The sequence below is a fragment of the Roseofilum sp. Guam genome, from assembly GCF_017746735.1.
Lineage (GTDB): Bacteria > Cyanobacteriota > Cyanobacteriia > Cyanobacteriales > Desertifilaceae > Roseofilum > Roseofilum reptotaenium.
This window is the reverse complement of the sequence record NZ_JAGHZN010000017.1, coordinates 57,672-146,759: the sequence shown is the minus strand read 5'-3', so window position 1 is coordinate 146,759 and position 89,088 is coordinate 57,672. Positions and strand designations below refer to the sequence as shown.

86 protein-coding genes, 1 tRNA gene and 1 other RNA gene (1 of these 88 cut by a window edge) are annotated in these 89,088 nt (G+C 45.1%); 34 read left to right on the top strand and 54 right to left on the bottom strand.

The window, feature by feature from the left end:
- On the top strand, positions 1-292 hold a 292-nt coding region (locus J7529_RS08605; RefSeq protein WP_318728644.1), incomplete at its 5' end, for a hypothetical protein.
- Positions 293-302: 10 nt separating this feature from the next.
- Here the strand turns inward: J7529_RS08605 and psbA are convergent.
- On the bottom strand, positions 303-1,367 hold the full coding sequence (gene psbA, locus J7529_RS08600) for a photosystem II q(b) protein (RefSeq protein ID WP_318728643.1): 1,065 nt from the start codon (positions 1,365-1,367) through the stop codon (positions 303-305).
- A 204-nt stretch (positions 1,368-1,571) separates the two neighbouring features.
- On the opposite strand from psbA, the gene cofG reads away from it, so the two are divergent.
- Entirely contained in the window at positions 1,572-2,534 is a 963-nt protein-coding gene (gene cofG, locus J7529_RS08595; RefSeq protein ID WP_318728642.1) for a 7,8-didemethyl-8-hydroxy-5-deazariboflavin synthase subunit CofG, read from the top strand.
- Between the two features lie 46 nt (positions 2,535-2,580).
- Positions 2,581-2,652, top strand: a tRNA-Cys gene (locus J7529_RS08590).
- A 61-nt stretch (positions 2,653-2,713) separates the two neighbouring features.
- Here the strand turns inward: J7529_RS08590 and J7529_RS08585 are convergent.
- A complete protein-coding gene (locus tag J7529_RS08585; protein WP_318728641.1) occupies positions 2,714-5,482 on the bottom strand; it encodes an AAA-like domain-containing protein in 2,769 nt (922 codons plus the stop codon).
- A gap of 24 nt (positions 5,483-5,506) precedes the next feature.
- On the bottom strand, positions 5,507-6,280 hold the full coding sequence (locus J7529_RS08580) for an ATP-binding protein (protein ID WP_318728640.1): 774 nt from the start codon (positions 6,278-6,280) through the stop codon (positions 5,507-5,509).
- A gap of 286 nt (positions 6,281-6,566) precedes the next feature.
- Here J7529_RS08580 and J7529_RS08575 point away from each other — a divergent pair, with 286 nt between their 5' ends.
- Complete coding sequence (locus tag J7529_RS08575) at positions 6,567-6,761, top strand: hypothetical protein (RefSeq protein ID WP_318728639.1); 195 nt, start codon at positions 6,567-6,569, stop codon at positions 6,759-6,761.
- A 263-nt stretch (positions 6,762-7,024) separates the two neighbouring features.
- Here the strand turns inward: J7529_RS08575 and J7529_RS08570 are convergent, their stop codons facing one another.
- The 3 genes from J7529_RS08570 to J7529_RS08560 are packed head-to-tail and all read right to left on the bottom strand — an operon-like array spanning position 7,025 to position 10,228.
- Positions 7,025-7,225 carry a DUF2283 domain-containing protein gene (locus J7529_RS08570; RefSeq protein ID WP_318728638.1) on the bottom strand — a complete coding sequence of 67 codons (201 nt, stop codon included), beginning with the start codon at positions 7,223-7,225 and terminating at the stop codon, positions 7,025-7,027.
- A complete protein-coding gene (locus J7529_RS08565; RefSeq protein ID WP_271942382.1) occupies positions 7,215-7,481 on the bottom strand; it encodes a DUF4258 domain-containing protein in 267 nt (88 codons plus the stop codon). Before J7529_RS08565 ends, J7529_RS08570 begins: the two co-directional genes overlap by 11 nt.
- Before the next feature lie 56 nt (positions 7,482-7,537).
- The gene (locus J7529_RS08560) at positions 7,538-10,228 is read right to left on the bottom strand and encodes a DEAD/DEAH box helicase (protein WP_318728637.1); all 2,691 of its coding nucleotides are present in this window, start codon (positions 10,226-10,228) and stop codon (positions 7,538-7,540) included.
- 880 nt (positions 10,229-11,108) lie between these two features.
- Here J7529_RS08560 and J7529_RS08555 point away from each other — a divergent pair.
- Both J7529_RS08555 and trpB read left to right on the top strand, forming a co-directional pair.
- Complete coding sequence (locus J7529_RS08555; protein ID WP_271942376.1) at positions 11,109-11,273, top strand: DUF4926 domain-containing protein; 165 nt, start codon at positions 11,109-11,111, stop codon at positions 11,271-11,273.
- Between the two features lie 268 nt (positions 11,274-11,541).
- Positions 11,542-12,774, top strand: coding sequence for a tryptophan synthase subunit beta (gene trpB, locus J7529_RS08550; RefSeq protein ID WP_318728636.1), 1,233 nt, complete (start codon positions 11,542-11,544; stop codon positions 12,772-12,774).
- Between the two features lie 327 nt (positions 12,775-13,101).
- Here the strand turns inward: trpB and J7529_RS08545 are convergent, their stop codons facing one another.
- The 3 genes from J7529_RS08545 to J7529_RS08535 form a co-directional block, all read right to left on the bottom strand.
- Positions 13,102-14,187 carry an ATP-binding protein gene (locus J7529_RS08545; RefSeq protein ID WP_318728635.1) on the bottom strand — a complete coding sequence of 362 codons (1,086 nt, stop codon included), beginning with the start codon at positions 14,185-14,187 and terminating at the stop codon, positions 13,102-13,104.
- 205 nt (positions 14,188-14,392) lie between these two features.
- Positions 14,393-15,610 (bottom strand): alginate O-acetyltransferase AlgX-related protein, encoded by a 1,218-nt coding sequence (locus J7529_RS08540; RefSeq protein WP_318728634.1) that lies wholly within the window; start codon positions 15,608-15,610, stop codon positions 14,393-14,395.
- Positions 15,591-16,733: an alginate O-acetyltransferase AlgX-related protein gene (locus J7529_RS08535; RefSeq protein ID WP_318728633.1), complete on the bottom strand. Its 1,143-nt coding sequence runs from the start codon at positions 16,731-16,733 to the stop codon at positions 15,591-15,593. The genes J7529_RS08540 and J7529_RS08535 overlap by 20 nt, the downstream gene beginning before the upstream one ends.
- A 210-nt stretch (positions 16,734-16,943) precedes the next feature.
- Here J7529_RS08535 and J7529_RS08530 point away from each other — a divergent pair, with 210 nt between their 5' ends.
- The 3 genes from J7529_RS08530 (at position 16,944) to J7529_RS08520 (ending at position 19,631) form a co-directional block, all read left to right on the top strand.
- Entirely contained in the window at positions 16,944-18,872 is a 1,929-nt protein-coding gene (locus tag J7529_RS08530; protein ID WP_318728632.1) for a carbamoyltransferase, read from the top strand.
- A gap of 169 nt (positions 18,873-19,041) precedes the next feature.
- Positions 19,042-19,446 (top strand): SxtJ family membrane protein, encoded by a 405-nt coding sequence (locus J7529_RS08525; protein ID WP_318728631.1) that lies wholly within the window; start codon positions 19,042-19,044, stop codon positions 19,444-19,446.
- Positions 19,447-19,481: 35 nt separating this feature from the next.
- Positions 19,482-19,631, top strand: a complete 150-nt coding sequence (locus J7529_RS08520; RefSeq protein ID WP_271942356.1) for a DUF5989 family protein — start codon at positions 19,482-19,484, stop codon at positions 19,629-19,631.
- Between the two features lie 130 nt (positions 19,632-19,761).
- Here J7529_RS08520 and J7529_RS08515 read toward each other — a convergent pair whose 3' ends face one another.
- The 6 genes from J7529_RS08515 to hemL form a co-directional block, all read right to left on the bottom strand.
- Positions 19,762-19,992 (bottom strand): hypothetical protein, encoded by a 231-nt coding sequence (locus J7529_RS08515; RefSeq protein WP_318728630.1) that lies wholly within the window; start codon positions 19,990-19,992, stop codon positions 19,762-19,764.
- An 84-nt stretch (positions 19,993-20,076) separates the two neighbouring features.
- On the bottom strand, positions 20,077-21,147 hold the full coding sequence (locus J7529_RS08510) for an acyl-CoA dehydrogenase family protein (RefSeq protein ID WP_318728629.1): 1,071 nt from the start codon (positions 21,145-21,147) through the stop codon (positions 20,077-20,079).
- Between the two features lie 177 nt (positions 21,148-21,324).
- On the bottom strand, positions 21,325-23,082 hold the full coding sequence (pyk, locus tag J7529_RS08505; RefSeq protein ID WP_413038849.1) for a pyruvate kinase: 1,758 nt from the start codon (positions 23,080-23,082) through the stop codon (positions 21,325-21,327).
- Between the two features lie 162 nt (positions 23,083-23,244).
- Positions 23,245-23,973 carry a hypothetical protein gene (locus J7529_RS08500; protein ID WP_318728627.1) on the bottom strand — a complete coding sequence of 243 codons (729 nt, stop codon included), beginning with the start codon at positions 23,971-23,973 and terminating at the stop codon, positions 23,245-23,247.
- A 144-nt stretch (positions 23,974-24,117) separates the two neighbouring features.
- Positions 24,118-25,917: an ABC transporter ATP-binding protein gene (locus J7529_RS08495; RefSeq protein ID WP_318728626.1), complete on the bottom strand. Its 1,800-nt coding sequence runs from the start codon at positions 25,915-25,917 to the stop codon at positions 24,118-24,120.
- A 145-nt stretch (positions 25,918-26,062) separates the two neighbouring features.
- Positions 26,063-27,361 (bottom strand): glutamate-1-semialdehyde 2,1-aminomutase, encoded by a 1,299-nt coding sequence (gene hemL / locus J7529_RS08490; RefSeq protein WP_318728625.1) that lies wholly within the window; start codon positions 27,359-27,361, stop codon positions 26,063-26,065.
- A gap of 204 nt (positions 27,362-27,565) precedes the next feature.
- Here hemL and hisIE point away from each other — a divergent pair, with 204 nt between their 5' ends.
- Positions 27,566-28,210, top strand: coding sequence for a bifunctional phosphoribosyl-AMP cyclohydrolase/phosphoribosyl-ATP diphosphatase HisIE (hisIE, locus tag J7529_RS08485; RefSeq protein WP_271942321.1), 645 nt, complete (start codon positions 27,566-27,568; stop codon positions 28,208-28,210).
- A gap of 73 nt (positions 28,211-28,283) precedes the next feature.
- Entirely contained in the window at positions 28,284-28,781 is a 498-nt protein-coding gene (tsaE, locus tag J7529_RS08480) for a tRNA (adenosine(37)-N6)-threonylcarbamoyltransferase complex ATPase subunit type 1 TsaE (protein ID WP_318728624.1), read from the top strand.
- A gap of 47 nt (positions 28,782-28,828) precedes the next feature.
- Here the strand turns inward: tsaE and J7529_RS08475 are convergent, their stop codons facing one another.
- Positions 28,829-30,052: a M20 family metallopeptidase gene (locus J7529_RS08475; RefSeq protein ID WP_318728623.1), complete on the bottom strand. Its 1,224-nt coding sequence runs from the start codon at positions 30,050-30,052 to the stop codon at positions 28,829-28,831.
- A gap of 488 nt (positions 30,053-30,540) precedes the next feature.
- Between J7529_RS08475 and J7529_RS08470 the strand changes: the two genes are divergently transcribed.
- On the top strand, positions 30,541-30,990 hold the full coding sequence (locus J7529_RS08470) for an ATP-binding protein (RefSeq protein WP_271942306.1): 450 nt from the start codon (positions 30,541-30,543) through the stop codon (positions 30,988-30,990).
- An 8-nt stretch (positions 30,991-30,998) separates the two neighbouring features.
- On the opposite strand, the gene J7529_RS08465 is transcribed toward J7529_RS08470, so the two are convergent.
- Positions 30,999-31,277, bottom strand: coding sequence for a DUF6439 family protein (locus J7529_RS08465; RefSeq protein WP_271942304.1), 279 nt, complete (start codon positions 31,275-31,277; stop codon positions 30,999-31,001).
- Positions 31,278-31,393: 116 nt separating this feature from the next.
- Here J7529_RS08465 and J7529_RS08460 point away from each other — a divergent pair, with 116 nt between their 5' ends.
- From J7529_RS08460 to J7529_RS08445, 4 genes are all read left to right on the top strand, one after another.
- Positions 31,394-31,726 (top strand): hypothetical protein, encoded by a 333-nt coding sequence (locus J7529_RS08460; protein WP_318728622.1) that lies wholly within the window; start codon positions 31,394-31,396, stop codon positions 31,724-31,726.
- Positions 31,727-31,740: 14 nt separating this feature from the next.
- On the top strand, positions 31,741-32,103 hold the full coding sequence (locus tag J7529_RS08455) for a hypothetical protein (protein WP_318728621.1): 363 nt from the start codon (positions 31,741-31,743) through the stop codon (positions 32,101-32,103).
- Positions 32,104-32,125: 22 nt separating this feature from the next.
- Positions 32,126-32,596, top strand: a complete 471-nt coding sequence (locus J7529_RS08450) for an adenylyltransferase/cytidyltransferase family protein (protein ID WP_413038848.1) — start codon at positions 32,126-32,128, stop codon at positions 32,594-32,596.
- A 190-nt stretch (positions 32,597-32,786) separates the two neighbouring features.
- Positions 32,787-34,043 carry a serpin family protein gene (locus tag J7529_RS08445; RefSeq protein WP_318728619.1) on the top strand — a complete coding sequence of 419 codons (1,257 nt, stop codon included), beginning with the start codon at positions 32,787-32,789 and terminating at the stop codon, positions 34,041-34,043.
- Positions 34,044-34,284: 241 nt separating this feature from the next.
- Here J7529_RS08445 and J7529_RS08440 read toward each other — a convergent pair whose 3' ends face one another.
- From J7529_RS08440 to J7529_RS08415, 6 genes are all read right to left on the bottom strand, one after another.
- Positions 34,285-34,701 (bottom strand): hypothetical protein, encoded by a 417-nt coding sequence (locus tag J7529_RS08440; RefSeq protein WP_271942294.1) that lies wholly within the window; start codon positions 34,699-34,701, stop codon positions 34,285-34,287.
- 8 nt (positions 34,702-34,709) lie between these two features.
- Entirely contained in the window at positions 34,710-35,090 is a 381-nt protein-coding gene (locus J7529_RS08435) for a phasin family protein (RefSeq protein WP_271942291.1), read from the bottom strand.
- A 24-nt stretch (positions 35,091-35,114) separates the two neighbouring features.
- Positions 35,115-35,211: signal recognition particle sRNA small type (gene ffs / locus J7529_RS08430), an RNA gene on the bottom strand.
- Between the two features lie 111 nt (positions 35,212-35,322).
- Positions 35,323-35,988, bottom strand: a complete 666-nt coding sequence (locus tag J7529_RS08425; protein WP_413038847.1) for a Fe2+-dependent dioxygenase — start codon at positions 35,986-35,988, stop codon at positions 35,323-35,325.
- A 123-nt stretch (positions 35,989-36,111) separates the two neighbouring features.
- Positions 36,112-36,945: a hypothetical protein gene (locus J7529_RS08420; protein WP_318728617.1), complete on the bottom strand. Its 834-nt coding sequence runs from the start codon at positions 36,943-36,945 to the stop codon at positions 36,112-36,114.
- Between the two features lie 110 nt (positions 36,946-37,055).
- On the bottom strand, positions 37,056-38,060 hold the full coding sequence (locus J7529_RS08415) for a multicopper oxidase domain-containing protein (RefSeq protein WP_271942282.1): 1,005 nt from the start codon (positions 38,058-38,060) through the stop codon (positions 37,056-37,058).
- A 336-nt stretch (positions 38,061-38,396) separates the two neighbouring features.
- On the opposite strand from J7529_RS08415, the gene J7529_RS08410 reads away from it, so the two are divergent.
- Positions 38,397-39,095: a class I SAM-dependent methyltransferase gene (locus J7529_RS08410; protein ID WP_271942279.1), complete on the top strand. Its 699-nt coding sequence runs from the start codon at positions 38,397-38,399 to the stop codon at positions 39,093-39,095.
- A gap of 96 nt (positions 39,096-39,191) precedes the next feature.
- Here J7529_RS08410 and J7529_RS08405 read toward each other — a convergent pair whose 3' ends face one another.
- The 7 genes from J7529_RS08405 to J7529_RS08375 all read right to left on the bottom strand — a co-directional run bounded on the left by J7529_RS08405 (position 39,192) and on the right by J7529_RS08375 (position 47,349).
- On the bottom strand, positions 39,192-40,394 hold the full coding sequence (locus J7529_RS08405; RefSeq protein ID WP_318728616.1) for a ribulose bisphosphate carboxylase small subunit: 1,203 nt from the start codon (positions 40,392-40,394) through the stop codon (positions 39,192-39,194).
- A 190-nt stretch (positions 40,395-40,584) separates the two neighbouring features.
- On the bottom strand, positions 40,585-41,421 hold the full coding sequence (locus J7529_RS08400) for a hypothetical protein (protein ID WP_318728615.1): 837 nt from the start codon (positions 41,419-41,421) through the stop codon (positions 40,585-40,587).
- 73 nt (positions 41,422-41,494) lie between these two features.
- Entirely contained in the window at positions 41,495-43,537 is a 2,043-nt protein-coding gene (locus tag J7529_RS08395) for a tetratricopeptide repeat protein (protein WP_318728614.1), read from the bottom strand.
- Positions 43,527-44,882 carry a P-loop NTPase fold protein gene (locus J7529_RS08390; protein WP_318728613.1) on the bottom strand — a complete coding sequence of 452 codons (1,356 nt, stop codon included), beginning with the start codon at positions 44,880-44,882 and terminating at the stop codon, positions 43,527-43,529. Before J7529_RS08390 ends, J7529_RS08395 begins: the two co-directional genes overlap by 11 nt.
- A gap of 130 nt (positions 44,883-45,012) precedes the next feature.
- On the bottom strand, positions 45,013-45,354 hold the full coding sequence (locus J7529_RS08385) for a ribulose bisphosphate carboxylase small subunit (protein ID WP_271942267.1): 342 nt from the start codon (positions 45,352-45,354) through the stop codon (positions 45,013-45,015).
- A 52-nt stretch (positions 45,355-45,406) separates the two neighbouring features.
- A complete protein-coding gene (gene rcbX, locus J7529_RS08380; RefSeq protein ID WP_318728612.1) occupies positions 45,407-45,793 on the bottom strand; it encodes a RuBisCO chaperone RbcX in 387 nt (128 codons plus the stop codon).
- A gap of 125 nt (positions 45,794-45,918) precedes the next feature.
- Entirely contained in the window at positions 45,919-47,349 is a 1,431-nt protein-coding gene (locus tag J7529_RS08375; RefSeq protein ID WP_318728611.1) for a form I ribulose bisphosphate carboxylase large subunit, read from the bottom strand.
- Between the two features lie 505 nt (positions 47,350-47,854).
- On the opposite strand from J7529_RS08375, the gene gcvT reads away from it, so the two are divergent.
- Positions 47,855-48,952 (top strand): glycine cleavage system aminomethyltransferase GcvT, encoded by a 1,098-nt coding sequence (gcvT, locus tag J7529_RS08370; RefSeq protein WP_318728610.1) that lies wholly within the window; start codon positions 47,855-47,857, stop codon positions 48,950-48,952.
- Between the two features lie 44 nt (positions 48,953-48,996).
- Here the strand turns inward: gcvT and J7529_RS08365 are convergent, their stop codons facing one another.
- Complete coding sequence (locus tag J7529_RS08365) at positions 48,997-50,115, bottom strand: aldo/keto reductase (RefSeq protein ID WP_413038846.1); 1,119 nt, start codon at positions 50,113-50,115, stop codon at positions 48,997-48,999.
- A 116-nt stretch (positions 50,116-50,231) separates the two neighbouring features.
- The gene (locus tag J7529_RS08360) at positions 50,232-50,738 is read right to left on the bottom strand and encodes a bifunctional nuclease family protein (RefSeq protein ID WP_271942256.1); all 507 of its coding nucleotides are present in this window, start codon (positions 50,736-50,738) and stop codon (positions 50,232-50,234) included.
- 230 nt (positions 50,739-50,968) lie between these two features.
- On the opposite strand from J7529_RS08360, the gene J7529_RS08355 reads away from it, so the two are divergent.
- Positions 50,969-51,643 (top strand): riboflavin synthase, encoded by a 675-nt coding sequence (locus J7529_RS08355; RefSeq protein WP_318728608.1) that lies wholly within the window; start codon positions 50,969-50,971, stop codon positions 51,641-51,643.
- 145 nt (positions 51,644-51,788) lie between these two features.
- Here the strand turns inward: J7529_RS08355 and J7529_RS08350 are convergent, their stop codons facing one another.
- Genes J7529_RS08350 through J7529_RS08340 form a run of 3 tightly spaced genes read right to left on the bottom strand, consistent with a single transcriptional unit; the run spans position 51,789 to position 54,533 of the window.
- The gene (locus J7529_RS08350; protein WP_318728607.1) at positions 51,789-53,249 is read right to left on the bottom strand and encodes a peptidoglycan DD-metalloendopeptidase family protein; all 1,461 of its coding nucleotides are present in this window, start codon (positions 53,247-53,249) and stop codon (positions 51,789-51,791) included.
- 60 nt (positions 53,250-53,309) lie between these two features.
- Positions 53,310-54,140, bottom strand: a complete 831-nt coding sequence (locus J7529_RS08345) for a biotin--[acetyl-CoA-carboxylase] ligase (RefSeq protein WP_318728606.1) — start codon at positions 54,138-54,140, stop codon at positions 53,310-53,312.
- Between the two features lie 39 nt (positions 54,141-54,179).
- Complete coding sequence (locus J7529_RS08340; RefSeq protein ID WP_318728605.1) at positions 54,180-54,533, bottom strand: DUF705 domain-containing protein; 354 nt, start codon at positions 54,531-54,533, stop codon at positions 54,180-54,182.
- A 207-nt stretch (positions 54,534-54,740) separates the two neighbouring features.
- Between J7529_RS08340 and J7529_RS08335 the strand changes: the two genes are divergently transcribed.
- Both J7529_RS08335 and pgeF read left to right on the top strand, forming a co-directional pair.
- On the top strand, positions 54,741-55,091 hold the full coding sequence (locus J7529_RS08335; protein WP_318728604.1) for a XisI protein: 351 nt from the start codon (positions 54,741-54,743) through the stop codon (positions 55,089-55,091).
- Between the two features lie 314 nt (positions 55,092-55,405).
- Positions 55,406-56,179: a peptidoglycan editing factor PgeF gene (pgeF, locus tag J7529_RS08330; protein WP_318728603.1), complete on the top strand. Its 774-nt coding sequence runs from the start codon at positions 55,406-55,408 to the stop codon at positions 56,177-56,179.
- 55 nt (positions 56,180-56,234) lie between these two features.
- On the opposite strand, the gene J7529_RS08325 is transcribed toward pgeF, so the two are convergent.
- From J7529_RS08325 to pgl, 4 genes are all read right to left on the bottom strand, one after another.
- Positions 56,235-56,663: an FHA domain-containing protein gene (locus J7529_RS08325; RefSeq protein WP_271942239.1), complete on the bottom strand. Its 429-nt coding sequence runs from the start codon at positions 56,661-56,663 to the stop codon at positions 56,235-56,237.
- Positions 56,664-57,311: 648 nt separating this feature from the next.
- On the bottom strand, positions 57,312-57,719 hold the full coding sequence (locus tag J7529_RS08320) for an FHA domain-containing protein (protein WP_318728602.1): 408 nt from the start codon (positions 57,717-57,719) through the stop codon (positions 57,312-57,314).
- A 76-nt stretch (positions 57,720-57,795) separates the two neighbouring features.
- Positions 57,796-58,470, bottom strand: coding sequence for an FHA domain-containing protein (locus J7529_RS08315; RefSeq protein WP_318728601.1), 675 nt, complete (start codon positions 58,468-58,470; stop codon positions 57,796-57,798).
- 63 nt (positions 58,471-58,533) lie between these two features.
- Complete coding sequence (gene pgl / locus J7529_RS08310; RefSeq protein WP_271942233.1) at positions 58,534-59,256, bottom strand: 6-phosphogluconolactonase; 723 nt, start codon at positions 59,254-59,256, stop codon at positions 58,534-58,536.
- Here pgl and J7529_RS08305 point away from each other — a divergent pair.
- Positions 59,243-59,935, top strand: coding sequence for a TIGR04282 family arsenosugar biosynthesis glycosyltransferase (locus tag J7529_RS08305; RefSeq protein ID WP_318728600.1), 693 nt, complete (start codon positions 59,243-59,245; stop codon positions 59,933-59,935). The two genes, pgl and J7529_RS08305, sit on opposite strands and share 14 nt — an antisense overlap.
- 29 nt (positions 59,936-59,964) lie before the next feature.
- Here J7529_RS08305 and J7529_RS08300 read toward each other — a convergent pair whose 3' ends face one another.
- The 4 genes from J7529_RS08300 to J7529_RS08285 all read right to left on the bottom strand — a co-directional run bounded on the left by J7529_RS08300 (position 59,965) and on the right by J7529_RS08285 (position 67,559).
- Positions 59,965-60,198 (bottom strand): TIGR02450 family Trp-rich protein, encoded by a 234-nt coding sequence (locus tag J7529_RS08300; RefSeq protein ID WP_271942228.1) that lies wholly within the window; start codon positions 60,196-60,198, stop codon positions 59,965-59,967.
- 10 nt (positions 60,199-60,208) lie between these two features.
- The gene (locus J7529_RS08295; RefSeq protein WP_318728599.1) at positions 60,209-63,436 is read right to left on the bottom strand and encodes an ATP-binding protein; all 3,228 of its coding nucleotides are present in this window, start codon (positions 63,434-63,436) and stop codon (positions 60,209-60,211) included.
- Between the two features lie 172 nt (positions 63,437-63,608).
- Entirely contained in the window at positions 63,609-64,403 is a 795-nt protein-coding gene (locus J7529_RS08290; RefSeq protein WP_318728598.1) for an SWIM zinc finger family protein, read from the bottom strand.
- 9 nt (positions 64,404-64,412) lie between these two features.
- Positions 64,413-67,559: a DEAD/DEAH box helicase gene (locus J7529_RS08285; protein ID WP_318728597.1), complete on the bottom strand. Its 3,147-nt coding sequence runs from the start codon at positions 67,557-67,559 to the stop codon at positions 64,413-64,415.
- Positions 67,560-67,727: 168 nt separating this feature from the next.
- Here J7529_RS08285 and J7529_RS08280 point away from each other — a divergent pair, with 168 nt between their 5' ends.
- From J7529_RS08280 to J7529_RS08270, 3 genes are all read left to right on the top strand, one after another.
- Positions 67,728-68,045 (top strand): nucleotidyltransferase domain-containing protein, encoded by a 318-nt coding sequence (locus tag J7529_RS08280; protein WP_271942217.1) that lies wholly within the window; start codon positions 67,728-67,730, stop codon positions 68,043-68,045.
- Positions 68,042-68,449, top strand: a complete 408-nt coding sequence (locus tag J7529_RS08275; protein ID WP_318728596.1) for a HEPN domain-containing protein — start codon at positions 68,042-68,044, stop codon at positions 68,447-68,449. The genes J7529_RS08280 and J7529_RS08275 overlap by 4 nt, the downstream gene beginning before the upstream one ends.
- A 123-nt stretch (positions 68,450-68,572) precedes the next feature.
- A complete protein-coding gene (locus J7529_RS08270) occupies positions 68,573-69,844 on the top strand; it encodes an EAL domain-containing protein (protein ID WP_318728595.1) in 1,272 nt (423 codons plus the stop codon).
- 65 nt (positions 69,845-69,909) lie between these two features.
- Here the strand turns inward: J7529_RS08270 and J7529_RS08265 are convergent, their stop codons facing one another.
- Both J7529_RS08265 and sufR read right to left on the bottom strand, forming a co-directional pair.
- Positions 69,910-70,290 (bottom strand): hypothetical protein, encoded by a 381-nt coding sequence (locus J7529_RS08265; RefSeq protein ID WP_271942208.1) that lies wholly within the window; start codon positions 70,288-70,290, stop codon positions 69,910-69,912.
- A gap of 114 nt (positions 70,291-70,404) precedes the next feature.
- The gene (gene sufR / locus J7529_RS08260; RefSeq protein ID WP_413038845.1) at positions 70,405-71,100 is read right to left on the bottom strand and encodes an iron-sulfur cluster biosynthesis transcriptional regulator SufR; all 696 of its coding nucleotides are present in this window, start codon (positions 71,098-71,100) and stop codon (positions 70,405-70,407) included.
- A 168-nt stretch (positions 71,101-71,268) separates the two neighbouring features.
- Here sufR and J7529_RS08255 point away from each other — a divergent pair, with 168 nt between their 5' ends.
- The 5 genes from J7529_RS08255 (at position 71,269) to J7529_RS08235 (ending at position 76,744) form a co-directional block, all read left to right on the top strand.
- A complete protein-coding gene (locus J7529_RS08255; RefSeq protein ID WP_271942203.1) occupies positions 71,269-71,640 on the top strand; it encodes a ferredoxin-thioredoxin reductase catalytic domain-containing protein in 372 nt (123 codons plus the stop codon).
- A gap of 147 nt (positions 71,641-71,787) precedes the next feature.
- Positions 71,788-73,224: a Fe-S cluster assembly protein SufB gene (sufB, locus tag J7529_RS08250; protein ID WP_318701508.1), complete on the top strand. Its 1,437-nt coding sequence runs from the start codon at positions 71,788-71,790 to the stop codon at positions 73,222-73,224.
- Between the two features lie 2 nt (positions 73,225-73,226).
- Positions 73,227-73,994, top strand: coding sequence for a Fe-S cluster assembly ATPase SufC (gene sufC, locus J7529_RS08245; protein ID WP_318728594.1), 768 nt, complete (start codon positions 73,227-73,229; stop codon positions 73,992-73,994).
- 1 nt (position 73,995) lies between these two features.
- Positions 73,996-75,375 (top strand): Fe-S cluster assembly protein SufD, encoded by a 1,380-nt coding sequence (gene sufD, locus J7529_RS08240; protein ID WP_318728593.1) that lies wholly within the window; start codon positions 73,996-73,998, stop codon positions 75,373-75,375.
- A gap of 112 nt (positions 75,376-75,487) precedes the next feature.
- A complete protein-coding gene (locus J7529_RS08235; protein ID WP_413038844.1) occupies positions 75,488-76,744 on the top strand; it encodes a SufS family cysteine desulfurase in 1,257 nt (418 codons plus the stop codon).
- 233 nt (positions 76,745-76,977) lie between these two features.
- On the opposite strand, the gene J7529_RS08230 is transcribed toward J7529_RS08235, so the two are convergent.
- Positions 76,978-77,439 carry a DUF2127 domain-containing protein gene (locus J7529_RS08230; protein ID WP_318728591.1) on the bottom strand — a complete coding sequence of 154 codons (462 nt, stop codon included), beginning with the start codon at positions 77,437-77,439 and terminating at the stop codon, positions 76,978-76,980.
- A gap of 173 nt (positions 77,440-77,612) precedes the next feature.
- Entirely contained in the window at positions 77,613-78,083 is a 471-nt protein-coding gene (locus tag J7529_RS08225) for an SMI1/KNR4 family protein (protein WP_318728590.1), read from the bottom strand.
- A gap of 457 nt (positions 78,084-78,540) precedes the next feature.
- Between J7529_RS08225 and J7529_RS08220 the strand changes: the two genes are divergently transcribed.
- Entirely contained in the window at positions 78,541-78,801 is a 261-nt protein-coding gene (locus J7529_RS08220; protein ID WP_318728589.1) for a hypothetical protein, read from the top strand.
- 163 nt (positions 78,802-78,964) lie between these two features.
- Here the strand turns inward: J7529_RS08220 and J7529_RS08215 are convergent, their stop codons facing one another.
- Both J7529_RS08215 and J7529_RS08210 read right to left on the bottom strand, forming a co-directional pair.
- A complete protein-coding gene (locus J7529_RS08215) occupies positions 78,965-79,240 on the bottom strand; it encodes a hypothetical protein (protein WP_318728588.1) in 276 nt (91 codons plus the stop codon).
- The gene (locus J7529_RS08210) at positions 79,237-79,806 is read right to left on the bottom strand and encodes a hypothetical protein (protein ID WP_271942183.1); all 570 of its coding nucleotides are present in this window, start codon (positions 79,804-79,806) and stop codon (positions 79,237-79,239) included. The genes J7529_RS08215 and J7529_RS08210 overlap by 4 nt, the downstream gene beginning before the upstream one ends.
- A 283-nt stretch (positions 79,807-80,089) precedes the next feature.
- Here J7529_RS08210 and J7529_RS08205 point away from each other — a divergent pair, with 283 nt between their 5' ends.
- A complete protein-coding gene (locus tag J7529_RS08205; RefSeq protein WP_318728587.1) occupies positions 80,090-81,127 on the top strand; it encodes an N-acetylmuramoyl-L-alanine amidase in 1,038 nt (345 codons plus the stop codon).
- A gap of 142 nt (positions 81,128-81,269) precedes the next feature.
- Here J7529_RS08205 and J7529_RS08200 read toward each other — a convergent pair whose 3' ends face one another.
- The gene (locus J7529_RS08200) at positions 81,270-81,599 is read right to left on the bottom strand and encodes a hypothetical protein (RefSeq protein WP_318728586.1); all 330 of its coding nucleotides are present in this window, start codon (positions 81,597-81,599) and stop codon (positions 81,270-81,272) included.
- A gap of 293 nt (positions 81,600-81,892) precedes the next feature.
- Here J7529_RS08200 and J7529_RS08195 point away from each other — a divergent pair, with 293 nt between their 5' ends.
- Positions 81,893-82,963: a CHAD domain-containing protein gene (locus tag J7529_RS08195; protein WP_318728585.1), complete on the top strand. Its 1,071-nt coding sequence runs from the start codon at positions 81,893-81,895 to the stop codon at positions 82,961-82,963.
- A gap of 99 nt (positions 82,964-83,062) precedes the next feature.
- Here J7529_RS08195 and proX (J7529_RS08190) read toward each other — a convergent pair whose 3' ends face one another.
- The 4 genes from proX (J7529_RS08190) to J7529_RS08175 form a co-directional block, all read right to left on the bottom strand.
- A complete protein-coding gene (gene proX / locus J7529_RS08190) occupies positions 83,063-84,115 on the bottom strand; it encodes a glycine betaine/L-proline ABC transporter substrate-binding protein ProX (protein ID WP_318728584.1) in 1,053 nt (350 codons plus the stop codon).
- Between the two features lie 199 nt (positions 84,116-84,314).
- Positions 84,315-85,367 (bottom strand): glycine betaine/L-proline ABC transporter substrate-binding protein ProX, encoded by a 1,053-nt coding sequence (proX, locus tag J7529_RS08185; protein ID WP_318728583.1) that lies wholly within the window; start codon positions 85,365-85,367, stop codon positions 84,315-84,317.
- Positions 85,368-85,449: 82 nt separating this feature from the next.
- Positions 85,450-86,145 carry a GUN4 N-terminal ARM-like repeat domain-containing protein gene (locus J7529_RS08180; protein WP_318728582.1) on the bottom strand — a complete coding sequence of 232 codons (696 nt, stop codon included), beginning with the start codon at positions 86,143-86,145 and terminating at the stop codon, positions 85,450-85,452.
- A gap of 233 nt (positions 86,146-86,378) precedes the next feature.
- Positions 86,379-88,415, bottom strand: coding sequence for an ATP-binding protein (locus J7529_RS08175; protein WP_318728581.1), 2,037 nt, complete (start codon positions 88,413-88,415; stop codon positions 86,379-86,381).
- Positions 88,416-88,907: 492 nt separating this feature from the next.
- Here J7529_RS08175 and J7529_RS08170 point away from each other — a divergent pair, with 492 nt between their 5' ends.
- A protein-coding gene (locus tag J7529_RS08170; RefSeq protein ID WP_271942162.1) for a hypothetical protein crosses the window boundary here: on the top strand, positions 88,908-89,088 show its 5' portion. 113 nt of this gene lie beyond the right edge of the window; 181 of the gene's 294 nt are visible here — the first part of the coding sequence; it begins with the start codon at positions 88,908-88,910; its stop codon lies beyond the right edge, outside the window.

The following is an 89,088-nucleotide window of genomic DNA, read 5'->3' as shown; positions in this document are numbered from 1 at the left end:
AAGCGCTCGCGTTGGAGCTTTGTTGGAGAGTTGTGGTCATGCTTTTATGATGGCTATTTATTTTTCTAGGTTCTGTGGCACTTTTTTGCCACTCACACCTCACATATTAATTTATTTATTTAGTTTTGTAAAGGGGGTTTCACAAAAAATTTTAGGGATTTTTTTAATAAGTATTTCTTATGATCAACTTTGTCAGGGTCACAATATCGAGCCAGATGAAGTCTACAAGAACTCAAGAACAACAACAAGCACCCCTGTAATGGGGTGCTGGGTACTTTTGATTGAAGCGTAAGGCTTAAGAATTAGCCTTGGATAGTAGGAATGGCTTCAATACTGGCTAAATCTAAGGGGAAATTGTGGACGTTGCGTTCGTGCATGGCTTCAATGCCTAAGTTAGCCCGGTTGATGACATCAGCCCAACTATTGATAACATGGCCGTCAGAATCCAATAAGGACTGGTTAAAGTTAAAACCATTCAAATTGAACGCAAAACAGGCAACTCCCAGAGAAGCAAACCAGATGCCCACTACAGGCCAAGCTCCCAAGAAGAAGTGCAAAGCACGACTGTTATTGAAGGAAGCGTATTGGAAGATCAGACGACCAAAGTAGCCGTGAGCAGCGATGATGTTATAGGTCTCCTGTTCTTGACCAAAAAGATAGCCTCGGTTTTGGCTTTCGGATTCAGTCGTTCCACGCACTAAAGAAGAGGTAACTAAGCTACCGTGCATAGCGGAAAACAATGCGCCACCAAAGATACCGATTACACCCATCATGTGCATCGGATGCATCAAGACATTATGTTCGGCTTGCAGAACGATCATAAAGTTGAAGGTGCCGGAGATTCCTAGAGGCAAACCGTCAGAGTAAGATCCTTGACCGATGGAATAGATCAACAGCACCGCAGTCGCAGCAGCTACAGGGGCGCTATAGGCAACTGCAATCCAAGGTCTCATACCAAGACGGTAAGAGAGTTCCCACTCCCGACCCATATAGCAAAAGATGCCGATGAGGAAGTGGAAGACAATTAACTGATAGGGACCGCCGTTATAGAGCCATTCGTCCATATTGGCTGCTTCCCAGATGGGATAGAAGTGCAAACCAATTGCATTGGAAGTAGGAACGACTGCTGCAGTAATGATATTGTTACCGTAGAGCAATGAACCGGAGACCGGTTCGCGGATTCCGTCTATATCGACAGGAGGTGCTGCGATAAAAGCGATGATAAAGCAGAGGGTTGCAGTTAAGAGAGTGGGAATCATTAGAACACCGAACCAGCCCAGGTAGAGGCGGTTTTCGGTAGAAGTTACCCACTGACAAAATTGTTCCCAAGCACTCGCATTGGATCTGGGTTGTAGGGTGGTCGTCATGATTTTATAATAGCTTATAGCTATCTAGATGTTCAAGCTATACAGCGATTTAATTTTTGCTTACTACTTTATCTTAATATATCTATTTAGCCATGTAAAGGTGTCTTAAGGTTTTTTTTATGAGATATCTGGAATCCTTAGATAGATTAAACTTCGAGGTGGTCTATCTAGCTTGCCATATCGTCAATCCATCATCTTATAGCTATGTATCGAGAAGTAACGTATAGTCCAGCTTATACCCTCGTACCAACTTATGAATGTTTCAATCAATGCAGCTACTGCAACTTTCGAGTTAGTCCTGGTGATGATGCTTGGTTGAGCAGTATTCAGGCTCACGAGCGGTTGCAAGCGTTACAGGGTAAGGGAATTTGCGAGATCTTAATTCTCAGTGGCGAAGTCCATCCAGCTAGTTCTCGTCGGGGAGCTTGGTTAGAGCGAATTTATGCTTTGGCTGAGTTGGCGCTCTCCTATGGTTTTTTGCCCCATACTAATGTAGGGCCCTTGAGCTTTGAGGAGATGGCTTGCTTAAAAGAAGTTAATGTTTCCATGGGGTTGATGGTGGAGCAGGTGTCTGGAGGGTTATTGGAAACGGTTCATGCTCACGCACCCAGTAAGGAACCAGGATTAAGATTAGAACAGTTAAGATGGGCTGGAGAGCTTAGAATTCCGTTTACGACGGGGATTTTGGTGGGCATTGGGGAAACGGAAGCAGACAGAGTTCGGAGTTTAGAGGCGATCGCCGAAATTCATCAGACCTACTATCATATACAAGAGGCGATTCTACAACCCTACAGTCCTGGACACCAACAAACCAGCACCTTACCGGGATTTGACTTAACCGAATTGCCCCCCCTCGTTGCCCTTGCGCGTCGCCTTCTGCCTTCAGAGATTACCCTGCAAATTCCGCCCAATCTCGTCTATTACCCAAACCTATTATTATCTTGTTTAGAAGCAGGAGCAACGGATCTCGGTGGACTTGGCCCCAAAGATGAAGTGAATCCAGATTATCCCCATCCCTCTGCTGAACACCTGCAACAATTCCTTGAGCCTTACGGATGGCATCTGCAAGCGCGCTTACCGGTATATTCCCAATTTGATTCCTGGTTATCCCCAAGATTGAATAGCGCAGTTGGGCAGTGGCGAGAAAAAATTTCTGTTAGGGTCTAGTCAAAGTCTAATTGATTCTGTTATTCTAGAAAGAGTGGTCAAACACGGCGACATAGCCAAGCGGTAAGGCCGAGGTCTGCAAAACCTCTATCCCCCGGTTCGAATCCGGGTGTCGCCTTTGTAATTAATAATTAACAACTAACAATGAATTTTTCGCCTCTACGGATGTCAAGACACATCTAGGCGCGGGCGGCTATCCAGCGACGGCAAAGTTCGACCTGAATGCGCCAGCGCTCCTCGGTTTGGTGAACCACGTCATGGCGTTGCAGAGTGTCCAAGGCGGCGGTAAGGTCGGGCACATCGGGACACTGGGACTGGAGTTCCTCGCTGGTGAGGCCGGTGGGGTGGGGGGCGAGCGCTTGTAAGATATCCGTTTGACCCGGTGGGTCTTGGCTGGCTTGGTTCCAGATGCCGTCGAAGTAGTAGCGACCATTGCGGAAGAGGTCACCTTGGGAAATATCGGTGACAGCAGCCACATCCTCTAGGGTGAGTCTGGCATTGCGCTCATTTCGACTCCGCTCATTGAGCGGAGTTGGAATACGTTCATTGAGCGAAGTCGAAATGAATGTAGGCGTTTCAAAGACCAGTTCATTAAACCGGCGCACCAGTTGAAAGCCTATCAGTTGCACCAGGTAGGGTTGACCGTGGGTGAGGCGATAGATTTCATCCACCGCATCCGGGTCATATTCCAGGGGGAAGTCGTCGCTGGGGTTTTCCAGAATTTGACGGGTAGCAGCGCGGCTGAGGAAACCGACGCGCAAGGGGTACGTGCTGCCAAAGAAGGGTTGGAAATAGTCGCGGGTCATTTCTTCCAGGGTGTGCAGTCCAGCCAGGGCAAAGGCCAGACGCTTGTCCATTTGGATTAAACCGCGCAGGTAACCCATAAAGTCGGGGGTGAGTTGTCCCGCTTCGATGAGGTCTTCAATCAGTTCAAATTCATCGAGGGCAATAATCAGGGCCCGGCAGTCCAGTTGCTTGAGGACATCCCGCAGGTAGCGCTCAAACGTGCGTTGGGGGAACGTGAGAAAGGCATCATCGGGGGGCGCGGTAATGTCCAGATGTTGGGCAATGTCGTCAGCGATGGTCAGCAGGACTTCACTAAGACCCTGGGTAACGGAGCCGAGCAGTTGCAGGTTGACGTAAATCAGCTTCAGGTCAGAACTACCCGTGAGGTTGCGGAGAATCGAAGTTTTCCCCATGCGACGATGACCGTAGATGAGAACAGAGGGGGGGTTAGCTGCACCGAGCCAGAGGCTTTCCAGTTCCCGGAGGATGTCCTCACGACCCACAAACCGGTCACCTTCTACGGGGTCGCCGATGGTATAGGGGTTTTGGACGGGTTCAAGAATTTCCACATTGCCGATGTCGCTGGCAATATTCAGGAGCGCATCGCGCCAGGTGGTGGCAATATCGAGAATGAGGCCGCCTTCCGCTTGGGGGAGTTGGTCGGCATTATCGAGGATATGTTTCAGTTCCCCTTGGGCGCGGGCTAGAGCTTGGGCACGGGTAGCTTTACCGGTGCTGCGGTCGATGAGTTGGGTTTCTTGGGTGACGCGGTGGAAGGCTTCTAGGGCTGGCCAACTGGTTTGGCGGAGGCGTTGTTTGGGGTTGCGTTCAGGACAAAGAGGAAGAGTGAGATTATGAATTTGGTTAAATATTTTGGCTTGGGTGCAGAGGTCGAGGCTTAAGGCGAGGATGTACATTTCTTCGCCGTAGAGGATGTGGCGGACTACATTGAAGGCTTCGGTAGCATGGGTGGTTTTTTTTTCATGGAGATACCAGAAACCGGCAGCCGTGGCATGAGGGAGGGTATCGAGGCGAGGAGATTCGGTGATACCAGAGTAGGAACCTCGCCAACTCTGTAGATTACGCTTGAAGGTAGCTTTCAATTGCTGTTGCAGGGAAATTGAGGCAAAGCCTACCAGTTTCCAGTCATAGGGTTGGTCAGCTAGATGAGCTGTTTTCCAGATGAGTTGTTCGCTAGGGGTTTGTTGAAGCACTGCATTAATAGCATCAACAACAGGAACAAACTGATAGCTGTATCGCAATAACTCATTGCTATTGTGTAGACCTTCTAGCCAATCAGAAGATAAGTTTTTTTTTAGCCTGAGCTGCAAGCGAGGTAAGGGAAGGACAGTAACTCGTGGAAAGAGGCAACTTCCATTCTGGACATTGAGCCAATTAGCGGGTGTACTCACGAACCAGTTATCCGGCCTTAATATCGCCACACCAAACGCCACACCCATTGCCACACCAAACGCCACACCCATTGCCACACCCATTCCCACACCCATTGCCACACCATTTGCCACACCACTGTCCACACCACTGTCCACACCAGTCACCACACCACTCGTCACAGTCAGCACCACACCCATTCCCACACCCATTCCCACACCATTTGCCACACCACTGTCCACACCAGTCACCAAACCACTCACCATACCCATCACCACACCCATTCCCACACCATTTGCCACACTATTTGCCACACGACTGTCCACACCAGTCATCAAACTAAACGCCACACCCATCACCACACCCATTCCCACACCACTCACCACACCCATTGCCACACCAAACGCCACACCTAACACCACACCCATTGCCACACCAAACGCCACACTATCCCATATGATGACAAAGCCGAACTGTTCTAAAAACCAACAGAATGAGGTAGGGATGGTAAGAATGAGGAGAATTCCCTGGATGAGTAACTGTCTTTGAATCGGATTTTCACGCAAGATTTGCCAACCCTTGCGAAGATTCATTTCTTCTCGAGGAATATACCCACCACCAAAGGTATTGACATACCACCGCAAGGCTTGAGGAAAATAAAATACCCAATACAACAGGCGCAAATAATCCAAGGGATTCCACAAAGATAAGGGGCGATTTAATTTAGGTGCTAGGTCTAAACGGGGTAGAGGTTCGACTGATTTTTTCATAGTCAAAATATATGGATCTCGGAATTAGTTTCGGTAGGTTTCGTAGCAGTGATAGCACTGTTTCACCACTTCGCTAGGAATGCCCTGACTCTGGGTAACAATTTCTGCAATTTCCTCTGCTGTAAATTGTACTTCTGTCCCCGCTAATCGATGAGTGATAAATCCCTCGATTGTCTCTTTATCCCAGGGTTGTAACTCTAACTCGTGGCAAATATTTGCAAAGGGTGAATCGAACCCACTATCTTCAAACAACTCGGTTAAGGGACGATGAGCAGCCACCACCAGACGAATGGGCGAATTCTGTCCCTGATTTGCCCAAGCTCGCAACTGTCTCCGCACGCCATCATTAAACCAATTTTCCTGTAACTGTTCTATATTATCGAGCAATAATAAAAGTCTGTTTTGTTTGATTTCGCGCTGAATCTGAAATGGCTTTATAGCGTTACTCTCCACAGCATCTGCAAAGGCTAAATAATACTCTTCCAGATTAAGAATTTCACACATATTAAAGTACACAGGTTTGCGCTCTGGCAACAATTCAGTCGCTTTCTGCTTCACTGCACACAGTAGGGATGATGTCCCCATTCCCGCACCCCCAATTAAGGCGACACTCGCGCCACTGTTGAGAAACTCGAATACCTGCTGAAGTTCACGCTCCCTTCCATAAATCTCATCAAGTTCCGTTAACATCCCTCGCTGCATAAAGGGATTTGGGCAGTTTGTTGTTAAGACTGTTTGGGTTTTCCCTGTTCCTGATGCAATTCGCCAATCAATCTCTAAGACTTCACATAATTTCACAAACGATATTCTGCTAACGGGCTTTCCAGCGCTGAATCTCTTAATCGTATCAATGCTAAGTTCACTAGGCTCAACTAAATCTTTTAACGTCCACGCTCTGTCAGTTAGCGCGTCTTCAACAAGTTGCTTTCCTTCAGGCGTGAGTTGCATATACCTAAAAAAATTGCCTTAAACCTTGTTCTAGATTAACCCATACCGAAGTCATACCCAACTGCATTTCAGTAGCCACTGACTTGCTTGGACACATCTTAGACCATGAGAGTATCGAATTCAGAGAGATAACTTCATGGATACCCACTTTCGTCAAATCATCCTTTCCATCATCGCAATTTCTGCTAGTGTAAGCCTTGGCATCTCATTCTATCCCGAACCCACGGAAACGCAGCAAAACCTAGCAAACACCTCTAACGCGGTTGTCATTGCTGGAGTCACTGCCTTGTGTAGTGATGGCGATGACGACGAAGATGAGAAAGAAGAGTAATGCTCTGCCTTCATCTGGGGGCGCTAGAAACCGGGTTTCTTGCTTATCTTCTCGCTCGTTGACTCAACTTAGGAGAAACCCGGTTTCTTCCTTCGCGTTCCTTCGCGAAGGGTTGGGGGCAGGTTTACAAGAGTTATGGATGGGCATTCAAGATCTCAGTGAACCTGCCCCTACAGTTGTTAATTTAATGGATCTTGTAGGGTAGGTCACCCAATATTAGAAACATGGATCTGATGCAGTTAAATTAGCCTCCATACAGTATATCAAGTGGCGATCGTTAGCATAAGGTCTTGAGGATTAAACATTTTGCGTTTAGATGCATTGAGAACTTCAATGCTAAGGGGTTCATCATTTTCGTCATAACTAACAATAACGCCTCCAGGTTCGGAGATAGCATTAAAGGGAAACCCATCGCGTAAGATAAACATTAAAATGTCTGCTTCCGCATTGTATTTAACTTTCATGGGAATTCTCCTGCCAATATCGCTTGATTTGATTAGTCCAGTACAGGGTTAAGATTCGCTTGGTTTTGCCAATTTCAACAAATGGCACTCTCAGAAGACCATTGCCTCGTTTAACTTGAGCCACCAAAACATCGTCTTCCAAAATAATCTGTTGAGGATTAGTGACAACCGCTTCAACTTCTTCTCTGGTAATTCCGAAACGCTCGCTCCATTGTTGCTGCCTTTCCTCAGCGTGTTTTGTCCAAACAATCTGCATCTTTCCTCATACTCCGATTCCTTAGTCCTGTTATGGTGAACCTGCCCCTAGAATTGTTAATTGTTAACTGTTTCATTGACGGGGAAACGGTTGAGCAATTTCATCGCCCAAATCGCATTATCTTTCAATGTACCGGAAACATGGGGAATATGGGGAATTTGGGATAATAAATCTAAGGTTCGTCGGAGCAAGCGCACAATATCTCCTTCATCCAAACTCGTCTGTTCACAGAGTTCTGCCCAATCCTGTTCTTGGGCCCATTGTTCGACTAAAGCGATTAATTCGTACTCTAACCAAATGGGCAGGGCTACATCATAACGCCGTTGTTGCTGGAAGAGTTGGCGACGCATTCCTTGGAGTTCTAACAGGCTTTCAATCACGGGTTGAGAGGTATTATAGTTCACCCAACTATCTGGACGGGGTGTTTCGGTTACGAGGGCAGCGCAGGCGGCAGCTAAATGATGGGGTTCTAGGTGGGCAAAGGCTTCAGAGGTTAAGGCGATACCGAGCCATAACTCATTTTCGCCCCGCAGGGTAGCCGCAGATTCACCGAGAGGTGTGGGAACCAGGTTAGGATTGAGAGCGTTAAACGCTTGCAGAATGGCAATTAAATTGAGAAACTCTTCCCAATATCGAGATTTAAGACGCTGAAATTTGCTGAGGCGATCGCCAATTTCTGTCTCTAGTCTAGCAGCACGAGAAATCTGCTTGAGAATCCGCCCCCGTTCCGGCCACTGATGTACCGGATGCTCCATTAAGTTATTCGTGATTTCCTCAACTTGCAAGAGTTGATCGTCCACCTCTGGAGCAGCTAATGTGGGTTCTAACTGGGGAATTTGGTTCGCTGTGGCGGTCGTTTCTGGGCCACTACTGCGACATTCTCCTGGTTTTAATCCTAACTCTGGGGGCAGTTCCCAACCATCCACGACCTTAAACCGGGGAATATCCCCATATAACCCCACCACATCCCCATAGGTCGCTACCATCCAGCGATTATCCGCCCCCAAACAGACTAAATAGGGGGCTTGGCCGCTGCCGGGGACTTTTCTGACCAAAATGGCGGAAATGGCTTGAGGAACGGTAATATACTTGCCTTTGAGACTGAGCAGTGTTCCCTGGACGGCAAAATCGATCGCGGCCGCTAAATCCTTGGTTCGCGCCCGTTCTGCTTGGTTTTGCAAGGTTTTCAACAGTCGTTTGGCTTCCCGCATTCGCTCTTGCAGCTTCTTATAACTGGCGGCCAACTCCTGGAGGGTTGCGAGGTTGCCATAGGAAGCCAGTTGGGAGTGAATTTGCTTTTCTTCGGCTTGCAATGCGGCGATCGCCTGCTGTTGGGGAATTAAGGTTAAATTGGCCATATACTGACCAAAACTGCGTTCAATCAGTTGTTTGGCTTCCTCCAAACTATGGGTTTGGAGCAGATTCAACACCATGCCATAACTGGGAGTAAACTGACTCACTAAGGGATCGGCTCCTGCTGTCGCTAAATACCCCGCTTCTTTTGCCCCCTCAAACCGGGTTTCCACCACCACTAAATGACCAATTTCATCCATTCCCCTACGTCCTGCGCGTCCAGCCATTTGCAGAAATTCACTGGGGTTGAGCAGACGATGGCCCTGATCCGTGCGTTTGGATAAGCTGGAAATGATGGTGGTTCGGGCAGGCATATTAATCCCGGCTGCCAGGGTTTCCGTAGCAAACACAACCTTAATTAATCCCTGTTGAAACAGTTCTTCGACTAGGGATTTCCAAGCCGGTAATAAGCCTGCATGGTGAGAGGCAACCCCCCGATAGAGGCATTCCACTTGGGAGCGGCGAATGGCTTCAGGATTCTCGTGCAGCACCAGTTCTAGATGGGCGGCGACTTGCCGTTTTTCTTCCGAGGAGAGCAGAGAGAGTCCCACAGTTTCAGCCACAGCGCGATCGCATCCTTTACGGGAAAAAATAAAGTAAATCGCTGGTAGCATATCCCGCTCATTCAGTTGGGAAACCACGGATAACAAATGGGGAACTTGATCCTTGGGTTTCACCTTGGGAGGTTTTTTGCCCCTAGCTTTGGTATTAAGCAATAACCGGTTAATGCCATTCCCTTTCTTATTCAGTAGAGGAAAGATGCCTTTCAGGTTGCAAAAGTTATATTGCAGGGGAACCGGACGGAAGTCCGAGTAAATCAGTTCTGTGGGGCCATGAACTTCTGAAAGCCAGGCTGTGAGCTGGTTGCTGTTAGCTACTGTTGCCGAGAGTGCCACCAGTTGAATATGGGGAGGACAGTAAATAATCGACTCTTCCCAAACCGTTCCCCGTTGGCGATCGTTCATATAGTGGCATTCATCCAAAACCACCGCCTCTACCCCTTGGATCGATGTACCAATTTGACCGATAGGCGTTCCGTAGAGCATATTGCGAAATACTTCCGTCGTCATAATTACCACTGGCGCTTCCCGATTAAGGGACAAATCACCCGTAACTAATCCAACATTTTTCGCGCCAAACACTTGACTGAAATCACGCAATTTCTGATTCGAGAGCGCTTTCAGGGGAGTGGTATAGAAGACTCTTCTCCCCCGTGACAAGGCGCGATAAATGGCGTATTCTCCGATTAAGGTTTTACCCGATCCCGTGGGAGCGCATACCACGACGGACTTATCAGCGTTCAATGCAGCGATCGCCTGATGTTGGAAGTCATCAAGTTCAAATGAAAACAAGCGTTTCGGGTCAAGGTCAGTAGAGGAAGGAGAACTATTCACCGTTCTAAATTCTGAGCATAAGCTAATTTGCTCTATTCTAGTGTATTCTGGCTAACGGCGTAGAGAAAGTCGGCGATCACATCACGGAGAGACACGAGAACAGGGTGATACGGAGGTACGGATACATGCAAACGCAGAGAGTAAAAAAAGTTATAGGATGCGTTGATAACGCACCCTATTAGGTCTAGTCAGATCGATTGACTTTATTTACCCATAAAGTAGGCTTTGCTTCCAATGATAGAAGCAGCTAACCAACCGGCAACAACGACAAGTGCAAGAATAACTAGGTCAACCATGATGTTCTCCTTATGTGATTGATTACTTTCCAGTGACAGATTGAGGTAAACGCTAAAGCGTTTCAGTGGGATTATGGGAAGTGGTGATTAGTTTTGTTCACCTTGGAAATAAGCTGTGCTTCCGATTACAGAAGCAGCTAACCAACCCGCAACAATAACGAGGCTAAGAAAAACGAAGTAAATCATGACTGTCTCCTAGTTTGTGAAGTTTTGTGTCCTGACTTATTAAGTAATGCAACAAGATGTTGCGATAGGTGTCAACATGATCTAGATCGCATTCGGGAGAATAGGGGTGAGCATAGAAGAGGAATTGATGTCCTAGGGCAATCGCCAACTCCAAAGGAACCGGGTTGCTCCCTACCTTGAGAGAATGAGCCAAGATACTGATAGAAAACTAGTTTCTAAATCTCCACGCGATCGCAATGGAATCCGACAAGTGGTGTAGGACGGTACATATTATCAAGTTATCGGTGAACTAGAAGGAGTAAATGATTGTCTATTACTTGTAGTCACGATTGGGTTACAGCGATTGATTGACGATCAATTTTATTTTGTCACTCTAAAACCTTATCGAGAATAAAGCCATGAATTTAGAACATTATCAAGAAATTTTCTTACTCCAAGATGTTCCAGAATATGGAATTTATCAAGGAGATATCACCACCCTGATCGATTTTATTCCCCACTCCGGCAGTGGTGAAACCGGTTGCATCCTAGACACGTTCAATGCAGTTGGTGAATCGATCTAAGTGATTACAGTTCCACTCTCTGTAGTAAAACCCTTAACCAGGAACGATATTGTAACCACTCGTTCACTACAGAGAGCATAATGATTGGACTAGCAAGGTAAAAATCAATTGAGAAAACGAGCCAATATATTCAGAGAAACCCTGCTTCTAAATTCTTTGCTTTTCTTTTTCAGGATCAAGAAGAGGCGATCGCCTCTTCCCCATATTGATGTGATGCTCACAGGTGCTTAGAATACGATCGTGTCCTATTCGTATCATAAGAATCCCTGTGACTACAACTCCAACCCATCCAGCTCAAACGATTGCCTCCGTCCCCGATCTCCTCGGCCGTTTTGGTCAGTTTGGCGGCAAATACGTCCCAGAAACCCTCATGCCTGCCCTAGCCGAACTAGAGCAAGCCTACGCTCATTATCGCCACAACCCTGAATTTCAAGCCGAACTCCAAGGCCTACTCCGTGATTATGTCGGTCGTCCCAGTCCCCTCTACTTCGCCGAACGACTCACCGCACACTACCGTAAATCCGATGGCACTGGGCCCCAAATCTATCTCAAACGAGAAGACCTCAACCATACCGGCGCTCATAAAATCAATAATGCCCTAGCTCAAGTTCTCCTGGCCAAGCGTATGGGTAAACAGCGTATTATTGCTGAAACCGGAGCCGGACAACATGGAGTTGCCACTGCCACGGTTTGCGCCCGCTTTGGTCTAAACTGCGTGATTTATATGGGCGTTCACGATATGGAGCGCCAAAAACTCAATGTCTTTCGGATGCGACTACTGGGAGCTGAAGTTTGCCCCGTAGAAGCGGGAACCGGAACCCTCAAAGATGCTACCTCAGAAGCCATTCGCGACTGGGTAACGAATGTGGAAACAACTCACTACATCTTAGGTTCAGTTGCCGGGCCCCATCCTTACCCTATGATGGTGAGAGACTTTCATACCATTATTGGTGAAGAAACCCGCGCCCAAGCTTGGGAAAAATGGGGCGGACTACCCGATATTCTTTTAGCTTGTGTTGGTGGTGGATCGAATGCCATGGGACTCTTTTATGAGTTTGTTAAGGAAAGTTCTGTGCGCCTCATTGGTGTGGAAGCAGCCGGAGAAGGGGTGAATACGGATAAGCACGCGGCAACCCTCACCCAAGGCCAAGTAGGCGTATTACACGGAGCGATGAGCTATCTGCTCCAAGATGAAGATGGTCAGGTGATTGAAGCCCATTCGATTAGTGCTGGCTTAGATTATCCCGGAGTTGGCCCAGAGCATAGCTATTTGAAGCAAACGGAACGGGCTGAGTACTATAGCGTGACAGATCGCGAGGCGGTGGCTGCCTTTGAGCGCTTATCGAAATTAGAAGGTATTATTCCCGCTCTAGAAACCTCTCATGCGATCGCCTATTTAGAAACCCTCTGTCCCCAACTCGAAGGCAATCCTCGCATGGTTATCAACTGTTCCGGGCGGGGTGACAAAGACGTGCAAACCGTGGCTAAATATTTGGGTTAAGTCCGGGAATAGGGGAATGGGGAGATTACCTATTCCCTATTGCCTGTTCCCTAATTACCCATTACCAACACAAAGCGCTTTTAAAATAAAAAAACGCCCCACAAGTGGGCGTCCATCAGGGTGCATCAAATTCAATATAACATACAAATGAGGGGTGAGACCCCTCACCCCAATATTCTTTCATCAGAATTTTTTATGGAAACGACCAGAACCATTGTTATAGCGCTTTTCACTGCCTGTGAAATACAGTGTTGAGTTTTGTCTTGCCATATACCCCAACCCTATTCTCTATTCCCTAGCGCAAAGCGCTATATACGCTGAATTCGGTTAACGAGGGAGACGGATGGTAAAGATTGTCCCTTGTTGCTCTTCAGATTCAAAGCTAATTTGGCCCTGGTGAGCATCAATAATGGATTTGGCGATCGCCGTTCCCAGTCCCGTTCCCCCCCGCTTGCCATGGGTGACAAAGGCCTCAAAGAAGTCTTCTTGAATCGCTTTCGGAATGCCTGGACCATTATCCCGAATCTGGATCACCACCCATTCAGCCTGGCTTTTAGCCGTTACTTCGATGCGGCCACCTTTTCCTTCAAACGCTTCTACTGCATTAGTAATGATGTTTTGCAGAACTCGCAACAGCTTATTAAAATCAGCATAAATTTCCACCGGTTCAATCTGCACGACCCACTCCACTTGAGCAGAGTGCAAGTAAATTCGATTGAGCTTTTCAAACTGTTTCAATAAGTCCGACAGTTGTATCGGTTGCCGATAGAGGGTAGCATGGCCTTTAGAAAATTCTAAAACTTCTTCCGCCATTCCCAACATGCGGGTAATTTGCGCTTGAATCAGATCGCACCATTCTTGAGTTTCTTCATCAGAGTGCATCTCTTGGAGCATAGAACTTGAGAGCTGAATGCCATTAAAGGGACTTTTGAAGTCATGGATAATGGTATTCACCATTTCGCCCACCAACACCATTTTTTGTTTATGGACAATTTGATTCACATATTGGGTGGTCGTAATGCGAATATGATGGATAATATGCCGGAAGAGGGCTAAAATCACTTCCCCTTTGCTATTTTGTAAAATATCCATCAGTTTATCTTGGGGAATTTTCGCTAAAATACTTCCTTCAGCGGCTGTTGCTCTGGCACTTCTCGGTTTCCCATCTAAGACACCAAATTCTCCAAAAAAATCATTTTCCTTAGCTAAGGCGATCGTTTGATATTTCTCGGTATCGATCATCTTGCTAAATTCAACTTGACCGGCTAACACCAGATAGAGTCCATCCGGAACTTCACCTTCTTCAAAAATCACAGTTGGTTGGTCAAACTCGATCATATCCGCCAGATCGCACAATTGAGCGACTTGATCGGGTTCAAAATAACTAATAAATGGATGGGATTCCAAGTTCATGGGCCATACTCACCTTGAATCTTAGATGGCAATGATTTTTGATGCAATCCTAATGGACTGGTCTTATTTTACCGGACTCTAGAGCTGACCAAAATGAATAATTGTTACTGAAATATAGGAATGGTAATAGGTAATGGGTAATTACTAATGGGTTAAGAAGGGTAGATATACGCAGGATTATTACCTAAAAGTAGAAACTTTTGTATTACCGAAGTTGGGCATCGACTTGAGGTTTTAAGGTGTTAAATAATAGATTAGCGGCTAATTGATTACCGGTTAAATTCCAGTGGGTATCGCGTAAAATATAGAGGACTTGTTCTTTGCCTGCTTCTTGAAAAGGCTCTAACATATCCAAATAGTCAATACCATGAGCCTCTAGCGTTTCAATAACAACTTTTTGAGGCAGTTCTAAATCATAATCTTCAGGATTAAGTTCATACTCAGTAAAAATTTTACTCGCCAGAGTTTGATCGATTTGGTATTCTGAAGGGTAAAGTGCCACCACAAAGGGAATATTTTTTTCTTTCAGCAGCTCTGCCATTTTCACAACTGCTTGCAGAGAATATTCAAACTGAGGGGTAAATTTTCCTGCTTGATAGGCGGGTAAGTTATTAATTTCTAGCTTCCAGCGTTCAATGTCTAAAAAAGTTTCTTCTGAATAAATGGGTGGCGGTTCAGGGCTGGGATTCGGAGCGGGAGTATCTTGGGCGATCGCTCCCTCAATCAGTTCAAATTTTCCTTGATTTTCCCGTTGAGCTTGTTGTAGTTTCAGTTGCTCCTGAAAAATTCGATAGCGCTGCTGTAAAAACATCTTAACTCTAGATTTTCCGATGATAGGATATCCCAAGAACTTCACTTCTTTCCTGCGATCGATATCGATAAACGTATCGTTAAGAACAATCCGTTTTTGATTGACTGGCGTATGCAAATCATTGCCCACAAAAAAGCCCAAAACTACAAGATCGGGATTAAATTTTAAACCATATTTTTGCAGCATTCCCAAATACATGGGCGGATCGGCCATGGGAAACCCCACATTAATCACCTCAACTTTGGGCGCTCCATAATAGTCTTGAAACTGTTGTTCTAAGAGTGCCGTATAGTTGCCATCTAAGTTGCCTGCCCAGCTATAGGAATCCCCAACGACTACAATGCGGTAGGTTCCCGGTGCTTTCTCTAGGGGATAATCGCGATCGTTAAATCCAAATTCATTCGTGCCAGGAGTCTCAGGATTGACTCGAAATCCCAGATCCGCATCATACTGGAAAAACCCTTTAAATAGATAAGGTTCCATCACGATCATAAACAGTTCTGCGGCTAACCAGGGAACCCCTATCCACAGAAATCCTAAAAATGCCCAATTAACCACTCTACGAAAATTGAGTTTCTGCCACCCTTTCATATTATTTGGTTTTAACATCATCTAATAAATTTTGATATAAAATATCTGATGCTAATTGATTTCCTGCCAGATTCCAATGGGTATCTCTGAGTAAATATAAGGTTTGGGTTTGACCCACTTGACGGAATTGATCGAGCATATCAATATAAGGAATCCCCTCTTGATCCAGAAACTCAATGAGCAACTTTTGCATCAGATTTAGATCGTAGTCCTCCCGATTGAGTTGATAGGTTTCAAAAAGTTGATCCGCTAAGGCTTGACTAACTTGAAACTCATCGGGATAAATCGCTACTTTAAATTCAATTTGGCGCTCCGCCAAAAGTTTCTTCATTTGGGTAATACTGTCAAACAAGTATTTAATTCTATCATCATATTTACCTTCTGCGTGCGCTCTAAGATTACAAAACTCTAATCTGGATCGCTGAATTTTTAAGAAAGTTTCCTCGGTAAACGTACCCTGTTCCTCTTGTGGAGTCGGGTTGGCCCATGCCGGTTGTTCAATTTGAGCAGTTTCTTGAAAAACCTTATATTTTTGCTCGATAAACATCCATAGGCGAGACTTAAAAATAATTGGATATCCTAATATCTGAATTTCGTTGCGTTTATCAATATCAATTTGAGTATCATTGACCACAATACGCTTGCGGTAGGGGTCGGCATCAATAAAATCATTACCCACAAAAACCCCCAAGATAACTAAATCTGGCTGATATTGCAAACCGAATTTCTGCAACATAATTAACTGCTCCCCAGCATGGGTCATGGGATAGCCTGCATTAATAACTTCCACAGGAGGTAAATCTGGGGTTTGAGCGAACTGATTTTCGAGTAGGGTCGTATAGTTACCTTCTAACCCCCCCGCCCAGTTGAACGAATCACCAACAATCATCATTCTCACCGTTCCGGGAACTCGCTCAAGGGGATAGTCTTGGTCGTTAAATCCAAAACGGTTTGAGCCTAATGTATCGGGTCTGACTCGAAAGCCCATGTCGGGATCATACTGGTAGAAACCCTTGAAGAGAAAGGGATCGAGCAGGATCATGGCTATCTCAACGATAATCCAAGGGATGCCAATCCAGCAGATCAATAGAAGGGCAACTTGAGAGACTTTATTGACTTTGAGGGATTTTGTCGGTTTAATCATTAAGAAAGTTTACAATATGAACGCACCTGAAGATTATGCCAAGCGATCGTAATCATTAAGGTAGTCCAAGATGAGAGCGAACCGATGTTCGTCTTTCCTGAAAATAGTGAACACAGTGCTTATAGGGTAAACCCTAAGTTACAATCTCTATTCATGATCCCAAAAAAATCCCAAAATTGGCTTAAATTAACTGGCGTAGGGGTGAACTAAATGAAGATCCTAGGAATTTCAGCGTTTTATCATGATAGCGCGGCGGCAATCGTCTGTGATGGCGAAATCGTTGCGGCAGCGCAGGAAGAGCGATTTTCGCGCAAGAAGCACGATCCACGGTTTCCAAAACATGCGATCGCCTATTGCCTGGAAATGGCCCAAACCACGATCTCTGATCTAGATCATATCGTCTTCTACGACAAACCCCTACTCAAATTTGAGCGTCTCCTAGAAACTTACCTGGCCTATGCCCCCAAAGGCTTTCGGTCATTCTTGGCAGCCATGCCCATCTGGTTAAAAGAAAAGCTCTATCTGAAAACGGTATTAAGAACAGAACTCTCAGAAATCGGACAGTGCAAGAAAACTGAGCTTCCCCAACTGATGTTCACTGAACATCACCAGTCCCATGCCGCCTCCGCCTTCTTCCCCAGTCCGTTTGAGAGAGCTGCCGTTCTCTGTCTCGATGGAGTAGGTGAATGGGCAACAACTACCGCTTGGCTCGGAGAAGGCAACCAACTGATTCCCCAATGGCAAATAGACTTCCCCCACTCCTTGGGCTTGCTCTATTCTGCCTTTACCTACTACACCGGCTTCAAAGTCAACTCTGGGGAATATAAGCTCATGGGACTCGCTCCCTATGGCGAACCCAAATATATTGACACCATCCTCAGCAACCTGATTGATGTCAAAGAAGATGGCACATTCCGGTTAAACATGGACTACTTCAACTATGCCACCGGTCTAACCATGACCAACAGCAAGTTTGATGACCTCTTTGGTGGCCCTCCCCGGAAACCCGAAACCCCCATCAGTCAGCGAGAAATGGACATCGCCAGCTCCATCCAGTGGGTGACTGAAGATGTGGTTATCCGTCTGGCGAATACGGTGAAAAACGAACTTAAGGTTGAAAACCTCTGTTTAGCCGGTGGAGTTGCCCTCAACTGTGTCGCCAATGGTCGAATTTTGCGCGAATGTGGCTTTAAAGAAGTCTGGGTACAACCGGCTGCTGGCGATGCCGGTGGAGCGTTAGGGGCTGCCCTCTCTGCTTGGTATGAATACCACAGTATGCCGCGTACCGTGACGGCTGAGAAAACCCCCGTGCTGTTCAGTAATGCCAAAGAAACTGCCACAGCAACCGTGGGAACCTTAACACCAGAAAAAATAGCTGCTCCTGTACAAGACCAAATGCGCGGGTCTTATTTGGGGCCAAAATTCTCTGATACGGAAATTCTAGACTATTTGGACTTGGTGAAAGCCTCCTATGTTCGCCTTGATGATGCCGAACTCATGCCCCAGTTAGCTGAAATTTTGGCTACTGACAATGTGGTGGGATGGTTCCAAGGTCGGATGGAGTTTGGCCCCCGTGCATTGGGCGGACGCTCCATTATTGGCGACCCCAGGTCACCGAAAATGCAGTCGGTGATGAACCTGAAAATTAAGTATCGGGAGTCTTTCCGTCCCTTTGCCCCTTCAGTTTTAGCCGAGCGCGTGTCTGATTTCTTCGAGCAATATAGTCCCAGTCCCTATATGCTGATGGTAGCTCCAGTTAAGGAATCTTTGCGTATTCCGATGACAGAGGAGCAAAAACAACTATTTGGGATTGAAAAACTCAATATTCCCCGCTCAGAAATTCCTGCCATTACCCACGTGGACTATTCGGCGCGTATCCAAACCGTTCACCGGGAAACCAATCCCCGCTATCACAGCTTAATCAGTCATTTTGATAAACTGACGGGTTGCGGTCTGATTGTGAATACGTCCTTTAATGTGCGCGGAGAACCGATTGTTTGTACTCCAGAAGATGCGTATCGCTGCTTCATGCGTACTGAAATGGATTATCTGGTTCTGGAAAACTTCTTGCTGGCTAAGACAGACCAACCGGCTTGGGAAAAAGATGAGTCTTGGAAGACGGAGTTTGAATTAGATTAGGTTTTTGATCCCCCCAACCTCCCCTTTCACGTCCGCTTGCGGAAACGCTGTTTCATTCTCCCTTGAAAAATGGGATGGGGGAATGGGGAGATAGGGGGTAGGGGGGTTTAATCCTAGGATTAGAAGTTCACTACCGAAGAAAAGAAACTACAAATCACGATTAATCATTATGCACCCAATCAAAAAACTCAATACAAAAGAACTCCGCCAATTTGGTCTCCTGTTTGGGGTAATGGTGGGTTTAGTTTTTGGGATTATCTGGCCATTGATCCTCGGTCATAGTAGTGGAACTTGGCCCTGGATTGTGCTAGGAATCTTCTGGGCTTGGGCGTTAGTTGCGCCGAAAACTCTCGACCCGTTTTATCAAGGTTTTGCCCGCTTTGGTTTGGTGATGGGTTGGATTAATACTCGCTTGATTTTAGGGATCATTTTTTATGGGATGATCATGCCGATGGGATTTCTGAGAAAACGGTTTGGAGGCGACCCCATGCGTCGAGAATGGCGTAAACCGGTGGAGACGTATCGAATTCCTTCCCATCCCAGAACAGCGAAGAGTTTAGAATATCCATTTTAGTCAATTGTTAATTTAAAGGCATTGGAGTGTCATATATGGAATTTTTTGAAGATCTTTGGGCTTTTTTAGGAGAGCGTAAAAAGTATTGGCTGTTACCGTTAATTATTAGTTTGGTAATGGTGGGTGCTTTAATTATCCTCAGTCAAGCATCTGTGATTGCACCATTTATTTATACGTTGTTCTAGGGAAACAGAGTAGTGTGAGGAGCTTGTTCGCTTTTGATCTCTGGTGAGCAAGATCCTCTCACTCCGCAAAATCTAAACCACTCAATTAGCAGAGAGAGTCTACCACGGTGTGATTAGATTGGAGAGACTATTAATGGTTATGATGGTGGTTTTCGTGGCTGTGCTTGTGATGGTTGTCATTATTATCTCTCCTATGCTCTTTAGCTTGATAGGATGGATCGGTCATAGAAGTTTCTAACTCTTGAAGAGGCTCTTCCTGAGCAGAGGAAAGTCCTGATAATGCGATACCGTCAAGACTCAGTAGAAGAGAAATCATAACGGCGATCGCCAAAATCGATTGATTGATCATCAGATTCACCATTTTGCTTCATAGATAGTTTGGATTCTAGTATATAAATTTTTGTCTTAGTCTTGTCAATTCCGTAACAATCTATTAACAATCTATTTAAATATTGCCTTGATTAACAACTTGCTCTAAAGTAGCTTCCATTACCTTATTCGTGTGTCCCATAACCGATAAAACTAAGGCTTCTCGATAAATACGTTGTGCAGGGTGATGGTTTTGGTTGGCGCTGCCTCTGGAGACCATGATCATAGCTAAACTACACTGATGAGTCAAGGCGATCGCCTGAGCGCGTAGTTGCAACTGTTGCTCTAGGGACAACCGCTGTTCCTCTTTTTCTGTGTAAATCTTGGCACGCAAATACTCCAGTTGCTCGGATAATACTAAAAATTGAGGGGAGATCGAGGCTTGAGCTTTGCTGGCATTTTCGACAATATCTAAACCCGATCGCGCCAATCCCAGCAAAGAGAACGTCGGATTTAAAACATTCTGTCGGGTTTTTTCCTCGACCCAGTCTTTGGATTGAAGGCTAATTACCATTTCGTCAGGAACAAAATAGCGATCGCATTCGGCACTCACCGTATTGGTGGATGACATGGCCGCTAAAGACATGGGAGCTGAAAATCGCAACTCTCCTTTGGCAGAGGTGACAAACGGAATCAGGGCAAAAATAATCCTCTCATCTTCCAATGTCGCAGCAACAACCGCTTCTTGAAACAAATTCCAACCGGTTATCCAGGGCAGATATCCAGATAATAGATAACCGCCTTGAACTTTCGTTGCTTTTAAGGTCGGTTTTTCACGACGCAAATGGGCATAGGATACACCGACTAAAATCTTACCCGATCTCATTTTTGGGAGATAATGACTTTTCAGCTCTTCATTATCTCCGTTGGCAATAAACGATCCTGCACTTTGATGTTGAGTTTGGGTAAAATTGAGCGTACCGGAATATCGAGCTAGTCTTTCCAACACTCTAAAATAATCTAATGGACTCACTGGTGTTTCACTCCAGGGTGGAGGAACATTAAGAGCAAGTAGCGATCGCGCCCCTAAACCCGCTAATCCTTCTCGCAAGATTTCTGTTTTTTCTTCCATAGCTTCCGGATTAGGGGCTATTTGGAGATAATCTTCTGTTTGTTGAGATAAATCTGAACCGGTGGGTGCTAGCATTGTTTCTAAAGTACGGTGAAACCCTTATTCCTTCGTTTATACTTCGCGGATATCCAAGCGATCGCAAACATAAAACGTCAGAATTTCCAAGAATGACAGAAGAGGGAGACAATCTCTCCTAGATAGACAAGGGGCTACAAGCCCCTTATGAGTCTGCATATTCATAGGGAAATGATATTACATTCTCGATGACCCAGAATAGACCAAACCCCGTGCCATATCCAAGGTTACAAATTCTCCATCTCGGATGACCTGTGTGGCTCGCTCAACACCCACAATAACCGGAATGCCTAAGCGCAAACCAATAATCGCAGCATGGCAAGTGGTACTATCCATTTCCACAATAATTCCCCCAGCTTTACGAATCGCTTCAATAAAATCGGCTCCGGTTTCTGGGGCAACTAAGATATCACCGGGATGAAAATGGGTAGCCTCTAACCCATTTTGGGCAATTCTAGCTCGACCGCTGACTAATCCTTGACCAATACCCGTTCCTTTACCTAGGACAGCCGTAACGATTTGGACTTTAATCAAATCCGTTGAACCCGAAACGCCAGTTAACGTTCCCGCCGTCATCACAACTAAATCCCCTTCCTGGAGTAAATGTTGCTCTTGGGCTGCATTAATGGCGGCTTGAAAGGTCTGATTCATCGACGGTAAATCTAGCACCAAGAGGGTGTCCACGCCCCAAACCAACTGCAATCGCCGCGCCACAGAAACTTGCGGAGTAATCGCTAAAATGGGAGGTCCAGGACGGAATTTAGATACATTACGGGCTGTTGCTCCAGTTTTAGTCAAAGTCATAATGGCGGCTGCATTAAGCTGTTCCGCAATCCGACTCACCCCTTTGGAAATGGCACTGGGAATGGACTGACGACCTTGGGTCTCTGCGTTGCGGGTATGGGGTTCTTTTTCGATCCGTTGGGCAATGCGCGCCATCGTAGCCACAGCTTCCACCGGAAATTTACCCACCGCAGTTTCATTCGAGAGCATCACCGCATCAGTTCCATCTAAGATGGCGTTGGCAACATCGGAAATTTCTGCACGGGTGGCGCGGGGAGAGTTAACCATGCTATCGAGCATTTGGGTGGCGGTAATGACGGGAATACCAAGACGGTTCGCCGTAGCGATCAGGCGTTTTTGTAACATGGGCACATCTTCGGCAGGCACTTCTACTCCCAGATCCCCACGAGCGACCATCACACCATCGGATAGGCTCAGAATTGCGTCCATTTGCTCGATCGCCTCATGCTTTTCGATTTTGACGATCACGGGGACCTGTTTACCCGCATTGGAGATAATTTCTTTAATTTCTAGAACATCTTGGGGGTTACGGACAAAGGAGAGAGCCACCCAGTCTACCCCTTGATCTAAGCCAAAGGCTAAATCAACCCGATCTTTGTCAGTTAAGGCTTTTACGGAGAGATAAACGCCTGGAAAGTTTACCCCTTTGTTATTAGAGAGAATTCCGGGAACTGTGACGCGACAGTGGAGTTGTTCAGTTTTTTGATCGATCTCTTCCACTTTCATTTCTACTCGACCATCGTCGAGGAGAATGGTTGAGCCAACAGGTACTTCTTCAGCAAGGCGATCATAGCTGACAAAACTAATATCTTGCTTGCCCAGGATGCGATCGCTCGTTAAGGTAAAGCGATCGCCTTTTTTCAGCACCACCGATCCTTGCTCGAATTTACCCAAGCGGATTTTGGGGCCCTGTAAATCTTGTAAAATGCCCACTGGTCGATTCAGCTCAAACGAGACTTGGCGGATCAGACGGATATTGCGCTGATGATCCTCGTGGGTTCCGTGGGAAAAGTTCAGTCTGAGGGTCGTTGCTCCCGCTAAAATCAACTGGCGAAGCACGTCTGCACTGCTGGTAGCTGGGCCAATGGTAGCAACAATCTTGGTTCGACGGGGAGAATACTGCGATCGCATGGAGTGTTTATCAACGATGAAGTCGTTGTTCATTGTACCGAGCAACCTAGGCCAATGGATCATTTCAGTCTAGCCATTCTGTGTCCGATTCGGCTACCATTCGCATTTGTTTTCTATCCCTAGAATAGGTTTTTGATTCGACCACAACAGTTGAAGCGTCTGTCAAAAAGACTGGCGACGACGGATTTCAGGAGACTGGGGATATTTTAACGGGGGTGTGGTCGGTGAAGATTTAGACTCTAGATTTAAGGGAATAGACAGGGGGCGACGAGCAGACGGATCCATAGATAAAGGCGATTGCATTCCCTTCAGACTCTGCAAAAGGGACTCGCGCACCACCGGTTCTTGTTCGCGACTGAGCATCAATCGCAGAGCATTAAAAATCATCTCCGACTCTTTTTGTCCAGAGCGGGTATAGAGCAACCGATTCACCCGACGCACTGCTAACAACCGTAGTAGAGGTTCGGGGTGAGTCAAATCCATCAAGACCCGATCCAGCTCCAGTTCTTGCTGCTTATACTGGGAAAGTAGAGATCGCCCCACCAGCAGTCCTAAAATGGCTAAGATGCCCAATCCTTCCAGAATTTGGCTGGCTGCTATCCAACCATTTTCCGCCTCTATCCAGACCGCGATCGCCATATAAGTGACTAAAGTGACCCCACCACCACCCGTAACCGCGAATGCCAACTGACGATTCGGCCCAGTTACCCAGCGTCGCATTTGGGTCCATCGCCATTCCCAGTTCCAGGATTGCATCCGATAGAGAACCACCATCATCGTCATCCCTAAACCGGTTGCCAATACCAGTCGCCAGTTCCAGGCCATTAATACAGCAATCAGGGTGAGGAAAAACAACCAACTTCCTGACCCCTGAAATAGGGATTTCCTCATCAGGTTAACCTTTACCTTTCATAGTTGCCTTCAATTTGCTCTGTCTATCTTAACCTGAGTTCGCAGAACATTCAGAGAGAACGCGGCTCAAAATTGTTAGACCTGATTGACCCTCCAAGGCTAAAAATTTGATTGCACTCACGTCTAAATTTCATAGGTAGACGATTGTAGTCGAAACATCTGGGCATACATGCCATTCAAATCCATCAGTTCCTCATGGCTACCCATTTCTCGAATTGACCCCTGCTCAAGGACAATGATGCGATCGGCCATGCGTACAGTAGAAAATCGATGACTAACCAAGAATGTCATTTTACCCGATGCCAATTTTCGGAAACGCTGAAAGAGGTCATATTCAGATATTGCATCTAAAGCAGCCGTCGGTTCATCTAAAATCAGGATTTGTGCGGGAGTCATAAACGCCCGTGCCAACCCCACTTTTTGCCATTGTCCCCCCGATAATTCACTTCCTCCTGGAAAGATTTTTCCTAACAAAGTGTCATACCCATGGTCTAATCCTTGAATCACGTTATCCGCCCCAGAATCAATCCCGGCTTTGCGAATGCGATCGCGATTATCATATTCGTCAATATTACCAAACCCAATGTTATCACTGACACTCAAATGATAACGAGCGAAGTCTTGGAAAATCACTCCAATATTCTGCCGTAATTCCTTCAAATTTAATTGAGTGATGGGAATATTATCAATCGTAATCTCTCCAGACGTGACATCATAAAACCGGGTCAACAGCTTGAGTAAAGTCGTTTTCCCTGCTCCATTCATACCGACTAAAGCAATACTTTCCTGTGGTGCAATGGATAAATTAATATTTTTTAAGGTGGGCTTGCTCGCTCCTGAGTAGGTGAAGCTGACATTTTTGAACGTTAATCCTTGGTGCAAAGGAGAAGGAAAAGATTGGGCATTTGGGGGATTAATTACATAAGGTTGAAGAGCTAAAAAATCAAAAAACTGACTGACATGCAGATTCACTTCATATAATTTCGCAATTTCTTCAAGCAGTCCTTGGATCGCCGTTTGAGATTGACGAAATGCCCCCGAATACATCGTCAAAGAACCAATCGTAATTTCACCACTCAGGGTTGCCGCAACAATCCAAAAATAGGTCAAATAAAATCCCAGTTTAGAGATCAGAGTTGAACTGAGCAAGGCAACAACTTGCTGGCGAGACATTTCTTCTATTTCTGCATTGAATTTCCAGCGAATTTCTCGCCATTTCTTTAATAGGTGATCGCTCAAATTAAACAGACGAATTTCTTTGACAAAATCTTGATGGGTTAAAACTTGCTGTAAATAATCGGCAAATCGACCACTCTGAGTTTGTTTGCGGAGGACTCTAAAGCGCCGACCTGAAAATTGGACACTAATCATAAATGCAGGTAGGGCACTGAGTAGCAATATAACCGTTGCCAGGGGACTAAAGCTAATAATCAGGCCCAATAGGGCAAATAATTTCAGGCCTTGGCCGACAAAGGTGGTGAAGTAGGTTAGGGCACGAACGGGATAAGTGCTACCGCTTTGTTGGGCACGGCTTAACAAATCGTAAAATTCGGGCAGTTCGTAATGGGCTAAATCCAAGTAAACTGCTTGTTTAAGCAGCAGTTGACTGGCGTAGAGATTAAAACGATCGCCTAAAATTTGAGCGGTATAAGTCGATAATGACTTGAGGCTATCACTCAACAGATGAAGCAAAAAGACCGTAAACACCAAGATAAAGATGGGAGACCACTCAGAACTCGGTAGTCCAATGGTATTGAGGATGCGATCGATAATCAGCTTACCAATATAAAGCTGGATCGCAGGTAATACTGAAGCGCTCAGGGTGGTCAGCAAAGACAAGAGTAGCCACCGGGGACTCGCAGACCACACTAAGCGCAACAGTCGAGGCGTATTGCTGAGGACAGAAAAAAAGCGTAAGGACACTGGCTAAAGGAGGGATGTTGTTGCGCTTTAGCGCTTTGAACATTCTAGCGTTAAAACGCAACAGCGAACCAAGTTTTCTAATGCACTATTTTAGCTGATACAGTCCATGGGTAGTGGACTGACAAAAGAGGATCAATGGCAAAACCTAAAGAGAAACCATTACTTCTCGAGCTGCTTCTAGAGTCCGATCAATATCTTCCTCGGTATGAGCCAAAGACGTAAACCCAGCCTCAAACTGAGAAGGCGCTAAATAAATTCCCCTTTCTAACATTCCCCGATGGAAGCGGCCAAACTTAGCAGTATCCGACTGTTTCGCATCACTAAAATTGTGGACAGGGCCGGCTGTAAAGAAGAAGCCAAACATGGCACTAATAGAACCACCGCAAGCCTCATGGCCAGTTTCTTTGGCAATAGCGAGCAAGCCATCAATCAGTTTTTTAGTAATCTTCTCCAAAACATCATACTGGCCCTCCTTATTCAAGATGTCTAAGGTTTTAATCCCAGCCGTCATTGCCAGAGGATTACCCGATAGAGTTCCCGCTTGATACATGGGGCCAGCCGGAGCGACCAAGGACATAATCTCCTTACGACCGCCATAGGCTCCAACCGGTAATCCGCCACCAATGACCTTACCCAAGGTTGTTAAATCAGGCGTTACGCCAAATTTGGCTTGCGCTCCACCATAGGAAATCCGAAATCCGGTCATCACTTCATCAAAAACCAATAAAGCACCATGGTCTTGAGTGAGCAGGCGCAATCCTTCTAAAAATCCGGCATCTGGGGGAATAAAGCCAGAGTTGCCTACGACGGGTTCTAGGATGACTCCAGCAATTTCATCAGGATTGTCATTAAACAGTTTTTTCACTGCTTCTAGGTCATTGTAGGGGGCGGTGAGGGTATTGGTGGTGGTGGATTTAGGAACTCCTGGAGAGTCCGGTAAGCCTAGGGTTGCTACCCCAGAACCGGCTTTAACCAGGAACATATCGGCGTGGCCATGGTAGCAGCCTTCAAATTTGATAATTTTTTCCCGTCCGGTGAAGGCTCGCATCAGTCGCAGGACAGACATACAGGCTTCGGTTCCAGAGTTGACAAACCTGACCATTTCAATGCTGGGAACGGCGTTAATCACCATGTCCGCGAGGATATTTTCTTGGGCACAGGGAGCGCCAAAGCTGGTTCCTTTGTCTAGGGATTCATGGAGTGCTTTAATCACATCTGGATGGGCATGACCGCAAATGGCTGGGCCCCAAGTGCCGACATAATCAGTGTATTGGTTACCATCGACATCCCAGATATAGGCTCCTTTTACACGGTCAAAAACAATAGGTTGGCCGCCCACAGATTTGAACGCCCGCACGGGAGAGCTAACCCCCCCAGGCATCAGGCTTTGGGCAGCGGTAAAGATTTCTTTGGATTTGGTAGTGTTTAGTGTGGTTGCAGTCAAGGTAATCTCCAGGCGCAAAAATACAGATAATTTTGGGCTAAATGCTCAAGTGTTTTTTAGCAATAAGGGCTAGATTACACTAAAACTTAGCACCTTCATCACTTCCTCCATTAGAGAAGGGGTAAGATTGGGTAAGGCTGCTTACAAGGGTTTTAGAGCTACTGCAAGCGATCTGTTGTTTGTTGGGGTAATTGATTAAGTTTTATGTCTGTTGAGTCTTTTCCTTCCCAGGCGATCCCGATTGATCGCATTAAATATAATGATCAAGGTTTGGTTCCTGCCATTGTTCAAGACGATCTTGATGGTACGGTGCTGATGATGGCTTGGATGAATCAGGAATCGCTACACAAAACCTTGGAGACTGGAGAAACTTGGTTTTGGAGTCGTTCCCGTTCCCAGTTGTGGCATAAGGGGGAAACATCGGGTCATCTCCAGAAGGTGCGATCGCTTCGTTATGATTGTGATAGCGATGCTTTGTTAATTGGAGTTGAGCAAATTGGTGATATTGCTTGCCATACTGGAGAGCGCAGTTGTTTTCATCAGGTGGAAGGAACTATTACTGCTCCCCCTGCGGATATGCTCTCTCAAGTGTATGAGGTCATTTGCGATCGCCGCGATCGTCCTACCCCAGAATCCTATACTTGTAAATTATTGGCCGATGGAGACAATAAAATCCTCAAGAAAGTGGGTGAGGAAACAGCAGAAGTGGTGATGGCCTGTAAGGATGATAATCCAGAGTCCATTGCCTCAGAAGTAGCCGATTTGTTTTATCACACCTTGGTCGCCCTTGCCTATCATGGTGTCCCTTTGAAGGAAGTTTATCGACAACTGCAACAGCGTCGTCGTTAAATATAGCAACTGGGTTTCCCCTATTGCCATTCGTGCCTATTACCTATTGCCTAGCGGAGATTAACGTTCAACTATGCATCTTTCTCTTGACCTGCCTGATGCTCAAGCCACCGAAGAATTGGGGATCAAACTCGGTCAAATTTTAGCCCCCGGAAGTGTCGTCCTTCTCAATGGGGATTTGGGTACGGGGAAAACTACGTTAATTCAGGGACTCGGTAAGGGACTGGGTATTGAGGATCTCATTGACAGTCCCACGTTTACCTTAATTAATGAATATCTTGATGGCAGAGTACCCCTCTACCATTTCGATCTCTATCGCCTCAGTCCCGCCCAAGTGCCTAGCCTGAATCCAGAGTTATATTGGGAAGGTGTAGAAGTCCCTCTGGGTATTGTCGCCATTGAGTGGGCGGAGAAGTTGCCCTATTCTCCGCCAGAGGTGTTGATTTTGGATCTGAGCTATCAGGGTAACCAAAGACAAGTCGAGTTTTGGGTGAAAGGTCCCTTAGCTATTGCTGCTCTACAGGGGATTTCCGAAGCCTATCAGTGTTCTTCTGCGGGTCTATCTTGTTGATCGGGGAACAGGGAATTAGGAGGTTGTCTCTATCTCCCTATCTTCTCCTAGAGCGGAAAACACTTACCAAACTCTTCGGCACAGCGTACAAAGAGTTCTACGCCCATCTGTAATACAATCTCGTCAAAGTCAAACCGAGGATGGTGATGGGGATAGGCAAGATCTCGCTCTGGGTTGGCCGATCCCAGGAAGAAGTAGCATCCAGGAACTTGTTGCAGGAAGAAAGAGACATCTTCAGCCGCTAAGGTTTGATAGTCGGGCAGGAGTTCATTGGAGGTTTCTACGACTTCTTGGGCCACAGAATAGACAAAATCGGACATGCGGCGATCATTAATGACGGCTGGATATTGCTGCCAGTAGTTGAGATCGTAGGTTGCACCATGGATCTGGCAGATTCCAGCTATTGTTTGTTCAATCCGCTCTTGTAGATAACCTTGGAATTGGGGATCAAAATAGCGAACCGTTCCGCTCAGTTTAGCCGTATCTGCAATGACGTTATGGCGAGTTCCTGCATGGAGTTCTCCAATAGTAACGACAGCCGATTGCAAGGGGTTGACGTTGCGGGAGACAATCGTCTGGAGCGTATTGACAATTTGAGCACTGACCATGACTGAATCTATGGTTTGATGGGGCATGGCTCCATGGCCGCCTTTGCCCATAATCAAGAGTTTAAACGATTCTACGGCTGCCATAAATGGGCCGCTGCGAAAGGCAACTTTACCCATGGGTAGGACATTCCACAGGTGCAGACCGATGAGGGCATCGACATCAGGTTTTTTTAGCACCCCGGCTTCAATCATCGGTTTAGCACCCCCTGGTCCTTCCTCTGCGGGCTGGAAAATGATTTTTATGGTTCCGGAAAAGTTTTGCCGGTGTTTGGCTAAATAGTGGGCAGTTCCCAGGGCGATCGCCGTATGACCGTCATGGCCGCAGGCGTGCATTTTACCCTCATGCTGCGATCGATACGGGACTCGATTGAGTTCGTTAATCGGTAAAGCATCCATATCAGCACGAATCGCTAAAACAGGGCCAGGGGTTTGGCCGGTAAGGGTGGCGACAATACCAGTTCCGGCAATCCCAGTTTGATGCTCAATCCCCCATCGGGTCAGCAGTTTGGACACAAAAGCTGAGGTCAAATATTCCTCAAAACCCAGCTCAGGACATTGATGAATTTGCCTTCGCCATTGGACCAGTTCAGGCTGTAAGGCTCGAATTTCTAATCTAACTGACTCAAGATTGACGGAAGGAGGAAGAAGGGTGGATGAAATCATGAGGTTTGCTGGCCCGATAAAATGTAGGATTCAAAGTAATATTGAGAACTTTCTTGTCCTGAATAACCACTTGTGTTGCCAAAATGAAGCAAGGAAAAGATCTTTAATTATAGTATAACGGGTCATGAAATTCGGTTATAGATTCTTTGATCGCATTGGATATATCTGCTACACGGATGTCTTTTTGAAGCGGTTTTGATATAATTAAACAATAGAAGAGCTTTAATTTATCCTTTCTGGAGCAATTGCTAACCCCCAATCCCTCCCAATCTAGGTGATGCGAATGGAGAACTAAAATATGAATCAAAGCCTCACCAATTGAACCGTCAACCCATTATTTTCATCGAGGAAAAGCTTTTAATTTCTTATGAATCATCAAAATTAGGTTAACGCGATCGCCATTTACACTCAGGTCATCTGACTTTCAAAACCATGCTATTTGCTCCGCTCAGATACTGTCCCTTTGTAATGATTAAGGATTTGAAGTTGTGATTGCTATTTCACCTCGTCCCGTGCGCCGGCAATGGAATACCATTAGTTTCGCGTCTACGTTGTACCTGTGTCCTGTACTCGATCTACTCCTCACTCACATCCCTTCCCATGTGCCTCTCGACTGGCAAGAACAGGTTAGACTCGGACTACAAGAAGCCCTGGTAAATGCGGCTAAACATGGTAATAATCTCGATCCGGGTAAGCAAGTTTCTGTGAGGTTTTCGGTATCCGAAGGCCATCACTGGTGGGTGATTTCAGATCAAGGATGCCAAAGCACGGATAGCCAAAGCAGGGAGAACTGTTCCTGTATTCCCATTGACTCGGCTGGGCTTCCTGAGCATGAGTCCGAATGTGGGCGCGGTTTGTTTATTCTGCACCAAATTTTCGATCAAGTCCATTGGTCTCCGGAAGATCGAGAACTGCGACTGTGCAAAAGTTGGAGATAGTCCAAGCTTTAGCGATGATCGGGACAAGGAGGAGCGCTAATCGAGCGATCGAGCCAACCGGTAGCTTGTTGTAGTCGGGGCAGTGCTTCTTCTTTTTGGTTTTTTAACAGGAAAATTAGAGCAGCGATCGCCTGTTCCTGGGCCCTCGCGGTACGATTAGATTTGAGCTTATGCCAATCTGCCGAGGAAATGGCCAACCGTTGAGCTAATACTTGTGCAATCTCTAGAGTCGTCAGATCTGAGAGGCGATCGGCGATCGGGGTCTGTGTACTGGAAAAATTAGACATTGGAGCAGATAACCTTGATAGAATACCGTTGTTCTTGATTGTAACGGAATAGTCCTAAATTCCAAAAATCATCCCATTCTCCGTGTCCCCCTGTCTTCCTCTGAAAGTATTCTCCCATGTCCGACGATCGCTCCCCTCCCTCTGAAACCGATCCCCAACCTGACTGGGAACAGAGCTTGATGGACTTAGAAGAGAGCCTATCAAGTCTCAAACAACGGTATACCCAAGTTAAAGAAGGACAGCAGCAAAAACAGGATCTTCAGCACCGGTTAGGCCAACTGCAAACGGAACTTAAACACATTAAAGAACAACTGGCAACCTTAGAAGTAGAGCTAGAAAGTCGCCTCCTGTCCTGGTTAACAGTCAAAGAACCCTTTTGGCAAGCGGTGCGGTTTGGGGGATTAGGCTTTGCGATCGGCTGGGGTTTACACTGGTGGTTGAGACGATAAATTGAGAGGGACGTATGGCAACTCAAGACACATGCTGCACACTTGTGCCCTATTTCAAAGTTCATAGTGGGAAACTCGATCAGTTTAAGGAACTCTGTGAACGATTTGTAGAAAAAACGGCCCAGGAATCTAAGTGCCTCTACTATGGATTTACCTTTGACGGAGATCAAAGCCATTGTCGTGAAGGATATGTGGATGCAGAAGGAGTAATTGCCCATTTAGGTAATGTAGATGCGTTACTTAAAGAAGCCTTAACACTCGCCGATCTGACTCGTTTAGAAGTTCATGCTCCAGAAGAAGAATTGGCAAAACTTAGACCTGCTTTAGCTGATTTAAATCCTCAGTTTTTTACCCTTGAGTACGGTTTTCGGCGATAAAGCTCAGTGTTAATCTTTGATGATGGGTCTTATGATATTTACCCTTGAGCAATTAGAAACCCAAATTACAGCCTCTCCACAAAATTGGCGGCCCTTGGTTCTAACCAATGGCTGCTTTGACTTGCTTCATATTGGTCATTTACGGTATTTACAACAGGCAAAGTCGTTTGGGCGATCGCTCATCGTCGGCATTAATAGCGATCGCTCTGTGGGCAACCTCAAGCCTAATCGCCCCATTGTACCTGAATCTCAACGAGCAGAACTGGTGATGGGCTTCAAACCGGTTGATGGGGTGGTCATTTTTGACTCTTTAACGGCTATTCCCTTAATTGAAACACTAAAACCTGATATTTATGCTAAAGGAGGAGACTATACACCAGACACTTTACCGGAAATGCCAACCGTTAGAGCTTGTGGTTGTCGTCTAGAACTGATTCAGATTGAAGTGGCTACTTCTACGAGTGGTATCATTAACAAGATTTTGTTGAATTGAGTGAGAACAGTTTCTACTTTTATTAGGCCATAGGCAAGTCTGTTGTTTGCATCCCCTATCCTCCGATCGCCGCCAAGCACTGTATGATAGCTTCAACCTCCATTGGTTACAGAAAGGGTAACACTTCAGGAATCAGAAACCCCTTGTGACATGCTGAGAAGTATAGACCCCTTATGCTGGAGCGCTAATCATGACTGTACTCACTCTGAAAAAGCTCGGTATGCTGATGACAACGGGTTTAGTCCTCTTGGGGTTATGGGGATGTTTTCGCCCTACTACTCCAGGAGCGATCGCCTCATCTCCCATTATCTCTGAAACCAATGCTGGTGTGAATCCCCAATTGACTGATGCTCATACCCGCTTTAGCTTTAAGCTATGGCAGCAATTATTAGCACAAGAAGAAACTCAAAATCTCTTTATTTCGCCTTCGAGTGTGGCGATCGCCCTTACCATGACGTACAATGGGGCATCCGGAGACACTCAAACGGCTATGGCGAATGCCTTAGAGCTACAAGGAATGAGTTTAAGTGACATTAATCAAGCCTATGCAACGCTCAAGCAGCGTCTAGAAAATACGGATAAGTCTATTGAACTGAGCATAGCTAATTCTCTATGGGGTAGAAATGATGTGAACTTTAAGTCGGATTTTCTACAACAAACGACAACCTATTATGATGCAAAGGTGCGATCGCTAGATTTTACCGATCCTGCTACTCCTAAGCACATCAATAATTGGGTGAAACGGCAAACTAAAGGTAAAATCCCCCAAATTGTCGATCAGATTAATCCTGACGATCTCCTATTCCTCATCAATGCCACCTATTTTAAGGGACAATGGCAAAATGAATTTAACCCAACTCTCACCCAAGAGCGTCCTTTTTATCTCCTCAACGGACAAGAAAAACAACATCCTATGATGTTCCAAACGGGGAGTTATGATTATCTAGAAAATGAGCAATTTCAAGCCATTCGCTTACCTTATGGTGACGGGCGATTTAGCCTCTATGTATTCTTGCCTCAACCTGAGCAAAACTTATCCCAATTTTATGCCCAACTCAACGGTAGCACCTGGCAAACTTGGCTCGGTCAATTTCAAGATCATGAAGGTTCGATTACCCTACCTAAATTTCAACTGGAATATGGTGTAGAACTCAAACCTGTGTTATCTGCATTAGGCATGGATCTGGCGTTCAGTCAACAGGCTAATTTTTCCAAAATCAGTGATATTTCTGCCAAAATCGATCAAGTCAAACATAAAACCTTTGTCGAAGTGAACGAAAAGGGAACAGAAGCGGCTGCGGTTACCTCCGTCGGTATTGTTGCTACTTCTATTCGTCCACCATCTAATCCATTTGAAATGGTTGTTGATCGCCCGTTTTTCTGCGCTATTTACGACCACGAAACCCAAACGCCTTTATTCTTTGGATCAATTGTTAACCCTGAATAATATAGCAGAGAAAGGGAGAGTTAGGACATTTTCTATTGCTATTCGTGCCTATTGCCTCAAACCATAACCTCACTGTCCTAATCAACTCTTTCACTGCTATAGCTTGAAGCCTTAGCCCCTAAGCAATACAAGCTATTCCCTAGCACGAAGCGCTATATCATGAGGTGACAAGGAAGCTTGATAGTAGAGAGTATGGGAGGAATAGGGAGAGGAAACTTGGTATCCCATTCAAGTAACTCCTTCAGCTTCCGTCCATTCCTTCCCAGTCTCGACAAGAAGTATCTTCTGGTCCGTAAGGATGCATCCCACAAACCAACAGATTACCCCCATAAACTTGTCCGTGGTAATGACGACATCCCACGCAAGCTTGATGTTCGGGGTTTATAGGAAATTGCTCTAGATCCCCAAAAGGATTGTAATATGGCTCCTCTTCCCTAGACTCTAATGGGGAGTCCTCACTGGGTTCTAACCATTCATTGAAATAAGCTTCTAGATCTCGAAAGAGCAGCTCATCGAGAGTTTCAGCAATCTCGACGGTGATTTCCGCCATCTCGCCAACCCACTCTCCTAACTCTTCCTCAACTTCCCGAAAAAACTCTTCAACTCCAGTCGTAAAGCTCTCACAGAGGTTCTGCCACTCTTTTTCCCAATCTTCCATAACTTCACTTAATCTTTTTGAAGGCGCTTCAGTTCTTCTTTGAGTTGATTGACTTGATCGCGCAATTCGTTAACTTGCTCGTCATCTGTGGAAGGTTCCGGCTCCTCATCATCTACAATTTCGATCCGACGAGGTTCTTTGAGCGTTTCTACTGAATGGGTTTCGGTTGCCTGCTGATTGACTTGTTGTTGAGCGCGATTGACAATTTCTTCGACCATGCGCTTGGCTTCTTCAGCCGTAATTTCTCCGCGCTCTACCATTTCATTGGCTAACTTTTGGGCTTGAGGGCGCAGATCGGCGATCGCACTTCCAGCCTTTTCCCCTGCATAGGATGCCACCCCAACTCCCATATAGAATGCTTTCTTGACGAAATCTCCTAAACCTGGCATCTCTGAATCCTCGTTCTGACACAGGGCGACCCGGAGTTTACGCCTATTACAAGCATCTCGTATTGCTGCTACCTTCCGGTCCTGACAAGGTTTGAGCGTTGTAATCGCATAAGTCCGGGTCTAAATTCAGCATAACACTTTAATGGACAGTTGAGGAGACTTCTTTTAGAAAAAAGGGGATGTTTAAGGGAAAAGGGTTGACCTATTACCCAGTCTGTAGCGTCATACTGACTCACTCTGCCCATTTTCTGAGCAAATTAGCGACACTTTTGGTAATCAGATCGAATTCGCTCGTTTTACCCTCCCGAGCATATAACGAGCGTTTTACTGTTTCTAAGTCAAACAAAATTTCCCGCTGATCGCGATCGCGAATCAGGCTTTGAACCCACCCAACCGCAACGAGACGCTCGCCCGTGAGAACTGACTCGACTCGATGCAGCGTGGTGGACGGATAGACAATAGCACTACCCGCCTCTAACTTGTAGCCTTTCTCATCATCTGCTTGCTCAATCACCAATTCACCCCCAGTATAACTATTGGGATCGCTCAGGAAAACAGTAAACGAGAGATCCGAACGCAGAAAGTTTGAGCCACCCATCAAGGCATTATCAACATGTCGTCCATAAGACATTCCTTCCCTATAGCGACTCAATAAGATGGAATGAACTACTTTAGGGCGAGCGAGAACTTGAAAGAGTTGATTTCTTTCTAGTGCTTTAGAGATCAGAGAAGATAAATTTTTAGTCTTTCGATGATGCGGTAATTGTTGATTGTGCTTGACTTGCTGAGTATGCCATCCAGCAGTGAGTTTTCCCTCTACAAATTCGGCTTCAGCGAAGTACGTTGTCAGATGTTGAAGTTCTTCCTCTGTCAATACATTAGGAATACGAACAATCATAGATGGCCAAGTATAGTCATTCAAATAACAACAAGACATAATTGTAAGGCCGTTTCAGGTCAGCGACAGCCGAAAACGGCCGGAAAGCCAGATACAGTCGTTAGTCGAACCAAGAATTAAGTATTAACTATGATCTCCAATGAGAAAAACTAAGCTGAATACTTTACTCGGTTCTGCTAAAGGAGTATTGGGAGGATTAACGGAAGGCCAAATGGTCTGAAGTTCTTGTAAGCTCTCTAGAATAACTTGGTGGTCATCAGGACGAGATCGCTTCATCGTATCAGCAATGGTTGCATAAAGCTCATTGGCATAAATAACAAACCCTCTAGAATCTTGATATTCTATAATTTCTACAAATCGGTTATTGGCGATCGCCGCTTCATATTCGGCTGCTGCTGTTTCCAGCACTCTACCAATGACTTCCAATACAAACTCTGGAGACTCTCTTAAATCTTTAGGGACTGCCATCATTGCTCCATCAATGGCCCTTACAGAGGTTTGGAACCGAGTTCTGAGTCGGGCACTCTGAGGATCGAATTTAACTAAATCATGAAGTTCATTTAGGGTCGTATCAAATTGGGGTACATTGCGATCGGCCAATTGTTCCTCTACATCACCATAGAGTTCTTCTACTGGATGTCCGATATGTGGCTCCGCCTGATCGTATTCCCCTGCTTCGATCAATTCTTCCGCTACGATCAGATGGCCTTGCATCAGAGCTAGAGCAGTCATATAATCCACATCTGGATCACCTGAACTCCCCCCTCCTTCACCCGCTTCACCCCCCTGCTTACTATGTCCATGGCCATGTTCGCTTGCCATCTTAATCGTTTCCAGGGTTGAAACAGATTCTTGGTCTTGACTTTGGTGATACACAGTTGCCCCACTGCTTGCACCCATAGTTGTCACTAAACCGATCGCTAAGAACAGTTCTACAGATTTTAGTTGCTTTGTCATTATAATTAAGAATTAATTTCAAGAAAAGCTCATCTGGAGAGGATAGATCTATTTGATGATTAATGTCAATAGCTAGCCTATCTCCTCCATCGAGTTTGACAACCCACCCCCTAAACAGGCAAAACATCAAAAAAACCCATACAGCCACGCTCTGCAATATCATCTTGATGGGGATGAAACATATACTGACCGGGGTACTTATACGAAAACTCTAAGATATGTCGTTCTGCGGTTCCCATCGTAATCACATCTGATTCTGCTGAGGATTTTAAGGTGCGTCCGGTGGGAAAAATTTGAAACATATTGGCATGAATATGGAAGGTGACGGCCGGATCGAACTCAATCATATTCAGCAAGTACAAACGGATTAACTGATTTTGGTAAACGGGAATCGGATGGTCTCGATAGTAATTAGGGATACCATTAAAGGCATAGAGTTCATTTTGATGATCGTTATTGATATCAAAGCCTCCCATCACCATCACCATTTCATCGGCTGGAACTCGTCCCTCTGGGGGGTCAACAATTAATAAACCATAGAGTCCTTTACTAATATGGCGGGTTACGGGGGCAATATGGCAATGATAAGGATGAACTCCAAACGGCTCGGCATCAAATTCGTATACCATGGTTTTTCCGTGGCGGATGGGTTCAATCCCATCCATGTCTACAGGGTGTGTACCGTGAAAATGCATACTGTGGGAATGCCCGCCTTCATTATGGAAAACGATCCGAATCCGTTCGCCTTCTTTTGCTCGGAAGGTCGGCCCAGGAACTCTATCGTTTAAGTTCCAACTGATAAAAGTAATTACACTGTTGAGCTGTAATGGAGAGCTTTTCGCGGTGACTTCAAACTCCCGCACCTTTTTACCTTGTTCATATTTGACGGTACCATAGTCAAATTCCCGTAATAAGACCATGGGATCGAAGGGATGTTCTGATGGTGGAGTATAGCCTGCTGGTAGAGAAGGAATACGGATAGCTTGAAATGCTTTGGAAATCCTGGGTTTGAGCAGGGCTGAAGCGATCAGTAAACTACCACTGGCAGCTCCAAAACCTAATAGTTTTCGTCTAGAGACTTGTTGATAAATATTTTTAGAATATTGAGGATTCATGGGAGAACTAAGCGAAACACTCTATTAAGAATAATTTCTAAAACCAAAAATGGAAAGTCGGATAAAGGGTAGGGGCAAGAGCGATCGCCAACCGAGCAATAGGGTTCAAGGTTTATTGCTATGAGGGTGGTTCTATACCCCTTGAATGAAGAGCGTGAAGATTGTTACTAAAATCACCTCTTTTAATGAACAAGCGTCATCATCTAGCTGTAGAATATTAGGAAATAGGGTTTAATTCTCTCTCACGATGTACTACGAGGCTATTCCCTAGAACTTTCCCTATCCACAATAGCCCAAGTCAGTATATTTAATGACTAATAGCCAGGAGTAAATACGATGACATCTCTTAAAGACTGGATCTGGAACGAGCGCCAACAAATTGGCAAAGATTACGAATCTATTGAAGAAGTGGCTTTATATGATGAAAGCCACTCAAAGTTTCGTGACCTCAAGCTAGAAAGCCATGAAATACTCAAGCTAATTGGGGCAAAGCCAGGAATGAAACTTCTTGATATTGGCTGTGGCACTGGTATCTTTTCCATAGAAGCCTCCAAGAAAGGATTGGACGTAACTGCTATTGATGTTTCTAAGACCATGCTTGAGTACGCTAAGACAAAGGCTAATGAAGCAGAAGTCTCAATCAACTTTGAAGAAGGTGGATTTCTGACTCATACCAGTCCCCCAAGTCATTACGATCTAATCACATCTTCTTTTTCCTTTCACCATCTCCCAGACTTCTTCAAATTCATTGCTCTGGATAGGCTGCGAGGATTGATCAAAAGTGATGGTAAATTATTCATTCAGGACGTGATCGTTGAACAGAATAACTATGAACCTAATGTGAACCAGTTTATAGATCGCCAGGAGTCAGTTGGTGGCGACTTTTTAAGAGAGGATGCAATTGTTCATTTCCAGGAAGAATATTCTACATTTGACTGGATTCTTGAGGAACTCTTTAGGAAAGCTGGCTTTCAGATTGTAGACAGCTCCATTCAAGGTGGATTGCTGGGTCGATATTTATGTAGCCTTGCCTAGCTCTCTATAAGTGCTACCCACTAGGGAATAGGGAATAGCTTATATTGCTTAGAGCTTAAAGATTTAAGCTGTATTCCTCCTGAAGAGAGAATCGCTCTACGGTTTTTGAATCAAGGTCTCCAGAATGCGCTGTTTGCGCGGGCGATCGATCGCAATTAACCGGATATATTCATGGGGATGCTCTTCTAAAATACCGCTCAATTGGAAGAGTGCCTCTTGCAGACTTTGAGCCGATATAGGGCCAGCATTTTGCCACGATCCTGTCCGAAATCTGCGAGAATCAGCGATTTCTACGCCTAAACTGTAGCCTCCCTCTAGAATTTGTTGTACTTGTTGGGTAATCTCTGAGGGGAGATTAACGGGGGGAGAATTTGGGGGGAATTCCTCTGTCACTCTGGGAGAGGGTGCTGTTGTAGATTCGGGTTTGGGTTGATAAGTTTGGGATAACTTCAGCCGGTTAATATGGTGCTGCTGTTCTTGCAATTGTTCTGCCATGTGCAGCAGTTGCTCTAAGCTCCAGGCTTGGCTGGGAAATTCGGGCGGTTTTTCTTTACTATTCACTAATCGTTTGCCAATTTGGTCATAGCCGACGGTTTCGAGCAGGTGTAAAATTTGGTCATCATATAGGCGCGATCGCAGTACGGCAAAGAAATCAATCGGCTGTTCGGGAAAGCGATCAATCAACTGTTCAATGGTTGCACTGGGAAGATTATCCGGAGCAAAGATACCTTTAACAATGCCACCTTTATCTTGGCGATCGGGTTCCCAATAGAATTTTTCCATCCGTCCATCCCGAATGAGGGGAGCGTAGAGCGTGGAAAAGTCATTTCCCGTGACAATAATGGGGACGCGATGTAGGGGGGTGGGATCGTAGCTTCCGGGAAGTTGCACATCCGTGGGGCGATCGGCAATATTCATTAATGTCCCATGTACCAATTGCGTATTCACCGTATATTGGGTACGCTCATCTAAACGACCTGCTCCCGCATCCAAATCGTTAATCATTAATACCGTCATTTTCCCCCGCACCTTAATTAATTCAGCCGCTTCCCGATAGCGCAACCGAATTAACCGAGACGGATCTCCCGCATCCGGACTTTCCAATTCTCCCGCAGACATATGGATAACTTCCACGCCCATCTTCTCAAAAATTAATTCACATTGAAACGTTTTCCCTTCTCCCTTGCGTCCATGAATCCCTAAAATCAGAGGAACCGGCACTTGGGGTAAATCTAAGAAATTCTTGGTGATATGGATGGCAACTTTATTGAGAAATCGAGGCGCAATATAATAAGTCATACAGATTCTGATGCCATCTATCCGATAAGGCGACTGAACTTCAGTATTGTATCAGGAAACATGCCTGCTGCATTACTGATATCAAATCCGAATAATCAGTGATATCAAATCCTTAAATGTTTGCATTAATTGATTCTTGAGGGGCAAGTTGCTCTCAGCCCCTTGTTTAGTGCGTGTATAATTGTTGATTTCAGTTAGCAGAAACCTGTGAGATCTTCGCCCAAACAGTCTCATGATTTTCATCCATCGTTATGGTTGTTACCTCTTCAACCTTCAGCCTAGAATTAGGAGGAATAATACCCTTAATATTTGCCAACCTCGTACCTCGCTCCCTTAAATTAATCGAAGTTATCGTTTCAATGTTGGTCTGCGCTTGAGGAATCGTATCTTGCTTAATCGTTTTAGTATTATCATCCTCCAACGTTTGACTACCAGACCGGATTTTACCCAAATAGATCCATCCCTCTATATTCAGTTGCTCTTCCGTAAGCTTTTGCAAAAGTTCTTTATCCGGACGATTGGCTATTTCTGCGGTACTATAGAATTCCATCTCAGGATTTTGGGCGGTTTGCACGCTACTCAATTTATCGCGAATATAACCCTTAAATTCGTCGGTCACAGAATCATCATCAAGGATTAATCCCGATATGGTTTGAGTCAATGCCTGATTCTGACTCGATATGGGAATCGTGAACAAAATTCGTTTTTCATCATCATCTTCAGCTAAATTATAAAGACTAATGAGGGCTATTTTAGCTTTGGTATTGTCTGCCCCAGCTAAATTTTCCAACTGTGCCTGAATTAGCTCAACAAACTTTTGAACCCTTTGATTTTCTTGTGCCTGTTCTTTAAGTTTTGTCTGTATTTCTTCGGAGGTTCTTGCTGCTATAGTCGCTTGCCACGATGTGTACACACCAAAAATGGCCACGATGACACTCACCCCAATCTGTAATTGTTCTAACAATACTTTACGGTTTCCAGACGGAGAGCTGCGATCTTTATTTATATTTTGCTGTGGCTCACTCATAAAACACATGCCTGTGAGTTAAGTTAGATCGACTAAATATTGCGCTTTTATAGAGACATCCTAAGCTATTCTATCAGGAGTTAGGTTGAGGAGCGTCTGATGAATCTTGCTCTAATATCCACAGTAATATCTTGTTGTTTGTTGCTTTAGCATAGTTGTAAACCTCTTGCCATTCAGGGGTAGTGCGATCCAGCTTAGATAAGGTTTGTGAATACTTAATATTACTTAACCATTGTTTAAAGGCTTTCACCCATTGTCCTGTTATCAACAGTTGTCCCAATAGTAAACTTCGGATGCCTATATTGTACGGTTGGAGTTGTAAAATTGTTTCGTAACAGGCGATCGCCTCTTTACAACGTTTAAGTTGGTTTAAACTTAATGCCAAATTGTTGTAAGCTGAAACATGATCGGGTTGCAGCTCTATAGTTTTTTCATAACTAGATATCGCCTCTTCATGTTGCCCTAATTTACCCAAAGCAACACCACGACTGTACCAAGCATCTGAGTTTTTTTTATCAATCTGTATGGCTCGATCAGAGCAGTGAATTGCTTCTTCATATCTTCCTAAGTTATCGCAAAGTATTGCGCCAATTGTATTCCAAACATAAAGGTAGTCTGGGTTCAATTTTATTGATTTTTTATAACTAAATATAGCCTCCTCATATCTTCCTAGTTTACCCAGTGCAACCCCACGGTCGTGCCACGCATTTGAGTGATTTTCGTCAATTTTTATAATCTTATCAAAGCATTTAATTGCTTCTTCATATCTCCCTAAATTATCGCAAAGTATTGCGCCAATTATATTCCAAACATCCAGGGAGTCTGGTTTCATTTCTATTGTTTTTTTGTAACTAGATATAGCCTCTTCATATCGTCCCAATTTACGCAAAGCGACACCACGGTTGTACCACGCAGTAGAATTTTTTTCATCAATTTTTATAAGCTCATCAAAGCAGTGAATTGCTTCTTCATACCTCTCTAAATTATCACAAAGTATTGTGCCAATATTATTTAATGTGGAAAGCTTTCCTGGTTTCAATTCTATCGCTTTTTGATAACTAGATACAGCTTCTTTATACCGTTCTAATTTATCTAAATTAGAACCTCGATTATGCCAGGCATAATAATGATTGGGTTCCAGTTCTATTGATTTGTCATAACTCAATAGAGACTCTTTATACTGTTTTAATTTACCCAAAGCAACACCACGATTGTACCAAGCAGATGGGAAATCCGGATCTTTTTCTATTGCTATATCAAATTTAGAGATAGCCTCTTCTAGTCGTCCTAAATCATCACATAAAGTCGCGCCCCAAGTATTCCACGCTCTCACATAGCTCGGATCGACTTCAGTAGCTTTCCTATAACAAGAAATAGCATTTTCATAACCTTCCTCACTTTCAAATAGTAATCCTTGCGTCACCAATAAATGAGCTTTTTGTTCGGCTTCCAACTCAGAATCTGTGATGGTATTCCTTAGCTCTGCAATTCGCTTTAGCCGTTCTGTACTAGAGAGTTGACAATACTCTTTATATTCAGACTCCAGCACCCAGTCAATCATTGCATTATCGCTCTTGTCTTTAGGTAAAACAAACAAGCCTACTCGCCAATCATAAAAATCGGGTGCGCGAAACCTAAAATATTGCACTGCAAAGTAAGGCAAGAGAAAGACAATAGCACAAGGAACATTGTTCCATAGATTTTCTCGGACTTGATTTAAATGATTTAATAAGGGGGGGACATCCTGGAGACTATAATTAGAAATTTTGTCATCATCCCAACCTAACGAGCGTTTAGCATCCTCATACGTGAATAAAGCTTCCTCAATTCTCCGCACAACCAAGACTGTAAATTTTTCTTGGTCATATTTAGCTTTTGCTTCGGCGTAAAATGTTCGGGTTTGGGAATCCAAATCCATCATCGTAACCCGATTCACTCCAAAACTATTTTGCAATCGCTCAATTACTTCTCTTTCTTTATCTTGTCCGCATTGGACAAAAAACCAACCTGCACCCTCATTATTACGAACGGCACGGATTAACTCGGCAAAAATATCTTCTTCCGTTTCGGGTTCTAATTCATCTTCATCCCAATCGAGAATATCTTCAACTTTCATTTGTTTCCTCCTGATACTTTTGCCAGCGCTCTTTGAATAGTTTAGATCCACGAATTAAAGGATGTACGGTATGCCAAGGATTGGGCGCTTCATACTCATCAACAAAACAATATTCTAAAATGCAACGCCTATAGAGTAAGTCGCGATACTCTGGCTCGTGGTATTTGCGTTTAGCGTGATAAACATTAAAAAGCAACGGCCAATCTGACTCTTGTAAGGTCTCCATATATCCCCGTCGATATCGACCAATGGCTCGTTTGACTGCTTTTTCCTTAATGGGTAATTCGGTACTTTGATTGATAGCATCCCGCACCATATGCATTAAATCCCGCAAATGTCCGCCACAACTAACACACAACAATTGTACAGTTTCTTCAGAATCAAAAATATGGGGAACTAATTCTAAATCGCTGGCGCAGGCTGCTCGTTTCTCTAGAGCTGTTCGTAACTTGTTCATTCCAGCTTCTAAAACTTGACCATCCTGAGATTCCACCATAATCATGGGGAGAACTTGAGGGGTTCCGTAGATATCTTGTAGTTCACTAGCTGCCCTAGAATAGAGTAAAGCAATGGGAGCAGTGTAGATGATATCGCATTTTAAACCTCGCATTAATTCCGAGCGGTTAACATAAATGTCTTCTAGATTGGTTTGTCCGTTGTCATCATTTTGAATAGGAACAATCCGGTCGAGGTTATCGGCAATAATCACCACCTTCTTTTCTGTATTCTGACTAGACGCTTTAGCACTGTCAATAAATTCATTGAGCGCCTTGACTAAGGACTCGGTATTGGGTTCGACTAGCTCTCGAATTTTTCTGCGTTTACTGGGTTCTGTTCGCATTACTGCTGTAATGCGAGTAAATTGAGAGAGCGCAATGCTGACATTGAAATTATCAAATGAAACTTCAGTTAAAGCGAGATCCGTGAGTTCTTTCCAGCGAGACTTTAACCAATTTGCGATTGGTGATGGATCTGCTTTACCTTCTAACTCTTTCAGTAGTTGCCGCGTACAAGAGAGGAGGATATCTTGATATTGGGTATCTTGAAAGCTTAAATCTCCTTCATCCTCAGTTGCAGCAGCAAAATAGACCACTACAAATCCATAGTCTTCTAAATCTTTTTTTAACCGTTTTAACTCTGTGGATTTGCCACCCCCTCGATGTCCGGAGTAAAGTAAGCAAGCATTATTCTCAGCCATTTTGATCGGGCCGCCCAACTGCACTAAAATATCTTCATCACCACGCACTGAGTTACAATCGACATAGCGAGGATCGTCGTGTTCCAAGGGGACATCGGGCCGGAATGAATTAAATAAGGCTTTGAGGAGACGTGCGGTTTCATTCATGAGACATATTCTGAGGTGGCTATGTTAATGGTTTAGTCGATGTGCTGATTATAGCGCAAGATAAGGAGGGGCAAGTGACTTACCCCTCCTCAAATCCGACTAATTTACTAATTTATCGCTTCTTTATAACTTAGTAACGACGGAGATTAGCATTAGGTTTGTGAACAATGAAGCTCAGAACTTGACATTGTTTGATGTTGTCAAATCCCATAACGCGAACGTAGCTTTCGCGATATTCTGCACGACAAGCATCAATTTCAGCCATTACTTCGTTAACGGTTTTAGCGTGGAAGAGAGGAAGTTTCCACAACGTCCAGTAGCGCATTTCGGGGCTGGAATCTTCACTAAATTCCACACCAGCAATATAGCCTTGATCCAAAATGTACTGAATTTGCATTTTGATTTGGGCATCAGTCAGGGGAGGCAGGTAAGAAAGCGTTTCGTAACGGCGCTCTTTGGGTAAAGTTTGCATGGTTTTTAAGCAGTTGTGTCTAGAATTTGGACTCGAAGTGATCTAGCAATCATCAATCTGAATCGGTTGGTGATTGGGTATCAGAAGAAGAATCAGGGATATTAAGTTGCGTTACTCGTTCGAGATATTGACGGCGATGTTCCATATTGCCTTGTTGAATATTACTGCGAACCATTTCGGGTAAGAAATCAGTAACTTCTTCAGCGAGATGTTCTCGTACCGTCATCACCCGGAAAGCCATCTCTGGTCTGACTTGGAAAAGCTCATCAAGATAAGCTTCTCCATCCTGAATTTTTCCGGTTGAGGAAAATCCACTGAGCCAAATCGCTTCACCGGGATTGGTTTCTCTTAACTGATTCATCACTACTTTGACCGCTTGATAGGTGAGATAACTCGCCATTACACGGCTAGTAGCTTTGGCAACGTTTTTAATATCCATGTCCTGATCTCGGCCGCTAAGATGAAAGAATCCCCGATTTTAGAGGGAGATTTGGGGCAAGATTGTGATCGACAACACTCTTGCCTCTTCTTCCTCTTAACGGATGCTCTAACTCTGGGCAGAGATTAGAGGGTATCCATGGCCTCGAACTCGAACTTGATTTCTTTCCACAGTTCGCAAGCAACGGCCAATTCAGGAGACCATTTACAAGCTTCGCGGATTACGTCGCCACCTTCACGGAAGAGGTTGCGACCTTCGTTACGAGCTTGGATACAAGCTTCGAGAGCAACGCGGTTAGCGGTTGCACCAGGAGCATTACCCCAGGGGTGACCCAAGGTTCCACCACCGAACTGTAAGCAGGAGTCGTCACCGAAGATTTCTACGAGAGCTGGCATGTGCCATACGTGAATACCTCCGGAAGCAACGGGCATTACACCAGGCATGGAAGCCCAATCTTGGGTGAAGTAGATTCCGCGTTGACGGTCTTGTTCGATGTGGTCTTCGCGCATGAGGTCAACGAAGCCCATGGTGATGCCTTTTTCACCTTCGAGTTTACCCACAACGGTTCCAGAGTGGAGGTGGTCACCACCCGACATGCGTAAGCATTTGGCGAGAACGCGGAAGTGAATTCCGTGGGCTTTCTGACGGTCGATAACGGCGTGCATGGCGCGGTGGATGTGCAGCAGTACGCCGTTGTCGCGACACCATCTAGCCAGGGTTGTGTTGGCGGTGAATCCTCCAGTGAGGTAGTCATGCATGATGATGGGGGTACCGATTTCTTTGGCGAATTCGGCCCGTTGCATCATTTGTTCAACGGTAGGAGCGGTTACGTTAAGGTAGTGACCTTTGATTTCACCGGTTTCTACTTGAGCTTTTTCGATCGCTTCTTGAACGAATAGGAAGCGGTCTCTCCAGCGCATAAAGGGCTGAGAGTTGATGTTTTCGTCGTCTTTGGTGAAGTCTAGACCACCCCGCAGACACTCGTATACTGCACGACCGTAGTTTTTAGCCGACAAACCGAGTTTGGGTTTGATGGTACAGCCGAGTAGGGGACGACCGTATTTGTTGAGTTTGTCCCGTTCTACGGTGATACCGTGGGGAGGCCCTTGGAAGGTTTTCAGATAAGCGATGGGAATCCGCATATCTTCTAAACGTAGGGCGCGTAGGGCTTTGAAACCGAATACGTTACCTACGATGGAGGTTAACATATTGGTTACAGAACCTTCTTCAAACAGATCCAGAGGATAAGCTACATAACAAATGTATTGGTTATCTTCTCCAGGAACTGATTCAATATCGTAGCAACGACCTTTGTAGCGATCGAGATCGGTTAATAGGTCAGTCCATACAGTCGTCCAGGTTCCAGTAGATGATTCCGCAGCTACCGCAGCGCCTGCTTCTTCGGGAGGAACGCCCGGTTGGGGGGTCATCCGGAATGCGGCCAGAACGTCGGTATCTTTCGGTGTGTAATCTGGTGTGTAGTAGGTTAATTTGTAATCCTTTACACCAGCTTGATACCCAGCTTTAGACTGAGTTTGAGTTTGAGCGTAAGACATGAAATCCCTTCCTAAAAACTAGCACTTAATACGTTTTGTGCCGATTGGCTAGATGTTTAAGAATATATCAAGATTTGGGCCACTTTACGTTCACTTCTACTTGTTTTGCAAATAATCCTTACTTATATTTACAGCTACCATTAAGCTTTATGACGAAAATCTTGACAAAAGTCTACAATTATTAAGAAAATGTTAAACCTATTTTTTTGATCTGGGTTGGCGATCGCCAGTAAACAGAACTCCTCTGGGGATCGGTGAGTAAAAAGCCCTATACTTGCGCCACACCTAACGCAACATAACTTTATCTAGCTGAAGAGGAACACTAGGGTCGATTGTTACGATATGGACATTATTTGTGACAAAAGGATATAGCGATTTCCCCTTTAAGAACAGGAAAGGTGCTAGTCCCTCATCAAGTAGGGGCGAAAGTTTTTTCGCCCTCATGCTTTTCTAGGAGGGGGGCATCTTTTGGTATAGTGCCTGTAGGATCATTGAGACGTTAATCATGGCTTTACTTCATACTCCACTGTTTGACTCGTGCGTAAAACTCAAGGCAAAGATGACTGAATTTTCCGGTTGGGAAATGCCAGTACAATTTTCAGGAATCAAACAAGAACATGAAGCGGTCAGAACCCATGTCGGAATGTTTGACATCTCCCATATGGGCAAATTCTTCCTCAGTGGCCCTTCAGTGATCGCCAGTCTACAAACTCTTGTTCCCTCAGATCTTGCTCGTCTCAAACCGGGTCAAGCGCAATATACAGTACTGCTGAATCCAGAAGGAGGCATTATTGACGATATTATTGTCTATCTGCAAAGCCAAGAAGACAACGGAGAGGAAAAAGTCGCTATTATCGTTAATGCTGCCACTTGTGAGGGCGATCGCCAATGGATACAGCAGCATCTCGATCCAGATAAAATCCAATTCGACGACCAAACCCTCAACCAAGCCCTCATTGCTCTGCAAGGCCCCAAAGCCATTGAAACCCTACAAGCGCTCACCACAACCGATCTATCATCCATTCCTCGCTTCGGTCACACGACCCTTTCCCTGCTCGGGAGTTCTGCTTTTCTCGCTCACACCGGCTACACAGGTGAAGACGGAGCAGAAATCATGCTCGATCCAGACGCGGCTCTTCAACTCTGGGATACCCTACTGCAAACCGGTGTTATCCCCTGTGGTTTAGGAGCTAGGGATACCCTACGCTTAGAAGCTGCTTTAGCGCTCTACGGTCAAGATATCGATCTCACCACCACTCCCCTAGAAGCAGGTTTGAAATGGTTAGTCCATTTAAAAACGAAAGGGGATTTTATCGGTCGATCGGTATTAGAAGAGCAGCAAGCCAACGGAGTTTCTAAGCGGTTAGTGGGACTAAAAGGAGAAGGTCGCCATATTGCTCGTCATGGCTATCCCCTTTTAGCTGGCGGGGAAGTCGTCTCTGAAGTCGCCAGTGGAACCCTTTCTCCGACCCTCGGTTATCCCATTGCCATGGCATACCTACCGAAACAATGGGCAAAAATTGGGCAAGAAATTGAAGTGGAAATTCGTGGAAAACGGTATCCGATGAAAGTGGTTAAAAAACCGTTTTATCGTGCTGGGTAATGGGTAATAGGTTAACTCAGGAGTTGTTATACAGTATATAGCGCTTAATCTTCCCAAAGTCTGCGGCTTTGTTTTCCTTTGAGTAACTCATGGGTTTCATTCAAGAGTTGGGGAATGTTGAGTTGGGTGGGGCATCGGGGTAAGCATTCTCCACATTCGGTACATCGGGAGGCTTTGTTTCCGGGAAACCAATGACCGGCATTTTCAAACATGCCATAGCGATATTTTCCATACTCCACCAAGTCATAGGCAAGAGCTAAATTTCGTAGGCGTAAGACTTCCGGGATATTAATTTCTTCGGGACAGGGTAAGCATTGATAGCATTGATGACATTGGGTTTTCCCCAAGGTGTCGCTCATGTGGTGTTCTAGATGGGATAAAATCTGCTGTTCTGTTTCTGTAAGGGGACGATCGCCCATTTCTAGGAATGAGCCTAACTCTTGTACTGTAGCGGGCCCTATACTTAAGGTTGTAATCCGAGGATCGCCCAATAAAAACCGATAACTCAATTCTAGGGGTGAAAACGGTTCGCACAAGGCTTGCAGTTGAGCTGGTGGAGAATACAAGCGCCCCCCCTTATCGGCTGGAGAGATAATAAAAACCCCCATATCTAATTCATTGGCGATCGCCAACAGGGGAGCATGGCGTTGAAACGACCAATAATAATGTAAATTTACAAACTCAAATAAACCCGTTTCTAAGGTAGATTGGATTAACTCTCGGGAACCATGGGTGGAAAATCCCACATGATTTACCTTATCGTTGGCGATCGCCTCCTGCACCGCCTGCATACACCCGCGATCTCCCTGTATCCATTCCAGATGCTCCCCAGTATTAATCCCATGGATCGCCAAACAATCGATTCGTTTGACCCCCAAACGGGACAAAGACTCATCGATCCACCCTGCCATTATTTTTGGATCGGGAGTCGGTGGCACTTTAGTGGTTAAATAAACAGACTCGCGGTCTAACTGACGCAATATCGTGCCCAAATAGACTTCACTTGCACCATATCCCCTAGCCGTTTCAATATGATTGATCCCTCTTGAGAGGGCCTGTAAAACAATCTGGCCAAACCCTTCCTCCGACCCCAACGGTCGCATTGTCCCTAGGGAAAACACTGATAAATCCAGATTTGTTTTACCAAAGCGCCGATATTTCACGCTACTCACTGTTTGAACTCAACTTAGTGGACGATGATGGGAATCGAATTTTGATCATCCTCCCCATCTCCACCTCTCCGCGTCTCTGCGTTCTGGCGCCTCCGTGTCTCCGCCAGCTACTCTCCATTCACCGATCGCCCTTTACCCCGTTGGGCAAAATCTTCCGGTCGCAAACCCGATAGAAAATTGCGGAATTCTTCCCGCTCGGCATCATCCGCTTCTTGATCGACTGGAATTGAGGCATCCGCGATCACCTCTTCCATCACCCAAATGGAAGTCCCCGTTCGTAGAGCTAAGGCAATAGCATCAGAGGGCCGAGCATCAATTTCATGGACAACATCTCCTTGACGCATCGTCAGCAGGGCATAAAACGTATTATCATGGAGCGCGTGAACCACTACTCTCTCTAGGGACATCTCCCAAACTTCTAAGACATTCACCATCAAATCGTGGGTCAGGGGTCGAGGAGGTTTTTGCCTCTCCAAAGCATTAATGATTGCCCTGGCTTGGTCTTGACCAATATAAATGGGCAAGGCACGGCGCTCCGTCGTATCCTTTAATAGAACAATGGGGCTGCGCGTGCCCGCATCTAATGCAATTCCAGCAACTCTCATTTCAATCATCGGGTAAAGCCTCTAGATCACTCTCTGGCAAGGGATGCTTATCCTTGGGCTGCGTGGCTCGTAGATAAGATCGGGTGTTGTCTGGGGTTTCCTAAAGGATAAACTGATTTAGGAAACCCATATAGTATTCTCTACCTTAAAATCGATTATCCTAATTAGACCATAAGTTTATATAAAATCTGTAATCTGTCTCCTTCTCATCTTAAGCTCACTTTTCTAGAACGTTACCCGTGTTTACCGGATTAATTCAAACCTTAGGGACACTCACTCCTCTGAATGATTACCAAGTCCAAATTATCTGTTCTCCTCAAGGGAGAGGGCTAATTTTGGCGGATTTAGCCATAGGTGATAGTGTCGCAGTTGATGGCGTATGCCTGACAGTAGAAACCCTGCTTTCCCAGGGGTTTATTGCTGCTGTCTCACCAGAAACTCTTAATCGCACTACCTTGAACCATCGAGCCATGAGCCAAGTCCCTGTCAATCTCGAAACCTCTTTGAAGGTGGGGAGTAAATTAGGGGGTCACTTTGTGACAGGTCATGTGGATGGTACGGGGGAAGTTCTGTCGATTATACAGACGGCGATCGCCTGGGAAATGGTTTTTCACCTCAACACCCCCAGTCTAGCCCGCTATATTGTCCCCAAAGGCAGTATTGCCGTGAATGGGATTAGCTTAACTCTCGCTCAAGACCAGGGTGCAACCCATACGTTTAAGGTCGCGGTGATTCCCCATACTTTCGACCATACTAATTTACAGTATCTACATCCCGGAGATGTAGTCAATTTGGAGGGAGACATTTTAGGTAAATATGTGGAAGGATTATTGCGAACGCCACATGATAAACCCGAAAACCCTATTACTGCGGATTTCTTAAGCGAACATGGGTACGGGGAGATGGGGGGATAGGGAGATAGGGGGCGCTTACAAGGGAATAATTTTCATCATTAGACCTCTTGCATAAGTGGGCAGAAAACAAATGGCAATAGAGTCATCCTATTCCCTATTCCCTATTCCCTATTCCCTGACTTCTGAAAGAAGTTTGTGTCTTCTCCTACATCGGGCGAATGTTCACATAGGGCAGCTCTTCAACCGCCAGTTCCGGAGCCGGTAATTGTTGCAGTTCCTTGGCATTGCCACCAGTATAAGGAGTTGCTGAGGCCGTTTCCCAGGATTGGATAAACCGAGCTAAGGCATATTCCAACTGGGCACCAGCGTCCACGGCTACCCAACCCTCTTCTGTTTGTTCTCGCAATTCAAAATGCAGGTGGGGTCCTGTAGAATTTCCTGTGCTACCCACACTTCCAATGACCGTACCTTGTTCTACTTCTTCGCCTGGTTCAACAAATACTTCAGACAAGTGAGCGTAGAGGGTTTCTTGGGTTCCATTACTATGTTCGAGAACCACAGTTAAGCCATATCCGCCTAAGAAATTAGCGATCGCCACCCGTCCAGCCAAAGCAGCTAACACATGGGTTCCCGTAGCTGCCGCAATATCTGTACCGCTATGGAATCTCCAATCTCCATAAATCGGATGCAATCTCCAGCCAAAATGGGAGCTAACTTGAGCGGGAATCGCCAGAGGATACAATAAACTCACATTGCCATTACCCGGCAGACCCATGGGTTTTTGGGTGTTAAAATAAGACCGACCGCTCGCTGTCGTTCCCCCAACTACTGGAGCTGGAGCTGGAGCTGGTGCATACTCTTCATTGCCCGTTCCGTAGGAGGGCGCTGGCTGATAATTTTCTGGAGACCAAGCGGGAATAGGTTCAGAAGGGGCACTAGGAGCCGGAGCAGCAGCCGTATAATCCCGATATTCCGGTGCCGAAGCAGTAGGAGCGGGGTTCTCATAAACCACCACTTCCGTTGGTTCTTCATAAGCAGCCGTTGCACCTGTATCAAAATCGTTAGAAGTATCAATATAGGCACTCTCGTGAGCCGCATTCTCTTGAGCCGTCGTTGTATTTTCTGGCATCAAGTCCGAAGCAGAATAGGAAATGGGAGCCTCTTGATGGGTTTCAATCACCACTGGTACAGAAGCATCATCAAAGGTTTCTGGCTCATAGGCGGTTGGTTCGGGAGTCCATTCTGGTTCATAGGCCGCCGGTTCAGGAGTCCATTCTGGCTCATAGGCCGCCGGTTCAGGTTCAGGAGTCCATTGCGGCTCATAGGCGGCTGGTTCAGGAGTCCATTGCGGCTCATAAGCCGGTTCATATACTGGCTCATAAGCCGGTTCATATGCTGGTTCTGTCCATTCGGTTTCAGGAACCGCATCATAAGCAACCGGATCAATGGAGTCTTGTTCGTAGGCAGCGCCTCGGTTGGGAGTCCAAACCATGCTAGCACTGAGTAAACCTAAGGCCCCTAACCAACCGAGTCCTTGCATGAGCAGGGAACGGTGACAGGTGAGGCAAAATAAAGTGCGGGTATATTGGCGATCTGGGCTGGGATTGGGAGTTGGTGTTGTCTTATCCGTACTCATCTGAATTCGTTGGCGGTTAAGTGTTTTCACGATTAGTGGCTCGATCTCTATCCCATTATTGGGTCTCTGACAAGTTTTATCATATATTTCTTAACTTCTGTAGGAGTTCTTATAGCCTAATTGAATTTCGCCCGGGTTGAAGAGGACTTGGGAGGAGTTCAGATCAATACAGAGCTGACCTGTCTCTGTAATCCCTTGAATCTTGCCGTTTTGTCCCTGGATAGTGATGGGTTGCCCAACATGGGTCAGCAGTTGATTGTAGGCAGAAATGAGACCTGCTCCTTTTTTCCGATCGATCGCCTCGTATCCGGAGATTAAGCCCCTTAAGATTAGGGCTAAGAGATCTTCTAAACCGGTGAGATCGCTGGTAACCGATCGCTCCTTGAATCCTTCTTTGAGGCTAATTCCCGGCTCAGGTACTGGGTTTTCCCAATTTATCCCTACCCCAACAACGGCCTGGTGAATCTGGTTTTGATGTACGCGAGTTTCGGTGAGAATGCCGCCCACTTTTCTTTGATTAAGGATTAAGTCATTGGGCCATTTGATTTGGATGGGGAGTTGGGTTTCTGAGTGAGGTGGTTGATGATATTGACGCAGGAGGGTGGCTATTCCCCAAGCGCTACTGATGGTGAGCAGTAGCGCTTTTTCAGTAGGTAATTTAGGGGCGATCGCCCAAGACAGATACAGTCCTCCATCACCAGAAGACCACGATCTTCCCCATTGTCCTCGCCCAGCCGTTTGCCGACTGGCGATCGCCACTGTACCAGTTGGGGCCCCTTCCCTGAGCAGTTGCCACAAGGTTTGATTAGTCGATTCTAAAGTTTCAAACCAGTGGATAGGCGGCAGTGCCAGGGGTTCTAGGTTTAATTGATGGGTGATGTGTTCCCAGGTTTGGTGAATTCGGTCTTGATTCAGGCTCATTAAATTAAGGGTGAAGTCGAATATTCCGTGGTTTCGTTGTTAACTTCTAGAGGAAAGAGTCTGTTGATAAGTTTCCAATGTTTTTGAATTACAAGAGTTTGGGTGAACTTGAATAAATTGAGTCCAGTTATTGATGTCCTGATCGTCTAAAAGCATATGTGGTTTTGGAAGAAACGCTGTAAAAATTTCTGCTATTCCTAATTCTTCTGCCGTTCTTCTCGCATAATCTCCACCACCAGAACTCCAGCAATATAGAATGGCCCCTTGTGATTTAAGTTCTTGGACATGGCGGATAATTCTTGGAATTGGAATTCGTTTGCTGCCAAAGCTCCGAATCAATGTATCATCAACATCAACATATATGTAAAACGATTGGGTAGAATTGGCATACATAATAACAAAAAAAGGTATTCTTTGCAACTTTTACCAGTCTAGGGTATCACAAACCTATGAGTCAAAAACATGAAATTTCAATATTTCCTATATTAAACTATAAGTCAATATAACTTAACTCTATTTCACTAATCTTAGTTATAATTAAAACTGCTAAAATTTCATTAGACTCATTATTTTTAATGCTTAGAAGGAGGAAATTGTGCAATGGAAACACTAAAGTTAGAGAAGCTTGACAGATATGGCAGTTATATTGAAGATATTCTCAATAATTATGCTAACATTTCTTATAGTAATGCCGAAATTACGAATATCCCAATTGTGGATCGAGAGCGGCATCATTTTCTCTTAGTCAGTGAGGGATGGCAAGGGAAACGGCGAATTCATCGCACTCTGGCTCACCTGGAAATTCGCAACGAGAAAATCTGGATTCATTTTGATGGTATGGCAGAGAGTGCAGTGGAGCAATTGTTGACGGTTGGCGTTCCCAAGGAAGATATTGTTTTGGCTTTTCATCCTCCTCATGTTAGGGGACTGGGTGATTTTGCGATCGTATAGTTTTCTGATATCAGTTGTGGGCGATCTCATTAATCCATTGCACAAACATATTCATAATCTTTATCTAGTATCAGTGCTACGAATCAAGTACTGATACTCAATATTTCCAGACATTGATGGACAAAATTCTTTTGTAAAAAGGTCATCAACGATAAGTTGTCCCATGTAAACAAGCATGGGTTCTATGTTTTATGAATTGTTCAATTGTTGATCAATACTTCTGAGTTTTGATAATAGCATAGAGTTTGCGATCGTGGTAAAATAGGAGAGTAAAGCCCTCCTAGAAGGATGGGGTTTCAAACTCCAAATTTTTGATGAGTTCACTTTGGCATTGGCAGATGGCTCAAGGGTTGACCTATCTGACCTGTAGCTTACTCGACCCTTGGAAGCATGGTTTTTTTACCCGCCAGTTTGCGCCCCAAACGCCTGAATCTTTAGCGCATCTTCTAGATGAGCAGGTGCGAGTATATCGGGTGAAACAAGTCCACGGTCAACGGATTTTGACCCCTTCAGAAGTGGAAAGTTTGGGGGTTGAGCGTCCAGAAGCCGATGGTTTGTTATCGGAAAATGCCCATGATTCGGTTTGGGTGTGTTCGGCTGATTGTGTGCCGGTGTTAATGGGAGATTTAGGTACAGGACAGGTGGCAGCTCTTCATGCAGGCTGGCGCGGGACGGCAGCGGAAATTGTCCCGGAGGCGATCGCCCGTTTTCAAGCATTAGGAACGCGGCTCGAAGATCTACGAATCGCCCTAGGGCCGGCGATTTCTGGAGGAGAGTATCAGGTGGGATTAGATGTGGCTCAACAGGTAGGAAAAACTCTGATTCAAGGCAAGAGTGCCCCAGATTGGATCGAGCAGTTATCAGGAGGGAAACATCCAGTCTTGTTGCCCGACTCTGAACCCGATCGCATCCGCTTAGATGTACGTCAGGTTAATCTCAGGCAACTGCAACAATTGGGAGTCCATGCAGAACAAGTAGCGATCGCTCCCTATTGTACCTATCAAAATCAGGATTTGTTCTTTTCTTATCGGCGCGATCGACTCAAATCAGTTCAGTGGTCAGGTATCGTGAATTCAATGAAACATTAAACATCACACTTGCCCTCAAGGGAGTCTTGAGAGGCAAGTGGCTCTGAGTCATTCCTTAATCATCCGATTGCATTTGAGGGGTATTGATAAACGTACTATGTTTATCAGCTTCACTCAGTTCCGTATTCAGTTTGCGATCGCATTTTCTCACCAGCTTCGCCTTCGGATCGCTAACCCCTAGACGAATTCGCAATCTGGGCCCAGAATTGCCTAAACGGACGATCGAGCCATCCTCTAAGACATCCTGTGTGACCAACTGTTGGTTAACAAACGTACCATTTGAACCAAATCCCTTGAGATTCCAACCCTCTTCACTTGGCCATAGCTCTGCGTGATGGCGGGAGACCACAGAACTATACACTACAATGTCATTATCGTGAGAACGACCAATACGAATGGGTTCGTCTCGATCGGGTTCAAACGTCCAACTATGCATCGCTACGGGTTGAGTTGGATGCATCAAAGATATTGTAAGCGCTGGCATAAAATTATCCTGATAGAGTTTAAATTAAGCAAAACTATAGTCAACAATAGGAAAAATACAGGGACTCATTATAGATAATCATTATAACTCGACTCGACTGACTCAGGCGATCGGTTTCTATTTATTCAAATAATAAATACTCTGCTTCTCACCCCTGTATTCCAACCCATTTTGAAAGTTTGTTTCTGAAGAAAAATAGAGCTTCGTACGGGTAATGGGTAATGGGTAATTGGTAAACAGCAGAAGCTGCTGTATTCAGGATTGAATCTCGATATAAAAGCATTACTCTCTCAGAGAGAAGATTAGACATACCGCACTTTGTACCGTTATGGAGTAAACTGTTGAATTCCTAAAGCCATGTACCACAATCCCATTCCCTATTGCCTAGGCGCTTTACACTATATGTTGTTGCCTCGATCGAGCAGTTTGCTCGCCTATAGAGTACATCAAGAGCAGTTTTTAAAGGTTGCTAGAATAGCTCAAAGCGAATCAAAATATCTCAATCACTTTTTTCCGTTGCAGTGTTCCTAGCCGTTGAACTAAATAGTGCAAGTTTTGTAATTCTATATTTTTCCTTAAGTAGAATTTTTCTTTGAGTAAGATTTTCAAAAACTCGTTATTTTTTTATTATTTTCATTCCTACGATCCCTAGGGATCGATCGCTGTCGTCATTTTATTAATTTTCTCCTTAATTGCCGGTATAGATGGATCGATAGATTTTCGATCCAGAGGAGAAGAAGACGATTGCTCCTGGTCAAAATCGGTTTTAATCTGAATCTTCGGCCCAGAACGAGCCAGTCGAATCACCACTTCACCAGTAATCGGCATTTGTTCAATCCGCTGATCGTCGAGATATGTACCATTAGTTCCCAGGTTCACTACATCCCAAGATTCCTCTCCAAGACGGAGTTCCACATGGTGACGGGAAACCACCGCACTATAGAGAACGACATGATTATCTGTAGAGCGTCCAATTCGCACCAGGGATTCTTGTGTAAATTGCCAATGCTGAATGGGGGTATCTTTGAGAGGATGTAACAAGGTTAGGGTAATCACATCAGTAACAGGTAAATAACGAGGAGTAGGGGTCTGCTGTTTGTTTTCGTTGAGTTAAGGAATAATCTGGAGATAATCACAGTTCAAATACAAAGCTTACCAGATCATTTTTACCTAATGTAATGCGATCGCCTGTTTTTAAGCGATAGCGATTGCCTGGACTTAGGGGTAAGTGATTAATATAGGTTCCATTGGAACTTGCGAGATCTTCGATATAATACTCGCCGTTTTCGATGCGAATAGCAGCATGAACCCGCGAGACTACATCTGCATGGGCAAACCCAGAAACATCTATATCTGGGGGAATACGGTCATTGGGTTTCCCGATATGTAAGACCGAAAGATGATTGGATAACTCGAGTCGATCCTTGGTAGAGACATGAACCAGAGAGGCACTGGCTGATTGCAGTTCAGTTAACCGGTTGATTTTGACTGGAGTGGAGGGTTCGGCTTCCACTTCTGTGATTATGGATGATTCAGAGCTAGAGCTGGCAAGGGGTTCCGGAGTCACCAGAGGATCGGGTTCGACTAAGGGAGGAATTTCTAAGACTTCTTCCTCTGCATCAAGATCGGCAGTGGAAACAGGCGTAATTTTTAAGGCGGTTCCACATTGACCACAAAACGTGGCATCTTGCTGAACGGCTGCTCCACAGTTAGGACAAGTCGTTAGAGCAGGAAGCTCAGTATAACAAGCTTCGCACACTTGAGCGCCATCAGGGTTTTGGTGAGTACAATTTGGACAAACAATCATAGGATCAATGGAAAGGCAAGAGGCAATAGGCAATAGGAAAAAAATTGAATTCGATGTAATGATTTAAGTGTTAATTGATCCCCCTGCTGCTTCATCTAAAAGCCACCACAGCTCTCCTTTAGGGGCAATTAAACGAGAGGGATAGGCTTTGCTGTCTCCTTCCGGGGCAAAGACTTGGGTTAAAGCGTTGATTTTATTGGCTCCAGCGACTAGAAAAATGACACAGCGAGCCTCATTAATCAGAGGAACCGTAAAAGTAAGACGGGGTTGGCCATCTTTATTACCCACAGTAACCCGGCGATCGCCGACTGCTAAAGCTTCAGTATGGGGAAATAGGGAAGCTGTATGCCCATCATCCCCCATCCCTAACAAAATAATGTCGAAGGCGGGAAACTCACCAGACGACTCACCAAAAAACTGCCGTAAGTGAGTATCATGGGTTTCGGCATCCTGCTGGGGATCTTGCGCTCTGGTGGGCATGGCATGGATATTCTGTGGGGGAATAGGAACCTGATTAAGCCAGGCTTGGCGAGCCATGTTTTCATTACTATCCGGATGATCGCAGGGGACGTAGCGCTCGTCTCCCCAAAAAACGTGAATTTTGTCCCAGGGAAGAGTTTCTTTACTCAGAGCTTCATAGAGTGGCTTAGGGGTACTGCCTCCAGCGAGGGCAATGGTACTGTAGCCATGGGAGGCGATCGCCGTTTCTATTTTTTCTTTCACTAAGGCGAGGGCGCGGCTGACGAGAGCGCCTTTATCCGGTAAAACTTCTATGATTTTAGTCATGTTCCCAACAATAAAAGAGGTAAGCGTGAGCGATTTTCCCGATTTATCTTCCCCATTATCTAGCCTATGCCAACTCCTAGTCTTTACTCGATATCCAGAATTGGGTAAGGCCAAAACCCGCTTAATTCCTGCATTAGGGGTGCAGGGAGCGACGGAATTACATCGTCAACTGGCCGAATGGGCGATCGCCCAAGTACGGCAGCTACAAGATCGCCATAAAGGGGCAATACAGCTCGTGGTTTATTTTACAGGCTCAACCGTTCAGGCCATGCAGACCTGGTTAGGTGCTGATCTAGTTTATCGCAGTCAGGGACAAGGGGATCTAGGGGAAAAACTCTACAGGGCAATTGACCAGAGTTTTGCTGAAGGAATGGAGCATATCGTTGTTATCGGAACAGACTGTCCGAGTCTCACCCCAGAACTTTTTACCCAAGCCTTTCATGCTTTAGATTCCCACGATTTAGTCCTCGGCCCAGCCGCTGATGGGGGTTATTATTTAATCGGTCTATCGCGCCCCATCTCTGAATTATTTCAAAATATTCATTGGGGAACCTCAGAAGTTTTTTCCCAAACTCTCAATATTGCCCATGCTCTAGAATTATCCTATTTTCTCTTACCGGTTCTCTCCGACATTGATCGCCCAGAAGACTTACAGTGTCAATTAAAAATTAATCCTTAAAAATCATTGAGGAATCATCCCTCTCTTCCCTACTCCATTTCCTGAAGCGTTTTCCATCCCGGTTGCCATAAGGAACGGTCTTTAAGTTGGGCGGCATTTAACCAAAAGCGAACATTCGGGTCACAAGAAGCTACCATTTCCGCAAAAATAAACTTTCCTTGATTTTTGCGGTTGGTCACTTGAAAATGTCGCCATCCCCAAGTCGTTTGTTGGGCGGTCCATTTCGAGCCAACTAGGAAAGGAAATTTTTGTTTTTTAGCCATGATCTGCGGGTTAAATGGATAGAGGATATTCTTGGGTAATTAAAGCAATAATGCCTTGGTCATCAAATTCAAAGACAAACTCCATAATGCGATCGCAAAATGGGTAGTAGGTGGGATCTAATGCTCGCAGTCTAGCCACTTCTGCTTCAATCCCATCAATATATCCCACAGCCGCAGTTTTTACTAACCCTTGCAATTCTTCCTGGGGAGGGTAAACAAACTCCACTGAAGACTCTAAGGAGGGAGGCGAATTGACCTCTGGAACTTCTTCATAAATCCAGGTCAGATTTAAATACTGTTTCAATTTATGTAATAGTAACTCTATATCGACAGGTTTGGGGAGAAAATCATTGCAACCCGCCACTAAACTATTCTCCTGATCTTGCTTTAATACACTTGCTGAAGAAGCCAGAATAATCACTCGATCCTCACCACTCTGACGAAGTTGACGTACCATTTCAAATCCATCTAACTCTGGCATGACTAAATCAGTAATGATAAAATCAGGTTCCCATTGATGACAGTGTTCTAAACCCAATTGGCCATTCTCTGCTTGTGCTACTTCAAATCCGAGTGGAGATAAAACTTCGAGAATCACTTTACGATTGACAATTTTATCATCAACCACGAGGATTTTTTGGGGTTGACCAACATAACCAATGATTTTTCCTTGTTCGGTTTGAGTGGAAGAGAGCGCCCAATTTTCGGCCACTGGGACATTAATTTCAAAGCTAAATTGACTGCCGACATCGAGCTGACTTTCAACTTCAATTTGTCCTCCCATCATTTGTACAATTTGACGAGTAATGGCCAATCCCAAACCCGTGCCGTCATGTTTACGGGAACTGGCTCCTACTTGTTCAAAAGGTAAGAAAATTTTCTGGATTTGCTCAGGGGTCATACCTACACCGGTATCCCCAATTTCAAAGCGTAAGGTGGCGGTAGATGCAGGAGAAATTTCACTCAGATGAATAACAGAAAATACAATTTCTCCTTGATGGGTAAATTTGGTAGCATTCCCTAATAAATTGAGGAGGACTTGGCGTAAGCGTTTATCATCAATATCAATTCCCTGGGGTAAATTGGGATCGATGACACAGCAAAATTCCAGTCCTTTTTCTTCAGCTTGGATACGGATGACTTCAGCTACACCACTAATGAAGGAGGGAAAATAAATTTCTCTAGGGAGAAGTTCCATTTTTCTGGCTTCGATTTTGGCCAAATCTAGGACATCGTTAATCAGGGTTAGGAGATGGGAACCAGCTTCTTCAATAACCATAATTCCTTCACGTTGTTTGGGTTTGAGGTCACTCATCCGTTTCAAGATTTGGGTATAACCCAGGATACCGTTCAGGGGGGTTCGTAATTCATGGCTCATATTGGCCAAAAATTCACTTTTTGCTTGGTTAGCTTTATCAGCCGCTTCTTTGGCAGCTTTTAGGGCAATTTCGGCTTGCTGGCGATGGTATGATTCAATGGCAAGGTTAACGAGATCGCCTATAGAACGGGCGACATTTTGTTCTTCTTGAGTCCAATGGTGAGGTTGGGTGGTTTCAATGCACATTACGCCCAGGAGCGTTTGCTGTCGGCGAATGGGAATTTCTAGCATGGAATGAATTCCTAGAGGAGTGAGATAGCTCTCTTTGAGTTCCGAGGTACGCTCATCATTGCAAGCATCGTTGACAGAAATTACATTTTGGGTTTTTAGGGCTTGGGCATAGCAGGGGTACTCTTGGATAGGGAGAAGATCACCTCGGGTGTGACTTCCTAGATCGGGGATGAATAAGTCAGCACAGTACCATAGGGTACTTTCGGGTTCAATGAGCCAAATACTGGTACGGTCAACTGTGAGGATTTGGGCGATCGCCTCAGTTAATTTTGGTAAACTCTGGTTTAAGTCCCCTTGGTGTAATTGGGAATCGCCAGCGAGTTCAGATAAAACCTGGTTGTGTTGAGTGAGCAGATGAGTACGTTCGGCGACTTGCTGCTCCAGAATCTCAAGCTGATTGCCAATTTGAGCTGCCATCTCATTAAAGGTTTGGGCAAGAATGTCTAATTCTTGTATGCCTTGAACCTGTACGGAATTTCCGCGTTTCCCAGAGGCAAAGGCAGCACTGGCATCCCGGAGTTGTAATATGGGGTAAGCAATCCACCGAGAGGTCAAGAGTCCTAATCCCACAGCAAAAATCAATGCACCAATGCAGATGACAAGGATGTGCTGTTTATGGCTCTCAAGAGTGGCGTTAAAGTTAGATTCGGAGATAAAAAGCACAATCTTCCACTGTAAGCCGTAGGGGCCGACATAGGGAATAATATGGGCAAAGTAATGCTCACCATCTAAGGACAGTGTGGTTAAGGTGGGGGTGTTTAGGGCGTTTTGCTGAGTGTGTAGAAGATCGATCAGTTGACGGGTGAGGAGATCTTGACTCTGGGTAATGGGTAGGAGAGTTTGGGTGTCTGGATTAAAGGGGGTTTCTTGGGTGGAACTGGCAATAAGGTTGTTTTGGCGATCGAGAATAAGGATTTTTCCGGTTTCTCCTAGGTTAATTTGGCTCAGAAATTGACCTAGCTGATCGAGTTTGAGGGTAGTGTTGATAACGCCTTCCACTCTACCATCGGTATCAATATCAAGGGGTTGTAAGGCAGAAATTAAGAGGACAGGTTCGAGATAGGAAATATCTGGATTGCTCCAGGTTGGTTTTCCGGTCTCGACGGCTGTTAAATACCATGGTCGTTTGCGCGGATCGCGATCGCTTAATTGAGTCACTAGAGTGGTACGATTGCCTTGGTCATCGGTGTTGTAGGAGCGGAAAGTGTGGCGATCGCTAGGAGTAACGGTATTAATCACCAAAGTACCATCCGCTAGACGTTCTCCTGTTCGTTGTTCCCCTTGATTATTGGCTATAGCAGTAAAACTTAACTCTGGGACTTGTTGGATTTTTTCCCATAGATAATAATCCCATCCCTCCAGGTTTTCCACCTCTAGCAATCCTGACTTGATCGCCCCCAGATGAGAGCGATTCACCCGATGAGGAAGTTCCAAATAGGAAGATAAACGTTGTTCGACTTCGGAACCAATTTCAGTGGTTAATCGTTCTACCATCGTTTCTAACATTTCGTGGGCATTGCGAAAGGACAGCCAACTGACTAAACCCACGGCTACCATGATTTGTAGGAGAAAGGGCACGATTAATACCACTTGCAGAGGAAAGTGGAGTTTCAAGGGGAAGGATTTCATGGGACGGAGATAGATCGGGTGTGTGCTACTTTAGATGGTATCTTAATTTCCTCTATTTCCTATTCCTTAGCCCGAAGCGCTCTAAGCAATCCCTAAAATGCTCATTATGCCTTGATCTTCATGCTCGAGGATGAGAATGGTAAACGGTTTTGTCGATCAAATCTTGATTACACTAATCTCCTCGTAAGGCTGATCTGGTGGCACTTTGGCTCACATCCTGATATAAGGTTTTTAAATAAGCCATTAACGATTTAGACTCCGGGGCTTTAGTGCGTTCGGTTACAATTGGCCCTAGCACATCTAACACGGTTTCTGGATTCACTGGCGGGGCAATGACCACGAGGGATGACTCTAACTCGCGATCGTAGCGCCAAAACTGGTCTAGAGCAACCTGGGGATAGGTCAGGGGTAGGGGTTCGGTGCTGGCACCTTCTGGCCCCATTCCGCGCTTTTCGCGCAGAGCAGAGATAATATTATCCTTACTCTTTCCGCGCAATTGAAACAGTACAAAGGGATCGGCACTGAAGCGATCTCCTAATAAATAATACACGGCAGCGATATGTTTACAGGGATTCGCGGGATCAGGACAACTACATCGTGAATGAACTTCACCCAGCGTAAACGGAAATAAGCTTAACCCATTGGCAGCAAATACCGATTCGATATTATCCGGCATTTCTCCAGCTAACAATTTCGCCACATAAATCGCTTTTTCCGATAAAGTCTCAATCACATTATCCCAATCTTCCGAGGTAAAGGCATCTAACCAAATAGAAAGGCGATAGGGTTCAGGATCGGTTCCTTGCACCTCTGCCACCACTTTTTGCTCTTGAAACTGAATCGATAATACATGGCCTTCCCGCGCATAATTTCGCCCCCGCTCCAGTCGTTTCTTAAACCGATAAGAATTGAGCAAGTCTAACCATTGCTGCGTCCACCATTCTCGCTCGATGCCATAGGAATTCATATTTCCCTCCTAGTCTTCTGACTGTTCTAATAATAATAAATCGCGCAGTTGATTGGAGTCTAAACTAGCTAGCCAATTTTCTCCTGAACCCACCACTTGTTCTGCGAGTTCCTGCTTGCTGGCAATGAGATCGTTAATCTTTTCTTCTAACGTGCCTTCACAGACAAATTTATGCACTTGCACATTCCGAGTTTGACCAATGCGAAATACTCGGTCTGTGGCTTGATTTTCCACGGCTGGATTCCACCATCGGTCAAAGTGAAAAACATGATTGGCACGGGTTAAATTCAAGCCGACACCGCCTGCTTTTAGGGATAAAATAAACAGTTTTGGCCCTTGGGGATCGTGTTGAAAGCGGTCAATCATTTCTTCTCGTTGCGCTCTTTTGGTATTGCCGTATAGGAAAAAGACTTGGGATTGAAATTCTTGTTCTAAATAAGGTTTGAGCAATTTGCCCCATTCGGAAAACTGGGTGAAAATCAAGGCCCGATCGCCGACATCAACCACTTCTTCGAGCATATCCCGCAAGCGCATCAGTTTCCCGGAGTTTTCCGGCTCTTTCAGCTTGCGCTTCTTCAAGAACTGTTCGGGATGATTGCAAATTTGCTTTAATTTGGTGAGCAGTGCTAAGACTTCGCCATGGCGTTGAATTCCTTGCGCTTGCTCAATTTCGGCTAAGGCTTTCTCCACCGCTTCTTGATAGAGCTGCTTTTGCTCATCCGAGAGAGGACAGAACACGGTCATTTCCTGTTTTTCTGGCAAATCTTGGATAATCGTGCGATCGGTTTTCAATCGCCGCAGGATAAAGGGTTGGGAGAGCGATCGCAAAGTTTGCAAGGATTCGCGATCGCCATATTTCTCAATCGGAATTGTAAACCGGCGTTGGAAGAACTGCCGATTGCCCAAATAACCGGGATTGAGAAAGTCCATAATTGACCAGAGTTCTTGCAAGCGATTTTCTACCGGTGTTCCTGTCAGGGCAATGCGAAACTCTGAGGTTAACTCGCGCACGGATTGGGACTGTTTAGACTCTGGATTTTTGATGTTCTGAGCCTCATCTAAAACTATCCCTTGCCATTCTACCGCTTGCAATTCTTTTTGGTCTCGAAAGACTAAGGGATAGCTGGTAATTATCAGATCTTTACCCTCAACGGCTTTGACAAACTCCTTATTTTTAACGCGCTTCATTCCATGGTGAAGCAGCATGTTCAAACTGGGCGCAAATCGTTTAACTTCCCGTTGCCAATTGCCTAAAACGGACGTGGGACAAACCAATAATGTTGGTTTTTTGAGCTTTTTCTGTTGTTTCAAAACCAACAAAAATGCCAAAAACTGAATGGTTTTCCCCAGTCCCATATCGTCGGCTAAACACGCCCCTAAGCCCCATTGCTCTAAAAACGTCAACCACCCCACCCCCCTGGATTGATAGGGGCGCAACTGTCCGTTAAATGTCTCTGGAGGGGCGATCGCCTCAATCGTGCGTGGCTCCATCAAACGAGTCAGTAACTCCCCTAATTGATCGGAAGCCCGAAAGTCCACCACTGGCAGCTTTTCCACCATCTGTGTATCCCCGGTACTGATGCGCAGAGCATCTTCGAGGGATAAACTCATTTGGTCTTTACGCTTGGTGAAAAACTCCTGAGCGACGCGCACATCTTGGGGACGCAACTCCACCCACTGCCCATTAATTTGCACCAAAGGAGACTCTAAGGCTACCAATTGGTCAAATTCTTTCTTAGAAACTCGCTGTCCTCCTAGGGTTAATTCCCACTTAAATTGCAATAAACTTTGTAAACTTAAGCGATCGGTTTTCTTCCGTTTGGGCGTGTCAGCCACCAAGCTTAATCCTAAGCGATTAGAAAATCCCTGTTCCGGTGCGAGAGAAGGGGGCAAAATTACGCCTAATCCACTTTCTTTCAATCGTCCCACTATGGATTTAAGGAATTCATAGGCCGGTTGGGGATTAAGCCGACAAAATAGAGGTTGGGACGTATTTAAACTGTCTTCTAAAGAAGGAAAAATGCGCGAGGCTAATCCTAATCCAGCTAAAAAAGTTTCTTGAGGATAATGAATGGTATAGCCTTCATAGAGTAGAGATTCTACAGGATTGCTCCAAATGGTATTGGCATCGACAATACAATCGGGATTTTCGACCGATTGTAATCCATATTCTAGTAACCAATCCTGACTTTTTCCTTGGGGAGGATGAAGTTTTAAGACAGTGCTAAAACTGCTTCCCTGATGCAGGTGTTCGATAGGAGCCATCCACTTCGTGAGGGTGGTTTTGAACTTTTCAAGTTCTGGGGTGGGGGAGAGGGGTTTACCGCTACCATTTAAGCTTTTCAGCCATTGGGCGATCGCCCCTTTCACATTCGGTAAGGGAGTCTCCTGTTTCTGAATCTGGGCATTTAAAGTTTGGCTCAAAAAGTCCCACAGCAAAGGTTTGGGCGCAGTAGGAAAATCCAGTTTAAGGCCCTCTTCAGCCGGTTGATAGGTGTGGCAACTTCCCGGCATGAGGCTGCTCAACTGGCTAAAACGGTGGCGATCGCTCTGACTATCGAGTAACGGTTGCCATTGGGCGATCAAAGACCCCTCCTCCTCAACTGTGAGGACAGGCAAAAACTTACACCGCGCCAGCAAGTCCAGACTCCACCGGCTAATATGAGACCAAAATCGCAGATCCGCGCCCAACCAAGCTGGGCTAGACTCTAATAACCCTAGGGGCAGACTTTGCAGAAAGGGCAGGGTTTGCTGGGGAGTCAGACAGAGCGCTTCAATCTGCCAAGGGTGAAGGGTAATATCTGGATTTTCTTCGTCTTCCCCGGAGGCGATCGAGTATAGAGGAGTACAGATAACCCCGGGGGTTATCTTACGTTTCGATTTCGGTGCAGATGCTGGAAACTGAAGCAGGGTAGGTAAAGCCAGTTGCAGGGGGGCGATCGCTACTGTCTCCAAATCTGGTAAAGCCCTTTGCACCGACTCTGGGATCTGACTTGACTGTAACCAGGATTGCAGTTCTGTCACACTCAGGGCAAAAGGATGGGGCGAAATGGCAAAGGGTGAGGGAGTGCATTCTTCAGGGGAAACTCTGCGCCAAGTTTCTGCCCAAATCACAAATTGATGTTGAGTTAACCAACTCCCGTGTAAAATTGCCATGCGATCGTATTTTTAAAGTTGAGTCAAAGTGAGGATACTTTAGGGGCGACTACACTCAATTTCTCATAGCCACCTAATTTCAGTAACCATATCACGACAATGACCCAATGGATCACTAAGGAGTCGGGAGTGAGTTAAATTAGAGTTAGTGTTAGGATATTGTCTACCATGAAAGAAGAAGATCGTCAAGTCGCCTTAGCGTTTTCTAAACGCTTAACCGAAATCATGCCAATTTTGGAGTTACGAGTATTTGGTTCCAGGGCACGGGGAGATGCGACGGAAGAATCGGATCTAGATGTGTTTATTAAAGTAGCAGAGTTGGATCGAGTCAAGCGCGAACAAATTTATGATGTGGCCTGGGAGGTTGGTTTTGAATTTGAGCGAGTGATTTCTACATTTGTCGTGACACAGACAGAAATAAACCATGGGGCTGTGGGGGCGAGTCCGTTGTTATTCAAGGTCTTCAATGAAGGCATTGCGGTATGATTAATCCTCAGTTACAGTTATTAGTTGAATATAGACTCTCCCAAGCCCAGGAAACTTTACGAGAAGCTGAGATATTATGGGAACAATCAGCCTTTCGGGGTTGTATTAATCGGTCATACTATGCGATGTTTTATGCGGTTATGGGTTTGTTAGCCACTCAGGGATTAGGGACATCTAAGCATAGTGGGGCAATTAGTCTTTTTGACCGTGAGTTTGTCAAGACAGGCATTTTTACCCGTGAATTATCCCGAAGTTTGCATCGGGCATTTGATGAACGACAAGCGAGTGATTATGGAGAAATGTTAGCACCCGATCAAACGTTGGCCACAAGTTTATTAGAGCAATCGCGTTTTTTTGTCAGTCAAATTCAGAGATATATAGAAAACTGGAAATTAAACCGATAAGATTCCTACAGATTGTTGTGCATACATACCCAGTGACCTGCTACATTTCTGTAGACAGTAGGAGAGCAGTTATAATCTATGAAGTAGTTGCCAGCCAACTCAGATCGATATTTGGGAAGCATCATGATCTTTAGCGTGAAGTCCAAACTCTACGAACGGCTTCAAACTCGCCGGGTTCAGTCCGGAGACTCGATCTTTTATGAAGGCGATCGCGGAGACTTTGCTTATATTCTCGAAGAGGGAGAAGTAGAAATCTGGACTCAGGTAGAAGAAAAACATCGGGTTCTCAATCATCTTAATCCCGGCTCCATGTTTGGTGAAATTGCCCTAATTGATGGTCAACCCCGCTCTGCTTCCGCTACTGCTTTAACCGATGTCATTCTCACAGTCGTCACCAAGGAACAGGTTAACCGACGCATTCAAGAAGCCGATCCTTTGTTGCGAATGTTACTGTTGATGGTGATGCGCTATTTTCGCTCAGAAACTCAAAATTTCCGATCGCGCACTAACTCTTTAGCACCTAAATTTTTCCTAGAAAAACTCTATCCTAACATCAATCCCAAAAAAGGTCTCTCCTTTCGACTCACAGAAGCGGTGGATTTAATCCGCATGGAAAATGAGTTACGAACCGCCTTGGATGAAGAACAATTTAAGCTAGTTTATCAACCCATCATTAATTTAGAAACCCACACCATCACCGGCTTTGAAGCCTTAATTCGCTGGCAGAGTCCCAACCGAGGATTTGTTTCTCCAGATGAATTCATTCCGTTGGCAGAATCGACTTCTTTAATTGTGCCCATTGGTCAATGGGTAATAGAAACCGGATTAGAAGCACTTAAGACTCTTCAAAAACGGGTCAACTATCCCGTGAGCATGAGTTTTAATATTGCCAATTGCCAAATTGAAGAACCTAATTTTCTAGAGTTTTTACTCAATTGTACCGATAAATATGGACTCAATTATCAGCAAGTGAAGCTAGAGATTTTAGAGCGGACTTTATTTGATAGCGAACGGGAAATTGCCTGGGTGCAGCAATGCCAGGCTTTAGGATTTCCTTTGGTTTTAGATGATTTCGGCACAGGATATTCTAGTTTGCAATATCTGAATGAATACCATCTCGATAGCCTAAAAATTGATAAGTCATTTGTCCAGGGAATGAATGTGAAAGAGCAGAATAAAAGTTGCAGTATTTGTCAAGCAATGGTCGATTTATCCAAAACCTTGGGCATGACCGTAGTCGGTGAAGGGATCGAGACTGATGAGCATTTGCAAGCGCTAAAATCCTTTGGCTGTACTTACGGTCAAGGGTATTTCTTTTCGCGACCTCTTCCTTTAGAGCAGGCGATCGCCCTCTTTGAAGACCCTCGGTTTAGGGCAATAGGGGATAGGAAATAGGAAGACGCAGGCGCTCCCTTCGACACTTCGGCTTCGCTCAGTGCGGCGCTCCGCTCAGGGAGCGGTTAGACTTCAATGCGGCGGTCTTTTTCAAACCAGAAAACAATATCGATCACCTTTAAATCGGTTACCTTCACTTGGATTTCCTGGGCAATTTCATTCAAGGGAACCCGTGCTGAACTCACCAAACGTGCAAAAAAATTGATAAAGCTCTCATCAAGATCGATAATCTTCTGAATATGGGGGTCGTGTTTCACCCAATCGGCGATCGCCTCCTCAGAAATCGACTCTGCGGGTTGATGGGTCTGTAGACTAATCTCTCTCAGAGCGCGACAGGCGTAAATCGCTAGTCGAGTAGAAAACTTATCAGCCGACGATAATAAAGCTGAATCGACCATCATCGCTTCTTCTTCAGTGAGAAATTCGACCGGTAAGCGGGAATTCATAATCGATTAAAAATTAAAAAGGCTTGCATTCAACACTATTCTTTCCCACCCAACCCAGAAGCTTGAGAAACGTAAGGTTTATTTAATTGAATTTTCTGGAACGATCGCCCAAACTTAAGCTGATTCAGCCGTATTCATCAACGGTGCAATTAAATAACCACAGCGATGTTCTCCATCAATAATCCAATGGGTGCGTTCCACCTCACAATCAGGAAACAGATCCGAAAACATCTCCAATTCATGGCCACAGACCGTCGGAAACGATTCTGCTACATCCGCAATGGCACAATGATGTTCAGTTAACATAAATCGAGTCGCCCCATTCGGATTCTGGGCATCCGGTTCTACAGCATACCATTGGGCCATATAGCCTTCTTGCTGTCGGAGTTCCACCAACTTCTCCACTCGTTCGGAGATCGTGCCATTTCTGAGGCGATCGCGGTAAACTTGCGCTTTACGTTGCCATTGTTTCTGCAAAATAGACCCCACTTGGTCTTTGCCCACCGTTTCCGCTAAAGTATCCAGAAGAGCCACAGCAAACTCACCGTGATTATTTGGGAAGCGATCGCGACCCTTTCGACTCAAGGAATACCAATGTTGGGGCCGTCCCATCGAAGAATGTCCCTCCTTATCCCCATGCACAACCTCATACTCAATCAACTCCTCCCCTTCCAAGTCCTTCAGGTGTCGCCGAATCGCTTGGGGACTAACCCCCAACGCCTCGGCCAAGCCCAAAGCTGTTGCTCGACCATCCTTGAGTAGGTACTCCAGAATGGTCCGTTTCGTCGAGATTTGGTGAGCGATTCCCATGATCATCACAAAACTTAATCACCACTACAGCGTACACATGATGCCAAAATTAGAATTTGACAACAAACTTGTTGCTAAACTACGCTAAACTCATAAGTAAAGCAACAATCAAGTTGTTTAAACCCATTATACTCAGTTTAATTCTGTTCGTTCATTAAAAATTTGCCCATGACCCTATCATCCCAACCCCAACAAGCCACAGAGCATAGTCTAGAAGCGATGCGGAAATTTTCCGAAAAATATGCGGACAATACCGGCACTTACTTTTGTTCCGATCTGAGCATCACAGCCGTCGTCATCGAAGGACTCGCCAAACACAAAGACGAACTTGGCGCTCCCCTATGCCCCTGTCGTCACTATGAAGACAAAGAAGCCGAAGCCAAAGCTGCTTACTGGAACTGCCCTTGCGTCCCCATGCGCGAGCGCAAAGAATGCCACTGTATGCTTTTCCTCACCGAAGATAATCCCTTTGTTGGCACAGAAAGAAATATCAGCATCGATCAAATTCGCGGTACGACCAACACCGTCACCACATCCTAAGCTCATCAAGGAATAGACCTCTTGCATAAGTGGGTAGAAAATAAATAGTAATGGAGTAATCTTGCATTTTTATTCCTATTCCCTCACCTTCTGCAAGAAGTCTAATAGACCCAGCCTTGTCCCACCAGTCAGTAGAGAACACCCACCATGTCCACTAGCGTTAAAACTCTAGTCAACCAACCCTACAAATATGGTTTCATCACCGACATTGAAACCGACAAAATCCCCAACGGCTTAAACGAAGACGTAGTCCGCCTGATTTCCGCCAAGAAAAATGAACCGGAATTCATGCTCAACTTCCGTCTCAAAGCCTACCGTCGATGGTTAGAAATGAAGGAACCGAATTGGCCTCATCTTCAATATCCCCCCATCGACTACCAAAATATTAGCTATTATTCGGCTCCGAAACAGCAAGATAAAAAGAAAAGTCTCGATGAAGTTGACCCCGCTCTCCTAGAAACCTTCGAGAAACTCGGTATTCCCTTGTCCGAACAAAAACGACTCTCTAACGTTGCCGTTGATGCCGTTTTTGATAGCGTTTCTATTGCTACAACTTTCCGGGAAAAACTCGCCAAAGAAGGCGTGATTTTCTGCTCCATTTCCGAAGCCGTTCATGACTATCCCGAACTGGTAGAAAAATATCTCGGTAGTGTAGTTCCTGTCGGAGACAATTACTTTGCGGCTCTCAACAGTGCCGTATTTAGTGACGGTTCCTTTGTGTATATTCCCAAAAACACCCAATGCCCTATGGAACTGTCCACCTATTTCCGGATTAACAGTGGAGATACCGGACAATTTGAGCGCACCTTAATTGTAGCTGATGAAGGGTCTCAGGTCTCCTACCTGGAAGGCTGTACAGCTCCGATGTACGACACGAACCAACTGCACGCGGCAGTTGTGGAATTGGTCGCTTTAGATAATGCCGATATTAAATATTCCACCGTACAAAACTGGTATGCAGGAGACGAAAATGGCAAAGGTGGAATTTATAACTTCGTGACCAAACGAGGAATTTGTAAAGGAGTCAATTCTAAAATTTCCTGGACTCAAGTGGAAACCGGTTCTGCAATTACTTGGAAATATCCCAGTTGCGTGTTAGTCGGCGATAATTCCGTGGGCGAATTTTACTCGGTTGCTCTCACCAACAATAAGCAGCAAGCAGATACGGGAACCAAGATGGTTCATGTGGGCAAAAACACTCGCAGCCGGATTATTTCTAAAGGAATTTCTGCCGGTGGTTCTGCCAACAGTTATCGGGGTTTGGTCAAGGTTAATCCCAAGGCAGAAGGGGCGAGAAACTATTCCCAATGTGATTCCATGCTAATTGGGGATAATGCCGAAGCCAATACATTCCCCTATATCCAGGTGCAGAATAATTCTGGAAAAGTGGAGCATGAAGCCTCGACTTCCAAAATTGGGGAAGACCAACTCTTTTATTTTGCCCAACGGGGAATTTCTGCCGAAGATGCTGTCTCGATGATGATTAGTGGCTTCTGTAAGGATGTGTTTAATCAACTGCCGATGGAATTTGCGGTAGAAGCAGATAAGTTATTGAGTTTGAAACTAGAAGGAACAGTGGGTTAAAGATGAGCATTTTATCAGTACGCAACCTCACCGCTAACGTGGCGGGACAATCGATTCTCAAAGGGTTAAATCTGGAAATTAATGCCGGAGAAATCCATGCAATTATGGGACCCAATGGGTCTGGGAAAAGTACGTTTTCTAAGATTCTTGCCGGTCATCCTGCCTATGAAGTCACGGGTGGCGAGGTAATTTATAAAGGTGAGAATTTGTTGGAAATGGAAGCAGAAGACCGGGCAACTTCTGGGGTGTTTCTGGCATTCCAGTATCCCTTGGAAATTCCAGGTGTAAGTAATTTAGACTTTTTGCGCGTTGCCTATAATTCTAAACGCAAACAAGAGGGTTTGGAAGAGTTAGATACGTTCGACTTCCAAGATTTGGTAGAAGAGAAGTTAGAAGTCGTAAAAATGGATGCGGCATTTTTAGATCGCAGTGTGAATGAAGGGTTTTCTGGAGGGGAGAAAAAGCGGAATGAAATTCTGCAAATGGCCCTTCTAGAACCGACATTGTCGATTTTAGATGAAACGGATTCAGGCTTGGATATTGATGCGCTGAAAATTGTCGCCAATGGGGTAAATCAGTTGACGCGCCCGGATAATGCGGTATTGATGATTACCCACTATCAACGGTTGTTGAATTATATTGTCCCCGATTATGTGCATGTTATGGCAGATGGCCGAATTTTACGCACGGGGGATAAGGAGTTGGCTTTAGAACTTGAATCTAGGGGATATGACTGGATTCTAGAGGAAGCATTACAGGGGGTGAAATAGGATGAATATGCTTTCAGTTGGGGCGATCGCCTCCATGGATCTGAATCGGGAAAGTCCCCGGTTTCAAGCCGTACAACAGCTTCTGAACACTCGTCTAGGGTTCGATCGCCCGCAACTCGATCCAGCTCTGGTGTCTTTAATTCAAGCAGTACGGGAATATGGAGCGGCGATCGCCTCGGAACTTCAGTTCCCCAGCTCCCAGGATGAGGAATGGCGGTTTACAGATATTTCTCGCCTCTTGGGGGTGAATTTCCAACCCGCTACTTTTCCGGAGGAAACCCTCAAGATTGATATTACGCCCTTTATCCTACCCGAGGCAGCAAACAGTCGCCTGGTATTCGTCAATGGGGTGTATTCTCCCGATCTCTCGGATCTCTCTGGCGTGAATTTAGAAACCGTCACCCATCTCTTATCAGGGGTGGTTCCGGAAGCTAAACTCAATCCCTATTTAGGCAAACAACCGGGAACTCAAGAGGTGTTTACTGCCCTAAATAGTGCCAGCTTACAGGATGGGGCGCTGGTTTGGATACCAGCCAATCAGGTTGTCGAAACGCCGATTCATGTGCTGTTTTTATCGGCGGAGAATGGGGAACCGGCACTTGCCAGTCCTCGGACTTTAGTGGTTGCTGGAGCGAACAGTTCGGTTACCCTAGTTGAACAGTATGTTACGATTAGCAGTTGTCCCGCCGCTCCCGGAATTACCCCCTATTTCAGTAATGCAGTTACGGAAGTTTGGTTAGAGGATAACGCCCAGGTTAACCATACTCGCATTCAGCAAGAAGGACAGCAAAGTATCCACATCAGCAAAACCGCAATTTGCCAAAACCGCGACAGTCGATATACCCTGAATGGCATTAGTCTAGGAGCGGGTTTATCCCGTCACACCATTGATGCGATCCAGCAGGGAGAAGGAACCCAAACGACTCTCAATGGCTTAACTGAAATCACCGGCAAACAATGCTCTGATACCCATAGTAGTATTAATCATTTGTATCCGAATGGCAGCAGCAACCAACTGCATAAATGTATTGTGGATCGGAATGCCCATGCTATTTTCAATGGCAAGGTTTTTGTGCCTAAAGCTGCTCAGTTAACCCATGCCCAGCAGCTCAATCGCAATTTAATTTTGTCAGACAAAGCAAAAGTAGACACCAAACCTCAACTGCAAATTACCGCCGATAATGTCAAATGCTCCCATGGGGCAACGGTAAGTCAGTTAGAAGAGGAAGAGGTCTTTTATTTACAAAGTCGGGGCTTATCTCAAGAAGCGAGTCGTCATTTGTTAATTGATGCCTTTGCCAATGATATTTTATCTCGTATTCCCCTAACTTCCTTGCAAACTACCCTGGCTCAGTGTCTCTCGTGCCGGACTCATTTTTGATCTGTGTGAGCCAACCTAAAAAAGGGGGGAAATAAAACATCTCTATCCCCCCATCTCCCTATCTCCGCATCCCTCAAACTTTCCCTAATCATTCTCTATTCATAACCCTATGATGACGTTTACCCAGCCCAAACCCCTAGCTGCCCTTGTCCGAGATGATTTTCCGATTCTTCATCAGGAAGCTCACGGACATCCTTTAGTGTATTTGGATAATGCGGCAACTTCCCAAAAACCCAGGGTTGTTTTAGAGACTTTACAGCACTATTACCAGCGAGATAATGCCAATGTGCATCGGGGGGTTCATTTACTCAGTTGTCGCGCGACAGAAGCTTATGAAGGCGCTAGGGATAAGGTTGCAGGGTTTGTGAATGCGCGATCGCGTAATGAAATCGTCTTTACCCGGAATGCCAGTGAAGCGGTTAATCTCATTGCCTATGCTTGGGGATTAAATACCTTAAAACCGGGGGATGAAATCATTACTTCGGTGATGGAGCATCATAGTAATTTAGTGCCTTGGCAAATGATTGCCCAGAAAACCGGAGCAGTCCTAAAGTTTGTCGAGCTAACAGACACGGAAGAATTCAATTTTGAGCAGTTTAAGTCCTTGCTCAGTTCCCAAACCAAATTAGTTACAGTTGTCCATGGTTCTAATACATTGGGCTGTATTAATCCAGTGGAAGACATCGTGCAGGAAGCCCATAAAATCGGCGCAAAAGTGTTAATTGATGCCTGCCAAAGTGCCCCCCATTTAAAGTTAGATGTTCAAGCCATTGACTGTGATTGGTTAGTGGCTTCTGGTCATAAAATGTGCGGTCCTACTGGCATTGGGTTCTTGTATGGCAAATTAGAATTACTTGAAGCGATGCCGCCCTTTTTGGGGGGTGGGGAAATGATTGCTGAAGTATTTCTCGATCGCGCCACCTATGCCGAACTGCCCCATAAATTTGAAGCTGGAACCCCTGCCATTGCCGAGGCGATCGCCCTGGGCGCAGCCGTCGATTATTTAACGGGTATTGGATTAGACAAAATACACGCCTACGAATTGGAGTTAACCGATTATTTGTTTGAGCAACTCCTGCAAGTTCCCGACGTGAGAATTTACGGGCCAAGACCCAGTCAGAAGACTGTTAGAGCCGCCCTCGCCACTTTTACCACGGGTGATATTCACGTCAATGATATCTCCTCCCTCTTGGATCAATCGGGTGTAGCGATTCGTACCGGACACCATTGCACCCAGCCCTTACACCGGATTTTAGGGATTAATTCCAGCGCTAGAGCGAGTTTATATTTCTACAATACATTTGCAGAAATCGATCGCTTTATTGTTGCTCTGAAAGAGACCTTAGCGTTTTTCAAAAGTATTTTGTAGCACACTACCGATATTTAAAGACGCGAGCGGCTGGGAACCCTTTTCTAGGGTGGCACGATAGAACAATAGTTATTGCTAGAGTGCTTACAGCGGTTTGTGATGTAATGAGAAATGGTATAACCAACTCCTTCTCTGCTATAGCAGAAAAGGTAGGTGATGGTTTAAGGCACTCTAGCAACAGGCACGAATCGCAATAGAAAATGTCCTAACTCTCCCTTTCTCTGCTATAGAGATCAGGACAATTTGGCCGTTTTCTGTTGCTGCTGGAGATGATTGAGCAAATAGAAAAAGACCAACAAGTTCAACCCTAAAAGGATGACATGATTGGCTGAAGGATGGTGAATCGATTGCCAAACTTCCACTGGTAGAGGTAACCCAGCTAATAGGGTAACAAGAAAATTTCCCCAGGATTTTCCATACCATAACCCTAGGGTTGCTGTTCCTAATCCTAGGGCATAAACACTAGCTATTCTGGCAATCAATTGCAGTTCGGACACTTGATGATGGAGGATGTAATGAACAATCCATTCAATGGTGTTGTATTCCCCATTAACCAAGTAGCCTTCTGCCCACTGTGCGATCGCCTCATAATTTCTCCAACTCCAAGCCGAGGCGATCGCTAAAACAGCCATTACTACTGCCAGAAACCCTTTATACATAATCACCAACTTTAAGCCCAAAGAACGTTCTTCCATCTGCGATCCTATCCATTTCTACTTATAGTCAATCTATAACGTCGGTATCTGTAGGGGCGAACGGCCGTTCGCCCCTACAATTATGTCTCACTGTTAACCGAATCGACTATACTAAGGGAGAGAACGAACTTTATCGTTCACAAACCCATTAAAAATCCTATACCCCACCTTCCTTACATTTTCCATTTCTTACGCCAAGCTGCTTCTTTTTCTAGGTAATCGATTAAGAAATTTGTATAACTCCAGTATTCCAGTTTAAAAGAATTACGTGATTGATGCTCTTGATAAGAATAAACAGGAGGATTATCACCATCAGCAGTTTTGAAAAATAAAAAATAATAGTCTTGGTGCATAAAAAAAACTAAAGAACTCTGTGGGAGTGACAAGGGAAAATCATCCTCTTCTATAATCAACTTAGCTGTTTCTTGATTGATCTCAAGATTTTCAAAAAAACAATCAGATCCTTCCATTAAGCCACCCGCCTTTTTTCCTCCCCATAACAGGAATTCTTGATAAGCTAAGGGAAACTTTATATTTAATTTTTCTTCAAGATGTGAAATTTCTTGATTAGTACAAGATTCTACTTTTTTGTGAAATGTATCTCCTGAATAGTCAAATTTTGATTTAAATTGCTCAAGGTACATAAAATCCTATTTGAACTCTAATTTACTGTCCACTTCTCACGTCTGTTCCAAGATAACATTATAGTTTTCTCTCCAATGTGTGATTGCCTTTGAGCTATAACCATCCTAAACCTACCCTAAGAAAGAATAACAGGTGGGGGAAGTGAACAAAATACCTACTGCCGATCAGCTAGAAAGCCCACCGTCCGATGGTGGGGTTTGGACAGGGCCGAAAGTAGCCAGATGGATAGAGAAAGTCACGGGACGGCCCCTGCTTTAGAACCAAAGGGGTTGGGACTACTTGAAGAAGCTGAAACCATCATGGCAACGACCCCGTCCCCACTATGCCAAAGGAGATAAGTAAGAGCAAGAAGCCGTTAAAAAAAATACCTCAGTTGAAGGCAAAGCTGGAGAAGGACTATCCCGATGCACAGGTGGAGATTTGGGCATTTGATGAGGTGTCGGACTCAAACCGATTGTGTGCAAAGTCTGGAGTCCTATCGGCTCCCGTCCCATTGCCTCCGTCCACCATTGCTATCAATGGACTTATGTCTATGGTTTTGTCTGTCCTACCACTAGGGCAACAGAGTGCTACATCTTACCTGGGGTTAATATTGACGGGTTCAATCTGGCCTTGCTTACTTTTGCTGAAGAAGAAGATAAAGAAGCAAAACTGGGGGAAGCTAACTTAATGCAATCCAACTTAGCTGCTGCACAGTTAAATAATGTTGAGTTGTAGGAAGCTAGCCTGAGTATCGTAATTTTCGGCCAGAAGACAATCGATTAGAAAATCTAGTCGCTGTCTGCACCGGTTGCCACTTGGGATACCACCGAAACCGCCGAGGGAATGTTCCCCCAGGACAATTAGAATTATGGTAATGGGCAATTGGTAATCAGTACACCTATCCTTGATGGCGCTTAAAGGGAATTGTATTTCCTTTTTGCGTTTCTTCTGGAGTTTCAGCCTCTTCATATTCTACATTCGGTGCTATTTTAGACTCTTCTTCTTTCAAAGAATCTTTCTTTTCTGGATCGTGCCAAGGAGAATCGTAACGGTTCCACGGCAAAATTGGCCTTTTGGGCAACTTATTGGTTAGTACCGTAATATTATCCTGATCCGGTTCCGGCAGGTTGACTTTCTTTTTGGGAGGATTGGGATTGTCCGCAGTGGAACTCATAGGGCAAAGTAAGTCAAAACAGTAGGGAAACAAGCCATCCCTGGACAGAAGTTAGCCACTACCATATCTGTCAGAATCACCAGCGCCAACATCCAAGTCGCATAAGCAGCATAGGAGAGGGATTGGGAGATATCATCAAGGCGTTGTTTATTGGCATTATAGGCTTCTGACCAGTTAACCAACATTTGGAGTTGATACTCCTCGGGTGAGAGGGAGAGGTAAGTTTCGAGGAATTTGCGATCGCCTAAATTGGGGCTGACTGCCATTTGCCGAGGGAGAAATGCCGAAATCAGCAATGTAAAGTTTACAAGAAAGCCCAGCAACTCAGCAACTGTGATCAGGTTAGGTACTAGCACCAACCGAGATAGGGTTAAACTGGTTAGCAAGGCTCCATTCGTTACAAATAATATATTGAGTTTAGTGGTTAGGGTTTGGTTTTTCTGTCGTTGTTGTTCAAGGACTTCACGGGCATCTCCAACAGCGAGTTTTAGGGTACTGGCAGATAAGGAGTCTTCAGAAGGTTCAGGAGCGAGGGCATCAAAGAGGGAATGCACGATGGCAGTCATGGTGGTAGGAGGTTTTATTCAGTTATAGGGTGAAGGGTGGAGTTAGCCAAAACCTTGGCCAGTTCTGTTTCCTATTATGGTGCATTCTGAACCTGTTTGGGGAGAGGACTTTTACTCGATCTTGGGGATTTTGTGAGTCAGGGAGAGGGGTCACGAACTAGGCTAAATTGCGGATCGAGGCGATCGCTCTTTTTAAAGAAAGCTTCTTTTTTGCCCAACTTTAATATTCTAGACGAAATCCCTGAAATATAATGAGGTCGATATCTTAGGATCAGGCAAGTTTATGAGTCAAATCATTCGGAAAATCTATTTACACTGGAGTGGAACTCACTATAACTGGGCAACTCCTGGTCATTACCATACTATAGTCATGAGTGATGGCACAGTTAAACGGCTCACCGGCTATGACCAAATGTTGCGGACTCATACTTATGCCCGCAATGCGAATTCTGTTAGTATCTGTTGCTCTTGTATGGGAGGAGTGGCTTGGCGAGATTATCCTCCTACTAATATTCAGATTGACAATATGTGTAAAGAAGTGGCATCCCTAGCCCTAGATTTGGGTTGGGGTCCCAACGATATTACCATCTCTACTGTCATGACTCATGCAGAAGCAGCCGCCAATCGGGATTTCTCCAAGTGGCAAGCTTGGCGAGGTACAGGAGTTTCTTTTGGTACAGCTAGATATTATGGTCTCCCCCATGATAATTATGGCCCCATTAGTTGGCATGATGGATGGCCCGGAGGAACAGCAGAGCGCTGGGACTGGTGGCAACTGAAATCTTCCGATCGCGGTGGTGTAGGGGGTGATATCCTTCGAGATAAAATCCGTAATTTCATGCAAGCTGCTGCCGATCCGGACTTACAAAAGATCGAAAATTATCAACAGGAAACAGAATGTCGGCTCTTCTTTGGGGGTCGAGTAATTTCTACAGGATATATCCTGTCTGATAACCGGTGTTATGCTCGGTTATTAGATTTAACCTCACCCTTCCAAATCAGAATTGGTACAGTCCAAAGCGGGGACATCCGGTTTATTAACCTACTTTCGGATAAATACAAACCTCAGTATATGACCGATGCTCCTATTATTCCCAATTTTCCCAATGTTGACATTTACCTAAATCGTCCCTTGGATGTGAATGGAAATGCCATTGGTGACCAAGATTTCCCTGTGCAACCCTTTGTGCAAGGAGTTTTATTAAAGCGTTCTACTTATGTCATCTTGGCAGATTTCTGTAAAGAATTAGGCATTGATTATGCTTATCGGGGTGCAGATAAGTCTATCCATTTAGGCACGAAAACAGCCCCTCCCATGTAAATGCTTTTTGTCTTGGTGACACTCCGCTTAACAAGGGGCTGAAGCCCCTTGTTAAATAACGGTTCTTTCTGGGTAATGGGTTAAGTTACTTGCGTGATTCTATCAAGGCTTCATTGAAGGGATGGTTTAAGCTGAAGGGGAATTACCTACTCGAGTCAGCACCATGGGTAGAGCTTTGATTTCGATAGTAAATGGGGTCTTCTCCGTCTTTTGCCGTGACGTTTTCATAAACGCCGTCATCCCGCTTGACTAGTTTACTAAACCCTAAATTTTTGTAATCATTATTGCTTGTGGGAATACTGAGCATAGGCGCGCTCACTAAACGACGCACCGGTGCATCTAAGGGGGTGCATTCAGGATCAATATGGGCTAATTCACACAGTTTGCCCCAAGTGTCGATGGTCTGATTGAGGGAATGAAAAACTTCCACCTGGCGATTATTACTAGGGCAGAAATAATCGTAGAGAGGCATAATAATCTGTAAATTGAGAAAAGGTTGATCTATAGTTTAGTATATAGGGCTTAGAGACCAATTTCAATAGATGGATGGGTCAAGGCTTGCTTGTGTCGATCAATTGGGCGATCGCCATGGGTGAGTCAGTTTGAAAGCAGAAGGCAATGATCTGTACTAACGGATACAGTTTAGAGTTGTGAAGTTTTGATAATTCAAATTACTAGGAGAGTGTAAGTCGGTTATCCTAGATCTTCTTAGCTAAATATCCTAAACAGCTAGAGCGATTCATTTGATTGTAAGGGGCACAGACGATGATTCAACAGCGATACTCTCAAACGCAACAGTTAAGAGATTGGGCTTATCTGGGCATGGAAAAGTATTTCCACAAAGCGATCGCTTATGAACAGAAGGTTTTAGCTGACCAAGATCCGGAAGATTTACATCAGATGCGGGTTGGAATGCGCCGGTTACGCAGTGCAGTTACCGGTTTTGCCCCCATTTTAGACTTACCCCCCCAGATGAGTAACAAGCGGATTGGTAAAATGGCCAGAATCCTGGGAGAGTTGCGAGATTTAGATGTGCTGCAAGAAGCTCTGCAAGAGTATCAACCCCAAGTAAAAGCTAAGGAGCAACCCTTATTAGAGAAAGCCTTGCAAAAATTATCCAAACGACGCTCTAAAGTTTTCAAAACCGTGAAAAACTTCCTCAAGGGTAAGACGTATAAGAACTTTAAGCAGTCGGTAAACACATGGTTGGAAGAGCCGCACTATCAGAATTGGGCAGAACTACCGGTTAATAGTGTATTACCCGATCTCTTGTTACCTTACATTAATCAATTATTGCTGCATCCAGCTTGGTGGGTTGGGGTAACTGTAGAGGGAGAGAAAATCAAGCGGCAAACTCGGTTAACTCTCAAGGGGGCTGAAGCCCAGATTTCAGAACAGGGCGAAGCATTACACGATCTGCGCAAACAAGCCAAACGGGTACGCTATCAAATGAGCTTGTTTAGACAGCATTATGGGCCGGTTTATCAAGAATATGTGCAGGAGATTAAGCAAATTCAGGAAGTTTTAGGCACGATTCAAGATACTTTGGTATTGGAAGCTTTTTTGGATGAAGTTCTACCTTCTAACTGGAGACAGGAAGGGCCTGGATTGACTAAGCTGTTGACTAAACAGCGTTACGAATGCTGGAAAGAATGGTACAAGTTGCAACAGCGGTATTTAAATGAACTGGTTCGTCAAGGACTAAGACAAGCCGCGATCAGCCCCTTGATTGCGATCGCCGTAACGGACAACAATACACTGGACTCAAAAGACCTACCAGAAGAGATGAATTCTGCTAAAACAACCAACCATCGTCACCTGCACAATAAACACTAATCCTCTTTCTTGTCGTTGATAATGCTCGACTCAATAAGGGGTCTCCAGCCCCTTGTCTGCAAAAGTATGGGTAGGATGGCAAGCTGAAAGAAAATAGGATTAAGATTGAGCTTCCATCGCTTGTTCTACCCAACTATCAAATAACTCTTGATTGTCGGCAATCCACTGATTAACGTGGCGATCGATATCTTCGGGTGTATTTTCTCCCTCTTGCATGAGCAGGTTTTGAGCATTAATATCGTCAATGGGAATTTCCACCACTTCAAAGAGCTTTTTCGCAGCAGGATTGGCTTCCACAAACGCTTTGTTTGCGGCAATCCTCATGCGATCGACGACAAAACCGAGATTTTTTCCGTTGGCTGTGGTATCGGCTTCGGACACTTCTCCTTGTGCTTCGGGTAGATTGGTATAAGGGACCTCAATCCAAACGGTCTCTTCACCGGGTTTTAATACACCACCCAGCCAATAGGGAGTCCAAGTATAGAAAAGAATAGGTTTCCCTTCGTTGTAGCGCACCACAGTATCGGCAATCAAGGCAGAATATTCCCCCTGATCGTGTTCGACAGTATCGCGCAAACCATAAGCATCTAATTGATGTTCGATCACTAACTCACAACCCCAACCCGGATTACATCCCGTTAAATTGGCTTTTCCATTACCGTCGGTATCAAAGAGCTGGGCAATTTGGGGATCTTTGAGCTGTTCTAAATTGGTAATGTTATATTCGTCGGCAGTTTTCTTATCGATTTGGTATCCTTGTGATACCGCAGGGGTTAGGACTCCAATTTGGGCTAATTTTTCATCCCCACCCCCATTTTCATAAAATTCAGTGTGTAGCCTTTCCCAATTTACAGCAGTGTACTGTATATCTCCGCTGCCGATCGCGACATAGAGGGTTGGAAAGGTAAGTTCTTTGGGAATTTCAGTCTCGTATCCCAATTGGTCTAAGGCTTTGTTGACAATTTCAGTATGAAACCGCGCTTCTAGCAAGTTACTATGGGCGGAGATTACTGTTACTCCTTCCTCAGGTAAGTTGCCAGAAGGTTCTGTAGTATTATTGCCCCTAGAGGTATTGTTACAGGCGATCGCCCCCAAGAGCAACCCCACTAACATTGTACCCAAAGCGAGGGATTTTATTCTCAATTGGATCATCGATTTACTTCACTAACACAACAATCAGATCTCTGCTCTGTTTACCGATTAAGACTAGACTCAAAAAACAGGCCAGAGGATATCAATTCTGATAAAACAATCAACCCTTTCTTTTGGCTAATAATACTCAACAAAACAAGGGTCACTAGACCCTTGTCTGCCAACGTGTTCATGGATGGCAAGCTGAAAGAAATGGGGATTAAGATTGAGCTTGCATCGCTTGTTCTACCCAACTATCAAATAACTCTTGATTGTCGGCGATCCACTCATCCGCATGACGTTGAATGTCTTGTTGTGTATTTTCTCCTTCTTGGATTAGCATGTTTTGGGTATTGATGGCATCAATGGGAATTTCTACTAGCTCAAAGAGCTTTTTAGCTGCCGGATTAGCGTCTATAAACTCTTTATTGGCGACAACCCTAATACGATCAACGACAAAACCGAGATTTTTACCATTGGCTGTGGTATCAGCTTCAGACACCTCCCCTTGTGCTTCGGGTAGATCTGTATAAGGAACTTCCAGCCAAATGGTCTCTTCACCGGGTTTCAACACGCCACCAACCCAATAAGGAGTCCAAGTGTAAAACAAAACGGGTTCTCCTTCCTTGTAGCGAACCATTGTATCAGCAATCAGGGCAGAATATTGACCCTGATTATGTTCTACCGTATCTCGCAACCCATAAGTATCTAAATGGTGTTCGATTACCAACTCACACCCCCAACCGGGATCGCATCCCGTTAAATTGGCTTTTCCATTGCCATCGGTATCAAAGAGTTTGGCAAGTTCGGGGTCTTTGAGTTGTTCTAAACTGGTAATGTTATGTTCATCGGCAGTTTTTTTATCCATTTGGTATCCTTGTAATACCGCAGGGGTGAGGACTCCAACGTGGGCTAATTTTTCATCTCCCCCACTATTTTCGTAAAAGTCGGTGTGTAGTCTTTCCCAATTCACCGCAGTGAAGTCTATATCTCCGTTACCGATCGCCGCAAACATGGTGGGGTAGGTCAGTTCCTTCGGGGGTTGAGTCTCGTATCCCAATTGCTCTAAGGCTCTGTTGATAATTAGAGTTTGAAAGTGTTCTTCGAGCAAGCTACTCTGAGCATGGGTTAAGGTTATGCCTGCTCCAGGTAAGTCCTCGGAGGCTTGTTCCGTGGTATTTTCGCCGGAGGTATTGCTACAGGCGATCGCCCCCAAGAGCAACCCAGCTAACATCGTACCCAAGGCGAGCGATTTTATTCTCAATTGGATCATCGATTTACTTCACTAACACAACAATCAGATCTCTCATCTGTTTATCAATCAAGGTAGCATAAAGAATTTACGCCTTCCTTTTTTACTCTGTCCAAGCGGGATGGGAAAGGAGTGAATCCATCACCCGAACCCCTCGCAGTTGGTTCGTCAGGGGTAAATGCCCCTTGGGAGCGGTCAAATCCCAGATAAAGCCACCCGGATACCGCGTCCAAGTTTTACCCGTACGCCATTGAATTTTCGGCCAGAGTTTTTCCCAGTTTTTGCCCAAGGATAACCAGATCTCCCGTTGAATGGAGAATCCAAATTTACCTTCGGAATACACGAGCCACAGGGTATTAATCGTGTGTAAATCGGTTCGGGGAAATTGGTTCACTTCGGAGAAATACAGCCACTTCCGAGTCATGGCACTTTCTCCTGCGAGTTCACACATTTTCAGGAGCGTCAGGCGATCGGCCTCTTGGAATTTCTGCTCGATCAACAGCGCTTGTAGGGAGCTGTAATCAATATCGCGATCTGTATTTAAAGGAACCATTCCTTGGGGAAACTCACGATTGAGAAACTCTTGCACCACAGAAGACGCAGATGCTCTGAGCTTTAGGAATGCCGTTCCCTGTGGCCAAGTGGGGTGGTGGCGATCGCTCTTCGCCAGAAAATCCATCAGCACCTGTTCCCCGGAACTCCCCAAAGTGCTGAGAGTCTCAAGGGTTTTCAGTTGGGTTTTCCCATTCGGCGACGAGAGGGCAGTAGAGAGTTGTTCGAGATCGGTAAGTTCAGGCACAGAAACAGCAATTAAATCTTTGAATCCCTAATCGCAATCATTGTACCACGGGGGATGGGGGGATAGGGAAGATGGGGGAGACGCGGGGACACTCCAGACACGGGGACACGGAGAATGAGATGACTCTATGAAATTTAGGGCGCTCTGAGGGTCTATGGATGCACAATCATGAAAATCATTCACTTGTCAGGACACGGAGATGGGGCAAAACCCTAATTGTTAATTATTAATTATTAATTGATCACTGGAATTTCCACCACAAATTCCGTACCCTGTTCCGGACTCGATTGAAACCATAAACGTCCGCCATGTCTTTGGGTGATAATTTGATAGCTAATGGATAGTCCTAAACCAGTCCCTTTACCGATAGGTTTGGTTGTGAAAAAGGGATCAAACAAACGAGGTTGTACTGACTGTGGAATTCCAGAACCATTATCATGAATGCGAATAGCAACCCATGCATCTCCTAGAGCTTCTGTCTTAATCGTGATCCGGCTGGGATGATCTTTCAATGTTTTGCGGTCTAATTGCTGCTGTCGTTCATCAAGGACATCAATGGCATTACTCAACAAATTCATAAAGACTTGATTGAGTTGTCCGGGATAGCAATTGATTAAGGGAAGTTCCTGATAATTTTTAGTCACTTCAATAGCCGCACAACTCTGACAGCATTTAAGGCGATTTTGTAAAATCATCAAGGTGCTATCAATGCCTTCATGCACATCGACTGCCTTAACTTCTGATTCATCCAAACGGGAAAAGTTACGCAAGGATTTGACAATTTCCCGAATTCTGACGGTTCCTACTTGCATGGATTGCAGGGTTTTAGGAAAATCTTCGCTGAGGAAATCAAGTTCGATCGCCTCTATTTCTTGTTGGATGGCTTCAGGAGGTTGGGGATAATGCTCTTGATAGAGCTGCACCAAGGATAACAGGTCTTTGGTATAGGTTTGGGCGTGGGTTAAATTTCCATGAATAAAACTGACTGGATTATTGATTTCATGGGCAACTCCCGCCACCATCTGTCCCAAGCTAGACATTTTTTCACTTTGAACCATCTGAGCTTGAGTGTGTTTTAATTCTTCTAATGTCGTATTGAGTTGCTGGGTACGTTCTACCACTTTGAATTCTAAATCTTTTTTAGCTCCTTCCAATGCCTTAAACGTGAGCTGTAACTGAGCCGCCATCCGATTGAATGCTTTGGCGAGGGTTCCCAATTCGTCCTCTTGCGAGAGATAGACTCGTTGAGTCCACTGTCCCTTAGAGAGGTTCCATACGGCTTCTGTCAAATCGGTTAACGGTTGAGTCACCCAACGACTAAAATGCCAAGTGATTGAACCGACAACAATTAAGGTGAGTATACTGAGGGTAATCGCTGAACGATGATAATAGTTCTGGGGAGCGGAGACTTCAGATGTTTGCTGCATGAGAACGACTCCCCAACCATTGGCTAATTTGACAGATATGGATAACCAATGGATGCGATCGCTATCTTCAAATTTTAAGAGTCCTTCTTCACCCTTTAAAAGCTGTTGAACTGGGGGATAGGAGCTAAAATCTTGAAGCTTATTTTGTAGTAATTGCCGGTTTGGATGGGCTAACAGTTGACCTTGTTCATCAACGAGAAAGGCAAAACCCGTTTTACCAATGTGGGTTACACCAATCACATTAGAAAGTTCCGTTAATACCATACCCATGCGGATCACTCCTTGGGGATGGAAGCGATCGCCGGTTTCTGCATAAATGGGAGTGGAAAAAATCACTGCGGGTTCTTCCGTCTGTGGAGTGATAAGGGTTTCACGGGTAATGGGTTGTCCTTGCATGGCTCCTTGGAACCACTTGCGATCGCTAAAATCGATCGGTTTAATCGTTTCTTGTTCGCTCAGGGCGATAAATCTACCCTCTTGGTTTGCAGCTCCAATACTCCAAACCTGCTCTTGATAAGTATGGTGAGTAGATTGTAGTAGGGGACGTAGTTGTTGGGGAGTCAGTTGAGAGAGTCCAGGTTCACGGCTGAGGTTTTGCACCAGTAAGGTATTCATCCGATCCCATTGCGTGACGCGATCGGCTAATCGTTGGGCTTGAAGGTCAAGAATTTGTTCACTCTCCTGGTTAATGAGCCGTCCCGCATCGAAAGCTTGTAATTGCAGAGCGCCTAGGACAATAGGGACAACTCCTAACAGGATAAAGAGAGTCATGCGCGATCGCAAACTCCCCATTAGCTTGATCCCAATCCAACGCCCTGAAGAAGAGCTACGCCTAGGAGTCATCTTTCTAGCAGATGAAGAACCAGATAGAGTAACCATGGAGAACCTCACATCAACCGCCCACTCCAACCCCTTCGGTATGAAGTACAACTATCTTATAATTGAGATGTGAAAAACTTGTGACAATCTTGCTATCTTTGAGGGGATTTCAAGGAATTTTTGTAAAGATTTTTTACTAGATACGTCCTTAATAAAAGGATCGTCTTAAAATCTCAAAGTTGAATGCATAGGTATAGATACTGTTCAACGCTTCGGGATCAAACTCTCATCCGTCATCCCTGATACAAAATTCAACATTCTGATTTTAATCCAGAGCAAAAACACCAAAATCACCCAATCTTACTCTCATTTTTTGCCACATATCTTCAAAAAGATTTAAAAAGAAAAATTTAAGTTTTTTGTATTCTTGGTCGAAATGGAAAAATTCCGCCTATTGTAGAAACGGATGACACCCAGTTGTCCTCCATGAAGTGAGGTTTACTGGATATAACTCATATGAACCTTTTACTGATTTTTGTCCGTTCCCTGTGTTTAGCCATTTTACTCAGTTTTGTTGCTCCTTGGATTCTGATTGGAGGAGTTATGATTGGCTTGGATGTAGGGACTCGAATTCCTGGATTAACAACCCTATCCCAAACCGGAGAAAGCCTCATTTGGCATTTCTTAGCCATTTTTG

Bases quoted from the DNA above. Each gene is read 5' to 3' on its own strand.
- sufB (WP_318701508.1), top strand. From the start codon at position 71,788: ATGTCCACTAGCGTTAAAACTCTAGTCAACCAACCCTACAAATATGGT.
- J7529_RS08440 (WP_271942294.1), bottom strand. From the start codon at position 34,701: ATGGAAGATTGGGAAAAAGAGTGGCAGAACCTCTGTGAGAGCTTTACG.
- J7529_RS08275 (WP_318728596.1), top strand. From the start codon at position 68,042: ATGATTAATCCTCAGTTACAGTTATTAGTTGAATATAGACTCTCCCAA.
- J7529_RS08540 (WP_318728634.1), bottom strand. From the start codon at position 15,610: ATGATGTTAAAACCAAATAATATGAAAGGGTGGCAGAAACTCAATTTT.
- J7529_RS08305 (WP_318728600.1), top strand. From the start codon at position 59,243: ATGATTTTAGTCATGTTCCCAACAATAAAAGAGGTAAGCGTGAGCGAT.
- J7529_RS08545 (WP_318728635.1), bottom strand. From the start codon at position 14,187: ATGAACTTGGAATCCCATCCATTTATTAGTTATTTTGAACCCGATCAA.
- J7529_RS08325 (WP_271942239.1), bottom strand. From the start codon at position 56,663: ATGCCAGCGCTTACAATATCTTTGATGCATCCAACTCAACCCGTAGCG.
- J7529_RS08205 (WP_318728587.1), top strand. From the start codon at position 80,090: ATGAGTCAAATCATTCGGAAAATCTATTTACACTGGAGTGGAACTCAC.
- J7529_RS08385 (WP_271942267.1), bottom strand. From the start codon at position 45,354: ATGCAAACTTTACCCAAAGAGCGCCGTTACGAAACGCTTTCTTACCTG.
- J7529_RS08460 (WP_318728622.1), top strand. From the start codon at position 31,394: ATGTCCGACGATCGCTCCCCTCCCTCTGAAACCGATCCCCAACCTGAC.
- J7529_RS08500 (WP_318728627.1), bottom strand. From the start codon at position 23,973: ATGAGGAAATCCCTATTTCAGGGGTCAGGAAGTTGGTTGTTTTTCCTC.
- J7529_RS08235 (WP_413038844.1), top strand. From the start codon at position 75,488: ATGACGTTTACCCAGCCCAAACCCCTAGCTGCCCTTGTCCGAGATGAT.
- J7529_RS08360 (WP_271942256.1), bottom strand. From the start codon at position 50,738: ATGATTGAAATGAGAGTTGCTGGAATTGCATTAGATGCGGGCACGCGC.
- J7529_RS08270 (WP_318728595.1), top strand. From the start codon at position 68,573: ATGATCTTTAGCGTGAAGTCCAAACTCTACGAACGGCTTCAAACTCGC.
- J7529_RS08565 (WP_271942382.1), bottom strand. From the start codon at position 7,481: ATGCAGATTGTTTGGACAAAACACGCTGAGGAAAGGCAGCAACAATGG.
- J7529_RS08210 (WP_271942183.1), bottom strand. From the start codon at position 79,806: ATGACTGCCATCGTGCATTCCCTCTTTGATGCCCTCGCTCCTGAACCT.
- proX (WP_318728584.1), bottom strand. From the start codon at position 84,115: ATGATCCAATTGAGAATAAAATCCCTCGCTTTGGGTACAATGTTAGTG.
- J7529_RS08200 (WP_318728586.1), bottom strand. From the start codon at position 81,599: ATGCCTCTCTACGATTATTTCTGCCCTAGTAATAATCGCCAGGTGGAA.
- J7529_RS08265 (WP_271942208.1), bottom strand. From the start codon at position 70,290: ATGAATTCCCGCTTACCGGTCGAATTTCTCACTGAAGAAGAAGCGATG.
- proX (WP_318728583.1), bottom strand. From the start codon at position 85,367: ATGATCCAATTGAGAATAAAATCGCTCGCCTTGGGTACGATGTTAGCT.
- J7529_RS08585 (WP_318728641.1), bottom strand. From the start codon at position 5,482: ATGAAAAAATCAGTCGAACCTCTACCCCGTTTAGACCTAGCACCTAAA.
- J7529_RS08175 (WP_318728581.1), bottom strand. From the start codon at position 88,415: ATGACTCCTAGGCGTAGCTCTTCTTCAGGGCGTTGGATTGGGATCAAG.
- J7529_RS08230 (WP_318728591.1), bottom strand. From the start codon at position 77,439: ATGGAAGAACGTTCTTTGGGCTTAAAGTTGGTGATTATGTATAAAGGG.
- J7529_RS08345 (WP_318728606.1), bottom strand. From the start codon at position 54,140: ATGAGCCTGAATCAAGACCGAATTCACCAAACCTGGGAACACATCACC.
- J7529_RS08435 (WP_271942291.1), bottom strand. From the start codon at position 35,090: ATGCCAGGTTTAGGAGATTTCGTCAAGAAAGCATTCTATATGGGAGTT.
- J7529_RS08255 (WP_271942203.1), top strand. From the start codon at position 71,269: ATGACCCTATCATCCCAACCCCAACAAGCCACAGAGCATAGTCTAGAA.
- J7529_RS08280 (WP_271942217.1), top strand. From the start codon at position 67,728: ATGAAAGAAGAAGATCGTCAAGTCGCCTTAGCGTTTTCTAAACGCTTA.
- J7529_RS08215 (WP_318728588.1), bottom strand. From the start codon at position 79,240: ATGAGTTCCACTGCGGACAATCCCAATCCTCCCAAAAAGAAAGTCAAC.
- psbA (WP_318728643.1), bottom strand. From the start codon at position 1,367: ATGACGACCACCCTACAACCCAGATCCAATGCGAGTGCTTGGGAACAA.
- J7529_RS08315 (WP_318728601.1), bottom strand. From the start codon at position 58,470: ATGATTGTTTGTCCAAATTGTACTCACCAAAACCCTGATGGCGCTCAA.
- J7529_RS08510 (WP_318728629.1), bottom strand. From the start codon at position 21,147: ATGCTAGCACCCACCGGTTCAGATTTATCTCAACAAACAGAAGATTAT.
- J7529_RS08340 (WP_318728605.1), bottom strand. From the start codon at position 54,533: ATGTATGCCAATTCTACCCAATCGTTTTACATATATGTTGATGTTGAT.
- J7529_RS08400 (WP_318728615.1), bottom strand. From the start codon at position 41,421: ATGAGTGAGCCACAGCAAAATATAAATAAAGATCGCAGCTCTCCGTCT.
- J7529_RS08415 (WP_271942282.1), bottom strand. From the start codon at position 38,060: ATGAATCCTCAATATTCTAAAAATATTTATCAACAAGTCTCTAGACGA.
- J7529_RS08450 (WP_413038848.1), top strand. From the start codon at position 32,126: ATGGGTCTTATGATATTTACCCTTGAGCAATTAGAAACCCAAATTACA.
- J7529_RS08195 (WP_318728585.1), top strand. From the start codon at position 81,893: ATGATTCAACAGCGATACTCTCAAACGCAACAGTTAAGAGATTGGGCT.
- J7529_RS08395 (WP_318728614.1), bottom strand. From the start codon at position 43,537: ATGAAAGTTGAAGATATTCTCGATTGGGATGAAGATGAATTAGAACCC.
- pyk (WP_413038849.1), bottom strand. From the start codon at position 23,082: ATGCGATCGCAGTATTCTCCCCGTCGAACCAAGATTGTTGCTACCATT.
- J7529_RS08520 (WP_271942356.1), top strand. From the start codon at position 19,482: ATGGAATTTTTTGAAGATCTTTGGGCTTTTTTAGGAGAGCGTAAAAAG.
- J7529_RS08515 (WP_318728630.1), bottom strand. From the start codon at position 19,992: ATGGTGAATCTGATGATCAATCAATCGATTTTGGCGATCGCCGTTATG.
- tsaE (WP_318728624.1), top strand. From the start codon at position 28,284: ATGCATCTTTCTCTTGACCTGCCTGATGCTCAAGCCACCGAAGAATTG.
- J7529_RS08445 (WP_318728619.1), top strand. From the start codon at position 32,787: ATGACTGTACTCACTCTGAAAAAGCTCGGTATGCTGATGACAACGGGT.
- J7529_RS08285 (WP_318728597.1), bottom strand. From the start codon at position 67,559: ATGGCAATTTTACACGGGAGTTGGTTAACTCAACATCAATTTGTGATT.
- sufD (WP_318728593.1), top strand. From the start codon at position 73,996: ATGAATATGCTTTCAGTTGGGGCGATCGCCTCCATGGATCTGAATCGG.
- J7529_RS08575 (WP_318728639.1), top strand. From the start codon at position 6,567: ATGGATACCCACTTTCGTCAAATCATCCTTTCCATCATCGCAATTTCT.
- J7529_RS08555 (WP_271942376.1), top strand. From the start codon at position 11,109: ATGAATTTAGAACATTATCAAGAAATTTTCTTACTCCAAGATGTTCCA.
- J7529_RS08335 (WP_318728604.1), top strand. From the start codon at position 54,741: ATGGAAACACTAAAGTTAGAGAAGCTTGACAGATATGGCAGTTATATT.
- J7529_RS08530 (WP_318728632.1), top strand. From the start codon at position 16,944: ATGAAGATCCTAGGAATTTCAGCGTTTTATCATGATAGCGCGGCGGCA.
- J7529_RS08525 (WP_318728631.1), top strand. From the start codon at position 19,042: ATGCACCCAATCAAAAAACTCAATACAAAAGAACTCCGCCAATTTGGT.
- sufR (WP_413038845.1), bottom strand. From the start codon at position 71,100: ATGGGAATCGCTCACCAAATCTCGACGAAACGGACCATTCTGGAGTAC.
- J7529_RS08425 (WP_413038847.1), bottom strand. From the start codon at position 35,988: ATGATTGTTCGTATTCCTAATGTATTGACAGAGGAAGAACTTCAACAT.
- J7529_RS08225 (WP_318728590.1), bottom strand. From the start codon at position 78,083: ATGTACCTTGAGCAATTTAAATCAAAATTTGACTATTCAGGAGATACA.
- pgeF (WP_318728603.1), top strand. From the start codon at position 55,406: ATGAGTTCACTTTGGCATTGGCAGATGGCTCAAGGGTTGACCTATCTG.
- J7529_RS08300 (WP_271942228.1), bottom strand. From the start codon at position 60,198: ATGGCTAAAAAACAAAAATTTCCTTTCCTAGTTGGCTCGAAATGGACC.
- gcvT (WP_318728610.1), top strand. From the start codon at position 47,855: ATGGCTTTACTTCATACTCCACTGTTTGACTCGTGCGTAAAACTCAAG.
- J7529_RS08570 (WP_318728638.1), bottom strand. From the start codon at position 7,225: ATGAAAGTTAAATACAATGCGGAAGCAGACATTTTAATGTTTATCTTA.
- pgl (WP_271942233.1), bottom strand. From the start codon at position 59,256: ATGACTAAAATCATAGAAGTTTTACCGGATAAAGGCGCTCTCGTCAGC.
- sufC (WP_318728594.1), top strand. From the start codon at position 73,227: ATGAGCATTTTATCAGTACGCAACCTCACCGCTAACGTGGCGGGACAA.
- J7529_RS08465 (WP_271942304.1), bottom strand. From the start codon at position 31,277: ATGTCTAATTTTTCCAGTACACAGACCCCGATCGCCGATCGCCTCTCA.
- J7529_RS08290 (WP_318728598.1), bottom strand. From the start codon at position 64,403: ATGAATTCCTATGGCATCGAGCGAGAATGGTGGACGCAGCAATGGTTA.
- J7529_RS08455 (WP_318728621.1), top strand. From the start codon at position 31,741: ATGGCAACTCAAGACACATGCTGCACACTTGTGCCCTATTTCAAAGTT.
- J7529_RS08295 (WP_318728599.1), bottom strand. From the start codon at position 63,436: ATGAAATCCTTCCCCTTGAAACTCCACTTTCCTCTGCAAGTGGTATTA.
- hisIE (WP_271942321.1), top strand. From the start codon at position 27,566: ATGTCTGTTGAGTCTTTTCCTTCCCAGGCGATCCCGATTGATCGCATT.
- J7529_RS08410 (WP_271942279.1), top strand. From the start codon at position 38,397: ATGACATCTCTTAAAGACTGGATCTGGAACGAGCGCCAACAAATTGGC.
- cofG (WP_318728642.1), top strand. From the start codon at position 1,572: ATGTATCGAGAAGTAACGTATAGTCCAGCTTATACCCTCGTACCAACT.
- J7529_RS08420 (WP_318728617.1), bottom strand. From the start codon at position 36,945: ATGACAAAGCAACTAAAATCTGTAGAACTGTTCTTAGCGATCGGTTTA.
- J7529_RS08475 (WP_318728623.1), bottom strand. From the start codon at position 30,052: ATGATTTCATCCACCCTTCTTCCTCCTTCCGTCAATCTTGAGTCAGTT.
- J7529_RS08405 (WP_318728616.1), bottom strand. From the start codon at position 40,394: ATGACTTATTATATTGCGCCTCGATTTCTCAATAAAGTTGCCATCCAT.
- J7529_RS08375 (WP_318728611.1), bottom strand. From the start codon at position 47,349: ATGTCTTACGCTCAAACTCAAACTCAGTCTAAAGCTGGGTATCAAGCT.
- J7529_RS08390 (WP_318728613.1), bottom strand. From the start codon at position 44,882: ATGAATGAAACCGCACGTCTCCTCAAAGCCTTATTTAATTCATTCCGG.
- J7529_RS08535 (WP_318728633.1), bottom strand. From the start codon at position 16,733: ATGATTAAACCGACAAAATCCCTCAAAGTCAATAAAGTCTCTCAAGTT.
- rcbX (WP_318728612.1), bottom strand. From the start codon at position 45,793: ATGGATATTAAAAACGTTGCCAAAGCTACTAGCCGTGTAATGGCGAGT.